104 protein-coding genes, 2 pseudogenes and 1 riboswitch (2 of these 107 running past the window's edge) are annotated in these 113,854 nt (G+C 73.6%); of the genes and pseudogenes, 87 read left to right on the plus strand and 19 right to left on the minus strand.

Going from position 1 to position 113,854, the window contains the following annotated elements; all coding sequences use genetic code 11:
• Positions 1-820: the 5' portion of a hypothetical protein gene (locus tag ACIA6B_RS04750; protein ID WP_396770993.1), read on the minus strand. 107 nt of this gene lie to the left of the window's left edge; the window shows 820 of its 927 coding nt (coding positions 1-820); its start codon is at positions 818-820; its stop codon lies off the left edge, out of view.
• 477 nt (positions 821-1,297) lie between these two features.
• Between ACIA6B_RS04750 and ACIA6B_RS04755 the strand changes: the two genes are divergently transcribed.
• The 4 genes and pseudogenes from ACIA6B_RS04755 to ACIA6B_RS04770 all read left to right on the plus strand — a co-directional run bounded on the left by ACIA6B_RS04755 (position 1,298) and on the right by ACIA6B_RS04770 (position 3,477).
• The gene (locus ACIA6B_RS04755; RefSeq protein ID WP_396770995.1) at positions 1,298-2,047 is read left to right on the plus strand and encodes a YebC/PmpR family DNA-binding transcriptional regulator; all 750 of its coding nucleotides are present in this window, start codon (positions 1,298-1,300) and stop codon (positions 2,045-2,047) included.
• Positions 2,048-2,267: 220 nt separating this feature from the next.
• Positions 2,268-2,663 (plus strand): annotated as a pseudogene (locus ACIA6B_RS04760) (Scr1 family TA system antitoxin-like transcriptional regulator); the annotation flags it as partial.
• On the plus strand, positions 2,659-2,850 hold the full coding sequence (locus ACIA6B_RS04765; RefSeq protein ID WP_396771222.1) for a DUF397 domain-containing protein: 192 nt from the start codon (positions 2,659-2,661) through the stop codon (positions 2,848-2,850). The pseudogene ACIA6B_RS04760 and the gene ACIA6B_RS04765, both read left to right, overlap by 5 nt.
• 66 nt (positions 2,851-2,916) lie before the next feature.
• On the plus strand, positions 2,917-3,477 hold the full coding sequence (locus ACIA6B_RS04770) for a GNAT family N-acetyltransferase (protein ID WP_396770997.1): 561 nt from the start codon (positions 2,917-2,919) through the stop codon (positions 3,475-3,477).
• Positions 3,478-3,531: 54 nt separating this feature from the next.
• Here ACIA6B_RS04770 and ACIA6B_RS04775 read toward each other — a convergent pair whose 3' ends face one another.
• Positions 3,532-4,119, minus strand: coding sequence for a hypothetical protein (locus tag ACIA6B_RS04775; protein ID WP_396770999.1), 588 nt, complete (start codon positions 4,117-4,119; stop codon positions 3,532-3,534).
• Positions 4,120-4,272: 153 nt separating this feature from the next.
• Here ACIA6B_RS04775 and ACIA6B_RS04780 point away from each other — a divergent pair, with 153 nt between their 5' ends.
• A complete protein-coding gene (locus ACIA6B_RS04780) occupies positions 4,273-5,649 on the plus strand; it encodes a protein kinase (protein WP_396771001.1) in 1,377 nt (458 codons plus the stop codon).
• A gap of 8 nt (positions 5,650-5,657) precedes the next feature.
• Here the strand turns inward: ACIA6B_RS04780 and ACIA6B_RS04785 are convergent, their stop codons facing one another.
• The 4 genes from ACIA6B_RS04785 to ACIA6B_RS04800 all read right to left on the minus strand — a co-directional run bounded on the left by ACIA6B_RS04785 (position 5,658) and on the right by ACIA6B_RS04800 (position 8,168).
• Positions 5,658-6,218: a hypothetical protein gene (locus ACIA6B_RS04785; RefSeq protein ID WP_396771003.1), complete on the minus strand. Its 561-nt coding sequence runs from the start codon at positions 6,216-6,218 to the stop codon at positions 5,658-5,660.
• A complete protein-coding gene (locus tag ACIA6B_RS04790; protein WP_396771005.1) occupies positions 6,211-6,750 on the minus strand; it encodes an RNA polymerase sigma factor in 540 nt (179 codons plus the stop codon). The genes ACIA6B_RS04785 and ACIA6B_RS04790 overlap by 8 nt, the downstream gene beginning before the upstream one ends.
• A gap of 135 nt (positions 6,751-6,885) precedes the next feature.
• Positions 6,886-7,830 carry a permease prefix domain 1-containing protein gene (locus tag ACIA6B_RS04795; protein ID WP_396771007.1) on the minus strand — a complete coding sequence of 315 codons (945 nt, stop codon included), beginning with the start codon at positions 7,828-7,830 and terminating at the stop codon, positions 6,886-6,888.
• A complete protein-coding gene (locus tag ACIA6B_RS04800; protein ID WP_107161211.1) occupies positions 7,827-8,168 on the minus strand; it encodes a PadR family transcriptional regulator in 342 nt (113 codons plus the stop codon). The genes ACIA6B_RS04795 and ACIA6B_RS04800 overlap by 4 nt, the downstream gene beginning before the upstream one ends.
• A 182-nt stretch (positions 8,169-8,350) precedes the next feature.
• Here ACIA6B_RS04800 and dnaE point away from each other — a divergent pair, with 182 nt between their 5' ends.
• The 6 genes and pseudogenes from dnaE (at position 8,351) to ACIA6B_RS04830 (ending at position 18,588) form a co-directional block, all read left to right on the plus strand.
• Positions 8,351-11,884: a DNA polymerase III subunit alpha gene (gene dnaE, locus ACIA6B_RS04805; RefSeq protein WP_396771009.1), complete on the plus strand. Its 3,534-nt coding sequence runs from the start codon at positions 8,351-8,353 to the stop codon at positions 11,882-11,884.
• Positions 11,885-11,922: 38 nt separating this feature from the next.
• Positions 11,923-12,828 (plus strand): hypothetical protein, encoded by a 906-nt coding sequence (locus tag ACIA6B_RS04810; RefSeq protein WP_396771011.1) that lies wholly within the window; start codon positions 11,923-11,925, stop codon positions 12,826-12,828.
• A 21-nt stretch (positions 12,829-12,849) separates the two neighbouring features.
• Complete coding sequence (locus ACIA6B_RS04815) at positions 12,850-14,238, plus strand: cation:dicarboxylate symporter family transporter (RefSeq protein WP_396771013.1); 1,389 nt, start codon at positions 12,850-12,852, stop codon at positions 14,236-14,238.
• 259 nt (positions 14,239-14,497) lie between these two features.
• A pseudogene (locus tag ACIA6B_RS04820) lies at positions 14,498-15,689 on the plus strand (IS110 family transposase).
• Positions 15,690-16,297: 608 nt separating this feature from the next.
• Positions 16,298-17,335, plus strand: a complete 1,038-nt coding sequence (locus tag ACIA6B_RS04825) for an aminotransferase class V-fold PLP-dependent enzyme (RefSeq protein WP_396771015.1) — start codon at positions 16,298-16,300, stop codon at positions 17,333-17,335.
• Between the two features lie 176 nt (positions 17,336-17,511).
• On the plus strand, positions 17,512-18,588 hold the full coding sequence (locus ACIA6B_RS04830; RefSeq protein ID WP_396771017.1) for an alcohol dehydrogenase catalytic domain-containing protein: 1,077 nt from the start codon (positions 17,512-17,514) through the stop codon (positions 18,586-18,588).
• Here the strand turns inward: ACIA6B_RS04830 and ACIA6B_RS04835 are convergent.
• Positions 18,572-19,507, minus strand: a complete 936-nt coding sequence (locus tag ACIA6B_RS04835; protein ID WP_396771019.1) for a TetR/AcrR family transcriptional regulator C-terminal domain-containing protein — start codon at positions 19,505-19,507, stop codon at positions 18,572-18,574. The two genes, ACIA6B_RS04830 and ACIA6B_RS04835, sit on opposite strands and share 17 nt — an antisense overlap.
• A 145-nt stretch (positions 19,508-19,652) precedes the next feature.
• On the opposite strand from ACIA6B_RS04835, the gene ACIA6B_RS04840 reads away from it, so the two are divergent.
• From ACIA6B_RS04840 to ACIA6B_RS04880, 9 genes are all read left to right on the plus strand, one after another.
• Positions 19,653-20,852 carry an FAD-dependent monooxygenase gene (locus ACIA6B_RS04840; protein WP_396771021.1) on the plus strand — a complete coding sequence of 400 codons (1,200 nt, stop codon included), beginning with the start codon at positions 19,653-19,655 and terminating at the stop codon, positions 20,850-20,852.
• A gap of 266 nt (positions 20,853-21,118) precedes the next feature.
• Positions 21,119-21,880: an ABC transporter ATP-binding protein gene (locus ACIA6B_RS04845; protein ID WP_396771023.1), complete on the plus strand. Its 762-nt coding sequence runs from the start codon at positions 21,119-21,121 to the stop codon at positions 21,878-21,880.
• Positions 21,867-22,559 carry an ABC transporter ATP-binding protein gene (locus ACIA6B_RS04850; RefSeq protein WP_396771025.1) on the plus strand — a complete coding sequence of 231 codons (693 nt, stop codon included), beginning with the start codon at positions 21,867-21,869 and terminating at the stop codon, positions 22,557-22,559. Before ACIA6B_RS04845 ends, ACIA6B_RS04850 begins: the two co-directional genes overlap by 14 nt.
• 45 nt (positions 22,560-22,604) lie before the next feature.
• Positions 22,605-23,861: an ABC transporter substrate-binding protein gene (locus ACIA6B_RS04855; RefSeq protein WP_396771027.1), complete on the plus strand. Its 1,257-nt coding sequence runs from the start codon at positions 22,605-22,607 to the stop codon at positions 23,859-23,861.
• 1 nt (position 23,862) lies between these two features.
• Positions 23,863-24,744 carry a branched-chain amino acid ABC transporter permease gene (locus tag ACIA6B_RS04860; RefSeq protein ID WP_269692585.1) on the plus strand — a complete coding sequence of 294 codons (882 nt, stop codon included), beginning with the start codon at positions 23,863-23,865 and terminating at the stop codon, positions 24,742-24,744.
• A gap of 53 nt (positions 24,745-24,797) precedes the next feature.
• Entirely contained in the window at positions 24,798-25,814 is a 1,017-nt protein-coding gene (locus tag ACIA6B_RS04865) for a branched-chain amino acid ABC transporter permease (RefSeq protein ID WP_396771224.1), read from the plus strand.
• A 75-nt stretch (positions 25,815-25,889) separates the two neighbouring features.
• Positions 25,890-26,531, plus strand: a complete 642-nt coding sequence (locus tag ACIA6B_RS04870) for a transcriptional regulator (RefSeq protein WP_396771030.1) — start codon at positions 25,890-25,892, stop codon at positions 26,529-26,531.
• A 471-nt stretch (positions 26,532-27,002) separates the two neighbouring features.
• A complete protein-coding gene (locus ACIA6B_RS04875; protein ID WP_396771032.1) occupies positions 27,003-28,568 on the plus strand; it encodes an MFS transporter in 1,566 nt (521 codons plus the stop codon).
• Between the two features lie 11 nt (positions 28,569-28,579).
• Positions 28,580-29,188: a TetR/AcrR family transcriptional regulator gene (locus ACIA6B_RS04880; protein ID WP_396771034.1), complete on the plus strand. Its 609-nt coding sequence runs from the start codon at positions 28,580-28,582 to the stop codon at positions 29,186-29,188.
• 38 nt (positions 29,189-29,226) lie between these two features.
• Here the strand turns inward: ACIA6B_RS04880 and ACIA6B_RS04885 are convergent, their stop codons facing one another.
• Both ACIA6B_RS04885 and ACIA6B_RS04890 read right to left on the minus strand, forming a co-directional pair.
• Positions 29,227-31,146, minus strand: coding sequence for a helix-turn-helix domain-containing protein (locus ACIA6B_RS04885; RefSeq protein ID WP_396771036.1), 1,920 nt, complete (start codon positions 31,144-31,146; stop codon positions 29,227-29,229).
• 14 nt (positions 31,147-31,160) lie between these two features.
• Positions 31,161-31,943 carry a 3-hydroxybutyrate dehydrogenase gene (locus ACIA6B_RS04890; protein ID WP_396771038.1) on the minus strand — a complete coding sequence of 261 codons (783 nt, stop codon included), beginning with the start codon at positions 31,941-31,943 and terminating at the stop codon, positions 31,161-31,163.
• A 184-nt stretch (positions 31,944-32,127) separates the two neighbouring features.
• On the opposite strand from ACIA6B_RS04890, the gene ruvC reads away from it, so the two are divergent.
• The 8 genes from ruvC to ACIA6B_RS04930 all read left to right on the plus strand — a co-directional run bounded on the left by ruvC (position 32,128) and on the right by ACIA6B_RS04930 (position 41,515).
• Entirely contained in the window at positions 32,128-32,658 is a 531-nt protein-coding gene (gene ruvC / locus ACIA6B_RS04895) for a crossover junction endodeoxyribonuclease RuvC (protein WP_357300390.1), read from the plus strand.
• Positions 32,655-33,257 carry a Holliday junction branch migration protein RuvA gene (gene ruvA, locus ACIA6B_RS04900; RefSeq protein ID WP_396771040.1) on the plus strand — a complete coding sequence of 201 codons (603 nt, stop codon included), beginning with the start codon at positions 32,655-32,657 and terminating at the stop codon, positions 33,255-33,257. Before ruvC ends, ruvA begins: the two co-directional genes overlap by 4 nt.
• Before the next feature lie 34 nt (positions 33,258-33,291).
• On the plus strand, positions 33,292-34,356 hold the full coding sequence (gene ruvB, locus ACIA6B_RS04905) for a Holliday junction branch migration DNA helicase RuvB (RefSeq protein ID WP_396771042.1): 1,065 nt from the start codon (positions 33,292-33,294) through the stop codon (positions 34,354-34,356).
• A gap of 138 nt (positions 34,357-34,494) precedes the next feature.
• Positions 34,495-34,839, plus strand: a complete 345-nt coding sequence (yajC, locus tag ACIA6B_RS04910; RefSeq protein WP_107161256.1) for a preprotein translocase subunit YajC — start codon at positions 34,495-34,497, stop codon at positions 34,837-34,839.
• Positions 34,840-35,063: 224 nt separating this feature from the next.
• Positions 35,064-36,968 (plus strand): protein translocase subunit SecD, encoded by a 1,905-nt coding sequence (gene secD / locus ACIA6B_RS04915; protein WP_396771045.1) that lies wholly within the window; start codon positions 35,064-35,066, stop codon positions 36,966-36,968.
• A gap of 1 nt (position 36,969) precedes the next feature.
• Entirely contained in the window at positions 36,970-38,157 is a 1,188-nt protein-coding gene (secF, locus tag ACIA6B_RS04920; RefSeq protein ID WP_396771048.1) for a protein translocase subunit SecF, read from the plus strand.
• Between the two features lie 97 nt (positions 38,158-38,254).
• The gene (locus ACIA6B_RS04925) at positions 38,255-38,821 is read left to right on the plus strand and encodes an adenine phosphoribosyltransferase (RefSeq protein ID WP_107161313.1); all 567 of its coding nucleotides are present in this window, start codon (positions 38,255-38,257) and stop codon (positions 38,819-38,821) included.
• A 222-nt stretch (positions 38,822-39,043) separates the two neighbouring features.
• A complete protein-coding gene (locus ACIA6B_RS04930; RefSeq protein ID WP_396771050.1) occupies positions 39,044-41,515 on the plus strand; it encodes a RelA/SpoT family protein in 2,472 nt (823 codons plus the stop codon).
• Positions 41,516-41,577: 62 nt separating this feature from the next.
• Here the strand turns inward: ACIA6B_RS04930 and ACIA6B_RS04935 are convergent, their stop codons facing one another.
• Positions 41,578-42,414 (minus strand): peptidylprolyl isomerase, encoded by an 837-nt coding sequence (locus ACIA6B_RS04935; RefSeq protein WP_281939664.1) that lies wholly within the window; start codon positions 42,412-42,414, stop codon positions 41,578-41,580.
• A gap of 82 nt (positions 42,415-42,496) precedes the next feature.
• Complete coding sequence (locus ACIA6B_RS04940) at positions 42,497-43,348, minus strand: peptidylprolyl isomerase (protein WP_396771052.1); 852 nt, start codon at positions 43,346-43,348, stop codon at positions 42,497-42,499.
• A 258-nt stretch (positions 43,349-43,606) separates the two neighbouring features.
• Between ACIA6B_RS04940 and ACIA6B_RS04945 the strand changes: the two genes are divergently transcribed.
• From ACIA6B_RS04945 to ACIA6B_RS04955, 3 genes are read left to right on the plus strand one after another with little or no spacing between them, the layout of a single operon-like run.
• Positions 43,607-44,320 carry an MBL fold metallo-hydrolase gene (locus ACIA6B_RS04945; protein ID WP_396771054.1) on the plus strand — a complete coding sequence of 238 codons (714 nt, stop codon included), beginning with the start codon at positions 43,607-43,609 and terminating at the stop codon, positions 44,318-44,320.
• 41 nt (positions 44,321-44,361) lie between these two features.
• On the plus strand, positions 44,362-45,696 hold the full coding sequence (gene hisS, locus ACIA6B_RS04950) for a histidine--tRNA ligase (protein ID WP_396771056.1): 1,335 nt from the start codon (positions 44,362-44,364) through the stop codon (positions 45,694-45,696).
• 51 nt (positions 45,697-45,747) lie between these two features.
• Entirely contained in the window at positions 45,748-46,683 is a 936-nt protein-coding gene (locus ACIA6B_RS04955; RefSeq protein WP_396771058.1) for an acyl-ACP desaturase, read from the plus strand.
• 150 nt (positions 46,684-46,833) lie between these two features.
• Here the strand turns inward: ACIA6B_RS04955 and ACIA6B_RS04960 are convergent, their stop codons facing one another.
• Positions 46,834-47,340, minus strand: a complete 507-nt coding sequence (locus ACIA6B_RS04960) for a PaaI family thioesterase (protein WP_396771060.1) — start codon at positions 47,338-47,340, stop codon at positions 46,834-46,836.
• A gap of 56 nt (positions 47,341-47,396) precedes the next feature.
• On the opposite strand from ACIA6B_RS04960, the gene ACIA6B_RS04965 reads away from it, so the two are divergent.
• The 3 genes from ACIA6B_RS04965 (at position 47,397) to ACIA6B_RS04975 (ending at position 51,018) form a co-directional block, all read left to right on the plus strand.
• Positions 47,397-47,870, plus strand: coding sequence for a winged helix-turn-helix transcriptional regulator (locus ACIA6B_RS04965; RefSeq protein WP_396771062.1), 474 nt, complete (start codon positions 47,397-47,399; stop codon positions 47,868-47,870).
• A 213-nt stretch (positions 47,871-48,083) separates the two neighbouring features.
• On the plus strand, positions 48,084-49,130 hold the full coding sequence (locus ACIA6B_RS04970) for a S1 family peptidase (protein ID WP_396771064.1): 1,047 nt from the start codon (positions 48,084-48,086) through the stop codon (positions 49,128-49,130).
• Positions 49,131-49,404: 274 nt separating this feature from the next.
• On the plus strand, positions 49,405-51,018 hold the full coding sequence (locus ACIA6B_RS04975) for an MFS transporter (protein WP_396771066.1): 1,614 nt from the start codon (positions 49,405-49,407) through the stop codon (positions 51,016-51,018).
• Between the two features lie 15 nt (positions 51,019-51,033).
• On the opposite strand, the gene ACIA6B_RS04980 is transcribed toward ACIA6B_RS04975, so the two are convergent.
• Positions 51,034-51,723: a hypothetical protein gene (locus ACIA6B_RS04980; RefSeq protein WP_396771068.1), complete on the minus strand. Its 690-nt coding sequence runs from the start codon at positions 51,721-51,723 to the stop codon at positions 51,034-51,036.
• Positions 51,724-51,891: 168 nt separating this feature from the next.
• Here ACIA6B_RS04980 and ACIA6B_RS04985 point away from each other — a divergent pair, with 168 nt between their 5' ends.
• The 5 genes from ACIA6B_RS04985 (at position 51,892) to ACIA6B_RS05005 (ending at position 57,624) form a co-directional block, all read left to right on the plus strand.
• The gene (locus tag ACIA6B_RS04985; protein ID WP_396771070.1) at positions 51,892-52,737 is read left to right on the plus strand and encodes a hypothetical protein; all 846 of its coding nucleotides are present in this window, start codon (positions 51,892-51,894) and stop codon (positions 52,735-52,737) included.
• 93 nt (positions 52,738-52,830) lie between these two features.
• Positions 52,831-54,636, plus strand: a complete 1,806-nt coding sequence (aspS, locus tag ACIA6B_RS04990) for an aspartate--tRNA ligase (protein WP_396771072.1) — start codon at positions 52,831-52,833, stop codon at positions 54,634-54,636.
• A 96-nt stretch (positions 54,637-54,732) separates the two neighbouring features.
• Entirely contained in the window at positions 54,733-55,560 is an 828-nt protein-coding gene (locus tag ACIA6B_RS04995; RefSeq protein WP_396771073.1) for an SDR family oxidoreductase, read from the plus strand.
• Positions 55,561-55,642: 82 nt separating this feature from the next.
• The gene (locus tag ACIA6B_RS05000; protein ID WP_396771075.1) at positions 55,643-56,254 is read left to right on the plus strand and encodes a helix-turn-helix domain-containing protein; all 612 of its coding nucleotides are present in this window, start codon (positions 55,643-55,645) and stop codon (positions 56,252-56,254) included.
• On the plus strand, positions 56,251-57,624 hold the full coding sequence (locus tag ACIA6B_RS05005; protein WP_396771077.1) for an MFS transporter: 1,374 nt from the start codon (positions 56,251-56,253) through the stop codon (positions 57,622-57,624). Before ACIA6B_RS05000 ends, ACIA6B_RS05005 begins: the two co-directional genes overlap by 4 nt.
• On the opposite strand, the gene ACIA6B_RS05010 is transcribed toward ACIA6B_RS05005, so the two are convergent.
• The gene (locus tag ACIA6B_RS05010) at positions 57,621-58,361 is read right to left on the minus strand and encodes a GNAT family N-acetyltransferase (protein ID WP_396771079.1); all 741 of its coding nucleotides are present in this window, start codon (positions 58,359-58,361) and stop codon (positions 57,621-57,623) included. The two genes, ACIA6B_RS05005 and ACIA6B_RS05010, sit on opposite strands and share 4 nt — an antisense overlap.
• Before the next feature lie 26 nt (positions 58,362-58,387).
• On the opposite strand from ACIA6B_RS05010, the gene ACIA6B_RS05015 reads away from it, so the two are divergent.
• The 12 genes from ACIA6B_RS05015 (at position 58,388) to ACIA6B_RS05070 (ending at position 72,773) form a co-directional block, all read left to right on the plus strand.
• The gene (locus ACIA6B_RS05015; protein ID WP_396771081.1) at positions 58,388-58,957 is read left to right on the plus strand and encodes a GNAT family N-acetyltransferase; all 570 of its coding nucleotides are present in this window, start codon (positions 58,388-58,390) and stop codon (positions 58,955-58,957) included.
• 63 nt (positions 58,958-59,020) lie between these two features.
• The gene (locus ACIA6B_RS05020; RefSeq protein WP_396771084.1) at positions 59,021-59,233 is read left to right on the plus strand and encodes a hypothetical protein; all 213 of its coding nucleotides are present in this window, start codon (positions 59,021-59,023) and stop codon (positions 59,231-59,233) included.
• A 74-nt stretch (positions 59,234-59,307) separates the two neighbouring features.
• Positions 59,308-60,810 (plus strand): replication-associated recombination protein A, encoded by a 1,503-nt coding sequence (locus tag ACIA6B_RS05025; protein WP_396771086.1) that lies wholly within the window; start codon positions 59,308-59,310, stop codon positions 60,808-60,810.
• 1,316 nt (positions 60,811-62,126) lie between these two features.
• Positions 62,127-64,364, plus strand: a complete 2,238-nt coding sequence (locus ACIA6B_RS05030) for a hypothetical protein (RefSeq protein ID WP_396771088.1) — start codon at positions 62,127-62,129, stop codon at positions 64,362-64,364.
• Positions 64,365-64,522: 158 nt separating this feature from the next.
• Positions 64,523-64,984: a DUF948 domain-containing protein gene (locus tag ACIA6B_RS05035; protein ID WP_107160180.1), complete on the plus strand. Its 462-nt coding sequence runs from the start codon at positions 64,523-64,525 to the stop codon at positions 64,982-64,984.
• Between the two features lie 31 nt (positions 64,985-65,015).
• A complete protein-coding gene (locus tag ACIA6B_RS05040) occupies positions 65,016-65,321 on the plus strand; it encodes a hypothetical protein (protein ID WP_107160014.1) in 306 nt (101 codons plus the stop codon).
• Entirely contained in the window at positions 65,318-67,999 is a 2,682-nt protein-coding gene (gene alaS / locus ACIA6B_RS05045; protein WP_107160016.1) for an alanine--tRNA ligase, read from the plus strand. The genes ACIA6B_RS05040 and alaS overlap by 4 nt, the downstream gene beginning before the upstream one ends.
• A 245-nt stretch (positions 68,000-68,244) precedes the next feature.
• A complete protein-coding gene (gene ruvX / locus ACIA6B_RS05050; RefSeq protein WP_396771226.1) occupies positions 68,245-68,718 on the plus strand; it encodes a Holliday junction resolvase RuvX in 474 nt (157 codons plus the stop codon).
• Positions 68,702-69,901: an endolytic transglycosylase MltG gene (gene mltG, locus ACIA6B_RS05055; protein ID WP_396771091.1), complete on the plus strand. Its 1,200-nt coding sequence runs from the start codon at positions 68,702-68,704 to the stop codon at positions 69,899-69,901. The genes ruvX and mltG overlap by 17 nt, the downstream gene beginning before the upstream one ends.
• Positions 69,901-70,761: a shikimate dehydrogenase gene (locus tag ACIA6B_RS05060; RefSeq protein WP_396771093.1), complete on the plus strand. Its 861-nt coding sequence runs from the start codon at positions 69,901-69,903 to the stop codon at positions 70,759-70,761. Before mltG ends, ACIA6B_RS05060 begins: the two co-directional genes overlap by 1 nt.
• Before the next feature lie 327 nt (positions 70,762-71,088).
• Entirely contained in the window at positions 71,089-72,267 is a 1,179-nt protein-coding gene (gene aroC / locus ACIA6B_RS05065) for a chorismate synthase (RefSeq protein WP_396771095.1), read from the plus strand.
• Positions 72,264-72,773 carry a shikimate kinase gene (locus ACIA6B_RS05070; protein WP_396771097.1) on the plus strand — a complete coding sequence of 170 codons (510 nt, stop codon included), beginning with the start codon at positions 72,264-72,266 and terminating at the stop codon, positions 72,771-72,773. Before aroC ends, ACIA6B_RS05070 begins: the two co-directional genes overlap by 4 nt.
• On the opposite strand, the gene ACIA6B_RS05075 is transcribed toward ACIA6B_RS05070, so the two are convergent.
• Entirely contained in the window at positions 72,763-73,566 is an 804-nt protein-coding gene (locus ACIA6B_RS05075; protein ID WP_396771099.1) for a cytochrome c oxidase assembly protein, read from the minus strand. The genes ACIA6B_RS05070 and ACIA6B_RS05075 overlap by 11 nt on opposite strands.
• Positions 73,545-74,045 (minus strand): DUF2243 domain-containing protein, encoded by a 501-nt coding sequence (locus ACIA6B_RS05080; RefSeq protein ID WP_396771101.1) that lies wholly within the window; start codon positions 74,043-74,045, stop codon positions 73,545-73,547. The genes ACIA6B_RS05075 and ACIA6B_RS05080 overlap by 22 nt, the downstream gene beginning before the upstream one ends.
• Positions 74,046-74,137: 92 nt before the next feature.
• Between ACIA6B_RS05080 and aroB the strand changes: the two genes are divergently transcribed.
• Genes aroB through nusB form a run of 4 tightly spaced genes read left to right on the plus strand, consistent with a single transcriptional unit; the run spans position 74,138 to position 76,693 of the window.
• Positions 74,138-75,214 (plus strand): 3-dehydroquinate synthase, encoded by a 1,077-nt coding sequence (gene aroB / locus ACIA6B_RS05085; protein WP_396771103.1) that lies wholly within the window; start codon positions 74,138-74,140, stop codon positions 75,212-75,214.
• Positions 75,211-75,657 (plus strand): type II 3-dehydroquinate dehydratase, encoded by a 447-nt coding sequence (gene aroQ / locus ACIA6B_RS05090; RefSeq protein ID WP_396771105.1) that lies wholly within the window; start codon positions 75,211-75,213, stop codon positions 75,655-75,657. The genes aroB and aroQ overlap by 4 nt, the downstream gene beginning before the upstream one ends.
• A 44-nt stretch (positions 75,658-75,701) precedes the next feature.
• Entirely contained in the window at positions 75,702-76,259 is a 558-nt protein-coding gene (gene efp / locus ACIA6B_RS05095) for an elongation factor P (RefSeq protein WP_281939722.1), read from the plus strand.
• 23 nt (positions 76,260-76,282) lie between these two features.
• Positions 76,283-76,693 (plus strand): transcription antitermination factor NusB, encoded by a 411-nt coding sequence (nusB, locus tag ACIA6B_RS05100; RefSeq protein WP_199199890.1) that lies wholly within the window; start codon positions 76,283-76,285, stop codon positions 76,691-76,693.
• Positions 76,694-76,758: 65 nt separating this feature from the next.
• Here the strand turns inward: nusB and ACIA6B_RS05105 are convergent, their stop codons facing one another.
• On the minus strand, positions 76,759-77,247 hold the full coding sequence (locus tag ACIA6B_RS05105; RefSeq protein WP_013285505.1) for a transcriptional regulator: 489 nt from the start codon (positions 77,245-77,247) through the stop codon (positions 76,759-76,761).
• A gap of 286 nt (positions 77,248-77,533) precedes the next feature.
• Between ACIA6B_RS05105 and pyrR the strand changes: the two genes are divergently transcribed.
• The 20 genes from pyrR (at position 77,534) to ACIA6B_RS05205 (ending at position 102,015) form a co-directional block, all read left to right on the plus strand.
• Positions 77,534-78,118 (plus strand): bifunctional pyr operon transcriptional regulator/uracil phosphoribosyltransferase PyrR, encoded by a 585-nt coding sequence (pyrR, locus tag ACIA6B_RS05110; protein ID WP_281939725.1) that lies wholly within the window; start codon positions 77,534-77,536, stop codon positions 78,116-78,118.
• Positions 78,119-78,173: 55 nt separating this feature from the next.
• Positions 78,174-79,100, plus strand: coding sequence for an aspartate carbamoyltransferase catalytic subunit (locus ACIA6B_RS05115; protein WP_396771109.1), 927 nt, complete (start codon positions 78,174-78,176; stop codon positions 79,098-79,100).
• Positions 79,097-80,374 carry a dihydroorotase gene (locus tag ACIA6B_RS05120; protein WP_396771111.1) on the plus strand — a complete coding sequence of 426 codons (1,278 nt, stop codon included), beginning with the start codon at positions 79,097-79,099 and terminating at the stop codon, positions 80,372-80,374. The genes ACIA6B_RS05115 and ACIA6B_RS05120 overlap by 4 nt, the downstream gene beginning before the upstream one ends.
• A gap of 3 nt (positions 80,375-80,377) precedes the next feature.
• Complete coding sequence (gene carA / locus ACIA6B_RS05125; RefSeq protein ID WP_396771229.1) at positions 80,378-81,520, plus strand: glutamine-hydrolyzing carbamoyl-phosphate synthase small subunit; 1,143 nt, start codon at positions 80,378-80,380, stop codon at positions 81,518-81,520.
• Positions 81,513-84,860, plus strand: coding sequence for a carbamoyl-phosphate synthase large subunit (carB, locus tag ACIA6B_RS05130; RefSeq protein WP_396771113.1), 3,348 nt, complete (start codon positions 81,513-81,515; stop codon positions 84,858-84,860). Before carA ends, carB begins: the two co-directional genes overlap by 8 nt.
• Positions 84,861-84,948: 88 nt before the next feature.
• Positions 84,949-85,989, plus strand: a complete 1,041-nt coding sequence (locus ACIA6B_RS05135; protein ID WP_396771115.1) for a quinone-dependent dihydroorotate dehydrogenase — start codon at positions 84,949-84,951, stop codon at positions 85,987-85,989.
• Positions 85,990-86,057: 68 nt separating this feature from the next.
• Positions 86,058-87,332, plus strand: a complete 1,275-nt coding sequence (locus ACIA6B_RS05140) for an adenosylmethionine--8-amino-7-oxononanoate transaminase (protein ID WP_396771117.1) — start codon at positions 86,058-86,060, stop codon at positions 87,330-87,332.
• 145 nt (positions 87,333-87,477) lie between these two features.
• The gene (pyrF, locus tag ACIA6B_RS05145) at positions 87,478-88,344 is read left to right on the plus strand and encodes an orotidine-5'-phosphate decarboxylase (protein ID WP_396771119.1); all 867 of its coding nucleotides are present in this window, start codon (positions 87,478-87,480) and stop codon (positions 88,342-88,344) included.
• Between the two features lie 147 nt (positions 88,345-88,491).
• Positions 88,492-88,809 (plus strand): integration host factor, actinobacterial type, encoded by a 318-nt coding sequence (gene mihF / locus ACIA6B_RS05150; protein ID WP_013285515.1) that lies wholly within the window; start codon positions 88,492-88,494, stop codon positions 88,807-88,809.
• A 25-nt stretch (positions 88,810-88,834) separates the two neighbouring features.
• Positions 88,835-89,368 (plus strand): guanylate kinase, encoded by a 534-nt coding sequence (locus ACIA6B_RS05155; RefSeq protein ID WP_396771121.1) that lies wholly within the window; start codon positions 88,835-88,837, stop codon positions 89,366-89,368.
• 39 nt (positions 89,369-89,407) lie between these two features.
• On the plus strand, positions 89,408-89,674 hold the full coding sequence (gene rpoZ, locus ACIA6B_RS05160; protein ID WP_025617742.1) for a DNA-directed RNA polymerase subunit omega: 267 nt from the start codon (positions 89,408-89,410) through the stop codon (positions 89,672-89,674).
• A gap of 14 nt (positions 89,675-89,688) precedes the next feature.
• Complete coding sequence (gene coaBC, locus ACIA6B_RS05165; RefSeq protein ID WP_396771123.1) at positions 89,689-90,897, plus strand: bifunctional phosphopantothenoylcysteine decarboxylase/phosphopantothenate--cysteine ligase CoaBC; 1,209 nt, start codon at positions 89,689-89,691, stop codon at positions 90,895-90,897.
• Between the two features lie 80 nt (positions 90,898-90,977).
• The gene (gene metK, locus ACIA6B_RS05170) at positions 90,978-92,183 is read left to right on the plus strand and encodes a methionine adenosyltransferase (RefSeq protein WP_396771125.1); all 1,206 of its coding nucleotides are present in this window, start codon (positions 90,978-90,980) and stop codon (positions 92,181-92,183) included.
• A 59-nt stretch (positions 92,184-92,242) separates the two neighbouring features.
• Positions 92,243-94,267 carry a primosomal protein N' gene (locus tag ACIA6B_RS05175; RefSeq protein ID WP_396771127.1) on the plus strand — a complete coding sequence of 675 codons (2,025 nt, stop codon included), beginning with the start codon at positions 92,243-92,245 and terminating at the stop codon, positions 94,265-94,267.
• A gap of 230 nt (positions 94,268-94,497) precedes the next feature.
• The gene (locus ACIA6B_RS05180) at positions 94,498-95,481 is read left to right on the plus strand and encodes an AAA family ATPase (RefSeq protein WP_396771129.1); all 984 of its coding nucleotides are present in this window, start codon (positions 94,498-94,500) and stop codon (positions 95,479-95,481) included.
• A gap of 50 nt (positions 95,482-95,531) precedes the next feature.
• A complete protein-coding gene (locus ACIA6B_RS05185) occupies positions 95,532-96,824 on the plus strand; it encodes a cytochrome P450 (protein ID WP_396771131.1) in 1,293 nt (430 codons plus the stop codon).
• Between the two features lie 42 nt (positions 96,825-96,866).
• Complete coding sequence (gene def, locus ACIA6B_RS05190) at positions 96,867-97,427, plus strand: peptide deformylase (RefSeq protein WP_107160071.1); 561 nt, start codon at positions 96,867-96,869, stop codon at positions 97,425-97,427.
• A 5-nt stretch (positions 97,428-97,432) separates the two neighbouring features.
• The gene (gene fmt, locus ACIA6B_RS05195) at positions 97,433-98,359 is read left to right on the plus strand and encodes a methionyl-tRNA formyltransferase (RefSeq protein ID WP_396771231.1); all 927 of its coding nucleotides are present in this window, start codon (positions 97,433-97,435) and stop codon (positions 98,357-98,359) included.
• A 120-nt stretch (positions 98,360-98,479) separates the two neighbouring features.
• Positions 98,480-99,985, plus strand: a complete 1,506-nt coding sequence (locus tag ACIA6B_RS05200; protein WP_396771134.1) for an RsmB/NOP family class I SAM-dependent RNA methyltransferase — start codon at positions 98,480-98,482, stop codon at positions 99,983-99,985.
• Between the two features lie 278 nt (positions 99,986-100,263).
• Positions 100,264-102,015: a M28 family peptidase gene (locus tag ACIA6B_RS05205; protein WP_396771136.1), complete on the plus strand. Its 1,752-nt coding sequence runs from the start codon at positions 100,264-100,266 to the stop codon at positions 102,013-102,015.
• Between the two features lie 42 nt (positions 102,016-102,057).
• On the opposite strand, the gene ACIA6B_RS05210 is transcribed toward ACIA6B_RS05205, so the two are convergent.
• Positions 102,058-102,948, minus strand: coding sequence for a septum formation family protein (locus tag ACIA6B_RS05210; protein ID WP_396771138.1), 891 nt, complete (start codon positions 102,946-102,948; stop codon positions 102,058-102,060).
• 121 nt (positions 102,949-103,069) lie between these two features.
• Entirely contained in the window at positions 103,070-103,957 is an 888-nt protein-coding gene (locus ACIA6B_RS05215; protein WP_396771140.1) for a septum formation family protein, read from the minus strand.
• Positions 103,958-104,218: 261 nt separating this feature from the next.
• Here ACIA6B_RS05215 and rpe point away from each other — a divergent pair, with 261 nt between their 5' ends.
• From rpe to infC, 12 genes are all read left to right on the plus strand, one after another.
• Entirely contained in the window at positions 104,219-104,899 is a 681-nt protein-coding gene (gene rpe, locus ACIA6B_RS05220) for a ribulose-phosphate 3-epimerase (protein ID WP_107160083.1), read from the plus strand.
• Between the two features lies 1 nt (position 104,900).
• On the plus strand, positions 104,901-105,857 hold the full coding sequence (locus ACIA6B_RS05225) for a response regulator (RefSeq protein WP_396771142.1): 957 nt from the start codon (positions 104,901-104,903) through the stop codon (positions 105,855-105,857).
• Between the two features lie 80 nt (positions 105,858-105,937).
• A riboswitch (FMN riboswitch) is annotated at positions 105,938-106,111 on the plus strand.
• A 171-nt stretch (positions 106,112-106,282) separates the two neighbouring features.
• Entirely contained in the window at positions 106,283-107,344 is a 1,062-nt protein-coding gene (ribD, locus tag ACIA6B_RS05230; protein ID WP_396771144.1) for a bifunctional diaminohydroxyphosphoribosylaminopyrimidine deaminase/5-amino-6-(5-phosphoribosylamino)uracil reductase RibD, read from the plus strand.
• A gap of 1 nt (position 107,345) precedes the next feature.
• The gene (locus ACIA6B_RS05235) at positions 107,346-107,942 is read left to right on the plus strand and encodes a riboflavin synthase (RefSeq protein ID WP_396771146.1); all 597 of its coding nucleotides are present in this window, start codon (positions 107,346-107,348) and stop codon (positions 107,940-107,942) included.
• Positions 107,939-108,631: a nicotinamide riboside transporter PnuC gene (pnuC, locus tag ACIA6B_RS05240; protein WP_396771148.1), complete on the plus strand. Its 693-nt coding sequence runs from the start codon at positions 107,939-107,941 to the stop codon at positions 108,629-108,631. The genes ACIA6B_RS05235 and pnuC overlap by 4 nt, the downstream gene beginning before the upstream one ends.
• The gene (locus tag ACIA6B_RS05245; RefSeq protein ID WP_396771150.1) at positions 108,628-109,902 is read left to right on the plus strand and encodes a bifunctional 3,4-dihydroxy-2-butanone-4-phosphate synthase/GTP cyclohydrolase II; all 1,275 of its coding nucleotides are present in this window, start codon (positions 108,628-108,630) and stop codon (positions 109,900-109,902) included. Before pnuC ends, ACIA6B_RS05245 begins: the two co-directional genes overlap by 4 nt.
• 4 nt (positions 109,903-109,906) lie before the next feature.
• A complete protein-coding gene (gene ribH / locus ACIA6B_RS05250; RefSeq protein WP_396771152.1) occupies positions 109,907-110,404 on the plus strand; it encodes a 6,7-dimethyl-8-ribityllumazine synthase in 498 nt (165 codons plus the stop codon).
• A 522-nt stretch (positions 110,405-110,926) separates the two neighbouring features.
• Positions 110,927-111,208: a phosphoribosyl-ATP diphosphatase gene (locus ACIA6B_RS05255; RefSeq protein ID WP_396771233.1), complete on the plus strand. Its 282-nt coding sequence runs from the start codon at positions 110,927-110,929 to the stop codon at positions 111,206-111,208.
• A 43-nt stretch (positions 111,209-111,251) separates the two neighbouring features.
• A complete protein-coding gene (gene hisG, locus ACIA6B_RS05260; RefSeq protein WP_396771154.1) occupies positions 111,252-112,097 on the plus strand; it encodes an ATP phosphoribosyltransferase in 846 nt (281 codons plus the stop codon).
• A complete protein-coding gene (locus ACIA6B_RS05265) occupies positions 112,094-113,056 on the plus strand; it encodes a DMT family transporter (protein WP_396771156.1) in 963 nt (320 codons plus the stop codon). The genes hisG and ACIA6B_RS05265 overlap by 4 nt, the downstream gene beginning before the upstream one ends.
• A complete protein-coding gene (locus ACIA6B_RS05270) occupies positions 113,053-113,526 on the plus strand; it encodes a PH domain-containing protein (protein WP_396771158.1) in 474 nt (157 codons plus the stop codon). The genes ACIA6B_RS05265 and ACIA6B_RS05270 overlap by 4 nt, the downstream gene beginning before the upstream one ends.
• A 326-nt stretch (positions 113,527-113,852) precedes the next feature.
• Positions 113,853-113,854 carry a 2-nt sliver of a translation initiation factor IF-3 gene (gene infC, locus ACIA6B_RS05275; protein WP_091263828.1) on the plus strand. The gene runs 649 nt beyond the window's last position, so a 2-nt sliver of its 651-nt coding sequence is all that appears in the window; only part of the start codon is in view: it crosses the right edge, with 2 bases visible at positions 113,853-113,854; its stop codon lies beyond the right edge, outside the window.

The raw sequence follows: 113,854 nt of genomic DNA on the forward strand, positions 1-113,854 counted from the left end.
AGTTCTCCAGCAGGAAATCCGGACGGGGCGCGATGCGGGCACCCGGCTCCGCATTGTCCGAGCCGATCGTCTCGGCGATGGAGTGGAAGTCCAGCCAGATGCCCCGGTAACCCTGATTGGCCGGCGCCTGGATGTCGTAGACCTCCCGCAGGTGCACGCCGGGGGCGGCCTCCCGGAAATTGGAGATCTTGATGTCGAGCCGACCGGTGCGCAGCGAGCTGGCCGCGTCCTGACCGGTCGGCACCGGCCGGAACCGGCCGTCCTCGTCGGGCCGACGGGACAGCAGCGGCCCGATCAGTTCGTGACTGCTGACCGGTTTCTGCCGGTGCACCGGAATGAAGTCGTAGACGATCATCGAGAAGCGGTAGGCGGCGCGCAGCGGTTGCAGATCGAAGTCCGAGTGCAGCACCTCGGACAGGTCGATCGCGATTCGGGAGACGAGCCCCCGGAGGTACGGCATCAGGAGCCGGTACCAGTTGTGGAACAACCGCAGCGACGAGCCCGAACGGCTCAGGGTGATCCGCAGGTCCCGCCGGATGTCGATGCGGAAACCGAACGAGGGCTCCTTGTAGACCACGCCGACGTCCCCGTCGCTCCAGTCCAGCCGCAGCGTGTCCACCTCGTGCAGCTCGCTGGCCTCAAGCACCTCCGCCACCGCCCGGTAGAGTCGCGCGCCCAGTTCGCGCCGCAACGCGTCCAGCCCCTGGAGGTCCCGCGCCGCGGGCAGTTCGACGATGAGGGAGAAACCATTCAGGGCGTCCACACCGTGCGGCCCCAGCATGTCGATTCCGGCGGAGAATTCGTCGAACGTCTCGAGCACGCTTCCTCCGCTCATCGCTTTCGGAGATTTGCAGGCTAGCCGGAATGCCAATCAGTTCCGTAGGACCGGACAAGGCAGGAGAGGCTGGCCCGTCGTTGGGCCCGGATGGCTGTTCGGGTGAGCGTGTGCCGTAGTCCGACCCGAAGACGCAGGTCGACGCGAATACGCGAGCCGAGCACGATCCGGCGCGGGGCGGGACGCGGGCGGGAGCGGCGGCCCGGGACGTACCCGAATGATTGTCGGATCTCCGTCACCCGCCCGGCGCGGCGGCCACTCCGGCCCGGTTGCCGCGTCCGGCCGGGCGGGTGTGCGACGCCCGGGGTGCGACCTCGGTAGGATTGCCGACGGTTCGGCAGGGCCGTCACCGCCCCAGCCCGTCACGCGGAGCCGTCGGGTGCTGCGGCTCGCGGCGCCCGGGCGGTGGGGTGCCGGCGCGAGCAGTCGACGCAGGCGTGGGTCAACAGACGGAGGTATCAGATGTCCGGCCACTCAAAGTGGGCGACCACCAAGCACAAGAAGGCCGTGATCGACGCCAAGCGCGGCAAGATGTTCGCGAAGCTGATCAAGAACGTCGAGGTCGCGGCCCGCACCGGCGGCGGCGACCCGGCCGGTAACCCGACGCTCTTCGACGCCATCCAGAAGGCCAAGAAGAACTCCGTCCCGAACGACAACATCGACCGCGCGGTCAAGCGGGGCTCCGGCCTGGAGGCCGGCGGCGCCGACTGGCAGACGATCATGTACGAGGGGTACGGCCCGAACGGCGTGGCGATGCTGATCGAGTGCCTGACCGACAACCGCAACCGCGCCGCCACCGAGGTCCGCACCGCGCTGACCCGCAACGGCGGCTCGCTGGCCGACGCCGGCTCGGTGTCGTACATGTTCTCCCGCAAGGGCGTGGTGATCGTGCCGAAGACCGGCACCTCCGAGGACGACGTGATGATGGCGGTCCTCGACGCCGGCGCCGAGGAGGTCAACGACCTCGACGAGGCGTTCGAGGTGATCTCCGAGCCGGGTGACGTGATCGCGGTCCGGACCGCGTTGCAGGACGCCGGCATCGAGTACGAGTCGGCCGAGTCCTCCCTGATCCCCAGCGTGAACGTGCCGCTGGACGAGGACGGCGCCCGCAAGATCTTCAAGCTGATCGACGTGCTGGAGGACTGCGACGACGTGCAGAACGTCTACGCCAACTTCGACGTCTCCGACGAGGTCATGGCCGCGGTCGGCTGACCCTTCTTGATCGACACCAGCTCGGCGTAGTGGCGGTATCCCCAGACCCGGGATACCGCCACTACGCCGTACCGGTGCGTCACCGCTTCGGTTGATCGCTGGTGGACGACGGGCGGCGTAGGCCCGCCGGCCGGACGAATACGGTCCGGCGGGCGACTGCGTCGCCGGCGGCGTCCAACTCGTAACCCTCCAGCCAGGCCCACCCGTCGTAGGTGGTCCAGTCCAGCGCAAGCGACCGGCAGCGCCCGTGCTGGACGCGATCGTCGAGGAGGCGCTCCTTCACAAGAACGTGCCGGGAATGCGGGCGCAGATCGACAAACTCGTGCAGGCCAGCGACGCGCCGAACGTGTCCGTCCGCGTGCTCCCGCTCGGCGGCGCGATCACTCATATAGTGGTTTCCGGCGGTTTTGTCATCCTCGATTTTCCGTCGAAGGGCGCGAGGTCGGCCGAGCCGACGACGGTCTACAACGAAGGTCTCTCGGGTGCGCTCTACCTCGACCGGATCGACGAGGTGAGGACGTACGCGGAAGTCTGGAAGGCGCTTGCCGCTCAGGCGTTGAGCGTGGCGGAATCCCGGAAGCTGATGCAGGAGATCAAGGAGAGACACCGTGATTGATCTGACGGAAGCGACCTGGCGTACGTCGACGAAGTCCGGGACGAACGGCGGGAACTGCGTCGAGGTTGCCGACAACCTCCCCGGGGTGGTCGCCGTTCGGGACAGCAAGGATCGGCAGGGTCCGGTCCTGGCCTTCGCGCCGCGCTCCTGGCAGGCGTTCGTATCCCACGCGAAGTCGGTCGCCTGACCCGCTGGCGTCACGCCCGCCGAAACCGGGCTGACCGGGGCGTCGGCAGCCCCGTAGCCTGCCGGGGTGCTCGTACCCGATCTGCCGTTGCGGACCGCGCGCCTGGTGTTGCGTGCCTTCACCGCCGACGACCTCGCCGTGGTCCGGGACTACCGGGGCCGCCCGGAGGTCACCCGTTTCCTCTACCACCAGCCTTACGACGACGCCGCCGCCCGGGCGGCCATCGACCGGCTGGTCCGGCGCACCGCGTTGCGCGCGCCGGGCGACGTGCTCAACCTGGCCGTCACGCTGGCGGACACCGGCGTGTTCGTCGGCGACGTGCTGCTGACCTGGACCAGTGCGGAGCACCGGCAGGGCGAGATCGGGTACGTGGCCCACCCCGACCATACCGGCCACGGCTACGTGACGGAGGCCGCCCGGGAGTTGTTGCGGCTGGGCTTCGAGGGCTTGGGTCTGCACCGGATCGTCGGCCGGCTGGACGCCCGCAACACCGCCTCGGCCCGGGTGCTGGAACGGCTGGGCATGCGTCGCGAGGCGCACCTGCGGGAGAACGAGTTCGTCAAGGGCGAGTGGACCGACGAGGCGGTCTACGCGCTGCTGGCGCGGGAGTGGCGGGCGGCGGCCTGAGCGTCGCGCCGGGCGGGGTGGGCCGCCCGGCGCGATGCCGTCCCACGGCGGTGATCAGCAGGGGGACCCTCGGCGGAAGCCCGCCTCGACGAAGGACGCCGGTCCGGCCTCGTAGTAGCCGACCCCGGGCCGGATCGGGTGGCCGGTGAACAGCTCCACCCGGGAACCGAACCGGACCAGGTACGCCTCCTCGTCCCCGGCGTCGTTGCGGATCAGGCTGCCGCGCGTGCCGTAGATGCCCTCCAGTTCGGCGAAGGACATTCCCACCGACGCGCCGGCCGGGGAACGCGGTGGGACGGTGGCGGTGCCCACCGACATCAGCCGCCCGTCCCGGAAGCCCAGCATGATCTTGCCGGCCCACGCTCCGGTCACCCCGGTGTACGTCACCCCGGGGCAGCCGGGGGCCGTCCAGTCGATCAGACCGGCGGCGACGAGCCGGTCCAGCCGGGCCCCGATCCGGTACGGGCCCGCGCCGTGAACGCTGAGCACCTCCACTTCGGAGGTCGGGTGCGCCGTCGACGCGGTGCCGACGACCGGCCGGGGCGTCGACGCCGCGGCCACGGCCGGTGCGGCGGCCTGCATCGGAGCCAGCGAGACGAGGGCCAGCAACCCGGCGAGGACGGTGGACGGGAGACGGTTCATGGCACTCTCCTTCGGTCGGAGCTTCCTGCCCTGTTGGTCTCCGGCCGACCGGGTTCGGTTCGCCGGCGGCGGTGGTCGATCGCGATCGCCGGTCGAGGTGCCGGCTACGGTCGGTAGGGCGGTCGACGGGGTGGCGACCCCGGAGGTGATGCGATGGCCACACCGATGCGGATCGGGGCGTACCGGGTGGAGCGGCTGCTCGGGACGGGGTCCTTCGCCACGGTCTGGCTCGCGTACGACCCGGCGCTCGACGGCCGGGTGGCGATCAAGGTGCTGGCCGAGAACTGGAGCCACGACCTGCGGGTGCGGGAGCGGTTCCTCGACGAGGCCCGGCTGCTGCGGCGGCTGGACCACGACCGGGTGGTCCGGGTGCACACCGTCGGCGAGCTGCCCGACGGCCGCCCGTACGCGGTGCTGGCCTGGGCGGACGGCGGCAGCCTCCGGGACCGCCTGGCACGCGGCCCGCTGCCGGTGGCCGAGGCGGTGACGCTGCTCGGCGAGATCGCGGCGGGGGTGGCGGTGCTGCACCGGCATCGGGTGGTGCACCGCGACCTGACCCCGAGCAACGTCCTCTTCCACTCGGGGCCGGGCCGTGAGCGGGTGCTCATCGCCGACCTGGGCCTGGCCAAGGCGCTCGCCTCCGCCTCCGGACTGACCGCCCGCGCGGGGACGCCCGGCTACATGGCGCCGGAGCAGGACGACCCGCTCGCGGTCGTCGACACCCGCGCCGACGTGTACGGGCTGGGCCGCCTCGGGCTGCGGCTGCTCGGCGAGGCGCCGGCGACGGTCGGTCCGGCCGACGACCGGCGGGCAGTCCGGGTACGGCTGCGCGCCGGGGTGCCGCCGGCGGTGGGCCCGGTGCTGCGCACCGCCACCGCCGTGCGACCGGCCGACCGGTATCCGGACGCGACCGCGTTCCGGGTGGCGCTCCGGGATGCCGCCGCCGGCCGGCTCGCCCGTCCCGTCGGCCACGTCCCGCCGCCGCGCCGCCGCCTCGCCGCCTCGGCGGCGACCGTCGTGGTGATGCTCGCCGCCGGGGGAGCGGTCGCCGGTGACACCGCTCGCCCCGGCCCGGGCGGTGCGGTGGGCCGCAGCGGGCCGTTGACCGTGGTCCTGCCGACCGGATGGCGGGCCGAGGGCACCGGCTGGGCCGGTCAGTACGGTGCCGACGGTGAGCTGGAACCGGCGTTGGTGCTGTCCCCGGATCCCCGGCGCTGGGCGGCGGACCCGGGTCTGCCGGGCGCCTTCGTCGGTCTCTCCGCCGGCACGGCCCGCCGTACCGGTCCGGCGGGCTTCCTCGCCGAGCGTCCGCACGCCGACTGCGTCGCGGCCCCGCTGCGCAGGACCGGGCAGGGTGGCACCGAGTGGCTGGTCGTCAGCTTCGCCTGCCCCACCGGACGGCCGGTGATCGTCGAGGCCGCCGGGCTCGCCGCGGGCTCGACCGGCCTGCTCTACGTGCAGCTCACCCCGCCGGCGGACGGCGGCCCGGCGTTCGTCGACGCGCTGCTCGCCGGGGTGCGGGTCCGGTAGGCCAGCGGTCAGACCACCACCACGGTGATCGGGTACGTCCGATCGTGCTGGGGGATGGTGACCACGACGGTGCCGGCGCGGACGAACCTGATGTCCACCACGCCGGCCTCGTAGCTGCGCGAGACCAGGTCCTCCCGGTCGACGGTGACCTGACCCGGTCCGATGCCCTGGATGCGCAACACCCCGCCGGCGGCGAAGCAGAGCGACCGCACCAGCGCCAGCTCGGTTTCGGCGAGGTCCAGGTCGTGGCGGACCGCGCCGAAACACGCGGTGGTCGCCGTGGTGCCCGTGGGCGGGGTGGGCCGGGCCGCCGGGGTGCGGGCCGGCGTACGCGCACTGCGACGCGCGTCCGGCGCGTCGGTCCTCGGCGGTGTCGGAACGGGCGCGGTGACGGTGGGCGGCGCGGCGGCGACGCCGGGTGGCGTGGGGGCGACGGTGCTGGCCACCGGCGGCCGGACCGGCAGCGGTGCGACCGGGTGGTCGGCGGAGCAGGCCGGGGCGCCGGCGAGCAGCACCAGCGCGCCGAGGACGGCGCCGTGCCGTCGGACCGCGCCGGCCGGCTCAACCATCGGACATCCGCTGCCGGAGCTGCCGGCGGGCCCCGTGGACCCGGGACTTGACCGTCCCTTCCGGCACGTCGAGCAGGTCGGCGATCTCGCGGTAGCCCAGTCCCAGCACGTCCCGCAGGGTCACCGCCTCGGCCAGGTCCGGCGGGATCGCGTCGAGGGCGTCGAGCAGGTCGAGCCGGGTGCCGGCGACCACGCTGGTCCGGCGGGGGTCGGGCGGATCGGGCAGGGGCACGCCGCCGGCCTCCACCTGCCACCGTCGCCGCAGCGAGCGGTAGGTGGAACGGGCCCGGTTGGCGGTGATCCGGTAGAGCCAGGTGCGGAAGGACGACCGCTCCTCGAACCGGGTGATGCCGTGGGCGAGCGCGAGCAGGGCGTCCTGGCAGGCCTCCTCGGCGTCCTGCCGGTGGGGCAGCAGGCGGGCGCACTGCCGGAGCACCTCGGGTCGCACGGCGACCAGTAATGCGTCGAGTGCTCTCCGGTCGCCGCGGGCCGCCGACCGGGCCAGTTCGTCGGTGCCGTCCGGGAGGGGCATCAGCTCGTCCAGTGCTCGCCGGTGGGCCGGGCTCCCAGGCTATGCCCGTGGTCGCCGGGCCGTCCCGGACGAGTCGGGCAGCCGACGGTGCCGGCCCCGGCCCGACGCATGGTGTGCGTCGGGCCGGGGCCGGTCTCAGCGGGCGGCGCGCCGGGCCTTCACCATGCTGTCGACCACGTCCCAGACCGCGATGACCACGGTGACCACGACGGCGACGCGGGCCACGTCGTCCGCCCCGCCGTCGCGCAGCCAGGTGAACCGTTCGATCAGCTCCGGGTTGAGCAGCCGGTCGGTGAGCAGCAGCCAGACCACCGGACCCGCGAACGCCAGGTTGAGCAACGCGTTGACCGCCACCAGCGGCCAGGTCCAGCGGCCGGCCCGGTACTTCGCGACCTCCAGGCCGACGGTGGCCAGCAGCACCACGATCAGGGCGGGGAGCCAGAAGCTCCACAGTGCCGGGTCGAGCACCGGCAGCCGGGAGCCGTCGTCGGTGGCCCACCGCTGGAAGTGCTGCCCGATCAGGACCGCGACGGTGCCGAGCAGGAAGACGACCGAGGCCACGCTGTCCGGCTGGCTGATCTGCCGGTCACGGGTGTCCTCCGGGAGCTGGTCGACGCTCCACTCGGGCAGGCCGAGCGGCGCCCGGGTGCGCTCCAGGACGGCGAAGCTCAGCGTCACCCAGAACGCGACCTGCACCGCGGTCTGGAGCGCGACCGAGATCGCCGCGCCGATGGCCCGGCCGGGCTCGTCGCCGACGGTGGCCGTGACGAGACCGGTGATCACGCCGACCGCCGCCGGGATCCAGGTGAGCAGGGTCCGCAGCACCCGCCACCAGAGCAGGTAGTAGCGCGGGCCGATGAGCTGGAGCGTGCGGTCGCTGTAGCGGGCGGCGAGCTGCTCGGGGCGGCCCATCTCGGTGAGCACCTCGCGCTCGGCGGCGGCGTGGTCCTGCCCGCCGGCGGTCCGGTCGTCGATCATGTCGGCGATGGAGGCGCGCAGCTCCTCGGCGAGTTCGGCGCGGCGCGGCGCGGGCACGGTCCGCAGCGTGGCCGCCAGGTAACGGTCGGTCAGGGAACTCATCGCCCTACTCCTTCGATCAACTGGGTGACGGACGTCCGCACCGCGGTCAGGTCGTCGAGCAGGCGGCCCAGCACCGTCTCGCCGTCGTCGCTGGTGCGGTAGAACTTGCGCGGCCGGCTCTCCTCGGTGTTCCACTCGCTGGTGAGCAGGCCCTGTTCCTCGAGTCGACGCAGCAGTGGGTAGAGCGTGTTGGCGTCGACCGCGAAGCCGTGCGCCGCCAACCGTTGCAGCAGGGCGTAGCCGTAGTCGGGACGGCGCAGGGCGACCAGGCTGGCCACCACGACCGTGCCGCGTCGCAGCTCCTGGAGATGGGTCCGGAGGACCTCGTCGCTGACCATGCGTCACACGATACTGTGTGGCACACACTATGGCAACCGCGCACAGCATCGTGCGTCGCACATAACCGCCGGAGAGACGGCCACCACGACCGGCGCGGCCGGTGGAGCCGCCGAGATCACCTCGGTAGGGTGGGTCGGTCGACTCCGACGCAGCTTGATCCACAACCCGGGGGGCGCCACGCATGGGCGATTCGTTCGCGCATCTGCACGTACACACCGAGTACTCGATGCTCGACGGTGCGGCCCGCCTCAAGGACCTGTTCGCCGAGGCGGCCCGGCTCGGCATGCCGGCCGTGGCGATCACCGACCACGGCAACATGCACGGCGCGAACGACTTCTACAAGCAGGCCATGGCCGCCGGGGTCAAGCCCATCCTCGGCGTCGAGGCGTACGTGGCGCCGGAGTCGCGCTTCCACAAGGCGCGGGTTAAGTGGGGGCGTCCCGAGCAGAAGAGCGACGACGTCTCCGGCAACGGCGCCATCACCCACATGACCATGTGGGCGGCGAACCGCACCGGCCTGCACAACATGTTCCGGCTCAACTCCCGCGCCTCGATGGAGGGCCACTACGTCAAGTGGCCCCGGATGGACATGGAGTTGATCGCCGAGCACGCCGAGGGCATCATGGCCACCACCGGCTGTCCCTCCGGCGCGGTGCAGACCCGGCTGCGGCTCGGCCAGTTCGACGAGGCGCTCAAGGTCGCCGCCGCGTACCAGGACATCTTCGGCAAGGAGAACTACTTCCTGGAGATCATGGACCACGGCCTCGACATCGAGCGCCGGGTCCGCGACGGGCTCACCGAGATCGCCCACAAGCTCGACATCCCGCCGGTGGTCACCAACGACTCGCACTACACCCACGAGGCGCAGGCCGAGGCGCACGACGTGCTGCTCTGCGTGCAGACCGGCAGCAACGTCGCCGACCCCAACCGGTTCCGCTTCGAGGGCGGCGGCTACTTCGTCAAGTCCGCCGACCAGATGCGCGCGGTCGACTCGTCCGAGCTGTGGCAGCAGGGCTGCCGCAACACGCTGCTGGTGGCCGAGAAGGTCGACCCGACCGGCATGTTCACGTTCCACAACCTGATGCCGCGGTTCCCGATCCCGGACGGCGAGACCGAGGAGTCCTGGTTCCGCAAGGAGACGTTCGCCGGGCTCAAGCGCCGCTTCCCGAACGGCATCCCGGAGGGCCACGTCGTCCAGGCCGAGTACGAGCTGGGCGTCATCATCCAGATGGGCTTCCCGTCCTACTTCCTCGTGGTCGCCGACTTCATCCAGTGGGCGAAGAGCCAGGGCATCGCGGTCGGCCCCGGCCGTGGTTCGGCGGCCGGCTCGCTCGTCGCGTACGCGCTGGGCATCACCGACCTGGACCCGATCCCGCACGGCCTGATCTTCGAGCGGTTCCTCAACCCCGAGCGCGTCTCGATGCCGGATGTCGACATCGACTTCGACGAGCGTCGGCGCGGCGAGGTGATCAAATACGTGACCGACAAGTGGGGCGAGGACAAGGTCGCGCAGATCGCCACGTTCGGCACGATCAAGGCGAAGGCCGCGATCAAGGACTCGGCCCGGGTCCTCGGCTTCCCGTACGCGGTCGGTGACCGGATCACCAAGGCCATGCCACCGGCGGTGATGGGCAAGGACATCCCGCTCTCCGGCATCTTCGACCCGAAGCACCCGCGCTACGCGGAGGCGGGCGAGATCCGCGGCCTCTACGAGACCGACCCGGACGTCAAGAAGGTCATCGAGACCGCGAAGGGCATCGAGGGCCTGATCCGGCAGACCGGTGTGCACGCGGCCGGCGTCATCATGTCCGCCGAGCCGATCATCGAGCACATCCCGCTGATGCGGCGCGACGCCGACGGCGTCATCATCACGCAGTTCGACTACCCGACCTGCGAGTCGCTCGGGCTGCTGAAGATGGACTTCCTCGGCCTGCGCAACCTGACCATCATCGACGACGCGGTGAAGAACATCCAGCTCAACCACGGCAAGGAGCTGGACCTGCTCGGCCTGCCGCTGGACGACAAGGCCGCGTACGAACTGCTCGCCCGTGGTGACACCCTCGGCGTGTTCCAGCTCGACGGCGGGCCGATGCGCTCGCTGCTGCGGATGATGAAGCCGGACAACTTCGAGGACATCTCCGCCGTGCTGGCGCTCTACCGGCCCGGCCCGATGGGCGTGGACTCGCACACCAACTACGCGCTGCGCAAGAACGGCCTCCAGGAGATCACCCCGATCCACCCGGCGCTGGAGGAGCCGCTGCGCGAGATCCTCGCGCCCACCTACGGCCTGATCGTCTACCAGGAGCAGGTGCAGCGCGCCGCGCAGATCCTCGCCGGCTACACGCTCGGCCAGGCCGACCTGCTGCGCCGCGCGATGGGCAAGAAGAAGAAGGAGATCCTGGACAAGGAGTTCGTCCCGTTCCGGGACGGCTGCCGCGAACGCGGCTACCCCGACGACGCCATCCAGGCGGTGTGGGACGTCCTGGTGCCGTTCGCCGGCTACGCGTTCAACAAGGCCCACTCCGCCGCGTACGGCCTGGTGTCGTACTGGACCGCCTACCTGAAGGCGCACTACCCGGCGGAATATATGGCGGCGCTGCTCACCTCCGTCGGCGACGACAAGGACAAGATGGCGCTCTACCTGTCCGAGTGCCGCCGAATGCGGATCCAGGTCCTGCCGCCGGACGTGAACACCTCCGCCGGCCCGTTCACCCCGGTCGGCAAGGAGATCCGCTTCGGCCTCGGCGCGGTCCGCAACGTCGGCGCGAACGTGGTCGCCTCGATCATGCGCTGCCGCGAGGAGAAGGGCGAGTACGCCGACTTCTACGACTTCCTGTCCAAGGTCGACGCGGTGGCCTGCAACAAGAAGACCATCGAATCGCTGATCAAGGCCGGCGCGTTCGACTCGCTCGGTCACCCGCGCAAGGCCCTGCTCGCCGTGCACGCCGACGCCATCGACGCGTACGCCGACGTCAAGCGCAAGGAGGCGGTCGGCCAGTACGACCTGTTCGGCGCCGGGTTCGGCGACGCGGACGCCGGCGGCAGCACCACCGTCATGCCGGTCATCGCGGACAGCGAGTGGGACAAGCGCGACAAGCTGGCGTTCGAACGCGAGATGCTCGGCCTGTACGTCTCCGACCACCCGCTGTTCGGCCTGGAACACGTGCTCGGCGCGGCGGCCGACACCACCATCGCCGCGCTGTCCGAGGAGGGCACCGTGCCCGACGGCGCGGTGGTCACCCTCGCCGGCATCCTCTCCGGCGTGCAGCGCCGGGTCACCAAGCAGGGCCGGGCCTGGGCCTCGGCCACGCTCGAAGACCTCGCCGGCGGCGTCGAGACGCTGTTCTTCCCCAACACCTACGAGGTGATCGGGCAGTACATCGCCGAGGACGCGATCGTGGTGGTCAAGGGCCGGGTGGACCGTCGCGACGACACCCCCCGGATCATGGCGATGGACATGTCCATGCCGGACGTCACCAGCAACCCGGGGACCAAGCCGGTCACGCTGACCATCCCGGTGCACCGCTGCACGCCGCCGCTCGTCGAGCGGCTCAAGGAGACGCTGGTGCTGCACCCCGGCGACACCGAGGTGCACGTCAAGCTGCTCAACGGCGGCAAGGTCACCACGCTGCGTCTCGGGCCGTTCCGGGTCGCCGCGACCACCGCGTTGATGGGTGACCTGAAGAGCGTCCTGGGCCCGGCCAACGTGAGCTGACCGGGCGGTCCGGGCGGTGATCGGGCAGCATCGACGGGATGCCGCCCGATCATCTGCTGCACGTCCGTGACCTCGTGCCCGACGCGCTGGCCTGCCTGGACGAGTGCCGGTCGGCGCCGGCCGACCGCTGGCCGCGGCACTGGCGGTCCGACTACCTGGACCGGCACCCGGACGTGTTCCGGGTGCTCGACCGGGATGGTGAGTGGTCCGAACCGGCGTCGGTGACCGCCGCCGTGGCCGGGCTCCGCGACCGGGTCGCCGACCTGGCCGCGCGTGCCGAGGCGGTACGCGACCTGCTGCCGGCCGGCGTCGCGGACGCGGCCGGCGCGCTGGGCTGGTCGGGCCAGGGTGGACCGGTCGAGTGCGTGGTGCTGGTCGGGCTGCACCAGGCCAACGGCTGGGCCGACGACCTGGGCGGTCGCTACGCGCTCTTCCTCGCCGTGGAACTGCTCGGCCCGGGGGAGGACGTCGGGCTGCTGGTGCGGCACGAGGCCGCGCACGTGGTGCACGACCGGCGGGCCGGCATCCGCGACTGGCCCGAGTACGGGGTGGCGACCCATCTCTTCGCCGAAGGGCTGGCCACCCAGGTCACCGCCGAACTGGACCCGGGCCGGCCGCCGGAGGCGTACCTCTGGTTCGGTCGTCCCGGCCACCGGGCCTGGCTGGACGAGTGCCGCCGTCGCTGGCCGGAGATCCTGGGCCGGGTCCGGGCCGACCTGGACGCCACCGACCCGGACCACCACGCCGCCTACTTCCTCAAGCGGGACTCGCCGCTGCGCGGCGACCTGCCCGCGCGCTGCGGCTACCTGGTCGGCCTGGCGGCGGTGCGGCGACTGCGGGCGCGGCACGGCCTGCCCGAACTGGCCGCCTGGCCGCTGGAGCGGGTCCGGGCGGAGCTGGCGGCCACGCTCGCGGACCTGCCCGCCCCTCGTGCGGTTCGCTGAGACCTGCCTCACAGTATGGGCATGGACACCACCACCTCCGCCCCCGAGGACGTCCGGCCCGCCCGGCGGGACCGGACCCGGTACCTCTACCTGGCGGTCATCGCCGCCGTCGTCGCCGGCATCGTGGTCGGTCTGGTCGCACCGGACGTCGGCAAGGCGCTGAAACCGCTCGGCACCGGCTTCGTGAACCTGATCAAGATGATGATCAGTCCGGTCATCTTCTGCACCATCGTGCTCGGGGTCGGTTCGGTCCGGCAGGCGGCCAAGGTGGGCAAGGTCGGCGGTCTCGCGCTCGGCTACTTCCTGGTCATGTCCACCGTGGCGCTGGCCATCGGCCTGGTGGTCGGCAACGTCATCCACCCCGGCGCCGGCCTGGACCTGGGGCCGGACGTGGCCGACGCGGGCCGGTCCGCGGCCGGCGAGGAGGGCGGCGGCACCGTCGACTTCCTGCTCGGCATCATCCCGACCACGCTGGTCTCCGCGCTGACCGAGGGCGAGGTGCTCCAGACCCTGCTGGTGGCGCTGCTGGTCGGCTTCGCGGTGCAGGGCATGGGCCGCCGGGGCGAGCCGGTGCTGCGGGCGATCGGCGTGCTCCAGCGCCTGGTCTTCAAGGTGCTGGCGATGATCATGTGGCTGGCGCCGATCGGCGCGTTCGGCGCGATGGCGGCGGTGGTCGGCGCCACCGGCGTGGACGCGCTGAAGAGTCTGGCCCAGATCATGCTCGGCTTCTACGCCACCTGCCTGATCTTCGTGATCGTGGTGCTCGGCCTGCTGATGCGCCTGATCGCCCGGATCTCGATCTTCTCGCTGCTGCGCTACCTGGGCCGCGAGTTCCTGCTGATCCTGTCCACCTCGTCGTCGGAGTCGGCGCTGCCCCGGCTGATCGCGAAGATGGAGCACGTCGGCGTCAGCCGGCCGGTCGTCGGCATCACGGTCCCCACCGGCTACTCCTTCAACCTCGACGGCACCGCGATCTACCTGACCATGGCCGCGCTCTTCGTGGCCGACGCGCTGGGCAAGCCGCTCGCGGTCGGGGAGCAGATCTCGCTGCTGGTGTTCATGGTGATCGCGTCCAAGGGCGCGGCCGGCGTGACCGGCGCCGGGCTGGCCACGCTGGCCGGCGGCCTCCAGTCGCACCGGCCGGACCTGGTCGACGGCGTCGGCCTGATCGTCGGCATCGACCGGTTCATGTCCGAGGCACGGGCGCTGACCAACTTCGCCGGCAACGCGGTGGCGACCGTGCTGGTGGGCACCTGGACCGGGGAGTTCGACCGGGAGCAGGCCCGCGCCGTGCTCTCCGGCGACCGCCCGTTCGACGAGACCAGCATGCTCGACGACGACGAGCCCCCCGCCGACCCCGCCACCTCACCCCACCCCGACCGCCCCCTCGCCACCTCCACCACCCCCTGACCCCGCCCCACCTCCCCCCCGTTACCTTTTTGATCGTCCCCAGCCGGGGACTCTCGGTCGCTCGGCCCGGTATGACTTCCTGCCCCTGTCGTTTGGATGATCCGGGGGGTGTTGTCGCCGGGCCGGGTGGCGTCGGTGGACCGCTGATAGGGACACGGCCACCCGTGTTCGGGGTAGGTCTCTTCGTAACGTGGCTGCCGGCAGTCCGACGCCCTGATTGCGGCCGAGGCCACGATGCGGTGCGTGGAGGCGGGTCTTGGTGCACGACGGATACGGCGTCTTCCTGGGCTTGGACGTCGGTAAGGGTGATCATCACGCGGTCGGGTTGGCGCCGGACGGCAAGCGGCTGCACGACGCGGCGTTGCCGAATACCGAGGTCCGGCTGCGGCAACTGTTCGACAAACTCGCCCGTCACGGTCGAGTCTTGGTCGTGGTCGACCAGCCCGCCTCGATCGGCGCCTTGCCGGTCGCGGTGGCTCGGGCGTGCGGTCATCAGGTGGCCTACCTGCCCGGACTGGCGATGCGCCGGATCGCCGATCTGCACCCCGGCACGGCGAAGACCGACGCCCGCGACGCCTACGTCATCGCTGACGCGGCCCGCACTCTGCCGCACACACTGCGGCGGGTCGACACCGGCGACGAGACCCTGGCTGAGCTGGAAGTCCTGGTTGGCTTCGACGACGACCTCGCTGGCGAAGCCACCCGCGTGTCCAACCGCATCCGGGGCCTGCTGACGCAGATCCATCCCGCCCTGGCACGGGTTCTCGGCCCGAAGGTGCAGCACAGAGCCGTGCTGGAGCTGCTGTCACGCTGCGGCGGACCGGCTGGTCTGCGCAAGGCCGGCCGCCGCAAACTACTCTCGATCGCCGCCGTCCACGCACCCCGCATGGGGGACCGACTCGTCGAGCAGATCATGACCGCCCTCGACGAGCAGACCGTCACCGTCCCCGGCACCCAGGCTGCGGAAACGATCCTGCCCCGCCTCGCTGACAGCCTCCGCGAAACCCTTCGCCAACGCGACCAGGTCGCCACCCAAGTCGAGGGGATGCTTGATGCGCACCCTCTTGCCCCGGTCCTGACCTCGATGCCCGGCATCGGCGTCAGGACCGCCGCCCGGATCCTGCTCGAAGTCGGCGACGGCACCGCCTTCGCCACCCCCCGGCCACCTCGCCGCCTACGCCGGGCTTGCCCCCGTGACCCGACGATCCGGCAGCAGCATCCGCGGCGAACACCCACCAAGGGGCGGCAACAAGAACCTCAAACGAGCCCTTTTCCTCGCCGCGTTCGCCGCCCTCGCCGACCCCGTGAGCAGGGCCTACTACGACCGCAAGAGAGCTGAGGGCAAACGCCACAACGCCGCCCTCATCTGCCTCGCCCGACGCCGCTGCGACGTCCTGTTCGCCATGCTCCGCGACAAGATCCCCTACCAACCCCGCCCAACCGCCGCATGAAGAAGCCACGCCACACGTGACCAACCCGCTGGTGTGTCACCATGTCAGCCATGACGATCATCAGAAAGGGTCATGGCGCGTAGGTCACCAGCGAGAGTGCGCGCCGAAACATACCGCCGACTCGATCACGCCGTCTCTACCTTGCCCGGCCTAACAGCACGCGGCAGAGCCAGCATCGCCCAACTCGAACGCGCGCGTCTGTGGCCAGGAGCCGCACACGAGGCCCTGACCGCCTGGGAACGATTTCTCCGCGACCCAGCCCACCGACTCTTCGACCCCGCATACGGCTGCGGCGTCCTCGCGTGCTGCCCTGACCCGCTAGAACTCCGCCGCATCCTGCACGTCATCACCCATGCCCTGCCGCAGCATGACGCCAGCCAACTTCGCCGACGCCTCGCCCAGCTAGACGCACAGTGGTGAACCCCTTGACGAAACCCATAGGGACCCCCCCCGGATCTTGCACTTTGTGCCCCGGCGAAACCGACGAAGCACCCACCGAAGGGGCCGAAACCGCAAGATCGACGAGGGTGAGGGGGATGGGGGCGGGGTGGCCACGGGGGTGGGATTGGCGGTTTTGGGTGGGGGGTGGGGTGGTTAGCGTCGGTGGCATGGAGCTGGAGCAGGCACGGAAGTTGTGGCAACCGGAGCCGGGCTGGTTGAACACGGCGACCTACGGGTTGCCGCCGGATCCGGTGTGGACGGCGGTGCAGCAGGTGCTCGCCGAGTGGCGGAGCGGCCGGGTGTCGTTCGAGGTGTGGGACGAGTCGGTCGGGCGCTCCCGGGCCGCGTTCGCCCGGCTGGTCGGCGTGGACGCGGCCGACGTGAGCATCGGCGCGGCCGTCTCCCAGCTGGCGGCGCCGATCGCGGCGGCGCTGCCGCCGGGAGCCACGGTGGTGGTGCCCGAGGTCGAGTTCACCTCGATCCTGTTCCCCTGGTTGGTGCAGGAGGAGCGCGGCGTGCGGGTCCGCACCGTCCCGCTCGACGGCCTGGTCGACGCCATCGACGCCGACACCGACCTGGTGGCGTTCAGCCTGGTGCAGTCCGCCGACGGCACGGTCGCCCCGTACGACGAGATCGTCGCGGCGGCCCGGTCGCACGACGCGCTCGTGGTGGTCGACGCCACCCAGGCCTGCGGGTGGCTGCCGTTCGCGGCGGGCCGGGCGGACGCGGTGCTGGTGGGGGCGTACAAGTGGTTGATGGCGCCGCGTGGTGCGGCCTTCGCCTACCTGGCGCCGGCGTTGCGCGAGCGGATGCGGGCCGACGCCGCCGGTTGGTACGCCGGCCGCGACCCGAGCGCCTCGTTCTACGGCCTGCCGCTGCGGCTGGCCGACGACGCCCGCCGGTTCGACATCTCCCCGTCCTGGCTCTGCTACGCCGGCGCGGCGCCGGTGCTGGAGCTGCTCACCGAACTCGACCCGGTGGCGGTGCGCGACCACGACGTGGCGCTGGCCAACCGGTTCCTGGCCGGGCTGGGCCGCCCGCCCGGCGACAGCGCGATCGTCACCGTCGAGGTGCCGGACGCGCAGGAGAGGCTGGCCCGGGCCGGGGTGCGGGCGGCGGTGCGGGCCGGCCGGGTGCGCGCCTCGTTCCACCTCTACACCACCGAGGCGGACGTCGACCTGGCCCTGGAGGCGCTGACGGGTTGAGCCCCGGCTCAGGCCAGGTGGCCACCGATCCTCGGGTAGCCGCCTCCCCGGGTCGGCGTCGGCTCCGAGCTGGTCGGGGGTAGCGTCGAGGACCCACCGTCGATCTCCGCCCCGAAGGACGCCATGGATCCCGTCGCCACACCGCCCGTCCCGCGCCCGCTGCCGGCGGTCCGGCGATGAGGGCGCTCGTGGTACGCGGCCGGGGCGCGACCCCGGCCGTCGAGGAGGTGCGCCTGCCCGCCCCGGGCCCGGGTGAGCTGCGGGTCCGGATCCGCGCCGCCGGCCTGTGCCACTCCGATCTGGCCATGGTGCAGGGCACGCTGACGCCGGGTTACCCGCTGGTGCTGGGGCACGAGGCGACCGGCGTGGTGGTCGAGATCGGGCCCGGCACCGTGTTGCCCGTGGGCACGCCGGTGGTGCTCAACTGGGCGCCCGCCTGCCGCGACTGCTGGCACTGCCGGCACGGCGAGCCCTGGCTCTGCGTCGCGAACGGCGCTGCCTCGGTGCCGCGCGGCGAGACCGCCGACGGGGAGCCGATGCAGGTCACGCTCGGGCTCGGCGCGCTCGCCGAGGAGGTGGTGGTGCCGGAACGGGCGGCCGTGCCGGTGCCGGCCGGGCTGCCACCGGCGCAGGCGGCGCTGCTGGGCTGCGCGGTGCTCACCGGCACCGGCGCGGTCCGCAACACCGCCCGGGTCGCCGCCGGCGAGTCGGTCGCGGTGATCGGGCTGGGCGGCGTCGGGCTGGCCGTGCTCACCGCCGCGCGCCGGGCCGGCGCGACGCCGATCCTCGCCGTCGACGTGGTGGCGGCCAAACGGGAGCTGGCCCTGGCCGCCGGCGCGACCGACTTCCTGCCCGCCGACGACGCGCTGAGCCGGGAGATCCGGGCCCGCACCGACGGGCGCGGGGTGGACCACGCGTTCGAGTGCGTCGGCCGGGCCGCCACCATCCGCGCCGCCTGGCGGGCGACCCGGCGCGGAGGCGCGGTCACCGTGGTCGGCATGGGCGGCCGGGACGACCTGCTCAGCCTCTCCGCGATGGAGATCTTCCACTCGGCGCGGACGCTGCGCTCCTCGGTCTACGGCTCGACCGACCCGGACCGGGAGGTGCCGGAGCTGGCTGCCGCGCTCGCCGCCGGTGACCTCGACCTGGCGCCGCTGGTCAGCGGCATGGTGTCGCTGGCCGAGGCGCCCGCCGCGCTGGACCGGCTGGCCCGGGGCGAGGGCGCCCGCTGGGTGGTCACGTTCCCGGAGTGAGCCCGCCGTCGACCAGGACCGCGACGCCGTCGAGCAGCCGCCGCAGGCCGAAGTCGAAGACGGTCTCCAGGTCCAGGTCGACGCCGCCGACGGTCAGCGCGTCCATGGTGGTCAGCCGGCCGCCGGCCATCAGCCGGTGGAACGTGTCCTGCTGCCGGTTTACCCACTCCTCGTCGGTGAGCCCGGTGTCCTGCACCGCCTGCGCGCCGGCCTCCAGGTTGACCGCGACGCCCTTCACGTACGCCATCAGCGTGATCGCCACGTGCCAGCGCGCGTGCCGGTCCAGGCCCAGGCCGGCGGTGGCCCGCAGCGCCCGGTCGGTGTGCGCCATGCCGTGCGGCAGCGGCTGCGGCCGGGCGATGGTGATGACGTGCGGCACCCAGCGGTGCCGTCGGTAGACCGCCCACTGCGCCCGGGCCAGCGCCTCCAGCCGGGCCCGCCAGCCGGCCGGCTCGACCGCCGGCAGCGGCGCCTCGGCCAGCGCCGCGTCGGCCATCGCCAGGACCAGCTCGTCCCGGCTGCGCACGTGCCGCTGCAGCGCCAGCGTGGCCACGCCCAGCTCGGCGGCGACCGACCGCAGCGAGACCGCGCCCAGCCCGCCGGCGTCGGCCAGCGCGACAGCGGTCCGCAGCACCCGGTCGCGGCTCAGCTCGGGTCGCGACCGCGCCGGCCGGGCCGGGCCGGTGGGCTCGGCCACGACCGTGCCGGCGCCGGGCCGGGTGCGCACCAGGCCGTCGTCGCGCAGGCGGGCCAGCACCCGGGTCGCGGTGGCGATGGCGATGCCGTGTTCGCGGGTGAGCTGCCGGGCCGAGGGCACCCGGTCGCCCGGTCGCAGCTCGCCCCGCTCGATCCGGTGCCGGATCTCGGTGGCGATCCGCTGGTACGGCGGCTGCGGTCGCGGTCCGCGCTGCGCTGGCATCCCGGCACCTCCGCGCCGAAGCGTACTAGTGCGGTGGGTGGCCCGGGGGGCCGTGCGCGGGCGGCGTACTAGGTCGCGGCGCGTCCCGCCGGCCGGGCGGACCTAGCGTCCGACCCGACCGACGGGTGCGAACAGGGGAGACCCGATGAACGAACCGACAGTGCTCATCTCCGGGGCCGGCGTGGCCGGCCCGGCGCTCGCCTTCTGGCTGGCCCGGCACGGCTGGGCGGTGACCGTGGTGGAACGCGCGCCGGGGCTGCGCCCCGGCGGGCAGGCGGTCGACGTGCGGGGGACCGCCCGGACCGTGCTCGACCGGATGGGACTGACCGACCTGGTCCGGGCCGTCGGCGTCCACGAACACGGCATGGCGTACGTGGACGCGCGGGGCTGGACCCGGGCCCGGCTGCCGGTGGCGGCGTTCGGCGGGGAGGGGATCGTCGCCGATCTGGAGATCCAGCGCGGTGACCTGGCCCGGCTGCTGTACGAGGCGACCCGCGACCACGTCGAGTACGTCTTCGACGACTCGATCGAGACGCTGGCGCAGGACGCCGACGGGGTGCGGCTCACCTTCGACCGTTCCGCCCCGCGCACCGTCGACCTGGTGGTCGGCGCGGACGGCTCGCACTCCCGCACCCGCGCGTTGGCGTTCGGCCCGGAGTCGGCGTACGTGCGGCCGCTCGGGGCGTACCTGGCGTACTTCTCCACCCCGTGTCCGGACGCCGACGGGTGGTTCCGGATGCACAACGCGCCCGGCGGTCGGGTGGTCGGCGTCCGGCCGACCCGGGACGGCCGCACCGCGGCGCTGTTCAGCTTCCGCTCCGACGCGCTCGACGTGGACCGGCGGGACCGGGCGGCCCAGCAACGGCTGCTGGCCGAGCGGTTCGCCGACGTGGGCTGGCGCGCGGCCGAGCTGCTGGCCGCCGCGCCCGCCGCCACCGACTTCTACTTCGACAGGTACGCCCAGGTGCGGATGGACTCGTGGCACGCGGGCCGGGTCGGGTTGCTCGGCGACGCGGCCTGGTGCCCGTCCCCGTTGACCGGGCAGGGCACCAGTCTCGCGCTGGTCGGCGCGTACCTGCTGGCCGGCGAGATGGCCGTCGCCGGGGGCGACCACCGGGCCGGTTACCGGCGGTTCGAGGAGCGGCTGCGGGCGCACGTGGCGAAGGGGCAGGAGATCCCGGGCGGTGGACTCGCCGGGTTCCTGCCGGCCGGCCGGGCCGCGATCCGGATGCGGGACGCGTCGATGCGGGTGCTGGCGTCCCGGCCGGTGCGCGGGCTCGCCACCCGGCTGTTCTTCAGCCACGCCGACGGGCTCGACCTGCCGGAGTACGCCGTCGGTCGGTGAACCCACCACCCGGTCACCGGGCCGGTCCGCTGCCCGGTCGCGGGAGCCGGCCCTCGGGCACGGTGCCGGGCCACATGTCGACGGCCGCCGATGGGATCGGAGCGCCCGGCGCCTGTGGAGGTCCGCCCCGTGCCGGGCGGGGGGAATGTGTGGTGCATCGACATGGTTCGACCCGTTCGACGCCCCGTAGGTTTCCTGCACGCGACGGCCCTGTGACCCCGGTCACCGATCCGGCCGTGGCGGACGGACCTGCGGAGGGTGAGGCGATGGCCGGGCAAGCGATCCTGTCGGCCCGTGGGCTGACCCGGGACTTCCGGGGTTTCCGGGCCGTCGATCGCGTCGACCTGGACGTGGCGTCGGGCACCGTGCACGCCCTGGTGGGTCCGAACGGCGCCGGCAAGACCACGCTGTTCAACCTGCTCACCGGCTTCCTGCCGCCCAGCGGCGGCCGGATCGAGCTGGACGGCCGGGACGTCACCGGGCTGCCCCCGGAGCGGGTGGCCCGGCTCGGCGTGGCCCGGTCGTTCCAGATCACCAGCCTCTTTCCGCAGCTCGGCGCACGCGAGCACGTCGAGTTGGCGCTCCAGTCGCCCAGCGGGCTGGGCTGGCGGTTCTGGCGCTCGGCGAAGCTGATGCGCCGCTACCGGGACCGGGCCGACGAACTGTTGGCCATGGTCGGTCTCGCCGACCTCGCCGAGGCCCCGGCCGAGGCGCTCGCGTACGGGCGCAAGCGGGCCCTGGAGCTGGCCATCGCGCTCGCCCTGGACCCGAAGGTGCTGCTGCTCGACGAGCCGACCGCCGGGATGGGCCTGGAGGACGTCGACCGCACCGTCGAGCTGATCGCCACCGTCCGCGCCGGCCGGACCGTGGTCATGGTCGAGCACAACATGAGCGTGGTGGGCCGTCTCGCCGACACGGTCACCGTCCTCCAGGCCGGCGCCGTGCTGGTCGAGGGGCCGTACGAGCAGGTCCGCGCCGACGAGCGGGTCATCACCGCCTACCTGGGAGCCAGCGATGCTGCGCATTGAGAACCTGTCTGCCTGGTACGGCGAGGCCCAGGTGCTGCGCGAGGTGAGCCTGGAGGTGGCCGCCGGCGAGGTGGTCACCCTGGTCGGACGCAACGGCGCTGGCAAGTCCACGCTGCTGCGGTCCGTGATGGGGCTGCACCCCGGCCAGCGCGGCACGGTGCACCTCGACGGGCGGGACATCTCCCGGCTGCCGGCGTACAAGCGGGCGCGGGCCGGGCTCGGCTGGGTCCCCGACGACCGGGGCGCGTACGCCACGCTCACGGTCACCGAGAACCTGACGCTGCCGCCCCGGGTCGGCCCCGACCCGTGGCCGCTGGCACGGGTGTACGAGGCGTTCCCCGCCCTGTACGCCCGGCGCGACTCGGCCGCGACCATGCTCTCCGGCGGTGAGCAGCAGATGCTCGCGCTGGCCCGGGTGCTGCGCATGGGCGCCCGGCTGCTGCTCTGCGACGAGCCCACCGAAGGGCTGTCGCCGCTGCTCGTGCAGCAGGTCGGGGACCTGCTGCGGGAGGCCAAGCGGCACGGCGTGACCGTGCTGCTGGTGGAACAGAACCTGCACTTCGCCACCGGCGTCGCCGACCGGCACTACCTGCTGGCCGAGGGGCGGATCGCGGAGGCGATGGCGAACACGGAGGTGCGCTCGCGGGAACGCGAGCTGCTGGCGTACCTCGGGATCTGACAAGTCGACGGCCGAACCCGCGCCTACCGCGCGGCGACGAAGGGGATGACCATGCGTAGGAGCGTGGGTGTGGCCGCCGCCTCGGCGGCGGCGCTGCTGGTGGCCGGCTGCGGCGGCGGTGGCCCGCAGTCCGGCGGCGACTCGAAGCTGACCGGCGACAAGATCGTGCTGGGCGTGCTCAACGACCAGTCGGGGGCCTACTCGGAGCTGTCCGGACGGAACTCGGTCAAGGCCGTGGAGATGGCCATCGCCGACTTCAAGGCCAAGCACGGCGACGACGCGGTCACGAAGAACATCAGCGTGGAGACCGCGGACCACCAGAACAAGCCGGACGTGGCCAACAGCAAGGCCCAGGAGATGGTCGACCGCAAGGGCGTCGACGCGATCCTGGACGTGCCGACCTCGTCGGCGGCGCTGAAGGTCGCCGACGTGGCCAAGGAGAAGAAGAAGCTCTACTTCAACATCGGCGCGGCGACCACGGACCTGACCGGCAAGAGCTGCAACAGGTACACGTTCCACTACGCGTACGACACCTACATGCTGGCGCACGGCACCGGCACGGTGACCACCGAGCAGGTCGGCAAGAACTGGTACATCCTCTACCCGAACTACGCGTTCGGACAGGACATGGAGAAGAGCTTCACGGCCGCCATCGGCGCGGCCGGCGGGCAGGTCGTGGGCAAGGACGGCGCGCCGTTCCCGAACACCAGCGGCGACTACTCGTCGTTCCTGCTCAAGGCGCCGACGCTGAACCCGAAGCCGCAGGTGCTCGGCACCATGCAGGCCGGCGCGGAACTGGTCAACGTGGTCAAGCAGTACAACGAGTTCAAGCTGCGGGAGAAGGGCGTCGGGCTGGCCGTCGGCCTGATGTTCATCACCGACATCCACTCGCTCACCCCGGCCGCGCTGGCCGGCACCACCTACACCGACGCCTGGTACTGGAACTTCGACAAGCAGAACCGGGAGTGGGCGGACCGGTTCCAGTCCGAGACCGGGACCCGGCCGTCGTTCGCGCACGCGGCCAACTACTCCGCCGCCATGCAGTACCTGGAGGCGGTGCAGGCCGCCGGTACCGACGACGCCGACGCCGTGGTCAAGGAGCTGGAGGGCAAGGAGATCAACGACCTGTTCCTGCGCAACGGCAAGATCCGCGCGGAGGACCACCGGGTCGTGCACGACGCCTACCTGGCGCAGGTCAAGCCGCAGGCCGAGGTCAAGGAACCGTGGGACTACGTGAAGATCCTCAAGACCATCCCGGCGGCCGAGGCGTTCCGCGCCCCGTCGGCCGACTGCAAGCTCTGACATGTCCGGCTTCCTGCAGAACACGTTCAACGGGCTGGTGGGCGGAGCGTTCTACGCCCTGCTCGCGCTCGGGCTCGCGGTCATCTTCGGCATGCTCCGGGTGGTGAACTTCGCCCACGGCGCGTTCTACATGCTCGGCGCGTTCGGGGCGTACGTGCTGCTGGCCGAGGCGGGCGTGCCGTTCTGGGCCGCGTTGGTGATCATGCCGCTGGCGTTGGGCCTGCTCGGCATGGTGCTGGAGCGGGCGGTGATCCACCGGCTCACCCGGCTCGACCCGCTCTACAACTTCCTGCTCACCTTCGGCCTGACGCTGATCCTGCAGGACCTGGTCAAGTCCCGGTACGGCGTGCAGTCCAGCCCGTACGCCACGCCCGCCGAGCTGAGCGGGACCGTCGACTTCGGGCTCTTCGACTTCCCGACGTACCGGGTGTTCATCCTCGGCTTCACCGTGCTGCTCTGCGTGGCGGTCTGGTGGGTGCTCGGGCGGACCCGGATCGGCATGGTGGTTCGGGCCGCCACCGAGCGGCCGGAGCTGACCCGGGCGTTCGGCATCGACGTGGGGAGGTGGGTCACCCCGGTGTTCGGCTTCGGCATCGCGCTCGCCGGGCTGGCCGGGGTGCTCGCCGCCCCGATGCGGGCGGTCAACCCGCTGATGGGCGCCGACCTGATCATCGTGGTCTTCGCGGTGGTGGTGATCGGCGGGCTCGGCTCGATCTTCGGCTCGGTCGCCGCCGGCTTCGGCATCGGCCTGATCCAGGCGTGGGGCGAGGCGTACCTGTCCGACTACCCGCTCGTGTCGCAGACCGTCGTGTTCGTGGTGATGGCCGCCGTGCTGCTGTGGCGTCCGGCCGGCCTGTTCGGCCGAGAGGAGGCTCCGGCATGAGTGAACGCACCGAGCGGAGCGAGGGCCGTGAGGGCATGCCCGGTCGGCAGGGCATGACCGGGGCGAGTGCGGTGGACACCCCCGTGCGGAAGCCGGCCCCGCGCTCCGGGCTGCTCGCCGTGGCGCGGGCGCCCGGCTGGGTCCGGTACGCGTTGCTGGCCGCCGGCCTGCTGGTGGCGCTCTGGCTGCCCAACGGGCTCTACCCGGCGGTCGCGGTGGACATCCTGTGCTGGGCGCTGTTCGCCGTCTCGGTGGACCTGCTGCTCGGCTTCACCGGGCTGATGTCGTTCGGGCACGCCGCGTTCTGGGGCACCTCGGCGTACGTCACCGGGCTGGTCGCGATCCACGCCGGCCTGCCGTTCCCGGCCGCGGTGCTGGCCGGCGCGCTGGCCGCGGCGCTGCTCGCGCTGCCGATCGGCTACCTGGCGGTGAAGCGCACCGGCATCTACTTCGCGATGGTCACGCTGGCGTTCGCGCAGATGGTCTACTACGTGGCCAACGAGTGGCGCTCGGTGACCCAGGGCGAGAACGGCCTCCAGGGCGTGCCGCGCGCGTTCTTCGACGCCGACCTCACCGACGACTACTACTTCTACTACGCGATCCTGCCGATCGTGCTGCTCGGGCTGCTCGCGGCGTGGCGGATCGTGCACTCGCCGTTCGGCCGGGTGCTGGTCGGCATCCGGGACAACCCGGCGCGGGCCCGCGCGCTGGGCTACCCGGTGCACCGTTACAAGCTGACCGCGTTCGTGCTCTCCGGGTTCCTCGCCGGGCTCGGCGGTGGGCTGTTCGCGGTCGGTCACCGGTTCGTCTCGCTGGACGTGCTGCACTGGACCACGTCCGGCAAGGCGGTCATCGTGGTGGTGCTCGGCGGCATCGGCACGCTGTGGGGCGGCGTGCTCGGCGCGGCGCTGGTGGTCCGGCTGGAGGACTGGTTGTCGTTCTCCGGGTTCGAGGCCATCGGGCTGGTCACCGGCGGCATCTTCGTGCTGGTCGTGCTGCTGTTCCGGCGGGGCGTCTGGGGCACTGTCGCGCACCTGGCCCGTCATCGGGGAGCCGCCCGGCGCGAATGAACCTCCCGGTGGCGCATCCGGATCGGGCCGCCCGGACGAACCCCCAGGTAGCAGAGCTACCCGGGGGTACGTCCGTTGCTGACCGAGAACATGCCGGCCGGGGCCGCCGAGTCGGCCCGTAAACGGCTCATCACCGCCGCCGAGGACCTGGACGACAACCGGGTCGCCGGGCTGGTGCTCGACCTCGCCGCCGAGGTCGGGGTCACGCCCTTCTGGGAGCAGGTCTGCCTGCCGCTGCTGGGCGCGCTGCGCGGGCACAGCGCCGCCGAGATCGCGGTCGAGCACGCCCTGTCCGAGGGCGTCCGGGTCGGGCTGGACGTGTTCCTCCGGGAACCGACCCGACCGCTGCCCGTCGAGGGGGTGCTGCTCGCCGGCGCCGAGCACGAGACGCACTGCCTGGGGCTGCACGCCCTGGCGGCGGCGCTGCGCGAGCGCGGTCGGGGCTGCCTGCATCTCGGCCCGGCCCTGCCCTGGTCCGCGCTGGCCAGCGCCGTGGCCCGGGTCCGGCCCCGGGTGGTGGTGGTCTGGTCGCAGACCCCGGTGACCGGTCGGGCGTACCGCCTGGTGCGGCTCCGGCGGGACGTCCCGGACGTCCGTCTGCTCGCTGCCGGGCCGGGCTGGATCGAGCCGTTCCCGCCCGGTCCCGCCGCTCCCCGCCGCCTGACGACCCTCGCCGAGGCCGCCACCGCCTGCCTGCAAGGCGGGGCCCCCGCTTAACGCCTCCGGTAGCGATGGGCGCCCCGCCTGGCGGGGCCCACCGGCCCGAGCTCCCGACGCCCCCGCCCTCGCCCTCGCGCCCGTCCTCGCGCCCCGCCCGCGTCCCCGCGCCCGCGTCCCCGCGCCCGCGCCCCCGTCCCCATCCCCGGGACCGCGACGCCCCGGGGCCGCCGCGCCCCGGGACCGGCCGCGCTCTGTTTCACGGAAATAGTGGCTAACGGGGCCCCGAAGGCCACTCCTTCCGTGAAACAGGCACGTGGGGCGAGCGTGGGGCATGGCGTGGCGCGCGGCGTGGGCGCGGCGTGTGGGGTGGTGGGGGCCGCGCACGGGGGATGGGGCCGCTGCGGCGTGACCTGGCACACATTCGATACGGACCTGTTCCGTATCGAAACTCGCTCACCTACGCTCGGCAGCGTTACGAGTCTGCCCCGTATCGTATTCGGACGCGGGCGAACCGGGGGGAGAACCCAGATGGAAGCGCACGAAAACACCGGACACCCGAGGAGGTGGGCGATCCTGGGCGTGCTGGTGATCAGCCTGCTCGTGGTCGTCCTCGACAACACCATCCTCAACGTCGCCCTGCGCACGCTCGCCGACCCGGTGCACGGCCTCGGCGCCAGCCAGGGCGACCTGGAGTGGGCGATCAACTCCTACACCCTCGTCTTCGCCGGCCTGCTCTTCACGTTCGGCGTGCTCGGCGACCGCTTCGGCCGCCGGCGCTTCCTGATCCTCGGGCTGGTGCTGTTCGGGCTGGCCTCGCTGCTCTCCGCGTACGCGCAGGACCCGGCGCAGCTCATCGGCGCGCGGGCCCTGATGGGCGTCGGCGGCGCCGCCATCATGCCGGTGACGCTCTCGATCATCTCCAACGTCTTCGACCCGCGCGAGCGCGCCCGCGCGATCGGCGTCTGGGCCGGCGCGGTCGGTCTCGCCGTGGCCATCGGCCCGGTGCTCGGCGGCGCCCTGCTGGAGCACTTCTGGTGGGGTTCGGTCTTCCTGATCAACGTGCCGGTGGTGGTGGTCGGCGTGGCGCTGGTGGCGATGCTGGTCCCCGAGTCCCGGGATCCCGCCCCCGGCCGGGTGGACGTGCTCGGCGTGCTGCTCTCCGTGGTCGGCCTGGTCGCCCTCACCTACGGCATCATCGACGGTGGCGAGCACGGCTTCGGCCGGCCGCAGGTCTGGGCCGCGATCGTCGGCGGGCTCGCGGTGCTCGCCTGGTTCGTCGCCCACGAGCTGCGCAGTGACCACCCGTCGCTGGACGTGCGGCTGTTCCGGGTGCCCCGGTTCGCCGCCCCGGTGGCGCTGGTCGGGCTGGTCTTCTTCGCCGCCATGGGCGTGATGTTCTTCGGCGCGTTCTACCTCCAGCTCGTGCGCGGCTACAGCCCGCTGGAGAGCGGCCTGCTCTTCCTGCCCTTCGCGGCCGCCCAGCTGATCTTCGCGCCGCGCAGCGCCGCGATGGTCCGTCGCTACGGCGGCCGGGCGGTCGCCGCGGTCGGGCTGCTGCTGACCACGATCGCGCTCGCCGCGTTCGTGTTCATCGACGCGGACACGCCCATCTGGATCTTCTCGGCGGTGGGCTTCGTGCAGGGCGCCGGAATGGCCAACATCATGCCGCCGGCCACCGAGTCGATCATGTCGGCGCTGCCCCGGGAGAAGGCCGGCGTGGGCTCGGCGGTCAGCAACACGGTCCGCCAGGTGGCCGGCGCGCTCGGCGTGGCGGTCCTCGGCTCGGTGCTCTCCGCGGTCTACCGCGACCAGGTCGGCCCCGCGGTGGCCGCGCTGCCCGCCCCGGTCCGCGACGCCGCCCGGGAGTCGGTCTCCGGCGCGTACGCGGTCGCTGACCGCCTCGGCCCGGCCGCACCGCGACTGATCGATGCCGCCAACGACTCCTTCGTCTCCGCGATGCACTGGGCCGCCGGCATCTCCGCGCTGGTGGCGGCGCTGGGCGTCGTGATCGTGGTGCGGTGGATGCCGGGGCGGTCGGTGGTCGCGCCCGCCGCCGCCCCGGCCACCGAGCCGGAGTTGGCCGGGACCGCGTAGGTTCGTGGACAATGTCTGACATGACGTCCACGACGGGTGCTCCGCGATCGCCGGGTCGACCGCGGAGCACCCGCGCCGACGAGGCGATCGTGGAGGCCACCCTCGACCTGCTCGCCGAGGGCAGCACGATCGAGGCGCTCTCCATCGAGGCGATCGCGGCCCGGGCCGGGGTCGGCAAGGCCACCATCTACCGCCGCTGGTCGGGCAAGGAGGCGCTGCTGCTGGACGCGCTGCGCCGGCTCAAGGGCGTCCCGCCACGCCCCGGCGGGCGTTCCGTCCGGGACGACCTGGTGCTGCTGGTCGGCGCCGTGGGCCAGCACACCGACCCCCGGGCCCGCAAGATCATGCCGTGCCTCGTGCCCGAGGTGAGCCGCAGCTCCGCCCACCGGCAGGCCTACGAGGCGATCATCGAGCCCCGGCGGCAGACCATGCGCGAGGTGCTGCGCCGCGGGAAGGACAGCGGTGAGCTGCGCGCCGACCTCGACATCGAGGTGGCCATGGCGCTGCTCACCGCGCCGATGCTCGCCCAGCGCATGCTGCACTGGCACCCCGAGCTGGACGAACACATCCTGCCCGAGCGGATCGTGGACGCCGTCCTGGACGGCCTGCGCGCCCGCTGACGCCCGACCGTGCCCGTCGGCGTGGGTGCGCGGCGACGTCAGGCGGCCGGGGTGCGCAGCCGGTGCAGGCGCAGCGCGAGCTGCACCTCCAGCGCCCGCTCCGGCTTCTGCCAGTCGGCGCCGAGCAACTGCCCGACCCGCTCCAGCCGCTGGGTCACGGTGTTGACGTGCACGTGCAGCTGCTCGGCCGCGCGGGCCAGGCTGCCACCCACCCCGAAGTACGCCTCCAACGTCCGCACCAGCGCGGTGCCCCGCCGGGCGTCGTAGTCGACCACCGGCCCCACCGTGGCGGTGAGGAACCGGGCCACGTCCCGGTCGCCCGCGTCGCCGACCGCCCCGAGCAGCAGCCCGACGAAGCCCAGCTCCGCGGTGCTCGCGCCCTGCCCGGCCCGGCCCAACGCGCCGAGCGCCGTCAGGCAGCGCTCCGCCTCGGCGAACGTCACCGCCAGCGACGCCGGACCGGTCGACGGCCCGCTCGCCCCGGCGGTCACCGGGCGGCCGGTCACCCGGGACAGGTCCCGGGCCACCGCGCGGGCCGCGCCGCCGGCGTCCCGGCCGGGCAGCATCAGCACCACCCGCCCGTCCCGCGCCGCGGCCAGCCCGCCCCGCGTCGAGGCGTACGTGGTGGCCCAGGAGAGCACCCGCTGCCGGGCCGAACCGGTCTCGGCGAACGCGTCGTCGCCGACCGCCACCAGCACGTGCGGGGCGTCCAGGTCCACCCCGATCCGGCGGGCCCGGCCGCGCAGCGCGTCGGCGTCCCGCAACGGGCGGGCGATCAGGTCGTCCAGCAGCTCGCCCCGGACCCGCCCCTCCGCCTCGGCCACCGTGCGGCGGAACAGCAGCAGCAACGCGGTCACCAGCGCGGCCCGCTCCAGGATGCGCTGGTCGGCGTCGACCAGCTCGTCGTCCGGGCGCAGCACCAGCGCGCCCAGGTTCTCCGCCCCGGCCACCACCGCGGCATACCAGAGCGGGCCCCGGCGTACGCTGCGCCCCTCGGTGCGGGACGCGGCGACCGCCTCCACGATGTCCGCCCGGTCCGGCTCGTCGATCTCGCCGACCCGGGCCAGCCGCCGCCCCTCGGCGTCCAATGCCAGCAGCGCCCCGCCGAGCACCTCGGTCACCGCAGCCGCCACGTCCTCCATCCCGCCGCCGCGTACCACCAGCGCGGTCATCCGGTCGTGCGCGGCGGCGGCCCGCTCCACCGAGCTGCTGTGCGCCCGGATCGTGCCGTTGGCCGCCGACAACTCCGCCAGCGCGGCCCGCGTCTCGGCCAGCAGCCGGGCGGTGTCGATCGCCACCGCGGCGTGCGCCCCCAGCGAGACCAGCAACGACACCTCCTCCCGGGCGAACGGGCGCGCCGAGCGGTTGGCCGCGTAGAGCACGCCGATCACGCTGGAGCCCAGCCGCAGCGGCACGCCCAGGATGGCCACCAGGCCCTCCTCGCCCACCCCGCCGTCGATCTCCCCGGTGTGCCGGAACCGCTCGTCCTCCTGGTAGTTCGAGGTGACGTACGGGGTGCCGGTCTGCGCCACCAGACCGCCCAGCCCGTCGCCCATCTCCAGCCGCAGCCGCTGGAACCGGGCCGAGATCGACCCGTCGGTGACCCGCATGTACGTGTCGCCGCGCTCGTCGTCGTTGAGCGTCATGTACGCCACGTCGGTGCCGAGCAGGATCCGGGCCCGGTGCACGATCGCGCGCAGCACGTCGTCCAGGTCCCGCAGGCCGGCCAGGTCGCTGGCGGTGTCGTACAGGCCGGACAGCTCGGTCTCCCGGCGTCGGCGGCGCTCCAGCAGCGCCCGCACCCGCAGCGCCACCACCTTCGCCTGCTCCAGCTCGGCCAGCCGGTCGGCGGGCAGGCCGGCGGCGCGCGCGGCGACCAGCGGACCCTCGAACTCGACCGCGGCGGCCTCACGGGCCAGCAGCTCCAGGAACTCCACCGGCGACGACATGACCGACATTGTGCGCGGCGCCACTAGTTGGCCGTCCAGCCCCCGTCGAGGGCGATCGAGGCGCCGGTGAGGAACGCCGCCGGCGGCGCACACAGGTACGCCACCAACTCCGCCACCTCCTCCGGCTCGATCAGCCGCTTGATCGCCGCCCGCGCCAGCATGATCTTCTCGACCACCTCGTCCTCGCCGATGCCGTGACTGGCCGCCTGGTCGGCGATCTGGCTCTCCACCAGCGCGGTCCGCACGTACGCCGGATTGATGCAGTTGGCCGTCACGCCGTGCGCGGCGCCCTCCAGCGCGACCACCTTGGACAGCCCTTCGAGGGCGTGCTTCGCCGAGACGTACGCCGCCTTGAACGGCGAGGCGCGCAGCCCGTGCACCGAGGAGATGTTGACGATCCGGCCCCAGCCGTTCGCGTACATCCGGGGCAGCGCCCGGCGGATCAGCAGGAACGGCGCCTCCACCATCACCCGCTGGATGTACTCGAACCGCTCGACCGGGAACTCCTGCACCGGCGCGACGTGTTGCAGGCCGGCGTTGTTCACCACGATGTCGGCGTCCACGTCGAGCCGGTCCACCGCCTGCGGGTCGGCCAGGTCGACGCCCTCGGCCCGGCCCCCGGCCTCGGCGGCGACCGCCTTGGCCGCCTCCACGTTACGGTCCAGCACGACGACCGAGGCGCCGGCCGCCGCCAGCCGCAGGGCGCAGGCCCGTCCGATGCCGCTGCCACCACCTGTCACCAGCGCGTTGCGACCGGAGAGGTCGACGTGTACGACGTGGGGGACCGCCACGGGTTCTGCCGTCATGGCGCAAGAAGTTACGAGGCGTGTGGCCCCGGGCACATGGGGCGGCGACACATACTCGACCGCTTCGGTGTGTGGTGCGTTCCGCCCCCGTCCGCCCCCGGCGTGTCCGCCCGTCCGCTGGTCGGACCCGACCAGTAGGGTGTGTCGAACACACGTACTGCTGACGGCTCGGGGAGGAGGCGGCGTGCGCGTGCTGGGCGTCGACCCGGGGCTGACCCGGTGCGGGGTCGGCGTGGTCGAGGGCTTTCCGGGGCGCGCCTGCACGCTTGTCGCCTACTACGTGGTCCACACCGATCCCGAGGACGACCTGCCGCTGCGCCTGCTGCACCTAGACCGGTCGCTCACCGACCTGGTCGCCGAGCACCGGCCGGACGCGGTCGCCGTGGAACGCGTGTTCAGCCAGCACAACGTGCGCACCGTGATGGGCACCGCCCAGGCGAGCGGCATCGCGGTGCTCGCCGGCGCGCGGGCCGGGCTGCCGGTGACGACCTACACCCCGAGCGAGGTGAAGGCGGCGGTGACCGGTTCCGGTCAGGCCGACAAGAAACAGATGACCACCATGGTCACCCGCCTGCTGCGGCTGGCCGAGCCGCCGAAACCGGCCGACGCCGCCGACGCGCTGGCGCTGGCCATCTGTCACGTCTGGCGGGGCGGCACCCGGTCCAAGCTGGCCGCAGCCGCCGACCAGGCCCGACGAGGAGGGGTGCGACGATGATCGCGAGTGTGCGCGGCACCGTGACCGCGACCGGTCCGGATCACGCGGTGGTGGAGGTGGGCGGCATCGGCCTGGCCGTGCAGTGCGCCCCCGGCACGCTCGCCGACCTGCGGGTCGGCCAGCCGGCCCGGCTGGCCACCAGCCTGGTGGTCCGGGAGGACTCGCTCACCCTCTACGGCTTCGCCGCCGACGACGCCAAGCAGCTGTTCGAGCTGCTCCAGACCGCCAGCGGGGTCGGCCCGCGGCTGGCGCAGGCGGTGCTCGCCGTGCACACCCCGGACGCGGTCCGCAAGGCCATCGCCAACGCCGACACCGCGGCGCTGACCCGGGTGCCGGGGATCGGCAAGAAGGGCGCCGAGCGGCTCGTGCTGGAGCTGCGCGACCGGATCGGCCCGGTGGCGATCGGCCCGGACGGCGCGGCCGGGGTGACCGCCGGCGCCTGGCCGGAGCAGGTGCGTCAGGCGCTTGTCGGGCTCGGCTGGTCGGCGGCCCAGGCCGAACAGGCGGTCGCCGCGGTCGCGGAGACCGTCGACGGTGCGACCCCGCCCGTGCCGGTCCTGCTCAAGCAGGCCATCCGCCTGCTGGGCCGCACCCGATGAGGCCGGTCGGCCGGCCGTCGGGGGGAGCGCGCGGATGAGCAACGACAACCTGGTCTCGGCGTACGTCAGCGACGCGGAGCTGGACGCGGAGGCAAGCGTCCGGCCGAAGCGGCTCGCCGAGTTCATCGCCCAGGACCGGGTCCGCGACCAGCTCGACCTGCTGTTGCAGGGCGCGATGCGGCGCGGTTCCCCGCCGGACCACATCCTGCTCTCCGGCCCGCCCGGCCTCGGGAAGACCAGCCTGGCCAACATCGTGGCGGCCGAGCTGGGCGCCGGTATCCGGGTGACGAGCGGTCCGGCGATCGAGCGGTCCGGTGACCTGGCCGCGATCCTGACCAGCCTCGCCGAGGGCGACGTGCTGTTCATCGACGAGATCCACCGGATCGCCAAGCCGGCCGAAGAGCTGCTCTACAGCGCCATGGAGGACTTCCGGGTCGACGTGGTGGTGGGCAAGGGGCCCGGCGCGACCGCCATCCCGCTGGACGTGGAGCCGTTCACGCTGGTCGGCGCCACCACCCGGTCGGGCCTGCTGACCGGTCCGATGCGCGACCGGTTCGGCTTCGTGGCGCACCTGGACTTCTACTCCCCGGCCGACCTCAAGACGCTGTTGCACCGGTCCGCCCGGATCCTCGGCGTGCCGATCACGCCGGAGGGCGCGGCGGAGATCGCCGGCCGGTCCCGGGGCACGCCGCGGATCGCCAACCGGCTGCTGCGCCGGGTCCGGGACTACGCCGAGGTCCGCGCCGACGGCGTGGTCACGGTGGAGACCGCCCGGTCCGCGCTGACCGTCTACGACGTGGACGCGCTCGGCCTGGACCGGCTCGACCGGGCGGTGCTCAAGGCGCTGGTGGACTCGTTCCGGGGTGGCCCGGTCGGGGTCTCCACCCTCGCGGTGGCGGTGGGGGAGCAGCCGGACACGGTCGAGGAGGTCTGCGAGCCGTTCCTGGTGCGGGCCGGGCTGTTGGCCCGGACGCCCCGGGGCCGGGTGGCGACCGAGGCTGCCTGGCGGCACCTGGGGCGCAACCCCCCGAATGGTACATTTGGCATGGAAGCCCCTCCGGGGCCCGATCTGTTCTCCACGCAGACCGATCGGCCGTGATCCTAACGTGATCTGTGCCGCATTCGGTCTTCTCAGGAGCAGGGACTAGACTTCGCCGCGGTCTGTACAGGACGTGAGAATCCGCCTCCGCTGCGGTGCCCCCCGGGGCCGGCGGGGGCCAACCGGAAGGTCGACACCGTGCTTTACGCAGCAGCGAGTGGCGGGGGAGCCGGCGGTCTGACGCCGATCCTCATGATCGCTCTGCTCTTCGTCGTCATGTACTTCATGATGATCCGTCCGCAGCAGAAGCGCCGCCGGGAGGCGGAGCAGATGCAGTCCGCTCTCGCCCCGGGCGACGAGGTGGTCACCATCGGCGGCCTGCACGGCACGGTCACCGTGGTCGAGGACGAGACGGTCCTGCTCGAGGTCGCCCCCGGCGTGCAGACCCGGTACGCGCGTCCCGCCGTGGCCCGGGTGGTCAAGCGGGCCGAGGCGCCCGAGGCCGAGACCATCAGCGAGGAAGCCGAGCCGGTCAAGGAGTGACCAGCCGCCCCGGACGGGGCAGCGGAACCACCCCCACAAGTGGATAGTTGGGTCGGCGTCCGTCGTCGGCACGCGGCCGGACCCGCGCGACGCCCCCGCGTCGTGCCCGGGTCTGCGTGCCGGTCGCCGGTGCCGGCCAGCCGGAGCAGTCGGGCGGACACCCCCGGCCCGACAGTTGTCGCCGCCGTGGAAGCGGCGCGACCGTACAGGGAGACAGGACAGCCGTGGCACCACCTCAGGGACAGATGCGCCCCGGACGGCAACTCGCCGTGCTCGGGTTCATCTTCGTCGTCCTCTATCTTTTGGTGTTCTTCTCGGGCGGCGCCAGCGGTGGCTGGAAGGACCGGCTGGAGCCCCGGCTCGGCCTGGACCTCATCGGCGGCACCCGGCTGACGCTCGAGGCCACCAACACGGTCGACGGCAAGCCGCCGACCTCCGAGAACCTCGAAGAGGCGCGCCAGATCATCGAGAGCCGGGTCAACGCCTACGGCGTGGCCGAGGCGGAGGTGGTCACCGAGGGCAACCGGAACATCGTCATCTCCCTGCCCGGCCAGAACCGTGACCTGACCGACGTGGGCAGCGCCGCCGAGCTGCGCTTCCGCAAGGTGCTCAAGGCCACCGACGGCAGCGGCGCAGCCGCCGCCCCGGCGCCGAGCCCCAGCGCCTCGGCGGCCCCGTCCGGCAGCGCCAAGCCCTCGGGCAGCGCGTCGCCGAAGCCGTCCGGCAGCGCGTCGCCGAAGCCGAGCGCGAGCGCCAAGGTCACCGCGTCGCCGAGCGCCGGCGGGCAGGGCGGCATGGCCCCCGCGCCGAGCGCCAGCGCGACGCCGTCGGCCCCGGCGAGCGCCGCGCCGAGCGCCAGCGCCGAGCCGGTGCCGCAGAGCATCGAGCAGCAGCGCAAGGCCGTCGAGCAGAAGGTGGGCCCGGCCGCCTGGGCCGCCGCCTCCGGGCTCCAGGCCCCGGCCGACCCGGCGCAGGCCGCCGCGTTCAAGCCGTTCGGCACGCTCTCCCCGCAGGAGATCGCGGTGCTCCCGGTCGAGATGCAGTTCAACGTGCCGACCATCACCTGTGCCCAGCTCGACAAGCGGCCGGCCGGCTCGATCAACGACCCGAAGCAGAAGGCGGTGGCCTGCGAGTCCGGCGCCAAGTACCTGCTCGACGTGGCCAAGGTGGAGGGCACCGACGTCAAGAACGCCTCCGCCCAGCTCGACCAGACCAGCGCCTGGGTGGTCAGCCTGAACTTCACCGGCGACGGCCAGGAGAAGTGGACCGCGCTGACCCGCGAGTCGTTCAACAACGAGGGCCAGGCCTGCGACCAGACCGCGCTCGGCCAGGACGGCAAGTGCCGGGTCGCCGTGGTGCTGGACAACGAGATCGTCTCGTCGCCGGAGATCCAGGGCGTGCTGACCGGCGACTCGCAGATCACCGGCAGCTTCGACAACAAGTCGGCGAACGCGCTGGCCAGCCAGCTCCGCTACGGCGCGCTGCCGGTCACGTTCGAGCCGCAGGAGAGCCAGAACGTCACCGCGACGCTTGGTGACAGCCACCTGCGGGCCGGCCTGCTGGCCGCCGGCATCGGCATGCTGCTGGTCATCATCTACTCGTTCTTCTACTACCGGCTGCTGGGCTCCGTCATCTTCCTCAGCCTGGTGCTCTCCGCGCTGCTGGTCTTCGGCGCGCTGGTGGTGCTGGGCCGGTCGATCGGGTTCACGCTCACGCTCGCCGGCATCGCCGGCATGATCGTCTCACTCGGTGTGGCGGCGGACTCGTTCGTCATCTACTTCGAACGACTCAAGGACGAGATCCGCGAGGGCCGCAGCCCGCGCAGCGCGGTGCCCCGTGCCTGGATCCGGGCCCGCCGGACGATCATCTCGGCGAACGCCATCACGCTGATGTCGGCAGTGGTGCTCTACATCGTGTCGGTCGGCGCGGTGAAGGGCTTCGCCTTCGCGCTCGGCCTGGCGACCGTGCTCGACCTGGTCGTCGTGTTCCTCTTCCGCCACCCGATCATGACGATGTTCGCCCGCACCCGGGCGTTCCTGTCCCCGCGGGTCAGCGGTCTGGGCCGGGCGCTGCCGGCCCGGTCGGCCGAGCCGGGCACCGCCCGCAACCCGCGCGTCAAGGAGGCCTGAGATGGCTAAGAGTGGTCTGGCCGCCCGGCTCTACCGGGGCGAGGCCGATCTCAACATCGTCGGCAAGCGCAAGCTGTGGTTCGGCGTGGCCGGCGCGTTGGTCCTGATCGCGGTGCTGAGCTTCGCGATCAACGGGTTCAAGCTCGGCATCGAGTTCGCCGGCGGCAACTCGTTCCAGGTGCCGGCCAGCGTCGGCACGCTCGACCGGGCCGAGACTGTCGTCGACGACGTGCTGGCCAAGGAGGCCCCCGGCGTCGAGGTGGTCACCGCGCAGAAGGTCGGCGGCACCGGCGGCGAGACCTACGAGATGCGCACCGGGCAGCTCACCCCGGAGCAGGCCAACGCGGCCAAGACCGCGATGGCGCAGGAGTTCGGCATCCAGGCCGACCAGATCAGCGGCAGCCAGGTCTCCGAGGCCTGGGGCAGTCAGGTCACCTCCCGCGCGTTCCTCGGCCTGCTGATCTTCCTCGCCGTGGTGTCGATCTACCTGGTGCTGCGCTTCGAGTGGCGGATGGCGGTCGCCGCGATCATCTCGCTGCTCACCAACCTGGTCCTCACCTCCGGCATCTACTCGCTCGTCGGCTTCGAGGTCACCCCGTCGACGATCATCGGCTTCCTCACCATCCTGGGCTTCGCGCTCTACGACGTGGTGGTGGTCTTCGACAAGGTGCAGGAGAACACGCGGGGCATCACCGCCAACAACAACCTCACCTACGGCGAGGCGTCGAACCTGGCGCTCAACCAGAGCCTCATGCGTTCGCTGAACACGTCGGTGGTCGCGCTGCTCCCGGTCGGCGGTCTGCTGTTCATCGGCGCCGGCCTGCTCGGCGCCGGCACCCTGAAGGACCTGGGCCTGGTGCTCTTCGTCGGTATGGCGGTGGCGTTCCTGACCTCGATCCTGCTGGCCACCCCGCTGCTGGTGCTGCTGAAGAACCAGGACCCGCGGATCAGCGCGCACAACAAGCGGGTGCACTCCCGCCGGGCGGCCATCGCCCGCGGCGAGGTCACGCCGAAGGGCGCCCCGCGTCCCGCGTCGACAGGTGACCAGCCGATCGAGGCGGACGCGGCGCTGGCCGGCGCCGCCCCCAAGGTCGGCTCCCGGCCGACCGGCAAGCGCCCCAGCGGCGCCCGGGGCGGTCGGCCCAGCGGCGGCGGGGGCAACCGGCCGGGCGGCGCGAAGCGCCGCTGACCGCAGGACCCGAGAAGATCGACCGGACGGCGTCCGTCATGCTGTTACCACGGCATGACGGACGCCGTCGTCGTTTCGAGAGGACATGGGACGCATCGTGACGGAGACGCACACCACCGGCGTACGGGGAGACAGCGGTCCCGAGGCTGCCCGGCTGGTCGCCAGCCGGCTGCTGGACGTGCCGGACTTCCCCAAGCCGGGGGTCATGTTCAAGGACCTGATGCCACTCTTCGCCGACGGCGTGGCGTTCCGTGAGGTGATCGACCGGATCATCGCGTACCACGGTCCGGAGTCCTTCGACGTGGTCGCCGGCATCGAGGCGCGCGGGTTCGTGCTGGCCGCCGCCGTCGCGTACGCCACCGGCGTCGGCGTGGTGCCGGTACGCAAGGCCGGCAAGCTGCCCCGCGCCACCCACTCCGCCTCGTACGCGCTGGAGTACGGCGAGGCGACGCTGGAGGTGCACCAGGACGCGTTCACCGCCGGCCACCGGGTGCTGGTGCTGGACGACGTGCTGGCCACCGGCGGCACCGCCGAGGCCACGCTCGACCTGGTGGAGCGGGCCGGCGGCACGGTCGCCGGCTTCACCGTCCTGCTGGAGCTGGGCTTCCTCCAGGGGCGGGAACGCCTCGCTCCGCGCCCGGTCCATGCCCTGCTGACCGTTTGACCCTGCTCGTCCCGCGCAGCCCCCGGCACCGACCGTCCGGGGGAGCGGCGGCGTGCCCTGCCTACGGGTAGCATTGCCCTTTGCCTGAGCGGGCGGGCGACCGTCCGCGGGCCGCCGGGGCCGAGCCCCGGTGACCGGCGCGGAACAACACCGGCCCCCGGGTCGGTTGGATCAGACGTCGGCCGGACGGCCGGCGCATCCCGGCGAACGGTGAGGAGGCCGGTGTCCCACGATGTCGTCCCTCCGGTGGAGGGCACGGTGCACCCGACAGGCGACGCGGACGGCTCGGTGACCGAGCGCGACGGCAACCCATCGGTCGGGGCGATCGACGCCACCGACGGCACGCCGGACGCACCGGCCGACGGCGGTGGGGTCGTGGTGCCGTTCCCGACCGACGGCCCCGATGACCCCGGGTCCGGCGGCGGGTTCGCGCTGTCCAACGCGCCGACCGGCCGGCGGGTCCGCGCCCGGCTGGCCCGGTTCAACGCGCCCTGGCAGACCTCCCAGGTCAGCGAGGTGCTGGAGCCGCTGATCGCGACGCACCGGGTGAACCACCCCAAGGCCGACGCGCGGCTGTTGCAGCGCGCCTTCGACACCGCCGCCCGGTGGCACTCGGGGCAGTACCGCAAGTCCGGCGACCCGTACATCACGCACCCGCTCGCGGTGGCGACGATCCTCGGCAATCTGGGCATGGACACCACGACGCTGGTGGCGGCGCTGCTGCACGACACGATCGAGGACACCGAGTACACCCTCGATGCGATGCGCGCCGACTTCGGCGGCGAGGTCGCGCTGCTCGTCGACGGTGTCACCAAGCTCGACAAGGTCAAGCTGGGCGACGCGGCCAAGGCGGAGACGATCCGCAAGATGGTCGTGGCGATGGCCAAGGACCCGCGGGTCCTGGTGATCAAGCTGGCCGACCGCCTGCACAACATGCGGACGCTGACCTTCCTGCCCCGCCCCAAGCAGGAGCAGAAGGCCAAGGAGACGCTGGAGATCCTCGCCCCGCTGGCGCACCGCCTCGGTATGAACACCATCAAGTGGGAGCTGGAGGACCTGGCCTTCGGGACGCTGTTCCCGAAGCGGTTCGAGGAGATCAACCGGCTGATCGGGGAGCACCAGCCGCAGCGCGAGGCGCTGCTGCGCCAGGTGACGCAGAAGGTGCAGACCGACCTGAAGGCCGCCAAGATCAAGGCGGAGACCACCGGGCGGCCGAAGCACCTCTACTCGATCTACCAGAAGATGATCGTGCGGGGGCGCGACTTCAACGACATCTACGACCTGGTGGGTGTGCGGATCCTGGTCGACACGGTGCGCGACTGCTACGCGGCGCTGGGCGTCATCCACGCCAACTGGCAGCCGGTGCCGGGCCGGTTCAAGGACTACATCGCCATGCCCAAGTTCAACATGTACCAGTCGTTGCACACGACTGTCATCGGGCCCACCGGCAAGCCGGTGGAGATGCAGATCCGCACCTACGCGATGCACCGTACGGCCGAGTTCGGCATCGCCGCGCACTGGAAGTACAAGGAGCACAAGGGCACCCAGGTGGTCGGCCCGCCGGCGCACATCGACGAGATGACCTGGCTGCGGCAGTTGCTGGACTGGCAACGGGAGGCGGCCGACCCGAGCGAGTTCCTGGACGCGCTGCGGTTCGACCTGTCCAGCCAGGAGGTGTACGTCTTCACGCCGAAGGGCGACGTCATCCCGCTGCCGACCGGGTCGACGCCTGTCGACTTCGCGTACGCGGTGCACACCGAGGTCGGGCACAAGTGCATCGGGGCGCGGGTCAACGGCAAGCTGGTGCCGTTGGAGTCGACGCTGTCGAACGGCGACGTGATCGAGATCTTCACCTCGAAGTCCGACACGGCCGGTCCGACGCAGGACTGGCTCGGCTTCGTCAAGAGCCCGCGCGCCCGCACGAAGATCCGCCAGTACTTCAACAAGGAGCGGCGCGAGGAGGCGATCGAGGCCGGCAAGGACGCGATCGTCAAGGCGATGCGCAAGCAGGGCATGCCGTTGCAGCGGATGCTCACCTCGGACGCGCTGATGGCGATCGCCCGGGATCTGCACCTCGCGGACGTGGCCTCGCTCTACGCGGCGGTCGGCGACAGCCAGGTCTCCGCGCAGTCGGTGGTGCAGAAGCTGATGGCGTCCTACGGCGGCGAGGAGGGCGCGGCGGAGGACATCGCCGAGACCGCCGTCGCCACCCGGCCGCCGCGTAGCCGGCAGAGCAGCGCCGACCCGGGTGTGGTGGTGCGCGGCGTCAGCGACGTCTGGATCAAGCTGGCCCGCTGCTGCACGCCGGTGCCGCCGGACTCGGTGTTCGGTTTCGTCACCCGCTCCGGCGGGGTCAGCGTGCACCGCGACGACTGCGCCAACGCCGAGGACCTGCGGGCCCAGCCCGAGCGGGTGGTGGAGGTGAGCTGGAAGCTCACCTCGGCGTCCACGTTCCTGGTCGCCATCCAGGTGGAGGCGCTGGACCGGCACAAGCTGCTCGCCGACGTCACCCGGGTGCTCTCCGAGGAGCGGGTGAACATCCTCTCCGCGACGGTCACCACCACCCGGGACCGGGTGGCGGTCAGCCGGTTCAGCTTCGAGATGGCCGATCCGAAGCACCTGGGGCACCTGCTGGCCGCGGTGCGCAAGGTCGACGGCGTGTTCGACGCGTACCGGGTCACGTCCGGGGCCTGAGCGGGGACGTACGAGAAAACGCCCGCCGGTCGAGCCGGCGGGCGTTTTCTCGGTGACGCGGGTCAGCCCTGGATGTCGCTCAGGCTCACCTTGGTCATGACGATCTCCTTCTTCGGGTGACCGCCGCCGGCCTGCTTCGCGAACGCGCCGTCGTCACCGGCCGCGGCGACCTGCTTCACCACGTCCATGCCGCCGGTGATGGTGCCGAGCACGGTGTAGTTCGGGTCGAGCGGGGAGTCGCCGTACACGATGAAGAACTGGCTGCCGGTGCTGCCCGGCTGGCCGGAGTTGGCCATCGCGATGACGCCCTCCGGGTACGGCGGGCGCTTGTTGGTGGGCAGGTTCTCCTCGGCCAGGTTGTAGCTCGGCCCGCCGGTGCCGTCGGTGTCCCGCCAGCCCTTCCCGGTAGCGCTCGGGTCGCCGCACTGGAGCACCTTGATGCCCTCGGTGACCAGGCGGTGGCACTTGGTGTTGTCGAAGAAGCCCTTGCTGGCCAGGTGCGTGAAGCTGCCGGCGGTGCAGGGCACCAGGCTCCGGTCCAGCGTCGCGGTGATCGGGCCCAGGTTGGTGTCGATCGTCATCGTCTGGGTGCCCTTGTTGGCCTGCTGCGTCGGCGGCATCCCGACGTCCTTGATCTGCGCCGGCCGGCCCTCCTTGGGCACCTCGTTGTAGGTGCACTGGGCGAAGCCGGCCGCGGTGCCGGCCTGCTCCTTGTCGTCGTCGTCGCCGAGCGACGTGGCCAGCCAGACGGTGCCGGCCACCACGAGCACCAGCACGGCCGCGGCGCCGGCGATCGCCTGCGTCTGCCGGCGCTTGCGGGCCTTGCCGGTCCGCTCGGCCATCTCCCGTTCGAGCCGGGCCCGCGCCGCCGCCCGCTGGCGGTCTCTGGTGGACGTCACGGTCACTCCTCACCTGCTGTGCATCGGGTAACGGCGTCGCGCGCCGTCGAGTCAGGGTGGGTCGGGGCCGACCCGGGGTGGATCAACCGGCGCTGGGGCTGCTCGCCGGCGCGGCGTTCGGCTCGCCGACGGTGAGGCTCTGGATCACCACGTCCGTCTTCGGCTTGACCTTCGCTCCGCTGCCATTGTCCACGGTCGGGAGCTTGCCGATCTTCTCCACCACGTCCAGCCCGCCGGTGACCCGGCCGACGACGCTGTAGGCCGGCTTCGCCGGGCTGAAATCCTTGAAGAAGATCAGGAACTGGCTGCCGTTGGTGCCCGGCGGGTTGCCGACCAGGGCGACCGTGCCCTTCGGGTAGACCGGCGGCTGCCCCGGCGCGGGGGAGGCCGACGGGCTCGCCTCGGGCGCGGTGGGGACGTTCTCGTCGTAGAACGAGTAGGTCGGCCCGCCGATCCCGGTGCCGCTCGGGTCACCGCAGCGCAGCGCGCCCTCGGTGGTGATCTCGTGGCACTTGGTGGTGTCGTAGAACTTCCGGCTCGCCAGGTGGGCGAGGCTCGCGCCGCCGCAGGGCGAGGCAGCCAGGTCCAGGTCGACGGTGATCGGCCCGCCCTGGTTGGTGGTCACCGTCATCGGCCGCGTGCCCGAGGTGGGCAGGCCCTTGGTGGCCGGCGTGCCGACGTCCTTGAGGTTGGCGTTCGCGGCGGCGTCCTGCGGGGTCCAGAGGCAGGTGTCCTCGGCGGCCTGCTTCTTCGGCTCCGAGTCGAACGCGCCGAGCGCCCAGGCCGAGCCGGCCACGATCAGCACGAGCACCACCGCGGCGCCCACACCGGCCTGGATCTGCCGGCGGCGCTTCGCGACCGCGGCCCGCCGGGCGAGTTGCCGGTCGAGCTTGGCCCGCGCCAGTTTGCGCTGCCGGTCCCTGCTGGAAGCCACAGGTGCTCCCCTTCCTCTGCCTGATCGTCGCCGGCGTCCGGGCGCCGCCCGCCGTCCTCGGTAGGGGTGCGCCACGCCACACGCCCGCCAGAGTGTACGGCTACCGACTGGGAAAGTGGTGTACGAGGTCCGGCCTCGCCTTATCGGGCGTTGTCACTGGGGCCGGTGAGGCGTACGACACGGTGGCGGGCGAAACCTGTTCGCCGGTACGACTAGGCTGCTGAACGAGGACGACGACCGGACGGAGAGGGGACGGACGTGCTCGTGGCCGGCTTTCCCGCGGACGCCTTCGGCACCAACTGCTACGTGGTGGCGACCGGGCCGGGGGAGCAGTGCGTGGTGGTCGATCCCGGCATCGGGGTGATCGACCGGCTCGACGCCGTGCTCGCCGAGCACCGCCTGCACCCGGCCGCCGTGCTGCTCACCCACGGCCACCTCGACCACACCTTCTCGGTGGCGCCGGTCTGCGGCGCGCGCGGCATCGCCGCCTACGTCCACCCCGAGGACCGCGAGTTGCTGGCCGACCCGTCCAAGGCGCTGTCCATGGACCTCACCGCGCTCTTCGGCGGGCGGCTGCCGTACGCCGAGCCGGACGACGTGGCCGAGCTGACCGACGGCGCGACGCTGGCGCTGGCCGGGCTGGAGATCACCGTCGACCACGCCCCGGGCCATACCGGCGGGTCGGTGCTGTTCCGGATGCCCGGCGCCGGCTCGCCCTGGGAGGCCGACGAGATCTGCCTCTCCGGTGACGTGCTCTTCGCCGGCTCGATCGGCCGCACCGACCTGCCGGGCGCCAGCATGCCCCGCATGCTGGCCAGCCTCCGGGAGAAGGTCCTCCCGCTGGCCGACGACACCGTCGTCCTGCCCGGCCACGGCCCCGCGACCACCATCGGCCGCGAGCGCGCGAGCAACCCGTACCTCGTCGAGGTGTCGGGGTCCGCGCGCCCGGCCGCGCCCACCCGAGGCCTCTAGACCCTCACCCGCGCCCCGCGCGGGTGCCCAAGGAGTACGCCATGAGCAAGCCCACGCCCATCTCCGGTTTCCCCGAGTGGACGCCGGCGCAGCGGATGGTCGAGCAGTTCGTGCTGGACCGGATCCGCGCCACGTTCGAGTTGTACGGCTTCGCGCCGCTGGAGACCCGGTCGGTCGAGCCGCTGGACCAGTTGCTGCGCAAGGGGGAGACCTCGAAGGAGGTCTACCTGCTGCGCCGGTTGCAGGCCGACGTCGACGGCCCGGCCGGCGACGACGCGCTCGGCCTGCACTTCGACCTGACCGTGCCGTTCGCCCGCTACGTGCTGGAGAACGCCGGCAAGCTCCAGTTCCCGTTCCGCCGCTACCAGATCCAGAAGGTGTGGCGGGGCGAGCGCCCGCAGGAGGGCCGCTACCGGGAGTTCCTCCAGGCCGACATCGACATCGTCGACCGGGACACGCTGCCGGCGCACTACGAGGCCGAGATGCCGCTGGTCATCGGTGACGCGCTGCGGTCGCTGCCCATCCCGCCGGTGCGCATCCAGGTCAACAACCGCAAGATCTGCGAGGGCTTCTACCGGGGCGTCGGGCTGACCGACCCGGAGGCGGCGCTGCGGTCCGTGGACAAGCTCGACAAGATCGGTCCGGCGCGGGTGGCCGAGCTGCTGGCCGAGACCGCCGGAGCGAGCGAGGCGCAGGCCAAGGCGGCCCTGGCGCTGGCCGAGATCTCCGCGCCGGACGCCTCGTTCGCCGACGCGGTGCGCGCCCTCGGCGTCGACGACCCGCTGCTCGACGAGGGCATCGCGGAGCTGACCGCCGTGGTGGAGACCGCCGCCGCGCACGCGCCCGGCCTCTGCGTCGCCGACCTGCGCATCGCCCGCGGGCTCGACTACTACACCGGCACCGTCTACGAGACCCAGATGATCGGGTACGAACGGTTCGGCTCGATCTGCTCCGGCGGCCGGTACGACAACCTGGCCAGCGCCGGGAACGTCCGGTTCCCCGGGGTGGGCATCTCGATCGGGGTGACCCGGCTGCTCGGCCTGCTCTTCGGCGCCGAGGCGCTGACCGTGTCCCGGTCGGTGCCGACGTGCGTGCTGGTCGCGGTCACCGCCGAGGAGGACCGGGCGGCCAGCGACGCGGTCGCGGCGGCGCTGCGCTCCCGGGGCGTCCCCACCGAGGTGTCGCCGTCCGCGGCGAAGTTCGGCAAGCAGATCCGGTACGCCGAGCGGCGGGGCATCCCGTACGTCTGGTTCCCCGGGGCGGACGGCGACGAAGTGAAGGACATCCGGTCCGGTGACCAGGTGGCCGCGACCGCGGGCGAGTGGACCCCGCCCCGGGCGGACCTGAAGCCGCTGGTCGGCGGCGCTGGCGTCTGACGACGATTCGACCTACGGTGGCGTAAGTTACGCCACCGTAGGGAGAACGTCGTGTCCGTGCTCAGTCAGACCGCTCTGCTCACCGAACTCGAACCGGTCGTGGAGAAGAACCTCGACCGGCATCTGTCGCTGGCCAAGGAGTGGTTCCCGCACGAGTACGTGCCGTGGAGCGACGGGCGCACGTTCGACGGCCCGCTCGGCGGCGAGGCGTGGTCGGAGGCCGACTCGACGCTGCCCGAGGCGGCCCGCACCGCGCTGATCGTCAACCTGCTCACCGAGGACAACCTGCCCTCCTACCACCACGAGATCGCCAGCCTGTTCGGGCGGGACGGCGCGTGGGGCACCTGGGTGCACCGGTGGACCGCGGAGGAGGGGCGGCACGGCACCGCCATCCGCGACTACCTCACGGTGAGCCGGGCGGTCGACCCGGTGGCGTTGGAGCGGGCCCGGATGGTGCACATGTCCGCCGGTTACCGCAACGTCCACGACGACGAGGTGCTGCACTCGCTGGCGTACGTGTCGTTCCAGGAGTTGGCCACCCGCATCTCGCACCGCAACACCGGCCGGGCCACCGGCGACCCGGTCTGCGAGGCGCTGCTGTCCCGGGTGGCGGCGGACGAGAACCTGCACATGGTCTTCTACCGCAACCTGCTCGCGGCGGCGTTCGAGCTGGCGCCGGACCAGGCCATGCGGGCGGTCGCCGACGTGCTGGCCGACTTCCAGATGCCGGGGGTGGGCATCGACGGCTTCGCCCGCAAGTCGGTGGCGATCGCGCTGGCCGGCATCTACGACCTGCGCCAGCACCGTGACGAGGTGGTGGTGCCGGTGCTGCGCCAGTGGAACCTGTTCGAGGTCACCGGCCTGACCGGCGACGGCGAGGCCGCCCGCGAGCAGATCGCCGCCCACCTGGACATGCTGGAGACCCAGGCGGCCCGCTTCGAGGAGCGTCGCGCCGCCCGCGCCGCCCGCCTCACCCCCACCCCCTGACCCACCCCCACACCCCACACCCCACACCCCCACCTTCTTGCTGATTCACGGAAAGAGTGGCTGTCCGGCCGCGGATGGCCACTCTTTCCGTGAATCAGCGCGGCGCAGTGGGTGGGGGAGGGGGAGGGGAGGGGAGGGGAGGTGGGTGGGTCAGGGGGTTTCGAGGGGGAAGAGGAGGCAGGTGGAGGTGGCGTGGGCGACCAGGCGGTCGGCCGGGTCGGTCAGGCGGGCCTCGGCCAGCGCGGTGCGGCGGCCCCGTTGCAGCACCGTGCCCTCGCAGCGCAGCATGCCACTGGTCACGGTGACCGGCCGGAGGAACTTCACGTTGAGGTCGAGCGAGGTGTAGCCGACGCCGGCCGGCAGCGTGGTGTGCACGGCGCAGCCGGCGGCGGTGTCGAGCAGGGTGGAGAGGACGCCACCGTGCACCGTGCCGAGCGGGTTGTAGTGGAACTCCTGCGGCAGCAGCTCGACGACGACGCGACCCTCGTCGGCCGTCATCCGCGCCATGTCGATCAGGTGCATGACCGGCGGCGCGGCCAGCTCGCCGGCGATCATCGCGCGCAACAGGTCCAGGCCGCCGCGCCGGCCGACGTGGGCCGCCCCGGCGACCGGGTCGGACCAGGTGAACGTGCGGCTGCGCTCCTGCGTCTCGCTCATGGACCCAGCCTCGCAGCACGTTGCTGAGTCTGTCAATCAGACCTAGCCTGGTCGGCATGAGGCCTGCGGCACTGGACTGGTCGGTGGAGAACTGCACCATCGCGCGCGCCATGGAGATCCTCGGCGAGCGGTGGACCGTGGTCGTGCTCCGCGAGGTCTTCAACGGCGTACGCCGCTTCGACGACATGCGGGTGCGCACCGGCATTCCGCGTCAGGTGCTGACCAGCCGGCTGTCCATGCTGGTGGAGCGCGGCGTCCTGCGGCGGGAGCCGTACCGCGAGCCGGGCAGCCGGCTGCGGCACGAGTACCGGCTCACCGCGATGGGACTGGACCTGTGGCCGGTGCTGGTGGCGGTGCTCGGGTGGGGCGACCGGTACCTGGCCGATCCGGAGGGCCCGCCGCTGACCGTGGCGCACCGCGACTGCGGCGCCGAGGTGCGGGTGGCGCTGCGCTGCGCCGAGGGGCACGACGTGACCGAGCCGCGGGACGTCCGGCCCGTCCCCGGTCCGGGCGCGCGTCGTCGTGGCTGAGCAGGGCCGCGTCGGGTCTGACACCTGGTGACGATGTTGTTGCTGCGGCGTTACATGCGGCGGCGGTGCGAATCCGGTCAAACGCATGTCTTGTTTACGATCTTAAATGTGTGAATACTTTGGGCAGCCCGGACGGTTTCCCCAGGTCGCCCGGGTTGTCCTCGGGCGTTTCCCCATGACAGCGCCCGTTCACCCCCATCCGGAGGTTGTTACATGCGACCCACGAGGTCCACGCTCCGTCGCGCCGCCGCCGTCGCCGTCGCCGGTACCCTGGTCACCGGCTCGCTCCTCGGCGCACCCGCTCAGGCCGCCCCCTCGCCCGCCTCGCCCGACGCCGCCGCCTCCCTCGTCGCCAAGCTCGGCGACCGCGCCGCCGGCACGTACGCCGACGCCAGCGGCAAGATGGTCGTCACCGTGACCGACGCCGCCGCCGCCCGCCAGGTGCACGCCGCCGGCGCCGTGCCGAAGCTCGTCACCCGCGGCGCCAACCAGCTCAAGGCCGCCACCAGCGAGCTGGAGCGCTCCGCCAAGATCCCGGGCACCGCCTGGTGGACCGACGCGGCCACCAACCAGGTCGTCGTCTCCGTCGACAGCACCGTCACCGGCGCCAAGCTGGAGCGGGTCAAGGCCGCCGCCGCCCGCACCGGTGGCGCGGTCCGCATCGAGGCCGAGGCCGGCACGCTGACCACCCGGATCTCCGGCGGCCAGGCCATCTACACCGGCGGCTACCGCTGCTCGCTCGGCTTCAACGTGCGCAGCGGCTCGACGTACTACTTCCTGACCGCCGGGCACTGCACCAACCTGGGCTCGACCTGGTACTCGAACTCCGGCCAGACCAGCGTCCTCGGCACCCGGGCCGGCACCAGCTTCCCGGGTAACGACTACGGCATCGTCCGGCACAGCAACTCGGCCAACGCGGCCGGCAACGTCTACCTCTACAACGGCAGCTACCAGGACATCACCACGGCCGGCAACGCGTACGTCGGCCAGTCCGTCCGCCGTTCCGGCAGCACCACCGGCCTGCGCAGCGGCAGCGTCTCCGCCACCAACGCGACGGTCAACTACGCCGAGGGCAGCGTCTCCGGCCTGATCCGCACCAACGTCTGCGCCGAGGGTGGCGACAGCGGCGGCTCGCTCTTCTCCGGCAGCACCGCGCTCGGCCTCACCTCCGGCGGCAGCGGCAACTGCTCCTCCGGTGGCACCACCTACTTCCAGCCGGTCACCGAGCCGCTCAGCGTCTACGGCGTGAGCGTCTTCTGATCCGCACCGCGTGAACGGGCCGCCGGGTGACCGGCGGCCCGCTCCGTGTGCGCCGGGGTTCGACCGTGTGCACCGGGGTTCGGCGCGTGTACCAGGGATTCGGCCGCGTGCACCGGGTTCGGCCGTGGCACCGGGGTTCGGCGCGTGTACCGGGGGTTCGGCCGTGTGCGCCGGGGTTCGGCCGCGTGTACCGGGGGTTCGGCCGCGTGCGCCGGGCTTCGGCCGGTCGGCGGGGCGGGGAGTGCCGGGCCCCGGACCGGGTAGGTATCGGCCGGTGAGCGCCTCCCCGACCGACGTGACCGACGTGACCGACCGGCAGCCGTCCGCCTGGGCGCCGCTGCGGTCGGCCGCGTTCCGCAGCCTCTGGCTGGCGGTGCTGGCCAGCAACATCGGCACCTGGATGCAGACCGTGGGCGCGCAGTGGCTGCTGGTCGACGCCCCGGGCGCCGCCACCCTGGTCTCGCTGGTGCAGACCGCCAGCATGCTGCCGGTGCTGATGCTGGCGCTGCCGGCCGGCGCGCTCGCCGACACGTTCGACAGGCGACGGCTGCTGATCGCCGTGCAGTGCTTCCTGGCCGCCGTCGGCGTGCTGCTCACCGTGCTGACCGCGGCCGGCCGGATGCCGCCGGCGTTGCTGCTCACGCTCACCTTCGGCCTCGGCGTCGGGCAGGCGCTCACGCTGCCCGCCTGGCAGGCGGTGATCCCGGAGCTGGTGCCCCGCTCACAGCTCGTCTCCGCCTCCGCGCTCGGCTCGATCAGCGTCAACCTGGCCCGTTCGGTCGGGCCGGCGGTCGCCGGCGTACTGGTGGCCCAGGCCGGCGTGGCGGTGGTCTTCGCGGTCAACGCGGTCTCGTTCGCGATCTTCGCGGTGACGCTGGCGCGGTGGCGCCCGCCACACCGGGAGCAGGACGCCGCGCCGGAGCGGTTCACCGCGGCGCTGCGCGCCGGCGGTCGGTACGTGCGGCACTCGCCGGTGGTCCGCCGGATCCTGCTGCGCGCCGCCCTGTTCGTGGTGCCCGGCAGCGCGTTGTGGGCGCTGCTGCCGCTGGTCGCCAGCCGCCGCCTCGGCCTCGGCGCGGGCGGCTACGGCGTGCTGCTCGGCGCGCTCGGCGTCGGCGCGGTGGCCGGCGCGCTGGTGCTGCCCCGGGTCCGCCGGGTGCTCTCCAGCAACCACCTGTTGCTCCTGGCCGGCCTGCTGTACGCGGCGGTGCTGGCGACGCTCGCGCTGGTGCCGGTGCCGGGGGTGGCGGTGGTCGCGCTGGTGCCCGCCGGGCTGGCCTGGATGACGGTGCTGTCCAGCGTCAACGCCGCCATGCAGCTCTTCCTGCCCGGCTGGGTACGCGCCCGCGGCCTGTCGGTCTACCAGATGGTGTTCGCCGGCGGTCAGGCGCTCGGGGCGGTCGCCTGGGGCGCGCTCGGCGAGTTCACCGGCCTGGTCGGCGCGCTCACCGTGGCTGCCGCGCTGATGGCGGTCGGCGCGCTGAGCGTGCTGCTCTGGCCGTTGCGGGAGACCCGGGGCGTGGACCGCGACCCGGCCGTGTACTGGCCCGAGCCGCACCTGACGCTGGAGCCACCGGCGCGGGGCGGGCCGGTGCTGGTCACCGTCTCGTACACGGTCCGCCCCGAGCGGCAGGCCGAGTTCGTCGAGGCGATGCGCGCGGTGGGCCGGTCCCGCCGGCGTACCGGCGCGATGCGGTGGGGGCTGTTCCGGGCCGGGGAGCGGGCCGACGGTTTCGTCGAGGTGTACCAGGTGCCGACCTGGGAGGAGCACCTGCGCCAGCACGGCGGCCGGCTCACCGGCGCGGACCGGGTGGCCGAGGAACGGGCCCGGGCGCTGGCCGAGGACGACGTCCGGGTCAACCACCTGCTGCCGGCCGAGCCGGAGTGACAGGCGTCGGACGGGTCAGGCCGGGGTGATCCGGGTGTCGGTGAGGATCACGACCGAGTCGGGAAACTGGCACTCCACGGACAGGATGACGCCGTCGGCGCCGGCCACGTCGGCGGCGAGCTTCCCGGGCGCGCCCTCCCGGGCGTCCACGAGCGCACGCTTCAGCCGGTCCACGCCGCTGTCGTCGGGCCGCCGGACCGCCGCGTACGCGGTGACCCGTACCGGGGCCTGCGGGTCACCCGGGGAGTGCGCCCGTACGGTGAGCGTCAGATCCTGGTAGCGACGCCGCAGTTCGTAGGTCACCTCACGCTGTTTGTCCCCGGAGACGTTCTCCGGGCACCGGACGGCGACCGCCCGGTCCAGACCGGCCGTGCCCCTGAGCGCCCGGGGGAGGTCGACGGTGTTCCCGGCGCCCGACGCCACCGGCAGGCTGTCCAGGTGCACCCAGGCGGGCCCGGACGTGCCGGCGGCGGCGCCGGTGGTCGGGGCGGCGGCACCGTCCGGGCTCGGCGCACCGGTCACCCCGGCCGGGGTGCGCGCGGTGTCCGGCTCCTCGCGTTCCCAGCCGAAGTAGTCGCGCAGCAGCGCCAGGCCGGCGATGACGACACCGACGATCGCGGCGGCCGTGGTCACCCACAGTCCCCACCTCGGTCCGGTGTCGCCTCGGCCGGAACCGGCGGGCTGCTCCTTGTCGACGGTCGCCACGCCTCTCCCCGAATGTCCGTTGCCGACGCGATTGCGCCCGTGTTTCTATCATCGCCACGGTCCACAAGCGACGCTGTTCGCCCGCGTTGTCCGCTTGGCGACAGCGCAACCGCGCTGACCCTGCGATAACCGCAGTTCGTCAGCCGTCGACTGTCAGGAGACGCCTCCATGAGCGAGCCCCACGGGCCGAACGACCCCCGGCCGAACATCCCGGGAGCGGACCGGCCACCCGCCGGCGCCGGGGCTCCGTCCGGCCCCGGCGTGCCCGGCCCGGCCGGCGGTCCCGGACGGCCCGCAGGGGTTCCCCGCTCGGGCGGCCGGGGTCTCGTCGTGCTCGCCCTGGGCGTCGCCGGACTCGCGCTGCTGCTCGCCCTCGGTTCGGCGATCTTCGCCTGGCGGGCCATCGACCAGGCGCAGGACGCGAAGGACATCGCGCTTCGCTCGGGGCCGGCGGTGAGCGCGTCGGCGACCGGCGAGCCGGACGGCGGTGCCCGGACGCCCACCAGCAGCGCACCCGCCGAGGCGGGCGGCACCACGCCCGACGACACGCCCCGCTCGCCCGGGGAGGCGCCCCCGCTCGACGAGCGGACGGTCTACCGACCCAGCTACGAGCAGCAGCCGCTGGTCCTCAAGGCGTCCTGTAGCAACTCGATGTACGCGGACCTGGACGAGCCCCGGACCAGGAACGACTCCACCGGTGCGGACGTCCGGTTCACCCGGGGCTGCGGCAACCAGCCCTCGACGCTCCGGCTGGAGGACGGGGTGGAGGGCACCGACGCGACCTCCGCCGGCGCGACGCCCCAGGAGTGCGCCGAGAAGATCCGCACCGCGCTGATCGGCGAGGAACAGCCGATCCCGGTTCGCAAGGGCACGACGATCTGCGTCACCACCGACTACGCGTACGCCAAGGCACACGGCGATCCGTGGCGGATGGTGCTGATCGAGGTGATCGGCGTGGCGAACGACGGCTCGACCACGCTCCAGGTGACCGGCTGGGAGATCCCGGACGCCTGAGCCGGAACGGCACGGGTTGGCCGGGTGGCGCGGGGGGCGCTCCGCAGAGCTGACAGAATGCGGGGACAGCCCCACGATGAGGAGACGCCAGCCGTGATCCGTACCCACAATGCCGGAAGCCTGCGCGCCGCGGACGCCGGCTCGACGGTGACGCTCGCCGGGTGGGTGGCCCGCCGGCGCGACCACGGCGGGGTCATCTTCGTCGACCTGCGCGACGCCTCCGGCGTCGTGCAGGTGGTGTTCCGCGAGGAGGACGCGCACGCGCTGCGCAACGAGTTCTGCGTCAAGGTCGTCGGCGAGGTGACCCGCCGCCCCGAGGGCAACGAGAACCCGGACCTGCCGACCGGCGAGGTCGAGGTGACCGCCACCGCGCTGGAGGTGCTCTCCGAGGCCGCGCCGCTGCCGCTGCCGGTGGACGACCAGGTCGAGGCCGGCGACGACATCCGGCTCAAGTACCGCTACCTCGACCTGCGTCGCGGCGGCCCGGCGAAGGCGATGCGGCTGCGCTCGAAGGCCAACCAGCTCGCCCGCACGGTGCTGCACGAGCGGGACTTCCTGGAGATCGAGACGCCCACGCTGACCCGTTCCACCCCGGAGGGCGCCCGCGACTTCCTGGTTCCGGTGCGTCTCCAGCCGGGGAGCTGGTACGCGCTGCCGCAGTCGCCGCAGCTGTTCAAGCAGCTGCTCATGGTCGGCGGCATGGAGCGGTACTACCAGATCGCCCGCTGCTACCGCGACGAGGACTTCCGCGCCGACCGGCAGCCGGAGTTCACCCAGCTCGACATCGAGATGTCCTTCGTCACCGAGGACGACGTGATCGACCTCGGCGAGGCGATCGTGGCGAAGCTCTGGTCCGAGCTGGCCGGTCACGAGATCACCCGGCCGATCCCGCGGATCACCTGGCACGACGCGATGGCCCGCTACGGTTCCGACAAGCCGGACCTGCGCTACGGCGTGGAGCTGACCGAGCTGACCGACTACCTGCGCGGCACCGCGTTCCGGGTGTTCGCAGGCGCGATCGACGCGGGTGGCTACGTCGGCGCGGTGGTGATGCCGGGCGGCGCGAGCCAGACCCGCAAGGAGTTGGACGGCTGGCAGGACTGGGCCAAGGCGCGCGGCGCGCGTGGCCTGGCGTACGTGGTGCTGGACGCGGAGACCGGCGAGGCGCGCGGCCCGGTGGCGAAGAACCTGTCCGAGGCGCACCTGTCCGGTCTGGCCGACGCGGTCGGCGCGAAGCCCGGCGACGCGATCTTCTTCGCCGCGAGCACGGAGACCCGCGAGGCGCAGGAGCTGCTCGGCGCCGCCCGGATCGAGATCGCCAAGCGGGCCAAGCTGGTCGACGAGAGCGCCTGGGCGTTCTGCTGGGTGGTCGACGCGCCGATGTTCGAGAAGACGGACGACGGCGGCTGGACCGCCGTGCACCACCCGTTCACCTCCCCGAACGCGGAGTGGGTGGGCCGCTTCGAGGAGGCGCCCGACCGGGCGCTGGCGTACGCGTACGACATCGTCTGCAACGGCAACGAGATCGGCGGCGGCTCGATCCGTATCCACCGCGGCGACGTGCAGCAGCGGGTGTTCGACCTGCTCGGCATCACCGCCGAGGAGGCACAGGACAAGTTCGGCTTCCTGCTGGAGGCGTTCAAGTACGGCGCTCCGCCGCACGGCGGCATCGCGTTCGGCTGGGACCGGGTCTGCATGCTGCTGGCCGGCGCGGACTCGATCCGTGAGGTGATCGCGTTCCCGAAGACGCGCGGTGGCTTCGACCCGCTGACCAGCGCGCCGACGCCGATCACCGGGCAGCAGCGCGCCGAGGCCGGCATCGACGCCAAGCCGAAGGCGCCCGCCGCGCCGCACGCCGGCACCGCCGGCCCGGCCGCGCCGGTGGCCGACCCCACCTGAGCCTGCCCCTTCCGGCCGCTGGCCCGGAGTCCGAGCTGGTGATCACGAGGTTGGCGGGACGCCGTCGCGGCGGGTCGCCCCGCTAACCTCGTGATCGTGGCGCAGCGGGGCGGGACGAGGCTGCTGGTGGTGGGTGGCAGCGGATTTCTGGGCGGCGAGGTGTGCCGGCAGGCGGTCGCCGCCGGCTGGCGGGTCGTGGCGACCTGCCACGCGGGCGGCGTCCGGGTGCCGGGCGTCGCGGTCCGCCGGCTCGACGTCACCGACCGGGCCGCGGTGCGCGCGCTGCTGACCGAGGTACGCCCGGACGCCGTGGTCGGCACCCCGTACCGGGTCGACGACTGGGCGGTAACCGCCGACGGGGCGGCCCACGTGGCGTCCGCCGCCGCCGAGGTGGGCGCGCGGCTGGTGCACCTGTCCAGCGACGCGCTGCACGCCGGGCGTCCCGCGCCGTACGCCGACGACGAGCCGCCCACGCCGGTGTATCCGTACGGGGCGGCCAAGGCGGCGGCCGAGACGGCGGTGCGGGCGGTGGACCCGGGGGCGTTGCTGGTGCGGACCTCGCTGATCCTGGGGGAGGGAAGCAAGCAGCTCCAGCGCTGCCGGGACGCGCTCGCCGGCCGGGCCACGCTGTTCAGCGACGAGATCCGCTGCCCGATCGACGTCACCGACCTCGCCGCGGCGGTGCTGGAGCTGCTCCCGACCGAGCTGGCCGGCCCGCTGAACGTGGCCGGCCCGGACCAGGTCAGCCGCGCCGACGTCGGGCGGCTGCTGGCCCGCCGGCTCGGCGTCGACCCGGCCGGGCTGCGGACCACCACCACGGCCGCCGCCGGGCTGCACCGCCCGATCGAGGTACGCCTCGACTCCGCCCGCGCCACCGGCCTGCTCCGGACCCGGCTGCGCGGCGTCGCCGAGCTGTTCTCCTGACCGTCCGTACCCGTCCGCTCGGATGCACACTTCCTTTGCACGGGTCTTGTGCACAGAAAGTGTGCACAGATATTGTGCATGCATGGAGAGCGAACAGACCCGTCCCGAGCCGCGCCTGGTCCGGCTGGACCACCAGCAGGTTCGCGTGCTGGCCCACCCGTTGCGAATGCGCCTGGTCGGCGCGCTGCGGGTGAACGGGCCGGCCACCGCCACCCGGCTCGCCGAACTGCTCGGCACGAACACCGGCGCGACCAGCTACCACCTGCGCCAGCTCGCCGCGGTGGGCATGGTGGTCGAGGACCCGGAGCTGGGCACCGGGCGGCAGCGGTTCTGGCGGGCCGCGCACGACGTCACCGAGTGGGAGGCCAGCGACTACGACGACGACCCGGACGCCCGCGCCGCCATCGAGTGGATCGAGGCGGACTACATCCGCCTCTTCACCGAGCACGCCGAACGGTGGGCCGCCCAGCGTCACGAGTGGTCGCCGGCCTGGCGTGACGCGTTCGGCATGGGCGACTTCTTCATGCGGATCCCGGCCACCCGCCTGGAGGCGATCAAGGCGGAGGTGTTCGCGGTCTTCGAACGGCACCGGGACGAGACCGACCCCGACGACCCCGACGGCGAGCTGGTGCAGCTCTACCTCGCCGCGTTCCCGCTGAGCCCGGTCCTGCCACCCACCGAGGAGAAGCCGTGAGCACCCTGTCCGTACGCCAGGTCCGGTTCCGCTACCTCACGCTCTACGGGCTGCGCTGGCTGCCCAGCGGCCTGCTGATGACCGTGATGATCCTGCTGATGCAGGAGCGCGGCCTGTCGCTGTCCCAGATCGGCCTGGTGGCCACCGCGCAGGGCCTGGTGGTGCTGGCGCTGGAGCTGCCCACCGGCGGGTTCGCCGACGCGCTCGGCCGCAGACCGGTGCTGCTGGTCGCCTGGGTGGTTGCGCTGGCCTCCCTGGCGCTGCTGGCGGTGGCCGACTCGTTCTGGATGTTCTTCCTGGTCTGGGCGTTGCAGGGCGTCTACCGGGCGCTCGACAGCGGCCCGCTGGAATCCTGGTACGTCGACGCCACGCTGGCCGCCGACCCGGACGCCGAGTACGAACGCGGCCTCGGCTGGGCCGGCACGGTCATCGGCGTCGCCATCGGCGCCGGCGCGCTGCTCGGCGGCGGCCTGGTCGCGCTCGGCCCGTTCGGGCCGGTCAGCGCGCTGACCGGCCCGGTGCTGGTCGCCGCCGCGCTCCAGGCCGTCTCGATCGTGGCGTTGCTGGCGTTGATGCGGGAGCAGCGCCCCGCGTCGAGCCCGGCCACGGTGCGGGCCTCGGTGGCGCAGGCGCCCCGGATGGTCGGTCAGGCCGTCGGCCTGCTGCGCCGCAACCGGGTGCTGCTGGCCCTGGTCTCCGTGGAGCTGTTCTGGGGCTTCGGCATGGTCACGTTCGAGTCGCTGCTGCCGATCCGGCTGTCCGAGGTGGTCGGCGGCGCCGACCGGGCGGCGGCGCTGCTCGGCCCCGCCGGCTCGGCCGCCTGGCTGGCCAACGCGGCCGGCGCCGCGCTCACCCCGGTCCTGCTGCGTCGCCTCGGCGCCGCGCCGGCCGCCGCGTTGATGCGGGTGCTCCAGGGCGGGACCGTGGTCGGCATGGGCCTGCTCGCCGGCCCGGTCGGCGTGCTGATCGCCTACCTGGCCTGCTACACCGTGCACGGCGCGTCGAACCCGCTGCACATGGGGCTGCTGCACCGGCAGGTCGACGGGCCGTACCGGACCAGTGTGCTGTCGCTGAACTCCATGATGGCCCAGCCGGCCGGCGCGCTCGGCGCGGTGGTGCTCACCGCGCTGGCGGACGCCACCAGCGTCCGCGTCGCGATGCTTGTCGGCGCGGTGGTGCTGGCCGTGGCCGCGCCGCTCTACCTGCCCGCCTGGCGCGCCAACCGGGCCGCCGCGCGGTCCGGGGCCACGCCGCCCCCGGCGGACCCGGTCCCGGTGACCGGTCCCGACGGCAGTCCCGCCGGCCCCGGGCCGGCGGCGGTGCCGGTGTCGGCGCCACCGGCCGGGGCCGCGACCGTGGGCCGCTCCTAGCCGAGATGGACCGTGGTACGCGGCGCGGCGCCGGTGAAGCCCAGCCGGCGGTAGAGCCGGAGCGCGCCGACGTTGACGGTGTAGACCCCGAGCGCCACGTGGTCGTACCGGGTGAACAGGGCACACGTCATGCCGGCGGTCAACGCGCCACCCAGCCCTCGACCGCGGTGCCCGGGCGCCACGGTCAGCCCAGCCAGGAAACCGATGTCGCCCCGGCTGCGGTCGGCGCCGCAGGCGATCAGGCGGTCCCCGTCCCGGATGCCGTACCAGTCGACGACGCCCGGGTCGCCCGGCCGGGACGTGGTGCTCGGAAATGCCTCGTCGACGAGCGCCGACAGCGCGGGGTGGTCGGCCCCGGTGAGCCGTACCACCCGCTCCTGCTCCGGCTGGCGCGGTGGCGGCCCGGTGGTCCAGAGGAAGTCCCAGTCGCTGGAGCGGGCCACCGGCAGGCACGCGGCCAGCGCGTCCGGCGCGACCCGGGGCAGGCTCACCGACTGCCCGGCCCGGAGCGTCCCGTCCGCCCGCTGGGCGGCGAGCACCTCCAGCGCCGGGCCGGGCGCGCCGATCGCGCCGCCGGCCGACCACTCGCCCGGCGGCAGCAGCCACCCGACCGTGTCCCCGCGTCGCCACCCCCGGGCGGGCCGGTCGCGCCGCAACGCGTGCCGGGCGTACGGGTGGCGGCCGGTCGCGGCGAGCACCGCCTCCCGCCCGGTCAGCACCTCGTCGACCGTGATCATGTCGCCAGCCTACGAGAGGACCAGCCGTGACCCCCATCCGCTCCGTCCGTACGGTCCGCCTGCCCGGTGCACGCTGCACGCTGCGCGAGTGGACCGACGCGGACGCGCCGGTCCTGCACGAGTTCCTGACCGAGCCCACCGTGGTCGACGGCGTGCTGGACGAGGAGATCCCGACCCCGGAGGTGGTGCGCGACGCGATACCGGCCTGGCGGGAGACCGCCGGTGGGGAGCCGCGCCCGGAGTACCGGCTCGCGGCGGTCGACGGTGACCTCCTGCTCGGGCTGGGAGTGCTCACGGTGACGTCGGTGGCGCACCGGCGCGGGGAGGTCGGCTACGCGGTGCGGACCGCGCACCGGGGCACCGGGATCGGCACCGAGATCACCCGGTTGCTGCTGGACCTCGCGTTCGCCGGCGTGGGGCTGCACCGGGTGGAGGCGACCGTCCAGCCGGACCATGTCGCGTCCCGCCGGGTGCTGGAGAAAGCCGGCCTGCACGCGGAGGGGGTGAGCCGCGACCACCTGCTCGTCCGTGGCGTCTGGCGGGACTCCGCGCGGTACGCGGTGCTCGCCACCGACCGTCTCCACGGTGGAGATTGACGAACAGACCGATCGGGTACATCCGTCGCCGACCTACTGGGAACCCCCACCGGAGGAAACGACATGCTCGCCATTCTCGCGGCCATCGTGTTCGGTTTCGCGCTGCTTCTCGACTTCATGAACACCGACCTCGGCGCCCCCGACCTGTTCAACACGCACACCCTGATGCTGATCGGCTTCCTGCTGCTCTCGCTCTACCTGGCCGGCGTCGGCTCCGGCCCGCGCGGCGGCGGGGGCGGCCGGTGGTACCGGGGCCGGCGGCCGGGTCGCGGCTGACCGGAAAAGACCACAGGGGTCGGGTCGGCGGCGCGATTCCGGCGCCGTCGGCCCGGCCCGGTACTGTTCTCGTGATGGAATCCGACGCCCTCTTCACCCTCGGCGAGCCCGCCGGAGCGCCCGGCGCACCCGCGGCCCCCGGCGGCGTCGACAGCTTCACCGACACCCGCGCGGATTCGCCGCTGCCGGTCCGGATGCGGCCGGCCGGCCTGGACGAGCTGATCGGGCAGGACCATCTGCTCGCCCCCGGCGCGCCGCTGCGCCAGCTGGTCGAGGGGGCCGCGCCGATGTCGGTCATCCTCTGGGGTCCCCCCGGCAGCGGCAAGACCACGATCGCCCACCTGGTGGCCCGCACCACCGACCGGCGCTTCGTGGCGATGTCCGCGCTGACCGCCGGTGTGAAGGACGTCCGCGCCGTCATCGAGACCGCTCGACGGCAGCGCCGCTCCGGTGGCCCGCCGACCGTGCTCTTCATCGACGAGGTGCACCGGTTCAGCAAGACCCAGCAGGATTCGCTGCTCGCCGCCGTCGAGGACCGCACGGTCACGCTGCTCGCGGCGACCACGGAGAATCCGTACTTCTCAGTCATCTCGCCGTTGCTGTCCCGCTGCGTGCTGCTCACCCTCCAGGCGCTCGACGACGACGCCGTACGCGGTCTGCTGCGCCGCGCGGTGGCCGACGAGCGCGGGCTCGGCGGCGCGCTGGTCCTGGCCGAGGACGCGGAGGACCATCTGGTCCGGCTCGCCGGCGGCGACGTGCGCAAGGCGCTCACCGCGCTGGAGGCCGCGGCGGCCACCGCGACCGCCATCGGCGCGGCCCGGATCGACCTCGCCGTCGCCGAGCAGGCGGTCGACGTGGCGGCCGTGCGCTACGACCGGGACGGCGACGCGCACTACGACGTGACAAGCGCCTTCATCAAGAGCATGCGGGGCTCGGACGTGGACGCGGCGCTGCACTGGCTGGCCCGGATGCTGGTGGCCGGCGAGGACGCCCGGTTCATCGCCCGCCGGATGGTCATCTTCGCCAGCGAGGACGTCGGCATGGCCGATCCCACCGCGCTGAGCGTGGCCACCGCCGCGGCGCACGCCGTGGAGTACGTCGGCCTGCCCGAAGCCCAGCTCAACCTGGCGCAGGCGGTCATCCACCTCGCCACCGCCCCGAAGTCGAACTCGGCCACGACCGCCATCGGGGCCGCCGTCGCCGACGTGCGCGCCGGTCGCGGCGGGTCGGTTCCGCGCGGGCTGCGCGACGCCCACTACGCCGGGGCGCGCGGGCTCGGCCACGGGGCCGGCTACCGGTACCCGCACGACGACCACCGGGGGGTGGTCACCCAGCAGTACGCTCCGGACGACCTCGTCGGGACCGACTACTACCGACCCAGCGGGCACGGCGCGGAGCGGGCGGTGGCCACCCGGCTGCCGGTGCTGCGCCGGATCGTCCGCGGGTTGCCCGCACCGGTGACGCGGGGGGAGGCCGGCACGCCGGTCGCCGCGTCCGGGGTGCGGGCAGGCGGCACCGAGCAGGTCGGCGGGGCGAGTGAGGGCGGCGGCGACGCCACCGAGGGGGGTCAACAGTGATGGCGCGTGGTCCGGATCGGCCGGCGGACGGCCCTGACGAGCGGCGCGATCCGAAGGCCAAGGGTCGCCGGTGGGGGCGCGGCCGGTCCGCCGAGGCCGAGCCGGACCAGGCGGTCGCCGGCGAGGAGTTCGGCTGGATCGACGACCTGCGGAGCGCCAAGCAGCAGCGTGGCGAGCTGGGCCCGGAGGGGGAGACGCCACCGGGCCCGGGTCCGCGACCCGGGGCCGCCCGCGTCCCCGAGCCGGATCGGCCGCCCCGCCCGGGCGCGGTACCCCCACCCGGTCCCGGCGGCCCCGGCCCCGGTGCGCCGTCGGCGCCCGGCGGAGCGGCCCCGCGACCTCCGGCCCCCGGCCGGGCGGCTCCACCAACTCCGCCAGCCGGCCGGTCGGCTCCGCCACCTCCGGCACCCGGTCGGGCGGCTCCGCCGCCTGCCGTACCGGGACGACCGGGCGCGTACGCCCCGGGTCCCGGTGGTCCGGCCGCACCGCCGTCGGGCACCGGTGGACCCGGCCCGCAGCCCCCGATGCCCGGCCGTCCTGGCGGCCCGCCGCCAGCCCCCGGTCGTGCCGCCGCGCCGGCTCCCGAGCCCGGTCGCCCCGGCCCGCAGCCCCCGACGTCCGGTCGCTCCGGTCCGCCGCCTCCGTCTCCCGACCGGTCCGGTCCGCAGCCGCCGACGTCCGGTCGGCCCGGCCCGTCACCGGCCACCGGCCAGCCGGGTCGCGCCCCGCAGGCACCCGGTGCACTCCGCCCGACCGGCGCCGGTGCAGCCGATCGGACCGACGCGACGATGCCGCCGGTGACGAGTCGCTCCCGCGCGGCGGCGCCCCCGGGCCCCGGTGGTTCCGCCCCGGCGCCGCCGGCACCCGGCCGCTCCGGTCCGGACCGCCCCCCGGGCGTCGGCCGCCCGGGTCCGGACCTGTCTCCGGGCGCCGTTCGTCCCGGCCCGGACCTGTCTCCGGGCGCCGTTCGTCCCGGCCCGGACCTGTCTCCGGGCGCCGTTCGTCCCGGCCCGGCAGCGCCTCCCGGCGGCCCCGGTCCCCGTGCGCAGGCGGCCCGGCGTGGTTCCGACACGACCGGCTCCGGGCCGGCGGCGCCGCCGGTCCGTCCCGCCGGCCCCGAGCCGGTCACGCCGCGCCGTCCGGTGGAGGGGCCCTGGCCCGGTGTGCCCGAGGCACCCCGGCCGGACGGCCCGCCGCACCGTCGCGGCCCGGACGGCCCCACCGGACGGCAGCCGGCGGTTGCCGGCCGGCCGGCCGGTCCTCCGGTCGCACCCCCGACCGGCCCGCCGACCGGTCGCACCGGACCCGACCGCGCCGTGGCCGGGCAAGGCCCGGCATGGCCGTCCCCCGGTGACGGCGGCGCCTCCCGGACGGCGGCGTCTTCCAGCCCGCTCGGCCGGCACGGCGTCGAGACGCCCGGCTCCCACGCCGCGGGCCTGGACACCGGAACCCGGCCCGCCGCCACCGGTCGCCGCGCGTCGCCCGGCGACGAAGATCGTCACCAGCACGCGGTCGGCCCGCTCCCGGGCGCGGTCCGGCCGGTCTCCGGTGCGGGCCGCCGGGCGCGACCCGACGACGAGCCGACCGGCGCGACGCCGGCGTCCGGCGGTGGACGACGCTCCCGCCACGAGGCGACCCCGCCCGCCGGTGGTCACCGCTCGCCGGAGGGCGCGGTCGACCCCGCCGCCCGACCGGTCCCGGGTGTCGGCCGGCGGACCGCCGCCGAGCCGGACCGCCCGACCGCCGTGCCCCGCAGCGGGAACGCCCCGGAGCTTCCCGGCGCCACCGCGCCCGTCTCCGGCGCCCCGGCCGAGGGAGCGGGCCCGCCCGCTGCCCGCCGCGCCCCCGCCCGTGGCCGGCGGGCCGCTCCCGACGTTCCCGGTGTCGCCAACGCTCCAGGAGCCGCTCACGCTCCCGGTGCCGCCGACGCTCCCGGAGCCGGCAAGGCTCCCGGCGTCGCCAACGCTCCCGGCGTCGCCAAGGCTGCCGGTTCCGCCGGTGCCGCCGCTCCGCCGGGCCGGGCGCCGCGTCCGGCGGCCGACGAGGCGGGTGAGCCACGCGCGCAGCGTCCGGAGCGGCCCGCCGACTGGCTGCGCCAGGCCGGCCGTGCGTCGCACACCGACCCCGCCATGCCGGCCGCCCGTCGCCCGGCCGGTCCGTCGGTCGACGAACCGGCCGGCGGCCCGGACCGCGCGCCGACCGGCCGCGCCGTGGCCGGGCCGCCCGTTCGACCTGAACCGGCCGGCCGATCCCAGCCGCCGGGGCCGCCGGTTCGATCCGAGCATCCCGTCCGGCCCGAGATGGCCGGCCGATCCCAACCGCCCGGGGCGCCGGTTCGACCCGAGCATCCCGTCCGGCCCGAGCCGCCCGGCCCGGCCCGGGGCGCGGCCCGAGCCGGGGCACCGCCGGTGGCCGGAGAGCGCGGCGCGGCCGGTCCGGCCCGCGCGGGCGTACCGGCGACGGGTCCGGGCGGTCCCGGCCCGCAGGGCGACCCCGAGCGCACCGGTGGCCCGACGACGCGGGACGGCCGTCCGGACGGGCGCGGTCCGGCCCGTCCCGACGACTCCGTCGCGCCGGGCGGCGTGCCCCGTCCGGCGGGAGCGCCCGAGCCACGACCGGCCGGCGGACCGACGGTGGCCCGGGCCGCCGCCGGGGTGGCCCGACCGGCCGGGCCGGCCGAGCGGACCGCTGACCGTCCCGCCGGGCGGGCGGTCCCGCCCACCCCGGAACCGGTCCGGGCCGCTGCCGCCGCGCCCGTCGGCGGGGTGCCGGGAGCGCCGGCGGTGGCGCGGGCGGCTGCGGTCGTACCGCCGGGGGAGGCCGTGGGGCCGCGGCCCGGCGCGGGCGACGAGCCCGTGCCGCGACCGGCCGGCCCCGGTGCGGACGGGGCGGAGGCCGGTGGCCTGCGCGGCGCCCGTTCCGAACTACGTCGGCAGATGCGCGAACGGCGTCGGCTACGGATGGGCCTCCTCGCGCTGGTCAGTCTCGTGCTGCTGGGCGCGGTCCCGCTCTACTTCGGGATGCGGACGCTCAGCCGGGACCCGGTCTTCGACACGCTCGACGCTCTCGACGTGCCGTCCTGGGCGGCGACGAAGACGGTCGACAACGTCAGTGGCAGCCGCTGGTGCCTCCAGGACTGCCGGCTGCGGGAACGCGCGGTCGAGTCCGACCAGGGGTGGAAGCAGACCGTGGCCGTCTACGAGCAGGCCCTGGCCAAGGACGGTTGGCGGCGCTGGAAGGTCGACCGCTGCCCGGAGGAGCAGGTCGAGGGCAGCTACACCTGCTGGCGGCGGGACGAGCTCACGCTCGACCTGTGGGTCCGCGACCCCGCCTGCACGCCACCGCCGGTGGACGGGGAGCCGGCGCCGTCCGCGCCGCCCGCGCCCGCAGCGGCGACGTGCACCGGCTCGTTGGTGTCGGTGAAGGTGCGCAACGCGATCGACGACGAGCGCACCGGCCCGACGCCGACCACCGATCCGTCACTCACTGGTGAGGATCCGTTCCCCACCCTCACCGACGACCCGCTCGGCGAGCCGACCCCCTCACCGTCGTGAGCCGACTTCCCTCACGGACGGTAGGGTCTGGGGCTGGCGCGCCCGCCCGCGCCCGGTGACCACCGGGCCGGCGGGCTGCGACGTGGGCAGGTTGGGCAGGTACGGTCGCGCGTTCCGGGGCGTCGGGTCCCGGGACAATGCTTGAGGAGGACATGCGCGTGAGTGGTGGAGAGATCGCTGCGCTGATCGCGGCCGGTGCGTTCCTGATGCTGGTGCTCGTGCTGGCGGTGCCGATCCTGCGGCTGCGGCACACCGTCGACGCGACGACCCGCATGATCGGCGACCTGAACGAGCGCACCGGGCCGCTGCTGGGAGACGTGAACACCACGGTGAAGAACGTCAACGTGGCGCTGGAGCAGGTGCAGACCTCGCTGGACGGGGTGAACCTCCAGCTCGCCAAGGTGGACACCATGACCAGCCACGCGCAGAACGTCACCGCGAACGTGGCGAACCTGGCCACCGTGGTCTCCGCGGCGGCGGCGAACCCGCTGGTGAAGGTGGCCGCGTTCGGTTACGGCGTGCGCAAGGCCGCCTCCGCCCGCCGGCACGCCGAGACCGAGCGCGAGGTGCGCGACACCATCAAGCAGCAGCGTCGGGCCGCCAAGCGCGGCAACCGCTGACCCCACCGGCGTACGCGGGAAGGATGAGAGCATGAGGCGGTTGTTCTGGCTGGGCATCGGGCTGGCCGTGGGCGTCCTGGTGGTGCGTAAGGCCACCCGGACCGCGCAGGCGTACACCCCGGCGGGCATCGCCAACGGGCTGTCCGAGTCCGCCGGTGGTCTGGTCGAGTCGGTGCGCGCCTTCGTGGACGACGTCCGGGTCTCGATGGCCGAGCGCGAGCAGGAGATCCACGAGGCCTTCGCCCGCGGCGAGGCGTACGACGACGAGTTCGCCGAGCTGCGGGAGGACCCGCGGATCGGCGACCGGCAGATTTTCCCGGAGGAGCACCAGCGATGAAGACGGCGGAGATCAAGCGGCGGTTCCTCGCCCACTTCGAGGCGAACGGGCACGCCGTGGTGCCGTCCGCTCCGCTGCCCGCCATCAGCGACCCGAACCTGCTGTTCATCAACGCGGGCATGGTGCAGTTCGTGCCCTACTTCCTCGGGCAGCAGTCCCCGCCGTTCGACCGGGCGGCGAGTGTGCAGAAGTGCATCCGGACGCCGGACATCGACGAGGTCGGCAAGACCAGCCGGCACGGCACGTTCTTCCAGATGAACGGCAACTTCTCGTTCGGTGACTACTTCAAGGACGGGGCGATTCCGCTCGCCTGGGACCTGGCCACCAAGTCGGTCGAGGCGGGCGGCTTCGGGCTGGACCCGGAGCGGATCTGGGCGACGGTCTACCTCGACGACGACGAGGCGTACGACATCTGGCGCGCCACCGGGGTGCCGGCCGAGCGGATCGTGCGCCGCGGCAAGGCCGACAACTTCTGGTCGATGGGCATCCCCGGGCCGTGCGGCCCGTGCTCGGAGCTCTACTACGACCGCGGTCCGGAGTACGGCCGCGAGGGTGGCCCGGAGGTCGACGAGGACCGCTACCTGGAGTTCTGGAACCTCGTCTTCATGCAGTTCGAGCGCGGTCCGGGTGTCGGCAAGGAGGACTTCCCGATCCTCGGCGACCTGCCGGCGAAGAACATCGACACCGGCATGGGCCTGGAGCGGATGGCCTCGCTGTTGCAGGGCGTGGACAACCTCTACGAGATCGACGAGGTCAAGCCGATCCTGGACCGGGCGGCCGAGCTGACCGGCAAGCGGTACGGCGCGCACTCCGGGCACGCGGCCCACCAGTCGCACCCGGACGACGTGCGGCTGCGGGTGATCGCCGACCACGTGCGCACCGCGCTGATGCTGATCGGCGACGGCGTCACCCCGTCGAACGAGGGCCGCGGCTACGTGCTGCGCCGGATCATGCGCCGGGCCATCCGCTCGGTGCGGCTGCTGGGCTACCAGGACCGGGCGCTGCCGGAGCTGCTGCCGGTGGCCCGGGACTGCATGGCCCCGTCGTACCCGGAGCTGGCCGAGGAGTTCGGCCGGATCTCCCAGTACGCGTACGCCGAGGAGGACGCGTTCCTCGCCACGCTGCGCGCCGGCACCACCATCCTGGACACCGCGATCGCGGAGACGAAGTCGGCCGGCAAGCCGGCGCTCTCCGGCGACAAGGCGTTCCAGTTGCACGACACGTACGGCTTCCCGATCGACCTGACCCTGGAGATCGCGGCGGAACAGGGCCTCCAGGTGGACGCCGACGGTTTCCGCCGGCTGATGGCCGACCAGCGCAGCCGCGCCAAGGCGGACGCGCAGGCCCGCAAGACCGGGCACACCGACGTGTCGGCGTACCGGTCGGTGCTCGACGGCGGCGGGCCGGTGGAGTTCACCGGTTACACCGAGCTGAACCGGGAGTCCCGGGTGCGCGCGCTGCTGGCCGGCGGTGCCTCGGTGGCCGCCGCGGCCGAGGGGGACACGATCGAGCTGGTGCTCGACACCACCCCGTTCTACGCCGAGGGCGGCGGGCAGCAGCCCGACCAGGGTCTGATCACCGTCGGCGGTGGGCAGGTCGAGGTCTTCGACGTGCAGCAGCCGGTGCCCGGCCTGATCGTGCACCGGGCCCGGGTGGTGCGCGGCGAGGTCCGCGCCGGGGAGACCGGGTACGCGGAGATCGACGCGTCCCGCCGGCGGGCCATCTCCCGTTCGCACACCGCGACGCACCTGGTGCACCAGACCATGCGGAACTTCCTCGGCGAGTCGGCGACCCAGGCGGGTTCGCTGAACGCGCCGGGCCGGCTGCGGTTCGACTTCAACACCCCGACCGGGGTGGCGCCGAGCGTGCTGCACGACGTGGAGCAGCAGGTCAACGAGGTGCTCCTGGCCGACCTGGAGGTGCACGCGTTCGTCACCAGCCAGGAGGAGGCCCGCCGGATCGGCGCGATGGCGTTGTTCGGCGAGAAGTACGGCGAGCGGGTCCGGGTGGTCGAGGTCGGTGACTACGCCCGGGAGCTGTGCGGTGGCACGCACGTGGCCCGCTCGGCCCAGCTCGGCCTGGTCAAGATCCTCTCCGAGGCGTCGGTCGGCTCCGGTGTGCGCCGGATCGAGGCGCTCGTCGGCATGGACGCGTTCGGCTTCCTGGCCCGCGAGCACCTGCTGGTGTCCCGGCTGGCCGAGCTGTTCCGGGTGCCGGGCGAGCAGGTCGCCGACCGGGTGGAGCAGACCGTCACCCAGTTGCGCGACGCGGAGAAGGAGTTGGAGAAGCTCCGCGCCCAGCTCGTGCTCGGCGGGGCGGGCGCGCTCGCGGCGCAGGCGAAGGACGTGCGCGGCGTCGCGTACGTCGGCACCGAGGCGCCCGAGGGCGCGGCGGCCAACGACGTGCGGACCCTCGCGCAGGAGATCCGGGGCCGGATCGACGCGGCCCGCCCGGCGGTGGTCGCGGTGGCGGCCCGGGCGAACGGCAAGGCGTCCCTGGTGGTGGCCGTCAACGCCGCTGCCCGGAGTCGGGGCCTGAGCGCGAAGGATCTGGTCAAGGCCGCGTTCTCCGGTCGGGGCGGCGGCAGCGACGACCTGGCCCAGGGCGGCGGCCTGCCCGCCACGGAGGCGCCGAGCCTGCTGGCCACCGTGGAGAAGGCGATCGCCGACGCGGCATGAGCGAACGCACCGAGCGAAGCGAGGGCCGTGAGCGCGTGCCCGGTGGTTTGGCATGAGCGAACGCACCGAGCGGAGCGAGGGCCGTGAGCGCGTGCCCGGTGGTTCGGCATGAGCGAACGCACCGAGCGAGGCGAGGGCCGTGAGCGCGTGCCCGGTGGGACGGCATGAGCGAACGCACCGATCGATGCCAGGGCGGACCGGATGGTCCGCCCTGGCCCGTACCGGCTGAAGGAGGTGCCCGGCGGATGGCTGAATTCGACCGTGGTGTCCGGTTGGGGGTGGACGTCGGCCAGGTCCGGGTCGGGGTGTCCCGGTCCGACCCGCACGGCATCCTCGCCACTCCGCTTGTCACGCTGGCCCGGGACCTGACCGCCGAACCGGACACGGTGCCCGCCGACATGGCCGCGCTGGTCCGGTTGGCGGCCGAGCACGAGGCGGTCGGGATCGTCGTCGGCCTCCCGGTCAACCTCGCCGGAAAGCACGGGCCGGCGGCGGCGAACGTATCGGCCTATGCCACCCGTTTGGCCGATGTAATGAGGCCGATTCCGGTGACGCTGACGGACGAGAGGATGTCGACCGTCGTCGCAAGTCGTAGGCTGGCCGAGCGGGGCGTCCGGGGAAAGCGTCAACGAGCGGTGGTCGACCAGGCCGCCGCGGTGGAGATTCTGCAGAGCTGGTTGGACGCACAGCGGAGGCGGACGGATGATCGACGATCTTGATCTGGGCTTCGACGAGCAGGAGAGGGGGGAGAAGGGCCGGCACCGGCGCGGCGCGGTGCGCCGCCGCCAGGGCAAGTCCGGCGGCAGCCGGGGCAAGACCCTCCTCGCGCTCGCGCTCGCGTTGATCCTGCTCGGCGGCATCGGTGGGGGCGCCTACTACGGCTTCGACCGCGTCCAGAACTACTTCGTCACCCCCGACTACGACGGCTCCGGCACCGGCGAGGCGATCGTCGAGATCAAGCAGGGCGCGCTGATCGCCGACATGGCCGACGCGCTGGTGGCCGCCGACGTGGTGAAGAGCACCAAGGCGTTCATCGAGGCCGCCGAGGAGAACGCGCGCAGCAAGAACATCCAGCCCGGCACGTACAAGCTGCGCAAGCAGATGAGCGGTGACGCCGCGGTGACGGCCATGCTGGACCTGAAGAACAAGATCGTCAACGGGCTCACCATCCCCGAGGGGCGCACCGCCAAGAACGTCTACAAGCTGCTCTCCGAGAAGACCGACATCCCGGTCAAGGATTTCGAGACCGCGGCGAAGGACCCGGAGGCGCTGGGCGTACCGGACTGGTGGTTCAAGCGCTCCGACGGCAAGAAGATCAAGCCCTCGATCGAGGGTTTCCTGTTCCCGGACACCTACGAGATCCCGCCGAAGGCCACCGCCGAGACGGTGCTCAAGCTGATGGTGGACAACTTCCTCAGCGTCACCGGTGAGATGAAGTTCGCCGACCGGGTGCAGGCGGAACGCGGCGGGGTCAGCCCGTACGAGGCGCTTGTCGTCGCGTCGCTGGCGCAGGCCGAGGCGGGCAACAAGGACGACCTGGGCAAGGTCGCCCGGGTCGCCTACAACCGGGTCTACGGCGAGTTCCCCTGCAACTGCCTGGAGATGGACGTCACGGTCAACTACTACCTGGAGCTGACCGGGCAGAAGACCAAGGCGTCCAAGGACATGACGCCGGCCGAGCTGGACAATCCGAAGAACCCGTACAACCGCAAGCTGCGCGGTCTGGTGCCCACGCCGATCAACAACCCCGGCAAGCAGGCCCTGGAGGGTGCGATGGCTCCCCCGCCGGGCAAGTGGCTCTTCTTCGTGGCCATCGACAGGGAAGGCCACTCGGCCTTCGCCGAGACCTACGAGGAGCAGCGCCGCAACGAGCAGAAGGCCAAGGAGGCCGGGATCATCTGATGGCCGCCCCACACCGCGCGGCGGTGGTCGGCCGGCCGATCGCCCACTCGCTCTCCCCGGCGATCCACCACGCCGGGTACGCGGCGGCCGGACTGACCGGCTGGTCGTACACGACGATCGAGGCCGGCGCGGACGAGCTGCCCGGCCTGGTCGCGGGCCTCGGCCCGGAGTGGGCCGGGCTGTCGGTGACCATGCCCGGCAAGGAGGCGGCGCTCGCGCTTGCCGACGAGGTCTCGCCGGTCGCCGCCGTGGTCGGCGCCGCCAACACGCTGGTACGCCGACCCGACGGCACCTGGTACGCGGACAACACCGACGTGACCGGCATGGTCGAGGTGCTCACCGGCGCCGGCTGCGTGACGGGTGCGGTGGTGACCGTGCTCGGCGCCGGCGGCACCGCCCGGGCGGCGATCGCGGCGGCGGCGCGGATCGGGGCCGCCGAGGTGACCGTGGTGGCCCGCCGGCCCGAGGCGGTCGACGAGCTGCGCCCGGTGGCGGCGGCCGTCGGGGTGCCGCTGGCCGGCGCGGAGTGGGACGGCGCGCCCGCGCACGCCCGGGCCGACCTGGTGATCTCCACCGTGCCGAAGGGCGTCGCCGACCCGCTCGCCGACAACTTCGACTGGCGGCCGGAGACGGTGCTGTTCGACGCGTTGTACGACCCGTGGCCGACGCCCCTGGCCGCGGCGGCGCTGGCCGCCGGTTGCCGGGTGATCTCCGGCCTCGATCTGCTGCTGGCCCAGGCGGTCGGCCAGTTCGAACACTTCACCGGCGTCGCCGCCCCGCGTGCCGCGATGCGCGCCGCACTGAAGGGCGAGGCGGAGGTCCCGCTCGACGCATTCGGTGGAGGCGGAGCCCCCGCCTGACCAGGGGGCGGCGGCGGTCGGGTGTGAACGCGGATCCGCCATGCCGCCGCCGCAACACCGGGCCCATCGATCTCACCCGTCCCGGTCTGACCCTGCGCGCGGTGGCTACAAACTTGATGGCATCAGTGACTCATCCGCGCCTGCGCCGTCCACCGCGAAGAAACGAGTCATCCATGCCATCAAGTTCGTAGGCGCTGCCGACCTGCCGCCCGGACCCGGATGTCTGGCCCTCATCGCCGCCGGCGGTGCGTGGGCGGGTCGGTCCGCAGGGCGGGACGCGGTCGGTAGCGCGCCGGGCCGGTTAGGGGGCGTGACAGACTGTCCGCTGTGTTGCGCTGGCTGACTGCAGGTGAATCGCACGGACCCGCCCTCGTCGCGCTGATGGAGGGGGTGCCCGCCGGCATCGAGGTGACCACCACCGAGATCTCCGGCGAGCTGGCCCGCCGCCGGCTCGGGTACGGGCGGGGCGCCCGGATGGCGTTCGAGCAGGACGAGATCGAGATCATCGGCGGGCTCCGGCACGGCGTGACGCTGGGCAGCCCGGTCGCGATCCGGGTGGGCAACTCCGAGTGGCCCAAGTGGCAGACCGTGATGGCCGCCGACCCGGTCGACCCGGAGGAGCTGGCCGCGCAGGCCCGCAACGCGCCGCTGACCCGTCCCCGCCCGGGCCACGCCGACCTGGCCGGCATGCAGAAGTACGGCCACAACGACGCCCGGCCGATCCTGGAGCGGGCCAGCGCCCGGGAGACCGCCGCCCGGGTCGCCGTCGGCACGGTCGCCAAGGCCCTCGTCCGGCAGGCGCTCGGCATCGAGATCGTCTCGCACGTGGTGGAGCTGGGCCCGGTGGTCGCCAAGCCGGGCCTGCGCCCGACCCCGGAGGACGCCGCGCGGATCGACGCGGACCCGCTGCGCTGCCTCGACGCCGACGCGAGCGCCCGGATGGTCGCCGAGGTCGACGCCGCGAAGAAGGACGCCGACACGCTCGGCGGCGTGGTCGAGGTGCTCGCCTACGGCGTGCCGCCGGGCCTGGGCAGTCACGTGCAGTGGGACCGCAAGCTCGACGCCCGGCTGGCCACCGCGCTGATGTCGATCCAGGCGATCAAGGGCGTCGAGATCGGCGACGGGTGGCAGCAGGCGCGTTCCCGTGGCTCGGAGGCGCACGACGAGATCATCCCCGGCGCTACCGGGGTGCGTCGGGTCACCGACCGGGCCGGCGGCCTGGAGGGCGGCATCACCACCGGCGAGCCGCTGCGGGTGAAGGCGGCGATGAAGCCGATCTCGTCGCTGAACCGCGCGCTCGCGACGATCGACGTGACCACCGGCGAGCCGGCCACCGCGATCAACCAGCGCTCCGACGTGTGCGCGGTGCCGGCGGCGGCGGTGGTCGCCGAGGCCATGGTGGCGCTCGTGCTGGCCGAGGCCGCGGTGGAGAAGTTCGGCGGCGACTCGGTCGCCGAGATGCGCCGCAACCTGGCGAGCTACCTCGACAGCCTGGTGGTCAAATGAGCACGAGGCCGGTCTGCGTGCTGGTCGGAGCGCCCGGCTCGGGCAAGACCACGGTGGGCACGGCGCTCGCCGCCGCGCTCGGCGTCGACTTCCGGGACACCGACACGGACATCGAGCGCCTGGCCGGCAAGCCGATCCCGGAGATCTTCGTCGACGAGGGCGAGGACCACTTCCGTACGCTGGAGCGGGCCGCCGTGGCGGCGGCGCTGGCCTCGCACGCCGGTGTGCTCGCGCTCGGCGGCGGCGCGGTCCTGGCCGAGGAGAACCGGGCCGCGCTGATCGGCCACACGGTGGTGCACCTGTCGGTGGAGCTGCCGGACGCGATCCGGCGGGTCGGGCTGGGCGCCGGCCGGCCACTGTTGGCGCTGAACCCCCGGGCCACCCTCAAGTACCTGCTGGACCAGCGCCGCCCGCTGTACGCCGAGGTGGCGACCGCGACCGTGGTGACCGACGGCCGCGCGCCGGAGGAGTTGGCCGCCGAGATCGCCGCCCTGCTCAAGCCCTGACCGGCGCGGCGGCGGGCCGGGTGGCCGGGCGGTGGGCGCGGCGTTCCGGCCGCCAGGTGGCGAGCAACGCGAGCGCGAGGGCGATCTCGGCCAGGTCACCGAGGTAGTACATGAGCGTGGCGCCGGCCCGCAGCTCGGCGCCGGTGGCCGGCACGTCGACGAGCACGCCGGCGTAGAGCAGTTGGGCGATCGTGGCGTGGGCGGCGACACTCGCGCCGAGCACCACGAGGCGTACCGGCACCCGGGGGCGGTGCGGCCCGGGGTCCGGCCCGGCGACCGACCAGGCGAACAGGACGCCGCTGAGCAGGAAGTGCGCCTGCACCAGCGGGTGCAGCAGCGGGTTCTCCAGCGTCGCCCGGTAGAGCGGGGTGAGGTAGAGCAGCCACAGGCCGCCGGCGGTGAGCAGCAGGCCGGTCACCGGGTGGCCGAGCACCCGCGCGACCGGGTGCCGCAGCAGGTGGATCAGCCGGCGGGCGGTGCGCCGGTCCAGGGTGCGCAGCAGCAGGGTGACCGGCGCGCCGAGCACCAGCGCCAGCGGCGCCAGCATGCCGATCAGCAGGTGCTGCCACATGTGCCCGACGAAGTCGTCACCGGGCGCGAGCAGCCCCGCCGCCACGAGCAGCGTGCCCAGCCCGAAGCTGACGGTCCGCCGGTGCGCCCAGCCGGGGCCGCCCGGGTCGCGCAGCCGCAGCGCGGCGGCCAGGTAGGCCCAGAACATGACCGCCGGGAGCAGCGCGGTCGCCGGGAAGCCCCCGGCGTGCCCGGCGTGGCTCACCGCGTCCGCGGCGCGCACAGGTCGATCGCGTCGGCCCGCCGCTGGATGGCCCAGCCGCCCGCGACCAGGAGTACGCCGAGCGCCAGGAAACCGAGATCCCACCAGGTCTGGTACGGGCCGCCACGGACGTGGTGAATGCCGAGCAGGTGGTGGTCGACGACGCCCTCCACCAGGTTGAACAGGCCCCAGCCGACGAGCACCCAGCCCCAGAGCATTCCGGAGCGCCAGAGCCGGCCCCGGGACCGGGTCACCCGGGCGTAGAGCAGGGCCAGCCCGGTCAGCACCGCCACCCAGGTGACGACGTGGAACAGGCCGTCCCACAGCGTGTTCATCTGGAGGCCGGGCACGGTGTCGACCGGGTAGTCCCGGATCCCCACCCGGTCGGTCGCGGTGCTGCTGAGCATGTGGTGCCACTGGAGGACCTGGTGCAACGCGATGCCGTCGACGAAGCCACCGAGGCCGACGCCGAGGATCGTGGCGGGAAGTCGGATGCTCATCCCGCCGCCCTACCCGGGGCGGGGCCGGACAAACGCCCCACGGAGTGGACAGTCGCCGCGCCGGGGGCGGGCGCTGGACTAGGCTGCCGGCGATGGACGAGGTGACCCGGATCCCGGTCGGCGGCGAACGGCCGTACGACGTGCTGGTGGGACGCGACCTGCTGGACCCGCCGCCCGAGCTGCTGCCCGGCGCGGAGCGGGTGGCCTACCTGTACGCTCCGCCGCTCAAGGCGCTGGCCGAGCGGCTCGCCGAGCGGGCCCGCGCCGACGGTGTCACGCCGCTGCTGGTGGAGGTGCCGGACGCCGAGGCGGGCAAGCACGTCGACGTGGCCGCCGCCTGCTGGGACCGGCTCGGCGCGGCCGGGTTCACCCGGACCGACGCGGTGGTCGGGGTGGGCGGCGGCGCGGTGACCGACCTGGCCGGCTTCGTCGCGGCCAGTTGGCTGCGCGGGGTGCGCTGGGTGCCGGTGGCGACCTCGCTGCTCGGCATGGTCGACGCGGCGGTCGGCGGCAAGACCGGGATCAACACAGCCGCCGGCAAGAACCTGGTCGGCGCGTTCCACCCGCCGGCCGGCGTGCTCTGCGACCTCGCGACGCTGGACGCCCTGCCCCCGGCCGACCTGGCCGCCGGGATGGCCGAGGTGGTCAAGTGCGGCTTCATCGCCGACCCGGTGATCCTGGACCTGGTCGAACGGGACCCGACGGCCGCGCTGGACCCGACCGGCCCGGTGGTCCGGGAGCTGGTCGAGCGGGCGGTGCGGGTCAAGGCCGACGTGGTCGGCGGTGACCTGCGCGAGTCCGGGGTGCGCGAGGTGCTCAACTACGGGCACACGCTCGCCCACGCGATCGAGAAGGCGGAGGGGTACCGCTGGCGGCACGGTCACGCGGTCGCCGTCGGGCTGGTCTACGCCGCCACCCTCGCCCGGCTCGCCGGCCGGCTCGACGAGGCCACCGCGCGCCGGCACCGGGATGTGCTGACCGCGCTCGACCTGCCCACCGGCTACCGGGCGGACGTCTGGCCGGAGTTGCTCGCCGCGATGCGGGTGGACAAGAAGGCCCGGGGGAGCCGGCTGCGGTTCGTGGTGCTGGACGGCCTGGCCCGCCCGGCCATCCTGGAGGCCCCGCCGGACGAGCTGCTGGCCGCGGCCTACCGGGAGATCAGCTCGTGAGGGCGTACGTGCTCAACGGGCCGAACCTGGGCCGCCTCGGCACCCGCCAGGTCGACGTGTACGGCGTGACCAGCTACGCCGACCTGGTCGCCATGTGCGAGCGGACCGGGCGGGAGCTGGGGCTGGACGTGGTGGTCCGGCAGACCGACGCCGAGCACGAGCTGCTGGGCTGGCTGCACCAGGCGGCGGACGAGGAGGCGGCGGTGGTGTTGAACCCGGCCGCCTGGTCGCACTACTCGATAGCGGTCCGGGACGCCTGCGCCATGCTGCGTGGCCCGCTGGTCGAGGTGCACATCTCGAACATCCACGCCCGGGAGGAGTTCCGGCACCGGTCGGTGGTCTCGGCGGTGGCCACCGGCGTGATCTGCGGCCTGGGCGTGGACGGCTACCGCCTGGCCCTGCACCACCTCGCGCAGCGCGCGAGTCCGATTCGACACAGCTAGTAGACTTGGTGGGTCTGTCCGCCAATTGATGATCAAGGCAGGAAATGGCCACCACCAACGACCTGAAGAACGGCCTGGTACTCAACCTGGACGGCGAGCTGTGGGCCGTCGTCGAGTTCCAGCACGTCAAGCCCGGTAAGGGTGGTGCGTTCGTGCGTACCACGCTGAAGAACGTGCTGTCCGGCAAGGTGGTCGACAAGACCTTCAACGCGGGCACCAAGGTCGAGACCGCCACCGTCGACAAGCGCACCATGCAGTACCTCTACGCCGACGGCGAGGACTACGTCTTCATGGATCTGGAGACGTTCGACCAGATCACCGTGATGGGCGGCACCGTCGGCGAGGCCGCCAACTACCTCCTCCCGGAGGCCGAGGCGACCGTCGCCACCCACGAGGGCGTCCCGCTCTACATCGAGCTGCCGACCTCGGTCGTGCTCGAGGTCACCTACACCGAGCCGGGCCTGCAGGGGGACCGGTCCACCGGCGGCAACAAGCCGGCCACGGTCGAGACCGGCGCCACCGTCCAGGTGCCGCTGTTCATCACCACCGGCGAGAAGATCAAGGTCGACACCCGCGACGGCCGTTACCTCGGCCGAGCCTGATGGCCGAGGGTCCGAAGCAGCAGATGCCGGCGCGCCGCAAGGCGCGCAAGCGGGCGCTGGACGTGCTCTTCGAGGCCGACCTGCGGGACCGTCCGCCGGTCGAGGTGCTCGCCGGCTACCTGGAGCGGATCGAGCAGCCCCGCCCCGACCACCTCGGCTACGCGGTCGGGCTGGTCGAGGGCGTCGCGGCGCACCTCGACCGGATCGACGAGATCATCGCCAGCTACGCCGAGGGGTGGACGCTGGACCGGATGCCGGTGGTCGACCGCAACCTGGCCCGGATCGCCGTGTACGAGTTGCTCTACGTCGACGAGATCGACGACGCGGTGGCGATCAGCGAGGCCGTCGAGCTGGCCCGGCAGATGTCGACCGACGACTCGCCCCGCTTCCTCAACGGCATTCTCGGCCGGATCGCCGAGTACGCCAGCCGCTGAGGCTCCGCACCTGGTGACGACGAAGGGCCCGTGCCGGACGGCACGGGCCCTTCGTGGTGCGTGGCTCAGGAGGCGAAGAACGCCCGCGGGTCGGCGACCAGCACACCGTGCTCGGTGAGCCGCTCGATCAGGCCCGACGGGGAGGCGTCGTAGACGATCGCGAGGGCCCGCAGGTCGTCGGCGCGGATGGAGAGCACCCGGCCGTTGTAGTCGCCGCGCTGCTGCTGGATGGCGCGGGCGTACCGGGCGACGTAGGCCAGGTCCTCGGAGGCCTCGTCGTAGAGCCGCTCCAGGTCCAGCACGATCTTGCTGGTGGGCTCGTGACGCACCCCGCTGCCGTCGGGCAGCAGCTCCGAGACGGGAACGCGGTAGAAGTCGGCCAGCTCCGCCAGGCGGGACACGGTGACGGCGCGGTCGCCGCGCTCGTACGAGCCGACCACCACGGCCTTCCACCGCCCGTTCGACTTCTCCTCCACCCCCTGCAGGGACAGGCCCTGCTGCTGGCGGATGGAGCGCAGGCGGGCGCCCAGCGACTTGGCGTATTCAGAGGGCATTCGGACACTCCCAGTGCTGCTCGGGGTTCTCCCAGCTATCGCTACGGAGCGTGACGGTACGGGGATTGCGACAACTGGTCAAGTGGTGGGGTCGGGGAGGTTCCGCAGCCCGGTGTGGCTTGTCCGCATTTCGCCGGGCTGACCGGCAGGTCAGGACCGGCGGCGGCGGGGCCGGTGACCGCTGGTAACGTGGCACGGAGCCCCGGTCCGGGCCCCGCGTGGGCCCGCCGGAGTCGATAGACGTCCTTTAACGACCCGTCCCGTGAGGCGGGGAAGGAGGTCCGCCGTGGCCTACCCACCGGCTGCCCATTCGTCGCCGCCGCGACAACCCTCGGTGAAGGTGATCCTCGCCGCCGCCGACGTCTCGCGGGTGGTCGACCGCATCGCCCACCAGATCCTGGAGAAGACCCAGGGCGCCGCCGACACCGTGCTGCTCGGCATCCCCACCCGGGGTGTGCCGCTGGCCCGCCGCCTCGCGGCCCGGATCAGCACGTTCGAGGACGTGACCGTTCCGGTGGGCGTGCTCGACATCACGCTCTACCGCGACGACCTGCGCCGGCACGCCACCCGCGCGGTCGGCCCGACCGACCTGCCGCCGGGCGGGATCGACGGCCGGCGGGTCGTGCTCGTCGACGACGTGCTCTTCTCCGGCCGTACCGTGCGGGCCGCGCTGGACGCGCTCAGCGACGTCGGCCGCCCGGCCTCCGTGCAACTCGCCGTCCTGGTCGACCGCGGCCACCGCCAACTGCCGATCCGCGCCGACTACGTGGGCAAGAACATCCCCACCGCGTTGGCCGAGAACGTCAAGGTCACCCTCGCCGAGACCGACGGCGCCGACGAGGTACGGCTGTACGGAGGGGACTCCCGGTGAGCGCGAGGAGTGCAGCGAAGCGGAGCCCCGCAGTCGCGAACGAAGGGCCAGCACGATGATCCGGCACCTGCTCTCCGGGGGCGACCTGGACGCCGACACCGCCACCCTGGTCCTGGACACCGCCGCCGAGATGGCGACCGTGGCCGGCCGGGAGGTCAAGAAGCTGCCCGCGCTGCGCGGGCGCACCGTGGTCAACCTGTTCTACGAGGACTCCACCCGGACCCGGATCTCGTTCGAGGCCGCCGCCAAGCGGCTCAGCGCCGACGTGATCAACTTTTCCGCCAAGGGCTCCAGCGTGGCCAAGGGCGAGAGCCTGAAGGACACCGCGCTCACCCTCCAGGCGATGGGCGCCGACGCGGTGGTGGTCCGGCACCCCGCCTCCGGCGCGCCGCACCGGCTGGCCGGCTGGGTGGACGGGTCGGTGGTCAACGCCGGCGACGGCACCCACGAGCACCCCACCCAGGCGCTGCTGGACGCGTACACGATGCGGTCCCGGCTGGGCCGGCTCGCCGGCCTGCACGTGGCGATCGTCGGCGACGTGCTGCACTCCCGGGTGGCCCGCTCCAACGTGCTGCTGCTCACCACGCTCGGCGCCAAGGTCACGCTGGTCGGCCCGCCGACGCTCATCCCGGTCGACATCGCGACCGCGCTCGCCCCCGGCATCGACGTCTCCTACGACCTCGACACCGTTGCACCCGGTGTGGACGTGGTGATGATGCTGCGGGTGCAGCGGGAGCGGATGAGCGACTCCTACTTCCCGTCGGCCCGCGAGTACGCCCGGCGCTACGGGCTGGACGGGCCGCGCATGCGCCGGCTGCCCGAGCACGCGATCGTCATGCACCCCGGCCCGATGAACCGGGGGATGGAGATCACGCCGGAGGTCGCCGACTCGCCCCGCTCCACCATCGTCGAACAGGTCGCCAACGGGGTCTCCGTGCGGATGGCCGTCCTCTACCTGCTGCTCGGAGGGAACAACCGGTGACCGCGTACCTCATCACCAACGTCAGCGTCGTCGGCGGCGAGCCGACCGACCTGCTGATCCGCGACGGCGTGGTGGCCGGGACGGGCCGCGGGCTCGCCGCGGACGACGCCACCGTCATCGACGCGACCGGCCTGGTCGCGTTGCCCGGCCTGGTCGACCTGCACACCCACCTGCGCGAACCCGGCCGGGAGGACGCCGAGACGGTCGAGTCCGGTTCCCGGGCGGCGGCGCTCGGCGGCTACACGGCGGTCTGCGCGATGGCGAACACCTCGCCGGTCGCCGACACCGCCGGCGTGGTCGAGCAGGTCTGGCGGCTGGGCCGGGAGGCCGGCCTGGTCGACGTGCAGCCGATCGGCGCGGTCACCGTCGGGCTGGCCGGCGAGCGCCTGGCCGAGCTGGGCGCGATGGCCGACTCCGCGGCCCGGGTGCGGATCTTCTCCGACGACGGGCACTGCGTCGCCGACCCGCGGCTGATGCGTCGCGCGCTGGAGTACGTCAAGGCGTTCGACGGGGTGATCGCCCAGCACGCCGAGGAGCCCCGGCTCACCGAGGGCGCGCAGATGCACGAGGGTGAGGTCTCCACCCGCCTCGGCCTGACCGGGTGGCCGGCCGTGGCCGAGGAGGCGATCATCGCCCGGGACGTGCTGCTCGCCGAGCACGTGGGCAGCCGGCTGCACGTCTGCCACGTCTCCACCGCCGGCAGCGTCGAGGTGCTGCGCCAGGCCAAGGCGCGCGGCGTGCGGGTGACCGCCGAGGTGACGCCGCACCACCTGCTGCTGACCGACGAACGCGCGGAGAGCTACGACCCGGTCTTCAAGGTCAACCCGCCGCTGCGCACCGCCGCCGACGTCGCCGCGCTGCGTGCCGCGCTGGCCGAGGGCGTGATCGACATCATCGCCACCGACCACGCGCCGCACGCCGTGGAGGACAAGGAGTGCGAGTGGGCGTACGCCCGGCCGGGCATGCTCGGCCTGGAGACCGCGCTCTCCATCGCGCTGGACGTGCTCGGCCCGCGGTGGGACCTGATCGCCGAGCGCATGTCGCGGGTCCCGGCCCGGATCGCCGGGCTGGCCGGACACGGCGTCGACCCGGCCCCCGGCGTGCCGGCCAACCTGACCCTTGTCGACCCGGCGGCCCGGCGCGTGATCGAGCCGGCCGAGCTGGCCAGTCGCAGTCGCAACACCCCGTACGCCCGCATGACGCTGCCGGGTCGCATCGTGGCGACCTTCCTGCGCGGCGAGCCGACGGTCCTGGACGGAAAGGCTGTCAAGTAGATGGTGAAGCGTAGATCGGCGATTCTCGTCCTGGAGGACGGGCGCACGTTCCACGGCGAGGCGTACGGCAGCGTCGGGGAGACCTTCGGCGAGGCGGTCTTCAACACCGGCATGACCGGCTACCAGGAGACGCTCACCGACCCCTCCTACCACCGTCAGGTGGTGGTGCAGACCGCGCCGCACATCGGCAACACCGGCGTCAACGGCGCCGACGACGAGTCCGGCCGGATCTGGGTGGCCGGATACGTGGTGCGCGACCCGGCCCGGATCGGCTCGAACTGGCGCGCCACCGGCGGGCTGGAGGACCGGCTCGCCGCCGAGGGCGTGGTCGGCATCAGCGGGATCGACACCCGGGCGCTCACCCGGCACCTGCGCGAACGCGGCGCGATGCGGGTCGGTGTCTCCAGCGTCGACGACGACCCGGCTGCCCTGCTCGACCGGGTCCGCCGCGCGCCGTCGATGGTCGGCGCGGACCTGTCCGCCGAGGTGACCACCGCCAAGCCGTACGTGGTGGAGGCCGTCGGCGAGCACCGGTTCACGGTGGCCGCGCTGGACCTGGGCATCAAGCGCAACGTGCCGCGCCGGCTCGCCGCCCGCGGCGTCACCACCCACGTGCTGCCGGCCGGCTCGACCATCGAGGACCTGCTCGCCACCGGCGCGGACGCGGTGTTCCTCTCACCCGGCCCGGGTGACCCGGCGACCGCCGACGGGCCGGTGGCCCTCGCGCGGGAGGTGCTCACCCGCCGGATCCCGCTGTTCGGCATCTGCTTCGGCAGCCAGATCCTCGGCCGGGCGCTCGGCTTCGGCACCTACAAGCTGGGGTACGGCCACCGCGGCATCAACCAGCCGGTGCTGGACCGGGCCACCGGCAAGGTCGAGGTGACCAGCCACAACCACGGCTTCGCGGTCCAGGTGCCCGGCGTCTCCTCCGGCGCGGTCGTCCCCGACCAGGTGGTCGACACCGCGTTCGGTGGCGTCCGGGTCTCCCATGTCTGCCTCAATGACAACGTGGTCGAGGGGCTGCGGGCCGAGGACGTGCCCGCCTTCACCGTCCAGTACCACCCGGAGGCGGCGGCCGGCCCGCACGACGCGGACTACCTGTTCGACCGCTTCGCGGAACTCATCGAAGGCGGCAAGCATGCCTAAGCGGACCGACCTGAAGCACGTCCTGGTGATCGGCTCCGGGCCGATCGTGATCGGACAGGCCTGCGAGTTCGACTACTCCGGCACCCAGGCCTGCCGGGTGCTGCGCAGCGAGGGGATCCGGGTCAGCCTGGTCAACTCCAACCCGGCCACGATCATGACGGACCCGGAGTTCGCCGACGCCACGTACGTCGAGCCGATCACCCCGGAGTTCGTCGAGCTGGTCATCGCCAAGGAGCGCCCGGACGCGCTGCTGCCCACGCTGGGCGGGCAGACCGCGTTGAACACCGCGGTCGCGCTGCACGAGGCGGGCGTGTTGGAGAAGTACGGCGTCGAGCTGATCGGCGCCAACATCGACGCCATCAACCGGGGCGAGGACCGCCAGCTCTTCAAGGACATCGTGGCCAAGGCCGGCGTCCGGCTGGGTCTGGACGACCCCTCCACGCTGACCCCGCGCTCGCGGGTCTGCCACTCCATGGACGAGGTCCGCGACACCGTCGCCGACCTGGGCCTGCCGGTGGTCATCCGGCCGTCGTTCACCATGGGCGGTCTCGGCTCCGGGATGGCGCACACCGACGAGGACCTGGAACGCATCGCCGGGGCGGGCCTGGCGGCCAGCCCGGTGCACGAGGTGCTCATCGAGGAGAGCGTGCTCGGCTGGAAGGAGTACGAGCTCGAACTGATGCGGGACCGCCACGACAACGTGGTGGTGGTCTGCTCGATCGAGAACGTCGACCCGATGGGCGTGCACACCGGCGACAGCGTCACCGTCGCGCCGTCGATGACGCTCACCGACCGGGAGTACCAGCGACTGCGGGACCTCGGCATCGCGGTGCTGCGCGAGGTCGGGGTGGACACCGGCGGTTGCAACATCCAGTTCGCGGTGAACCCGGTCGACGGTCGGATCGTCGTGATCGAGATGAACCCGCGGGTGTCCCGCTCCTCGGCGCTGGCGTCCAAGGCGACCGGCTTCCCGATCGCGAAGATCGCCGCGAAGCTCGCCATCGGCTACACGCTCGACGAGATCCCCAACGACATCACGCTCAAGACGCCGGCCGCGTTCGAGCCGACGCTCGACTACGTGGTGGTGAAGATCCCCCGGTTCGCGTTCGAGAAGTTCCCCGGCGCCGACCCGGAGCTGACCACCACCATGAAGTCGGTGGGCGAGGCGATGAGCCTGGGCCGCAACTTCACCGAGGCGCTGAACAAGGCGATGCGCTCGATGGAAACCAGGGCGGCCGGCTTCTGGACCGTCCCCGATCCGGCGGGCGCCACGAAGGAGAACACCCTCACGGCGCTGCGGATGCCGCACGACGGCCGGCTCTACACCGTCGAGCGGGCATTGCGCCTCGGCGCGTCGATCGCCGAGGTGGCCGAGGCGTCCGGCGGCATGGACCCGTGGTTCCTGGACCAGATCGCCGCGCTTGTCGAGCTGCGCGCCGAGATCGTCGACGCCCCGGTGCTCGACGCCGCGCTGCTGCGTCGCGCCAAGCGCGCCGGCCTGTCCGACCGGCAGCTCGCCGCGCTCCGCCCCGAGCTGGCCGCCGAGGACGGCGTCCGCACGCTGCGCCACCGGCTCGGCATCCGGCCGGTCTACAAGACGGTGGACACCTGCGCGGCCGAGTTCGAGGCGACCACGCCCTACCACTACTCGACGTACGACTCGGAGACCGAGGTGGCGCCCTCGGCCCGGCCCAAGGTGCTCATCCTCGGCTCCGGGCCGAACCGGATCGGGCAGGGCATCGAGTTCGACTACTCGTGCGTGCACGCGGTCCAGGCGCTCAGGGGGGTGGACTACGAGACGGTGATGCTCAACTGCAACCCGGAGACCGTGTCCACCGACTACGACACCGCCGACCGGCTCTACTTCGAGCCGTTGACGTTCGAGGACGTGCTGGAGGCGTGGCACGCCGAGGACTCGTCCGGCAGGGCGGCCGGCGGCCCCGGCGTGGTCGGGGTGATCGTGCAGCTCGGCGGCCAGACCCCGCTCGGCCTCGCCCAGCGGCTCAAGGACGCCGGGGTGCCGATCGTGGGCACCTCGCCGGAGTCGATCCACCTGGCCGAGGAGCGGGGCGCGTTCGGCGCGGTGCTGGACCGGGCCGGGCTGCGCGCGCCCGCGCACGGCATGGCCACCTCGTACGACGAGGCGAAGGCGATCGCGGACGAGATCGGGTACCCGGTGCTGGTCCGCCCGTCGTACGTGCTCGGCGGCCGGGGCATGGAGATCGTCTACGACGACGCCACGCTGCGCGACTACATCGGCCGGGCCACCGACATCTCACCGGACCACCCGGTGCTGGTGGACCGCTTCCTCGACGACGCCATCGAGATCGACGTGGACGCGCTCGTCGACGCGGACGGCGACGTCTACCTGGGTGGCGTGATGGAGCACATCGAGGAGGCCGGCATCCACTCCGGCGACTCGTCCTGCGCGCTGCCGCCGATCACGCTGGCCGGCTCGCACCTGACCCAGGTCCGCCGCTACACCGAGGAGATCGCCCGCGGCGTGGGGGTGCGCGGCCTGCTCAACGTCCAGTACGCGTTGCAGGGCGACACGCTCTACGTGCTGGAGGCCAACCCGCGCGCCTCCCGGACCGTGCCGTTCGTCTCGAAGGCGACGGCGGTGCCGCTGGCCAAGGCGGCGGCCCGGATCGCGCTGGGCGCCACGATCGCGCAGTTGCGGGCCGAGGGGATGCTGCCGCCGACCGGGGACGGCGGCACCATGCCGCCGAACGCGCCGATCGCGGTGAAGGAGGCGGTGCTGCCGTTCAAGCGGTTCCGCACGCCGTCCGGCAAGGGCATCGACGTGCTGCTCGGCCCGGAGATGCGGTCCACCGGCGAGGTGATGGGCATCGACACCGGCTTCGGTCAGGCGTTCGCCAAGTCGCAGGCCGCCGCGTACGGGTCGCTGCCCACCGCCGGGAAGATCTTCGTCTCGGTGGCCAACCGGGACAAGCGCGGCATGATCTTCCCGATCAAGCGCCTGGCCGACCTGGGCTTCGAGATCGTCGCCACCACCGGCACGGCCGAGGTGCTGCGCCGGCACGGCATCGCCTGCGAGCAGATCCGCAAGCACTACGAGTCGGGTGAGGGCGCGGACGCGGTCTCGCTGATCCTCGGCGGCGACGTCGCGCTGGTGGTGAACACGCCGCAGGGCTCGGGCGCGAGCGCCCGCTCGGACGGCTACGAGATCCGCAGCGCCGCCGTGACGGCGGACATCCCGTGCGTCACCACGGTTCCGGGCGCGGCGGCGGCGGTGATGGGCATCGAGGCGCGCATCAACGGCGACCTCCAGGTCCGCCCGCTCCAGGACCTGCACGCCGCGCTCCGGGCCAACGAGTGACCACCCCGACACCCGCGTCGATCATGAGGTTGGCGGCGGGGATCCACCTCGCCGCCCACCTCATGGTCACCGATTCGGAGGGCGAACGGTGATCTTCGAAAAGGTGGTGCGGCCCCGGCTGTTCGCGCTCGGCGGCGGGGACGCGGAGGCGGCGCACGAGTGGACGCTGGCACGGCTCGCCGCGCTGTCGCGGCGGCCGGCGGCGCTGGCGGCGCTGCGCCGGGCGTACTTCCGGTCCGCGCCGCGCACCGTGTTCGGGGTGCGGTTCCCGAACCCGGTCGGGCTGGCGGCCGGGATGGACAAGAACGGCGTCGCGTTGCCGGCCTGGCCGGCGCTGGGCTTCGGCTTCGTCGAGGTCGGCACCGTGACCGCGCACGCCCAACCGGGCAATCCCCGGCCGCGACTGTTCCGGCTGCGCGACAGCGAGGCCGTGGTCAACCGGATGGGCTTCAACAACGCCGGCGCCGAGGCGCTCGCCGCCCGGCTGGCGGCGTTGCCGCGCCCGCTCGGCGTCCCGCTGGGCATCTCGCTGGGCAAGTCCAAGGTGACAGCGCTGGACGAGGCGGTCGAGGACTACCTCGCCTCCCACCGGGCGCTCAGGGGCCACGGTGACTACTTCGCGGTCAACGTGTCCTCGCCGAACACCCCGGGCCTGCGGTCGTTGCAGGACCGGTCCCACCTGGACGCGCTGCTCGCCGCGCTGGTCGGCGAGAAACCGGTGCTGGTGAAGATCGCCCCGGACCTGACCGAGCCGGCCGTGGCGGAGCTGCTGGAGGTGTGCCTCGACCGGGGCGCGGCCGGCGTCATCGCCACCAACACCACGCTCGGCCGGGACGGGCTCGCCCCGGCCGACCGGGCGCGCGGCGCCGAGACCGGCGGCCTGTCCGGCCGCCCGCTGACCGCCCGCGCCCGCGAGGTGGTCGCCTTCGTGCACCGGGAGACCGGCGGACGGCTACCGGTGATCGGCGTCGGCGGCATCCTCGACCCGGACGACGCGACCCGCATGTTCGACGCCGGCGCGGCCCTGGTGCAGCTCTACACCGGCTTCATCTACCGCGGCCCCGCCCTCACCCGAGCCATCACCACCCGCACCCTGCCGCGTGATCTTGCAGTTTCTGCCCCGACATAACGCTCATGTCCGGCGTGCCACGGGCCGAAAGCGCAAGATCGCGGGATGGGGACGAAGGAGGAGAGTCCGTGACGCCCGAGGAGATCCTCGCCCTGGACCGGCGGCACGTGTGGCATCCGTACGCGGCGCTGCCGCCGGCCGGACCGCCGCTCGTGGTGGAGCGCGCGTCGGGGGTACGGCTGCGGCTGGCCGACGGCCGGGAGCTGGTCGACGGGATGTCCTCGTGGTGGGCGGCCATCCACGGCTACCGCCACCCGGTGCTGGACGCGGCCGTGACCGACCAGCTCGGCCGGATGAGCCACGTGATGTTCGGCGGGCTCACCCACGAGCCCGCGGTACGCCTCGCGCGCACCCTGGTCGAGCTGGCCCCGGACGGCCTGGAGCACGTCTTCCTGGCCGACTCCGGCTCGGTGAGCGTCGAGGTCGCGGTGAAGATGGCCCTCCAGTACCAGCGCGCGGCGGGGCGTCCGGAGCGCCGCCGGCTGGGCACCTGGCGGGGCGGCTACCACGGCGACACGTTCCATCCGATGAGCGTCTGCGACCCGGAGGGCGGCATGCACCACCTCTGGGGCGACGTGCTGCCCCGGCAGGTGTTCGCGCCGCTGCCGCCGGCCGGCTTCGACGCCCCGCCCGATCCGGCGTACGAGGCGGCGCTGGTGGACGCCGTCGAGCGGCACGCCGCCGAGCTGGCCGCGGTGATCGTGGAGCCGGTGGTCCAGGGCGCCGGCGGGATGCGGTTCCACCATCCGCACTACCTGCGGGTGCTGCGCGAGGTGACCCGGGCACACGGCGTTCTGCTGATCTTCGACGAGATCGCCACCGGCTTCGGCCGGACCGGGCGGATGTTCGCCGCCGAGCACGCCGGTGTCACGCCGGACGTGCTCTGCGTCGGCAAGGCGCTCACCGGCGGCTACCTGACGTTGGCGGCGGCGCTCTGCACCCCGGCGGTGGCCGGCCCGATCTCGGCCGGCGGCGTGCTGGCGCACGGGCCGACGTTCATGGGCAACCCGCTCGCCTGCGCGGTCGCGAACGCCTCACTGGGCCTGCTGCGCGCCGGCGACTGGGCCGGTCAGGTGGCGGGGATCGCCGCCGGGCTGCGGGACGGCCTGGCGCCGTTGCGCGGCACGCCCGGGGTGGCCGACGTGCGGGTGCTCGGCGCGATCGGGGTGGTGCAACTGGACCACGAGGTGGACCTGCCCCGGGCCACCGCCGCGGCGGTCGCCGAGGGGGTGTGGCTGCGCCCGTTCCGCGACCTCGTCTACACCATGCCGCCGTACGTCTGCGACGCCGCGGACGTGGCACGGATCGCCGCCGGCGTGGCGGCGGCGGTCAAGGCCGGTTGAGCGCCGACCGGGGCGGTCAGGGGTCGGTCGAGCCGTGACTGAAGGGCCGGCCGGCCAAGTGGCCGGCCGGAGCGAGTTGCCGCGGCGGGAGGGCCGTCGCGGGACACCGAGGCGGCCCGGGGCCGTCGGGAGAGGGAGAGACGCGATGGAGACGTTCGGCGCGCGCCTGCACCGGGCCGTGGCGGAGCGGGGACCGCTCTGCGTGGGCATCGATCCGCACCCGGGTCTGCTGGCCGACTGGGGGCTGCCCGACGACGTCGACGGGCTGGAGCGGTTCTGCCGGACCGTGGTGGAGGCGATCGGCGACCGGGTCGCGGTGGTCAAGCCGCAGTCGGCGTTCTTCGAGCGCTTCGGCTCGCGCGGCGTGGCGGTGCTTGAGTCAACTATCCGACAGTTGCGTAATGTGGGTGCGCTCGTTCTCCTCGACGTCAAGCGCGGAGACATCGGCTCGACGGTCCGCGCGTATGCCTCGGCGTACCTCGATCCATCCAGCCCGCTGTATGTCGACGCGATCACCGCGAGCCCCTACCTGGGAGTAGGTTCGCTCGCGCCGATGGTCGAGACGGCCGCCGCGCACGGTGGCGGGGTCTTCGTCCTGGCGCTCACCTCCAATCCGGAGGGGGCCGCCGTGCAGCGCGCGGTGGGGGCCGACGGACGCACCGTCGCGCAGGCCGTCATCGACGAGATTTCCCAGCTCAACCGGGGTGCGGAGCCGCTCGGCAGCTTCGGTCTGGTGGTCGGCGCGACGATCGGCGAGACCGGTCACGACCTCGGCGGGGTGAACGGTCCGCTGCTCGCGCCGGGGCTGGGCGCGCAGGGCGGCACGCCCGCCGGGCTGCGTGCCGTCTTCGGCGCCGCGCTGCCGTCGGTGCTGCCGTCGTACTCCCGGGAGGTGTTGGGCGCGGGGCCGGACCCGGCCGCTCTGCGGGCCGCCGCGGAGCGGGTGCTGGCCGAGTGCCGGGCCGCCCTGACCACCGCCGGACTGACTGACGGCTCGGTCACTTTACGTTGATCATCGCGCGTCCACGTTGCCGAAAGCTCCGTTGACCGCTAGTTTTCCCCGCGCTGGGAACCACGGACCCCTTTGGTTGCCAGCGACACCACGTTTCACAGCTGCGGTGGGGCTCCGCCCGCCGTACTAGGGACCTGAGGAGAACTGGTGCCGCTCCCGTCACTGACCCCCGAGCAGCGCGCTGCCGCGCTGGAGAAGGCCGCGGAGATCCGCAAGGCCCGCGCTGAGCTGAAGGAGCAGCTCAAGCAGGGCAAGACCACCCTCGCCACCGTCCTCGAGCGGGCCGAGTCCGACGACGTCGTGGGCAAGCTGAAGGTTTCGGCAGTGCTCCAGGCGATGCCGGGCATCGGCAAGATCCGGGCCACCCAGATCATGGAGAAGCTCAAGATCGCCGACAGCCGTCGCCTTCGCGGCCTCGGCGAGCAGCAGCGCAAGGCGCTGCTGGGAGAGTTCGCCGCCAACTGAACGGACCACCGTGTAGAAACAAGCGGTGAGCACGGATGACGAGGCGCGCTCGGCGGCTCGGCTCACTGTCCTGTCCGGTCCCTCCGGGGCCGGTCGGGGCAGTGTCGTCGAGCAGGTCCGGGCGCGCCTTGCGTCCGTGCGGGTGCCGGTGGACGCCACCACCCGACCGCCGCGACCGGGCGAGCGGGACGGCGTGGACCGGCTCTTCCTCGACCCGGTCGGCTTCGACCGGCTGATCGCCGCCGGCGAGCTGCTGGAGTGGTGCCGGATCGGGCCGTACCGCCGGGGGGTGCCCCGGGCGCACGTGTGGTCCCCTCTGACGCAGGGCCGGCCGGTGCTGCTGCCGCTGGACCTGGCCGGCGCGCTCGCCGTCCGCGCCGTCGTGCCGGAGGCCCGGCTGGTGTTGCTCACGCCGCCGGCGTACCGGGCGGACCCGGTCGTGGCGGCGGCGTTCGCACACACCGTGGCGCACGACCGGACCGAGCGTGCCGCGGCCGAGCTGGTAGGATTGCTCGGTTCGTCATTCCTGGCACCGGCCCGACCGCCACCGCGCGGTTGAGCGACGGCCGCCGCCGAGCGAGACGCAGAGGTCAAATTCGTGGGATCCATCGCCACCAACCCCGAGGGCATCACCAACCCGCCGATCGACGAGCTGCTCGAGAAGACCACCTCGAAGTACGCGCTGGTCATCTTCGCCGCCAAGCGCGCGCGTCAGGTCAACGCCTACTACAGCCAGCTCGGTGAGGGCCTCCTGGAGTACGTCGGCCCGCTGGTGGAGACCACTCCGCAGGAGAAGCCGCTCTCCATCGCCATGCGTGAGATCAACTCGGGCCTGCTCACCGCCGAGCCGACCGACCAGCCGTAACTCCGCCCGCGCCGATGCCCGCCGAGATCGTCCTCGGGGTCGGCGGTGGCATCGCCGCCTACAAGGCGTGTGAGCTGCTCCGGCTCTTCACCGAGTCGGGTCACCGGGCCCGGGTCGTGCCGACCGCGTCGGCGCTCCGCTTCGTCGGGGCGCCGACCTGGGCGGCGCTCTCCGGCCAGCCGGTTGCCGACGACGTCTGGTCCGACGTGCACGAGGTGCCGCACGTGCGCCTCGGGCAGCGCGCCGACCTGGTCGTGGTCGCGCCCGCCACCGCCGACCTGCTCGCCAAGGCCGCCCACGGCCTCGCCGACGACCTGCTCACCAACACGCTGCTGACCGCGCGGTGCCCGGTGCTGCTGGCGCCGGCCATGCACACCGAGATGTGGGAGCACCCGGCCACCGTGGCCAACGTGGCCACGCTGCGGTCCCGGGGTGTGCGGGTGATCGAGCCGGCGGTCGGCCGGCTCACCGGCCGGGACACCGGCAAGGGCCGGCTGCCCGACCCGGCGGAGATCTTCGCGGTGGCCCGCCGGGCGCTGGCCCGCGGCGTCGCCGCCCCGGCCGACCTGGCCGGCCGGCACGTGGTGGTCACCGCCGGCGGCACCCGCGAGCCGCTCGACCCGGTCCGGTTCCTGGGCAACCGGTCCTCCGGCAAGCAGGGGTACGCGTTCGCCCGCGCCGCGGTCGCCCGGGGCGCCCGGGTGACGCTGGTCTCGGCCAACGTGGCGCTCGCCGACCCGGCCGGGGCGGACCTGGTCCGGGTCGGCACCACCGAGGAGTTGCGCGCGGCGACGCTGGCCGCCGCCGCCGGCGCGGACGCCGTGGTGATGGCCGCCGCGCCGGCCGACTTCCGTCCGGCCAGCTACGCCACCGGCAAGATCAAGAAGTCCGAGGGTGGCCCCGCGCCGACCATCGAGCTGGTCACCAATCCGGACATCGCCGCCGAGCTGGGCCGGAACCGTCGACCCGGCCAGGTGCTCGTGGTGTTCGCGGCGGAGACCCACGACGCGGAGGCCAACGGCCGGGCCAAGCTGGCCCGCAAGCGCGCCGACCTGATCGTGGTCAATGAGGTCGGCGTCGACAAGGTGTTCGGCGCGGAGACCAACGCCGCCGTGGTGATCGGTGCCGACGGGGCCGTGCACCGGTTCCCCGAGCAGCCCAAGGAGGCCCTGGCCGACGCCGTCTGGGACCTCGTGGCCGCCCGCCTGGACGGGCCGTCCTGACCCTTGGGCTCCGCACGTTTGCGAATGACGCCGGACACCCGGCGACTAAACTGTCGCGAGCGACCTTCAAACGTTTTTACATGCTTAGGAGTGCCGTGACACGTCTCTTCACGTCCGAATCGGTCACGGAAGGCCACCCGGACAAGATCGCCGACCAGATCAGCGACGGCATCCTCGACGCGTTGCTCGCACAGGACCCGCACAGCCGGGTCGCGGTGGAGACGCTGATCACCACTGGCCAGGTGCACGTCGCCGGCGAGGTGACCACCAAGGCGTACGCCGACATCCCGACCATCGTGCGGGAGACCATCCTCGGCATCGGCTACGACTCGTCGAAGAAGGGCTTCGACGGCGCGTCCTGCGGCGTGAGCGTCTCCATCGGCGCCCAGTCGCCGGACATCGCCCAGGGCGTGGACAACGCGTTCGAGCTGCGTACCGGCGGGTCGGAGAGCGCGCTCGACGCGCAGGGCGCGGGCGACCAGGGCATGATGTTCGGCTTCGCCTGCTCCGAGACGCCCGAGCTGATGCCGCTGCCGATCGCGCTGGCGCACCGGCTGGCCCGCCGGCTGGCGCAGGTCCGCAAGGACGGCACGATCCCCTACCTGCGGCCGGACGGCAAGACCCAGGTGACCATCGAGTACGACGGGCTGCGGCCGGTCCGCCTGAACACGGTGGTGGTGTCCAGCCAGCACGCGGCGGACATCTCGCTGGAGTCGCTGCTCACCCCGGACGTGCGCGAGCACGTGATCACCCCGGAGCTGGAGGGCCTCGAACTGGAGACCGAGGGGTACCGCCTCCTGGTGAACCCGACCGGGCGGTTCGAGATCGGTGGCCCGATGGGCGACGCCGGGCTGACCGGCCGGAAGATCATCGTGGACACCTACGGCGGCTACGCCCGCCACGGTGGCGGCGCGTTCTCCGGCAAGGACCCGTCGAAGGTCGACCGGTCGGCCGCGTACGCGATGCGGTGGGTGGCCAAGAACGTGGTCGCCGCCGGGCTGGCCGAGCGGTGCGAGGCGCAGGTCGCGTACGCGATCGGCAAGGCGCACCCGGTGAGCCTGTTCGTCGAGACCTTCGGCACCGAGACGGTGCCGGTGGCCGCGATCGAGAAGGCCGTCGCCGAGGTGTTCGACCTGCGCCCGGCCGCCATCATCCGGGACCTGAACCTGCTGCGCCCGATCTACCGGCAGACCGCCGCGTACGGCCACTTCGGCCGGGATCTGGCGGAGCTGACCTGGGAGGGCACCGACCGGGCCGCCGACCTCAAGTCGGCCGCGGGAGCCTGACCGCCGACACGCGCCGCGACCGGCGACCCGCTGCGGGGTCGCCGGTCGCTCGCGTCTGCGTGGACGTGCCGCTGCCGCACCTCGACCGCCCGTTCGACTACCTGGTCCCGGAGGCGCTGGACGCCGACGCCCGGCCCGGGGTGCGGGTGAAGGTCCGCTTCGCCGGCCAGCTCGTCGACGGCTGGCTGCTGGAGCGCGTCGCCGAGTCCGACCACCCGAAGCTGGCGTACCTGGAGAAGGTCGTCTCCCCGGTGCCGGTGCTCTCCCCGGAGGTGGCCCGGCTGGCGCGGGCGGTCGCCGACCGCTACGCCGGCAGCCTGGCCGACGTGCTCCGGCTCGCCGTGCCGCCCCGGCACGCCCGCGCCGAGAAGACGGCGACCGCCGCCGAGGTCGCCGCGGCGCCCGCGACCGGCCCCGCGCCCGAGCCCGCCGCCGGGCCCGTGAGCGGGCCGCCGGTCACCGCCGGGCCCGTGAGCGGGCCGCCGGTCGGGACCGTCGGCGAGGGCGCCGCCGGGGCCGCCGGCCTCTCGGTCGACCCGCGCGGCTGGCGGGACTATCCGGCCGGACCGGCGCTGCTGCGCGCGCTCGCCGAGGGCCGGCCGGCCCGCGCGGTCTGGTCGGCGCTGCCGGGGGAGGACTGGGCCGACCGGTACGCGGACGCGGTCGCCGCCACCGTGGCCGGCGGCCGGGGCGCCGTGGTGGTGGTCGCGGACGGCCGGGACCTGGACCGGCTCGACGCCGCCCTGACCGCCGTGCTGGGCCCGGGCCGGCACGTCCGCCTCACCGCCGCCGACGGGCCGGCGCGTCGCTACCGCGCGTTCCTGGCCGCCCGCCGGGGTGAGGCGCCGGTGGTGATCGGCACCCGTGCCGCCATGTTCGCCCCGGTGGCACGGCTCGGCCTGGTGGCGGTCTGGGACGACGGCGACGACCTGCACGCCGAGCCCCGGGCGCCCTACCCGCACGCCCGCGAGGTGCTGCTCACCCGGGCGCACCTCACCGACGCGGGCGCGCTGGTCGGCGGGTACGCGCGGACCGCCGAGGCGCAGTTGCTGGTGGAGACCGGCTGGGCGCGGGAGGTGGTCGCCGACCGGGCCACGGTGCGGGCGCGGATGCCGGCGATGGCGCCCACCGGCGACGACCCGCAGTTGGCCCGGGACCCGGGCGCCGCCTCCGCCCGGCTGCCCAGCCTGGCCTGGACCACCGCCCGGGACGCGCTCCGCGCCGACCTGCCGGTGCTGGTGCAGGTGCCCCGACGCGGTTACCTGCCCTCGGTCGCCTGCGCCGAGTGCCGGGTCCCGGCCCGTTGCCCGCACTGCGCCGGCCCGCTCGCCCTGCCGTCGGCGCAGGGCACGCCCGCCTGTCGCTGGTGCGGCCGGGTCGCCGCCGCGTACGCCTGCCCGGAGTGCGGTGGGCGGCGGCTGCGCGCCTCGGTCACCGGCGCCCGGCGGACCGCCGAGGAGCTGGGCCGGGCGTTCCCGGGCGTGCCGGTGCGCACCTCCGGGCGGGAGGAGGTGCTGGCCACGGTGCCCGGCGGCGCCGGCCTGGTGATCGCCACGCCGGGCGCCGAACCGGTCGCCGAGGGCGGCTACGGCGCGGTGCTGCTGCTCGACTCGTGGGCGCTGCTCACCCGGGCCGACCTGCGGGCCGGGGAGGAGGCGCTGCGGCGCTGGCTGGCCGGCGCCGCGCTGGCCCGGGCCGGCGCGGCGGGCGGTCGGGTGGTGGTGGTCGCGGACGGCGCGCTGGCGCCGGTGCAGGCGTTGCTGCGGTGGGACGCGGCCTGGTTCGCCGCCCGCGAGCTGGCCGAGCGCCGGGAGTTGGGCTTCCCGCCGGCGGTGCGGATGGCCAGCGTCACCGGCGTGGCCGAGGCGGTGGCCGACCTGCTGGCCGGCGCCCGGCTGCCGGAGGGCGCCGAGGTGCTCGGCCCGGTGCCGGCCGAGGAGGGCCGGGAGCGGATGCTGGTCCGGGTCCCGCGGTCCCGGGCGGGCGCGTTGGCCGTCGCGTTGCACGCCGCGGCCGGGCAGCGCAGCGCCCGCAAGGCCGCCGAACCGGTCCGGCTCCAGGTCGACCCGCTGAGCCTGTTCTGAGCGGGCCACCGGGCGTGACGGAGCGCACCCGGCCCCTCGCGTACGGTCGTGACCTGGGGTTTGTCGCACACCTGGTCCGGCAATTGGATAGCGGGCGGTGATAGCATCGCCCGTCATGCCCAGGCGCGCGGTATTTTCCGCGCGGTACGCGGCGCGGCGGCTGCTCCGAGCACGTCGGGCCATACGGATTCGATGTCGTCAGTCAGCCGGTGAGCAGGGGTGGACCAGTCGTGACCGTTCGTCAGTCGATCGTCTTCAACGGTGATCTCGGCAGCGGCAAGAGCACCGTTTCCGTCGAGATCGCCAAGCGGCTGGGGCTGCGCCGGGTCAGCGTCGGCGACCTCTACCGGCAGATGGCGCAGGAGCGGCAGATGACCGCGCTCCAGCTCAACCTGCACGCCGAGTTGGACCAGGCGGTCGACGGCTACGTCGACCAGCTCCAGCGGGATATCGCCGCCTCCGGCGAGTCGCTGGTCATGGACTCCCGCCTGGCCTGGCACTTCTTCACCGATGCGCTCAAGGTGCACATGATCACCGAGCCGACCGAGGCGGCCCGGCGGGTGCTGGCCCGCCCGTCCGGCCCGGCGGAGAGCTACACCTCGCTGGAGGAGGCGCGGGCCAAGCTGCGGGAACGCAGCGAGAGCGAGCGCAACCGCTTCATCGTCCGGTACGGCGTCGACAAGGCCCGGCTGCGCAACTACGACCTGGTCTGCGACACCACCCGGGCCACCCCGGAGCAGGTGATCGCGCACGTCGTCGACGTGTACGAGGGCCGGCTCGGCGCCGACGTGCTGCGCGCCGGCCAGCCGCTGCTGCTGCTCGACCCGACCCGGGTCTACCCGACCGAGGACGTCGCCACGCTGCGCGGTCTCTGGGACGCGGAGCCGGCCGGCGAGGCGGGCCGGGCCGGCGACGAGGCGGTGGAGCCACTGAGCATCGGCTACACCGGTGAGTACTTCTTCGTGGTCGACGGGCACCGGCGGCTCAGCGCCGCGGTGCGTGGCGGCCTCCCGATGGTCCCGGCCCGGCTGGTCGCCGAGGTCGACGAGCCGGTGGTCGGCGGGCTGAGCGCCGTCGACTTCTTCGCCGCCCAGGCCCGGCCGGCCCTGATCCACGACTGGGAGGACGCGCACGGCATCGCGCTGCCGCTGCCCGAGCACGCGCTGCTGGGCGGCGGCCCGGTGCTGGCCGGGGAGCCGGGCGCCGGCGTCTGAGAGGCGGGGTCGCCCGAACCGGGCGAACCGGGGGATGATGGGGTCCTTCGATGCCTGGGAGGCCGCCCGTGGATCCTGCCGACGCCCTCGCGCTGCTGATGTCCCCCGCGGGCCGGGTCGATCCCTATCCGACGTACGAACGGCTGCGGGCGCACGGCCCGGTCGTCCAGGCCGGCCCGGTCTTCTACGTGGTGACCGGGTACGCGGAGGCCGACGCGATCCTGCGGGACGCCCGGTTCGGGGTGATGGACGACGCCCTGCGGGACCAGTTCATGCCCGGTTGGCGGGAGAGCCCGGCGGTGCTGTCGATCTCCCGGTCGATGCTGCGCACCAACCCGCCCGACCACAGCCGGATGCGGCGGCTGGCCGCCGGCGCGTTCACCCCGCGGCGGATCGCCGCCATGCGCGGAGTGGTCGAGGCGCAGGCCGACGCGCTGGTTGACGCCATGCTGGCCGCCGGCCGGGGCGGGACGCCCGTCGACTTCATGGCCGCGTTCGCGTACCCGCTGCCGGTGGGGGTGATCTGCGCGCTGCTCGGCGTGCCGGCGGCGGACCGGCCGCTGTTCCGGCGCTGGGCCACCGACCTGACCGGCGTGCTGGAGCCGGAGATCACCCCGGACGAGCTGGCCGTGGCCGACCGGGGCGCGGCGGAGCTGCGTGCCTACTTCTCCGACCTGGTCGCGGCCCGCCGCCGGGTCCCCGCCGACGACCTGACCACGGCGCTGGTGCAGGCGCACGACGCCGACGGCGAGCGACTGTCGGGCGACGAGCTGCTGGCCAACCTGATCGTGCTGCTGGTGGCCGGCTTCGAGACCACCACCAACCTGCTCGGCAACGGCCTGGTGGCGCTGCTGGGCCACCCGGCCGCGGCGGCGGCGCTGCGCGAGCACCCGGAGTTCGCCCCCGGTTTCGTCGACGAGCTGCTGCGCTACGACTCGCCGGTGCAGCTCACCTCCCGGATGAGCACCGCGCCGTCCCGGCACGGCGGCGTCGACCTGCCGCCGGAGAGCTGGATCATCGTGATGCTCGGCGCGGCGAACCGGGACCCCGGCCGGTTCCCCGAGCCGGCCCGCTTCGACCCCTGGCGCCCGCAGGTCCATCCGCTGTCCTTCGGCGCCGGCCCGCACTACTGCCTCGGCGCGGCGCTGGCCCGACTGGAGGCGCAGGTGGCGTTCCCGCTGCTGCTGCGCCGGCTGCCCGAGCTGGCGTTGGCCGGCCGGCCCGAACGGCGGGTCCGGCTCACCCTGCGCGGCTTCGCCACGCTGCCGGTCGCGCCGGGGCGGGAGGCGGCCCCGGTCACCGTTGCCGGTCCGCCGCCGGGAGCGGCCGGGCCGACTCCGTAGACTGGGGGCGCACCACCCGTCCCAGACAAGGAGCCCCGCCGCGTGACCGTTCAGCCCATCCGTCTGTTCGGCGATCCGGTGCTGCGCACGCCGGCCGACCCGGTGGTCGACTTCGACGCCGAGCTGCGCAAGCTGGTCGCCGACCTGACCGACACGATGCGCGAGCAGAACGGCGCCGGCCTGGCCGCGCCGCAGCTCGGAGTGAGCCTGCGGGTGTTCACCTTCGACGTCGACGACATGCTCGGCCACCTGGTCAATCCGGTGCTGGAGTTCCCCGACGAGGAGGAGCAGGACGGCCCGGAGGGCTGCCTCTCCATCCCCGGGCTCTACTTCGACACGAAGCGTCGGCAGAACGTGATCGCCAAGGGCTTCAGCGCCCACGGCGACCCGATGCAGATCGTCGGCACCGGCCTGATGGCCCGCTGCGTGCAGCACGAGACCGACCACCTCGACGGGGTGCTCTTCGTCGATCGGCTCGATGCGGCCGGTCGCAAGGAGGCCATGAAGGCGATCCGTCAGGCCGACTGGTACGACCAGGGCGCCCCGCCCACGGTCAAGCTCAGCCCGCACCCCGTCAGCAACCCGTTCGGCCTGGGACGGTGACCGGGATGCGCCTGGTCTTCGCCGGCACGCCGGCGGTCGCCGTGCCGGCCCTGGACGCGATCGCCGCCTCCGGCCACGAGCTGGTCGCCGTGGTCACCCGCCCCGACGCCCCGGCCGGCCGGGGTCGGGGGCTGCACCGCTCGCCGGTCGGCGCGTGGGCCGACGCGCACGGCGTGGAGGTGCTCACCCCGGCCCGGCCGCGCGAGCCGGAGTTCCTCGACCGGCTGCGCGCGCTCGCGCCGGACTGCGTGCCCGTGGTCGCCTACGGCGCGCTGGTGCCGCCGGTGGCACTGGAGATCCCCCGGCACGGCTGGATCAACCTGCACTTCTCGCTGCTGCCCGCCTGGCGGGGCGCGGCTCCGGTGCAGCACGCCGTGCTGCACGGCGACGAGCTGACCGGGGCCAGCGTGTTCCAACTGGAGGCGGGGCTGGACACCGGGCCGGTCTTCGGCACGGTCACCGACGAGATCCGGCCCGTCGACACGTCCGGCGACCTGCTGGAGCGGCTGGCGGGGTCCGGCGCGGGGCTGCTGGTCGCGGTGCTGGACGCGATCGGCGCCGGCACCGCCCGGGCCGAGCCGCAGCCGGCCGACGGGGTGTCGCTGGCGCCGAAGCTGACCGTGGACGACGCCCGGGTCCGCTGGACCGACCCGGCGTTCGCGGTGGACCGGCGGGTGCGGGCCTGCACGCCGGCGCCCGGCCCCTGGACCACGTTCCGCGACGACCGGGTGAAGCTCGGCCCGGTCACCCCGCTGGCGAACGGCCCCGAGCTGAAGCCGGGCGAGCTGCTGGTGGAGAAGTCCCAGGTGCTGGTGGGCACCGCGACCGGGCCGGTGCGGCTCGGCGAGGTGCGCGCGGCCGGCAAGAAGGCCATGTCGGCCGGCGACTGGGCGCGCGGCGCCCGGGTCGCCACGGGCGAGGTTTTCGCGTGAGCGCGAGGAGTGAGCCGGTGTTGCGAGCCCCGCAGTCGCGAACGAAGGGTGGCTCCGCGTGAGCGCGAGGAGTGAGCCGGTGTTGCGAGCCCCGCAGTCGCGAACGAAGGGTGGTGCCGCGTGACGGGGCCGGAGCGGCCCGTCGAGGGTGAGCGCCCGCGGGGGTTCGACCGCGGCGCCGGCGACCGGCCGCGTGGCGCGGGTCGCGGCGGTGACCGGCCGTACCGGGGCGGCGCGGACCGGCGGGGCGGGCAGCGTCCGGCCCGGCCGACCGTGGATCTGCCCCGGCACGTCGCGTACGAGGCGCTGGCGGCGGTGCACCGCGACGACGCGTACGCCAACCTGGTGCTCCCGGCGATGCTGCGCGAGGCGGGGCTGAGCGGGCGGGACGCCGCGTTCGCCACCGAGCTGACCTACGGCACGCTGCGGCACACCGGCACGTTGGACGCGATCGTCACCGACGCGGCCGGCCGGGACGTGCAGCGGATCGACCCGCCGGTGCGCGACGCGCTGCGGCTCGGGGCGTACCAGTTGCTGCACACCCGGGTGCCGGCGCACGCCGCGGTGTCGTCCACGGTGGACCTGGTCCGCATGGTGGGGCCGGGCGCGACCGGGTTCGCCAACGCGGTGCTGCGGGAGATCGCCGGCCGGGACGCCGACGCCTGGGTGGCGAAGCTCGCCCCGGCCGAGGGCGTCGATCCGATCGGTCATCTCGCGCTGGCGTACAGCCATCCGCAGTGGATCGTGCGGTCGTTCGCCGAGGCGCTCGGCGGTGACCTGGGTGAGACCACCCGTCTGCTGATCGAGGACAACGAGCGCCCGCCGGTGCACCTGTGCGCCCGGCCGGGGCGGGCCGATGCGGTGACGCTGGCCGACGAGGTCGGCGGCGCGCCCGGCGCGTTCTCGCCGTACGCGGTCTACCTGCCCGGCGGCGCGCCGGGTGACCTGGCGGCGGTGGCCGACGGGCGGGCCCACGTGCAGGACGAGGGCTCCCAACTGGTGGCGGACGCCCTGGCGAACGCGCCGGTGGACGGCCCGGACGGCCGTTGGCTGGACCTGTGCGCCGGTCCGGGCGGCAAGTCCGGCCTGCTCGGCGCGTTGGCCGCGCAGCGTGGGGCGCGGCTGACCGCGGTCGAGGTGGCGGAGCACCGGGCCCGGCTGGTCGAGCAGGCGACCCGGGGTCTGCCGGTCACGGTGCTGAACCTCGACGGGCGGGACGTCGGCGGTGACCCGAAGCTGCCGGAGGGGCACTTCGACCGGGTGCTGGTGGACGCGCCGTGCACCGGCCTGGGGGCGTTGCGTCGCCGGCCGGAGTCCCGCTGGCGCCGGCAGCCGGCGGACCTGCCGCCGTTGACCCGGTTGCAGCGCGAGCTGCTCACCGCCGCGCTGCGCGCGGTTCGTCCGGGTGGCGTGGTGGCGTACGTGACCTGTTCGCCGCACGTGGTGGAGACGCACGTGACGGTGACCGAGGCGTCCCGGCGGTGCGGTTTCCCGGTCGACTTCGTGGACGCCCGCCCGCTGCTGCCGGCCGGCATGCCCGGCCTGGGTGACGGCCCGACGGTGCAGCTCTGGCCGCACCGGCACGGCACCGACGCCATGTTCCTGGCGGTGCTCCGCCGCGGCTGACCCGCGCCCACCCTCCACCCCCACCCGTTTCCCGGCGCTGATTCACGGAAAGTGGTGGCATTCCGCGCGGCATGCCCACTCTTTCCGTGAATCAGCGGGGAGAGGCGGTGGGAGTGGCGGTGGGGGGAGGCGGGGAGGCCCGTCGGGTGCATCTCGGGTGGGGGAGGGGGGTGGTGGGATGTGACGGGCCGTTGACTAAGTGATCGATGCATGTAACTGTTCCGATCACCGGTCCTCGGCCGTCACCCCCGCCCGCACGACCCCCACGAGGAGTCTCCATGAGACGCAGTACGCCGACCACGAGCCTCGCGCTCGCCCTCGTCGCCACCCTGACGACGGCGAGCCTGGCCGGCACCGCCTCCGCTTCCGCCGCGCCCGCCCCGGCCGCCCCCGCCCCGGCCGTCGCCGCGCTCGCCGCACCGGACGTCTCGCTGACCAACGTCCAGGCCCACCTCACCCAGCTCAACTCCATCGCCAGCAGCAACGGCGGCAACCGTCGGGCCGGCTCGGCCGGCTACGCCGCCTCGGTCAGCTACGTCAAGGGCAAGCTCCAGGCCGCCGGTTACACGGTCACCGAGCAGAACTGCACCACCTGCACGTACCCGGGCAGCAACCTGATCGCCGAGTGGCCGCAGGGCCCGGCCGACCAGGTCGTCATGTTCGGCGCGCACCTGGACAGCGTCTCCGCCGGCCCCGGCATCAACGACAACGGCTCCGGCTCGGCCACGCTGCTGGAGAACGCGCTGGTGCTGGCCGCGCAGAACCCGACCATGACCAAGCGGGTCCGGTTCGCCTGGTGGAACGGCGAGGAGCAGGGCCTCCAGGGCTCGAAGCACTACGTCAACCAGCTCAGCAGCACCCAGCGGGGCTACATCAAGGGCTACTACAACTTCGACATGGTCGGCTCGCCCAACGGCGGCTACTTCATCAACCGGATCACCTCGGCCACCGCGGCGCCGCTGAAGGCGTACTGGGACTCGTTCGGCATCCAGCCGGAGGAGAACACCGAGGGACAGGGCCGCTCGGACGACTACTCGTTCGCCAACGCCGGCATCCAGACCTCCGGGTACGCGGCCGGCGCCAGCTACACCAAGACCGCCGCCCAGGCCGCCAAGTGGGGCGGCACCTCCGGCGCGGCGTACGACGGCTGCTACCACCGCTCCTGCGACACCACCAGCAACATCAACACGACGGTGCTCAACCGCAGCGCGGACGGCGTGGCGTACGCGATCTGGGCGCTCGCGGTCGGCGGCGGCACCCCGGCCAACGACTTCTCCGTCGCGGTCAGCCCCACCTCCGGCAGCGTCGCCCGGGGCGGCTCCACCACCGCCACCGTCAGCACCGCCACCACCAGCGGCAGCGCCCAGACGGTGACGTTGTCGGCCAGCGGCGCCCCGAGCGGCGTCACGGTCGGCTTCAGCCCGTCGTCGGTCACCTCCGGCGGCTCCGCCACCATGACGGTCAGCGCCTCGTCCACGGCGACCACCGGCACGTTCACGCTCACCGTCACCGGCACCGGCTCGGCCACCCGTACCGCCACCTACACGATCACGGTGACCGGCGGCAGCGGCGGCTGCACCGCCGGGCAGCTCATCGGCAACAGCAGCTTCGAGTCCGGCACCTCGCCGTGGACGACCAGCTCCGGCGTGATCACCAACGACTCCGGCCAGGCGGCCCGGACCGGGTCGTACAAGGCGTGGCTGAACGGGTACGGCTCCTCGCACACCGACACGCTCTCCCAGTCGGTGACGCTGCCGGCCGGTTGCACCAGCTACACGCTGGCGTTCTGGCTGCACATCGACTCGGCCGAGACCACCACCTCGACCGCGTACGACAAGCTGACCGTGCAGGTCGGCTCCACCACGCTGGCGACCTACTCGAACCTGAACAAGGCCACCGGCTACACCCAGCGCAGCTTCAACCTCGCCGCGTACGCCGGCCAGACGGTGACGCTCAAGTGGACCGGCGTCGAGGACGCGTCGCTCCAGACCAGCTTCGTCGTCGACGACGTGACGCTCCAGGTCGGCTGAGCGCGTGGGGCGGGGTGGGCCGACGCCCGCCCCGCCCGCGGCTCAGGTGACCGGCAGCGCCGAACCGCCGGCGCCCCGCACCGAGCGGGTCAGCGTCCGGTCGGAGACCCAGAGGAAGCACTGCACGCCCCGGTCGCCGTCGCGCCACTGCTGCTCGTACGGGTGGTAGACGATGGTGCCGGCCCGGTACTGCATCTTCCCGTCGTTCGGCACCTTGGCGTACTTCGCGATCAGCCCTCGGCACGCCTTGTGCGCCCGCAGCGAGGTGCGCTGGAACTCGGCGTAGCTGATGTCGGGCGCCTGGTAGATCCCGACGAACTCGGCGTGGTGCTTCGCGGTGCAGGCCACCGGCCGCATGGCCTGCACCTCGTCCTTGCTCAGCTTCGGGTTGAAGCAGCCCAGCGCCAGCGGTGAGCCGGGCCTGAGCGCGCCGCGCAGGCTGCCGGTGCGGGCGGCCACGTTGCCCTCGTCCAGGTCGGTCACCTCGGCGACGTCGCAGCGGTACCAGCGGGCGCCGCCGGACCAGGCCAGCGCGGACGGGAAGACCACGGAGAGCTGCAACCGCCCGGACCGCCAGTCCGCGCCGACGGCCCGGGTGACCTGCCGGGCGCACTCGGCGTGCGCGGAGCGGACGCCGGCCGAGCCGGCGCGCGGCGGCGCGGAGCGACCGGCGTCCGGGCCGCCCAGCGTGCCGACGTGCAGCGTCTCGGCGCGGTGCGAGGCGGCGCAGTCGACCGGCTGGTAGCCGCTGAGGTAGCCGACGTCGGCGACGGTCGGGTGGCAGACGTCGGCCGCCGGCACGAAGCCGACCGGGGCGGCCAGGGCCGGCCACTCGTCGGTGAGGTCGCGGTCCACCCCGGCCGGCGCGCTGCACCCGCCGACCGCCAGCACCGCCACCGCGCCCGCGGCGACCGCCGCCCACCATCGCCGCATCGCGACCGACCTCCCGCCGTCCGGAGCCGCCCGGCCGACCGGTACGCCTCGGCGACGCAGCATACGGCAACCGGGCCGGCGGCCGGTCGCACGAGGCGGCCGGCTCCCGGCGCGACGGCGGTCAGATGACCGGCAGTCCCTCCGGGCCGGCGCCCCGCATGGAACGGGTCAGTTTGCGGTCGTCGCTCCACAGGAAACAGCGCACCCCCCGGTCACCCTCCTCCCACTCCCGCTGCGACGGCGGGTAGAAGATGGACCCGGCCCGGTACGGCAGCTCGGCATTGTCCGGCACGTTGGCGAACGCGGCGATCAGCGTCATGCAGCGCCGGTGCGCGGCCGGCGCGCGCCGGGCGAACTCGGCCCAGCTCATGTCGCGTTCGGAGTAGACGCCGACGAACTCGGCCCGGTGCGGCTCGGTGCAGAGCACCGGGGCCATGTAGTTGAGGTTCGCGCCGATCAGCTTCGGGTCGAAGCAGCGGTGCACCAGCGGGTTGTCGCCGACCAGCGCGCCGCGCAGGCTGCCCACCCGGTTGACCGGCCGGGTGTTGTCGATGCTGTCGGTCTCGGCCAGGTCGCAGCGGAACCAGCGCGCGCCGGCCATCCAGGCGGTCGCCGGCGGCAGCGCGATGTTCAGGGTGAGCCGGGCGGCGTGCCAGTCCCCGCCGATCATCTCCCGGGCCCGCTGGTCGCACTCGGCGCGGGCGCCGCGCAGCTCCGGGGAGCCCGGCTCGGGCCGGGCGCCCTCGGCGGCCGAGCCGGTGAACGAGCCGACGTGCACCGCCTCGGCCAGGTGGCTGCCGGCGCAGTCCACCGTCTCGTACGTGGCCGCCTGCACCACCGCGGTGAGCCGCGGCAGGCACGCGTCGGTGGCGGGGACGAACAGTCGGGGCGCCGGCAGCGCCGCCCAGTCGTCGACGAGGTCCCCGTCGGCCCGGTGCGTCGGGGCGCAGCCGGCGAGCACCGCCGTCACGGCGCCGGCCAGCGTGAGCGCGTGGAGCCACCGTCGCATCGTCCGCTCCTTCGCCGGAGAGATGGCAACCGGTCGCCGCGGCCCGCGCGGCGTCCCCCGCGCCCGGGCGTGCAGCATATGTGACCGTCCCTGTAGGAGTTTCGTCATCTTTCAATCGATCGGCCAGTCGCCGGCGACTATTCGTGTCGATTTCCACCCCGGACGGCGGAATTCTGCACCGAAGGTGACGGGATGGTCACAGTAGGTCCTTCGTGGTGCCGCGCCGCAGCCGGGGGATGACCGCGTTCGTACACTGGCCCCGTGACCGTACCGCCGCCCGTCGTCGCGCCCAGCATCCTGGCCGCCGATTTCGCCCGCCTCGCCGACGAGGTCCGCGCCGTGGAGTCCGCCGCCGACTGGCTGCACGTGGACGTCATGGACAACCACTTCGTGCCCAACCTGACCATCGGCCTGCCGGTGGTGCAGAGCCTGCGCGCCGTCACCGAGATCCCGTTCGACGTGCACCTCATGATCGAGGACCCGCGCCGCTGGGCCCCCGGGTACGCCGACGCCGGCGCGTACAACGTCACGTTCCACGCCGAGGCGTGCGACGACCCGGTGGCGTTGGCGAAGGATTTGCGCTCGGCCGGGGCCAAGGCGGGGCTGGCGATCGACCGGGACACCCCGATCGAGCCGTACCTGGACCTGCTGCCCAGCTTCGACACGCTGCTGATCATGACGATCAAGGCCGGCTTCGGCGGCCAGCGGTTCCTGCCGGCGCTGCTGGACAAGGTCCGCGCCGCCCGCCGCCACGTCGACAGCGGCCACCTGGAGCTGCGCATCGAGGTCGACGGCGGCATCGCCGCGGACACCATCGAGCAGGCCGCCGCCGCCGGCGCCGACGCGTTCGTCGCCGGCACCGCGGTCTACGGCGCCGACGACCCGGCCGAGGCGGTACGCCGCCTGCGGGGCCTGGCGGAACGTGCGATGACCGGGGCCTGAGATGGACGCGGCCGGCGACCGACCCGACGTCATCCTGGTCGTCGACGACGACGAGGACATCGCCCGCTTCGTCGAGTTCAACCTGCGCCTGCACGGCTTCGAGGTGCTGCACGCCGCCGACGGCCAGGAGGCGCTGGAGGTGATCGAGCGGCAGCGGCCGGACCTGGCCGTGGTCGACCTCATGATGCCCCGCGTGGACGGGCTGGAACTGACCCGCCGGCTGCGCGCCGACCCGATGACCTCGGCCCTGCCGGTGATCATGCTGACCGCCAAGGGCATGACCTCCGACAAGGTCAACGGCCTCAGCGCCGGCGCGGACGACTACCTGGTCAAGCCGTTCGACACCGCCGAGCTGGTCGCCCGGGTCAGCTCCACGCTGCGTCGCAACAAGGAGTTCCGGGAGGTCTCCCCGCTGACCGGCCTGCCCGGCAACAGCCGCATCCGGCGGGAGATCAGCGACCGGGTGCGCAGCGGCGTGGACTACGCCGTCGGCTACGTCGACATCGACCGGTTCAAGAGCGTCAACGACCGGTACGGCTTCGTCCGCGGCGACGAGTTCATCTCCGCGCTGGCCCGCAGCCTGCACCGCGCCGTGGTGTCGATCGGGCTGCCGCCGGCCTTCCTCGGCCACGTCGGCGGCGACGACTTCGTCATCGTCTGCGCCCCGACCCAGGTCCGGCCGCTGACCAGCCGGGCGGTGGTCGACTTCGAGAACGCCGCCGACACGCTCTACGACCCGACCGACCGGGAACGCGGCTTCGTCGAGCTGAAGGACCGGCGGGGCAACATCCGCCGGGCCGCGCTGGTCACGCTCTCCATCGGCGTGTCGCTGTCCGACAGCGGCAAGCGGTTCACCGACCCGCTGGAGGCCATCGCCGTGGCCTCGGAGATGAAGACGGTGGCCAAGAGCCAACCCGGGTCGTACGTCGCGGTCGACCGCCGCCGCGGCGTTACGTGATCGTGCGGTCCTGCTGTGAGGTAGCTCGCGCGGGTGGCGCGCGCCGCCGCGGAACGTGTAAGACTTCCGGAGTACCCACCACGCGCTGGCGGGGCTCGGTGAAATTCCGAACCGGCGGTGATCCACGGTCCGACCGTGGTAAGCCCGCGACCCGGACGGCTTCGGCCGAACGGTGGACCTGGTGAGAATCCGGGGCCGACGGTTGGGGTGCGGCTCGTCCGCTCCCCAGAAAGTCCGGATGGGAGACAGCGCGCGGAACGGGGGAGGCCCTGCCGGCCGCTGAGCACCCTCAGCCGCGCCCGTGGGCTCCCCGGGGTCGGCTGACGCCGTCCCCGGGTTCTCCGCCGCCGCGTGTCCGCGGCCCTCGTGCCGTCGCTCCCCACCCCGCCCGCGCGTGACCGGCGAGCGGAAGGGCAGGGCGGGCCATGGCGAGCGTCTCCGTCGACGAGGCGATGCGTCGCGCCGTCGCGCTGGCCGCCCGCGGCCTCGGCGCCACCAGCCCCAACCCGGTCGTCGGCTGCGTGCTGCTCGATCCCGACGGCGAGGTCGTCGGCGAGGGCTTCCACGCGTACGCCGGCGGGCCGCACGCCGAGATCGTCGCGCTGGCGCAGGCCGGCACCCGGGCCCGCGGCGGCACCGCGGTGGTCACCCTGGAACCGTGCGACCACACCGGCCGCACCGGCCCCTGTAGCCACGCGCTCATCGCCGCCGGCGTCACCCGCGTGGTGATCGCCGTGCCCGACCCGAACCCGGTGGCCTCCGGCGGCGCGGCCACGCTGCGCGCCGCCGGGGTCCAGGTCGCGTTCGGGGTACGCGCCGAGGAGGCCGAGGCCGGCAACGTCGCGTGGCTCACCTCGATGCGCCGCGGCTGGCCGTACCTGATCTGGAAGTACGCGGCCACGCTCGACGGGCGCTCCGCCGCCGCCGACGGCACCAGCATGTGGATCACCTCGGAGGCGGCCCGCACCGACGTGCACGCGCTGCGCGGCACCGTCGACGCGGTGCTCGCCGGGGTGGGCACCGTGCTCACCGACGACCCCCGGCTCACCGCCCGCAACCTGCGCGACGGCACGCTCGCCATCCGGCAGCCGCTGCGGGTGGTGGTGGACAGCTCGGGGCGTACCCCGGTCGACGCCCGGGTCCGCGACGGCGCGGCCCGGACCTGGGTGGCCACCGCCGCGGAGGTCGGGGCCGGCCCGGACGGCCGGGTCGACCTTCCGGCGCTCCTGGCCGAGCTGCACCACCGCGGCGTGCGGGCCGCGCTGCTGGAGGGCGGTCCCACGCTGGCCGGCGCGTTCCTCGCCGCCGGCCTGATCGACAAGATCGTCGGCTACGTCGCGCCGAAGCTGCTCGGCGCCGGTCCGACCGCGCTGGGCCACGCCGGCGTGACGTCCATCGCCGACGCCGTCGACCTGGAGATCACCGACGTTACGCAGGTCGGTCCCGACCTGCGGATCACCGCGCTGCCCCGGAAGAGGGAGGCCTGACATGTTCACCGGCATCGTCGAGGAGCTGGGCGAGATCGTCCGGAGCACCGAGACCGGCGACGACTCGGCGCTGGTCGCCATCCGCGGCCCGCTCGTCACCTCGGACGCCCGGCACGGCGACTCCATCGCGGTCAACGGGGTCTGCCTGACCGTGGTCGACGTCGACGGCGGCGTCTTCACCGCCGACGTGATGGGTGAGACGCTGCGCCGCACCGCGCTCGGGGCGCTGCGCCCCGGCGACGCGGTCAACCTGGAACGGGCCGCGGCGCTGAACAGCCGGCTCGGCGGGCACCTCGTGCAGGGGCACGTCGACGGCGTCGGCGAGGTCATCGGCCGGGAGCCGGCCGCGCAGTGGGAGACGGTCCGGTTCCGGCTGCCCGCCGAGCTGGCCCGCTACGTGGTGGAGAAGGGCTCGATCACCGTCGACGGCGTGTCGCTGACCGTCGCGGAGGTGGGCGACGACTGGTTCTCGGTCGGCCTGATCCCCACCACGCTCAAACTCACCGTGCTCGGCGGCAGACAGGTCGGCGACCCGGTCAACCTGGAGGTGGACGTGCTGGCCAAGTACGTCGAGCGACTGCTGGGCGGTGCCCGGTGACCGGCCCGCTCGGCTGGCTGCTCGACGCCCAGGTGCACGTCGTCGGCTCGCCGGTGCTGGTCCGGGAGATCGTCGGCAACGTCTTCGGGCTCGTCTCGGCGCTGCTCGGGCTGCGCCGGGTGGTCTGGGCCTGGCCGGTCGGCATGATCGGCAACGGGCTGCTGTTCACCGTGTTCCTCGGCGGCGTCTTCGCCACCCCGCAGGCGCACGACCTCTACGGCCAGGCCGGCCGGCAGGTCTTCTTCTTCGCGGTGAGCGTCTACGGCTGGTGGCGCTGGTCGCGCAACCGCCGGTCCGGCGACGGCGCGGAGCCGGCCGTGGTGCCGCGCTGGGCGACCGGCCGGGAACGGCTGGGCCTGCTCGTCGCCGCCGCCGTGGGCACCGCCGCCGCCTATCCGGTGCTGGCCGCGCTCGGCTCGTGGGGGCCGCTGCCGGACGCCTGGATCCTGGTCGGCAGCCTGCTCGCCACGTACGGCATGGCCCGCGGCTGGGTGGAGTTCTGGCTGGTCTGGATCGCCGTCGACGCGGTCGGCGTGCCCCTGCTGCTACGCGGCGGCTTCTACCCGTCGGCCGCCATGTACCTGGTCTACGGCGCGTTCTGCGCGGCCGGCTTCTACGCCTGGTGGCGCACCTCGCGGACCGCGACGCGGACCCGGATCCCGGCGACGTACTCGGAGGTCGTGGCATGAACAGCTTCGGTTCGATCGAACAGGCGGTGGCGGACGTCGCCGCCGGCCGCCCGGTGGTCGTGGTCGACGACGAGGGCCGGGAGAACGAGGGTGACCTGATCTTCGCGGCCGAGCTGGCCACCCCGGAGCTGGTCGCGTTCATGGTCCGCCACACCTCGGGCTACATCTGCGTGCCGTTGACCGAGGCCGAGTGCGACCGGCTGGACCTGCCGCCGATGCACCACACCAACCAGGACCGGCGCGGCACCGCGTACACGGTGACGGTGGACGCCCGCGAGGGCGTCAGCACGGGCATCTCGGCCGCCGACCGGTCGCACACGATCCGGCTGCTCGCCGACGCCGGCACCGACCCGACCGACCTGGCCCGCCCCGGCCACGTGGTGCCGCTGCGCGCCCGCGCCGGCGGGGTGCTGCGCCGGCCCGGGCACACCGAGGCGGCGGTGGACCTGACCCGGCTGGCCGGGCTGCGTCCGGCCGGGGTGCTCTGCGAGCTGGTCAACGACGACGGCACCATGATGCGCGTGCCGGACCTGGAGAAGTTCTGCGCCGAGCACGGGCTGACGCTGATCACCATCGCCGACCTGATCGCGTACCGGCGGCGGACCGAGAAGCAGGTGGAGCTGGTCGCCGAGGCGCGGATGCCCACGCCGTACGGCGTCTTCACGGCGCTCGGCTACCGTGCCGAACACGACCCGGCCGAGCACGTCGCGCTGGTCTTCGGCGACCTCGGCGACGGCCGGGACGTGCTGGTCCGGGTGCACTCCGAGTGCCTCACCGGGGACGTGTTCGGTTCGCTGCGCTGTGACTGCGGCCCGCAGTTGCAGAGCGCGCTGGCCCGGGTCGCCCGGGAGGGCCGCGGGGTGGTGCTCTACGTGCGCGGGCACGAGGGGCGCGGCATCGGCCTGCTGCACAAGCTCCAGGCGTACCAGTTGCAGGACCAGGGGCGTGACACCGTGGACGCGAACCTCGACCTGGGGCTGCCGGCCGACGCGCGGGACTACGGCACCGGCGCGCAGATCCTGTACGACCTCGGCGTCCGCTCGATGCGGCTGCTGACCAACAACCCGGCCAAGCGGGCCGGCCTGGAGGGGTACGGCCTGACCGTGACCGGCCGGGAGGGGTTGCCCGTGTCGTCGAACCCGGAGAACGTGCGCTACCTGCGCACCAAGCGGGACCGGATGGGCCACCTGCTGGACGGGCTGGACGGGCTGGACGAGGTGACCGAGGCGCCGATGGGCCGTCCGGTCGCCGGTGACGAGATCGGAGCGTAGGACGATGGCGGGTTTCGGGGAGCCGGGCGTCACCGCGGTCGACGCCGCCGGGCTGACCGTCGGTGTGGTGGCCGCGCGCTGGCACGGCGAGCTGACCGATCACATGGTGGAGCGCGCGGTGGCCGCCGCGCAGGCGTGCGGCGCGCGGGCCGTGGTGGCCCGGGTGGCCGGCTCGGTGGAGCTGCCGGTGGTGGCGCAGGCGATGGCCCGCCGCCACGACGTGGTGGTCGCGCTCGGCGTGGTGGTACGCGGCGCGACCGCCCATTTCGACTACGTCTGCCGGTCGGTCACCGACGGGCTGACCCGGGTGGCGCTGGACGAGGGCAAGCCGGTGGCGCACGGGGTGCTCACGGTGGACACCATCGAGCAGGCCCGGGACCGGGCCGGGCTGCCCGGCTCGGCCGAGGACAAGGGCTGGGCCGCCACCGTGGCCGCGCTGGACGCCGCACTGGCCGTCCGCGCACTGGACGCCGCCGGCGCCCACCGCGTGGGCTTCGCCTGACCGCCTGACCGCCTGACCGCGCTCGGTGGCGGGTCGGCGCCCGACATGGCGTGCCGCTCAGGCTACGAACTTGATGGCGTGGATGAGTCGCCCGAGGCCGCCTGCGGTCTCGGGCGTGGGCCTTGGGCGTGGGCCTCGGGGATGGGGCTTGGGCGTGGGCCTTGGGCGTGGGCCTTGGGCGTGGGGCTCGGGCGTGGGCCTGCCTTGGGCGTGGGCCTGCCTTGGGCGTGGGCCTGCCTTGGGCGTGGGCCGGGAACCGGCCCCGCCCTCGGGTGGGCGCTTCGGCCGCTGCCGCTGTTCGTCGTCCCGGCTGACTCGTCCGTGCCATCAAGTTCGTAGCGCACCATCCGCGATATCCGGCCCGCCGCCAAGGCCCTCATGGCCTGCCCCGGCACCGGCTCCGGCCCGACGTCGTCGGGAGCCGCGAACGCGTCGCCCGTCGTCGGGTCCCGCCGGGCGGCCAGGAGCGAGTGAGAGCCAGGCGACGCGGGTGGACCCGGTGGGCACGCGTGCCCGGGGCGGCTGGAAGAATCGCGTTCCGTGAAGACGTTCGAGGAGTTGTTCGCCGAGCTGCAGGCCAAGGCCGCCGCCGGCACCCCGGGCTCGGGCACGGTCGACGCGCTCGCCAAGGGCGTGCACTTCATCGGCAAGAAGGTCGTCGAGGAGGCGGCCGAGTCGTGGATGGCGGCCGAGCACGAGGGTCCGGAACGGGCCGCCGAGGAGATCTCCCAGCTGCTCTACCAGGCGCAGGTGCTGATGCTGGCCACCGGCCTGGAGCTGAAGGACGTCTACCGACATCTCTGAGTGCCCGTCCGCTGATCATCCGATCGAACGAAGGAGCACTCCCATGCTGCGTGTCGCCGTACCCAACAAGGGCGCCCTGGCCGAGTCGGCCGCCGGGATGCTGCGCGAGGCGGGCTACCGCCAGCGCACCGACCCGAAGGACCTGGTCTGCCGGGACGAGCCCAACGACATCGAGTTCTTCTACCTGCGCCCCAAGGACATCGCCACCTACGTCGGCTCGGGCGACCTGGACGTCGGCATCACCGGGCGGGACCTGCTGATCGACTCCGGCGCGCCGGCCGAGGAGGTGGTGGACCTCAACTTCGGGCGGGCCACCTTCCGGTTCGCCGCCCGCCCCGACGACGTCGCCTCCGTCCAGCAGCTCGGCGGGCACCGGATCGCCACCGCGTACCCGGGTCTGGTCGAGCGGCACCTGGCCGAGCTGGACGTCAAGGCCGAGGTGATCCGGCTCGACGGGGCGGTGGAGAACGCCATCCGCCTCGGCGTGGCCGACGTGGTCGCCGACGTGGTGGAGACCGGCGCCACGCTGCGCCAGGCCGGGCTGGTGGTGTTCGGCGAGCCGCTGCTGCGTTCCTCGGCGGTGCTGGTGCGGCGGGCCGGCGCGTCCGGCAGCGCCCAGCAGGAGCAGCTCGAACGCCGGCTGCACGGCGTGCTGGTCGCCCGCCGCTACGTGATGCTCGCCTACGACGTGCCGGCCGGGCTGCTCGACCGGGCCAGCTCGCTCACCCCGGGCATCGAGTCGCCGACCGTCTCGCCGCTGCACCGGGAGGGCTGGGTCGCGGTGCAGGCGATGGTGCTCCGCGACGACGTCCACCGGATCATGGACGAGCTGTACGAGTTGGGCGCCCGGGCGATCCTGGTCACCAACATCCACGCCTGCCGCCTGTGAGGCCGCTGCCGCTCCCGGCCGCGTTGACAGTCGTCGTCCTGGCCGGTGTGGCCTCGGCCGCGCAGGGCGTGGTCAACGCCGAGCTGGGCGCGCGGACCGACGCCCCGGTCCTGGGCGCGGTGGCGAACAACGTGGTCGGCTGCCTGGCCGTGCTGGTCGGGCTGGCGGTGGTGCCGTCGATGCGGGCCGGGCTGGCCGCGCTGCGCCGGGCCGGCCTGCCCTGGTGGTCGTACCTGGGCGGGGTGGGCGGCGCGGTGGTCGTGCTGACCGCGCCGGTGGTGGTGCCGGTGCTCGGGGTGGCCGTGTTCACCATCGCCCAGGTGGCCGGCGGCAGCCTCGGTGGACTGGCCGTCGACCGGGCCGGGCTGGCCGCGGCCGGCCGACTGCGGCTCACCGCGCCCCGGGTGGCCGGCGCGCTGCTCGGCATCGGCGCGGTGGCGCTCGCGCAGCTCGGCCGGCCGGTGGGTGACCTGGCGATCGGTCTGGTGCTGCTCTCCGTGGTCGGCGGGTTGGCGGTGGCGTTCCAGTCCGCGCTCAACGGGCGGGTCGCGGCCGGGGTCGGGCCGGCCGCCGGGCTCGCGGTCAACTTCGTGGTCAGCACGTCGGTGATCGGCGCGGTGGCGCTGCTGGCCGGCGCGTTCGCCGGCCCGCCACGCTGGCCGACCGAGTGGTGGCTCTACACGGGCGGCCTGTTCGGCGTCGGCATCGTGCTCGCGCTGCTGGTCGGGGTGCGCGCCGCCGGGGTGCTGCGGACCGGCCTGGCGCTGGTGGCCGGGCAGCTCGGCGGCGCGCTGCTGCTGGACCTGGCGCTGCCCGACGGACCCGGCGTCCGGCTGCCGGTGCTGGCCGGCGCCGTGCTCACGCTGCTGGCGCTGCTGGTGGCGGGCGTCCGGCGGCGCGCTCCGGCCCGTGTGGCGGCCGAACGCGAGCGCGAGCCGGATGGCAGACTGGTCGGGTGAGCGATTCCGTGGTGACCGTGCGGCCCCGCCGCGTCCGGGTGGTCTGCTGGGCGGCGGCCGTCACGCTGCTGGTGGTGTTCAGCCTCGTCGCGACGTCCCTGACCGGCGCGACCGGCGACGGCTACGGCTCGTTCCAGCGCGGCGACCAGTTCGCCATGATCGGCCTGGGCGTCTTCGGCGCGCTCGGCTTCCTGCTGTTCACCCGTCCCCGCGTGGTCGCCGACGCCAGGGGCGTCCGGGTACGCAACGTGATCGGCTCCTACGAGCTGCCGTGGGAGGTGATCCGCGGGGTCCGGTTCGACCGGGGCGCCCCGTGGGCCAGCCTGGAGCTGCACGACGACGACCTGCTGCCGATGGTGGCGCTCCAGGCCGCCGACAAGGAGAGCGCGGTCGAGGCGGTCCGCGCGCTGCGCCGCCTGCACCAGGCGCACCTGGCCACGCTGGCCGCCGGGCAGTCCGCGCCTCGCTGACCTGGGGGCCCGATTTGGGTGGGCCTGGGCCGAGGGTGTAGTGTTGCGGGGTCGACCAGACTGCCCCCGTCCCTGACGTGCGGGCAGTCGCTGAAGCGGAGCGCCCGCTCCCACCCGAGTCGCCGTCCAGGTGTCCGGGTCCGGTCCCCGGTTTCGGGCACGTCCCGATCCCGGATGCGCGATCCTGTGATCGTGCCGACCGGTCGAGTGGGCCCTGGCATACGCCGGGGCCTTCTGCTTTCCGGGTCGGCTCCCGCCCGGGAGCCCGCGGAGTCGGCACCGTAGGACACTCGACTCGAGGAGGCCCCATCAGCGTCGAACCACGCGT

The organism is Micromonospora sp. NPDC051141, assembly GCF_044455765.1.
Lineage (GTDB): Bacteria > Actinomycetota > Actinomycetes > Mycobacteriales > Micromonosporaceae > Micromonospora.

Bases quoted from the DNA above. Each gene is read 5' to 3' on its own strand.
- ACIA6B_RS04855 (WP_396771027.1), top strand. From the start codon at position 22,605: ATGACCATGCGTAGGAGCGTGGGTGTGGCCGCCGCCTCGGCGGCGGCG.
- ruvA (WP_396771040.1), top strand. From the start codon at position 32,655: ATGATCGCGAGTGTGCGCGGCACCGTGACCGCGACCGGTCCGGATCAC.
- ACIA6B_RS04780 (WP_396771001.1), top strand. From the start codon at position 4,273: ATGGCCACACCGATGCGGATCGGGGCGTACCGGGTGGAGCGGCTGCTC.
- ACIA6B_RS04865 (WP_396771224.1), top strand. From the start codon at position 24,798: ATGACCGGGGCGAGTGCGGTGGACACCCCCGTGCGGAAGCCGGCCCCG.
- efp (WP_281939722.1), top strand. From the start codon at position 75,702: ATGGCCACCACCAACGACCTGAAGAACGGCCTGGTACTCAACCTGGAC.
- hisG (WP_396771154.1), top strand. From the start codon at position 111,252: ATGCTGCGTGTCGCCGTACCCAACAAGGGCGCCCTGGCCGAGTCGGCC.
- carB (WP_396771113.1), top strand. From the start codon at position 81,513: ATGCCTAAGCGGACCGACCTGAAGCACGTCCTGGTGATCGGCTCCGGG.
- ACIA6B_RS04825 (WP_396771015.1), top strand. From the start codon at position 16,298: ATGGAGCTGGAGCAGGCACGGAAGTTGTGGCAACCGGAGCCGGGCTGG.
- ACIA6B_RS04845 (WP_396771023.1), top strand. From the start codon at position 21,119: ATGGCCGGGCAAGCGATCCTGTCGGCCCGTGGGCTGACCCGGGACTTC.
- ACIA6B_RS05020 (WP_396771084.1), top strand. From the start codon at position 59,021: ATGCTCGCCATTCTCGCGGCCATCGTGTTCGGTTTCGCGCTGCTTCTC.
- secF (WP_396771048.1), top strand. From the start codon at position 36,970: ATGGCTAAGAGTGGTCTGGCCGCCCGGCTCTACCGGGGCGAGGCCGAT.
- ACIA6B_RS05210 (WP_396771138.1), bottom strand. From the start codon at position 102,948: ATGCGGCGATGGTGGGCGGCGGTCGCCGCGGGCGCGGTGGCGGTGCTG.
- ACIA6B_RS04875 (WP_396771032.1), top strand. From the start codon at position 27,003: ATGGAAGCGCACGAAAACACCGGACACCCGAGGAGGTGGGCGATCCTG.
- ACIA6B_RS05225 (WP_396771142.1), top strand. From the start codon at position 104,901: ATGGACGCGGCCGGCGACCGACCCGACGTCATCCTGGTCGTCGACGAC.
- ACIA6B_RS05235 (WP_396771146.1), top strand. From the start codon at position 107,346: ATGTTCACCGGCATCGTCGAGGAGCTGGGCGAGATCGTCCGGAGCACC.
- pyrF (WP_396771119.1), top strand. From the start codon at position 87,478: ATGGAGACGTTCGGCGCGCGCCTGCACCGGGCCGTGGCGGAGCGGGGA.
- ACIA6B_RS05105 (WP_013285505.1), bottom strand. From the start codon at position 77,247: ATGCCCTCTGAATACGCCAAGTCGCTGGGCGCCCGCCTGCGCTCCATC.
- ACIA6B_RS05205 (WP_396771136.1), top strand. From the start codon at position 100,264: ATGAGACGCAGTACGCCGACCACGAGCCTCGCGCTCGCCCTCGTCGCC.
- nusB (WP_199199890.1), top strand. From the start codon at position 76,283: ATGCCGGCGCGCCGCAAGGCGCGCAAGCGGGCGCTGGACGTGCTCTTC.
- ACIA6B_RS04775 (WP_396770999.1), bottom strand. From the start codon at position 4,119: ATGAACCGTCTCCCGTCCACCGTCCTCGCCGGGTTGCTGGCCCTCGTC.
- dnaE (WP_396771009.1), top strand. From the start codon at position 8,351: ATGGGCGATTCGTTCGCGCATCTGCACGTACACACCGAGTACTCGATG.
- ACIA6B_RS04835 (WP_396771019.1), bottom strand. From the start codon at position 19,507: ATGCCAGCGCAGCGCGGACCGCGACCGCAGCCGCCGTACCAGCGGATC.
- ACIA6B_RS04815 (WP_396771013.1), top strand. From the start codon at position 12,850: ATGGACACCACCACCTCCGCCCCCGAGGACGTCCGGCCCGCCCGGCGG.
- ACIA6B_RS05070 (WP_396771097.1), top strand. From the start codon at position 72,264: ATGAGCACGAGGCCGGTCTGCGTGCTGGTCGGAGCGCCCGGCTCGGGC.
- mltG (WP_396771091.1), top strand. From the start codon at position 68,702: ATGATCGACGATCTTGATCTGGGCTTCGACGAGCAGGAGAGGGGGGAG.
- ruvX (WP_396771226.1), top strand. From the start codon at position 68,245: ATGGCTGAATTCGACCGTGGTGTCCGGTTGGGGGTGGACGTCGGCCAG.
- ACIA6B_RS05185 (WP_396771131.1), top strand. From the start codon at position 95,532: ATGCCTGGGAGGCCGCCCGTGGATCCTGCCGACGCCCTCGCGCTGCTG.
- hisS (WP_396771056.1), top strand. From the start codon at position 44,362: ATGAGCAAGCCCACGCCCATCTCCGGTTTCCCCGAGTGGACGCCGGCG.
- ACIA6B_RS04985 (WP_396771070.1), top strand. From the start codon at position 51,892: ATGAGCGAGCCCCACGGGCCGAACGACCCCCGGCCGAACATCCCGGGA.
- ACIA6B_RS04850 (WP_396771025.1), top strand. From the start codon at position 21,867: ATGCTGCGCATTGAGAACCTGTCTGCCTGGTACGGCGAGGCCCAGGTG.
- ACIA6B_RS04800 (WP_107161211.1), bottom strand. From the start codon at position 8,168: ATGGTCAGCGACGAGGTCCTCCGGACCCATCTCCAGGAGCTGCGACGC.
- ACIA6B_RS05115 (WP_396771109.1), top strand. From the start codon at position 78,174: ATGATCCGGCACCTGCTCTCCGGGGGCGACCTGGACGCCGACACCGCC.
- ACIA6B_RS05060 (WP_396771093.1), top strand. From the start codon at position 69,901: ATGGCCGCCCCACACCGCGCGGCGGTGGTCGGCCGGCCGATCGCCCAC.
- ACIA6B_RS05215 (WP_396771140.1), bottom strand. From the start codon at position 103,957: ATGCGACGGTGGCTCCACGCGCTCACGCTGGCCGGCGCCGTGACGGCG.
- ACIA6B_RS04840 (WP_396771021.1), top strand. From the start codon at position 19,653: ATGAACGAACCGACAGTGCTCATCTCCGGGGCCGGCGTGGCCGGCCCG.
- ACIA6B_RS05000 (WP_396771075.1), top strand. From the start codon at position 55,643: ATGGAGAGCGAACAGACCCGTCCCGAGCCGCGCCTGGTCCGGCTGGAC.
- ribH (WP_396771152.1), top strand. From the start codon at position 109,907: ATGGCGGGTTTCGGGGAGCCGGGCGTCACCGCGGTCGACGCCGCCGGG.
- ACIA6B_RS05245 (WP_396771150.1), top strand. From the start codon at position 108,628: ATGAACAGCTTCGGTTCGATCGAACAGGCGGTGGCGGACGTCGCCGCC.
- ACIA6B_RS04970 (WP_396771064.1), top strand. From the start codon at position 48,084: ATGCGACCCACGAGGTCCACGCTCCGTCGCGCCGCCGCCGTCGCCGTC.
- alaS (WP_107160016.1), top strand. From the start codon at position 65,318: ATGAAGACGGCGGAGATCAAGCGGCGGTTCCTCGCCCACTTCGAGGCG.
- ACIA6B_RS04860 (WP_269692585.1), top strand. From the start codon at position 23,863: ATGTCCGGCTTCCTGCAGAACACGTTCAACGGGCTGGTGGGCGGAGCG.
- ACIA6B_RS04790 (WP_396771005.1), bottom strand. From the start codon at position 6,750: ATGCCCCTCCCGGACGGCACCGACGAACTGGCCCGGTCGGCGGCCCGC.
- ACIA6B_RS05080 (WP_396771101.1), bottom strand. From the start codon at position 74,045: ATGAGCATCCGACTTCCCGCCACGATCCTCGGCGTCGGCCTCGGTGGC.
- ACIA6B_RS04880 (WP_396771034.1), top strand. From the start codon at position 28,580: ATGTCTGACATGACGTCCACGACGGGTGCTCCGCGATCGCCGGGTCGA.
- ACIA6B_RS04810 (WP_396771011.1), top strand. From the start codon at position 11,923: ATGCCGCCCGATCATCTGCTGCACGTCCGTGACCTCGTGCCCGACGCG.
- ruvB (WP_396771042.1), top strand. From the start codon at position 33,292: ATGAGCAACGACAACCTGGTCTCGGCGTACGTCAGCGACGCGGAGCTG.
- ACIA6B_RS04890 (WP_396771038.1), bottom strand. From the start codon at position 31,943: ATGACGGCAGAACCCGTGGCGGTCCCCCACGTCGTACACGTCGACCTC.
- ACIA6B_RS04785 (WP_396771003.1), bottom strand. From the start codon at position 6,218: ATGGTTGAGCCGGCCGGCGCGGTCCGACGGCACGGCGCCGTCCTCGGC.
- metK (WP_396771125.1), top strand. From the start codon at position 90,978: ATGCTTAGGAGTGCCGTGACACGTCTCTTCACGTCCGAATCGGTCACG.
- ACIA6B_RS05025 (WP_396771086.1), top strand. From the start codon at position 59,308: ATGGAATCCGACGCCCTCTTCACCCTCGGCGAGCCCGCCGGAGCGCCC.
- ACIA6B_RS04795 (WP_396771007.1), bottom strand. From the start codon at position 7,830: ATGAGTTCCCTGACCGACCGTTACCTGGCGGCCACGCTGCGGACCGTG.
- ACIA6B_RS04965 (WP_396771062.1), top strand. From the start codon at position 47,397: ATGAGGCCTGCGGCACTGGACTGGTCGGTGGAGAACTGCACCATCGCG.
- ACIA6B_RS04885 (WP_396771036.1), bottom strand. From the start codon at position 31,146: ATGTCGGTCATGTCGTCGCCGGTGGAGTTCCTGGAGCTGCTGGCCCGT.
- aroB (WP_396771103.1), top strand. From the start codon at position 74,138: ATGGACGAGGTGACCCGGATCCCGGTCGGCGGCGAACGGCCGTACGAC.
- coaBC (WP_396771123.1), top strand. From the start codon at position 89,689: ATGCCCGCCGAGATCGTCCTCGGGGTCGGCGGTGGCATCGCCGCCTAC.
- ACIA6B_RS05040 (WP_107160014.1), top strand. From the start codon at position 65,016: ATGAGGCGGTTGTTCTGGCTGGGCATCGGGCTGGCCGTGGGCGTCCTG.
- ribD (WP_396771144.1), top strand. From the start codon at position 106,283: ATGGCGAGCGTCTCCGTCGACGAGGCGATGCGTCGCGCCGTCGCGCTG.
- ACIA6B_RS04960 (WP_396771060.1), bottom strand. From the start codon at position 47,340: ATGAGCGAGACGCAGGAGCGCAGCCGCACGTTCACCTGGTCCGACCCG.
- fmt (WP_396771231.1), top strand. From the start codon at position 97,433: ATGCGCCTGGTCTTCGCCGGCACGCCGGCGGTCGCCGTGCCGGCCCTG.
- ACIA6B_RS04830 (WP_396771017.1), top strand. From the start codon at position 17,512: ATGAGGGCGCTCGTGGTACGCGGCCGGGGCGCGACCCCGGCCGTCGAG.
- ACIA6B_RS04755 (WP_396770995.1), top strand. From the start codon at position 1,298: ATGTCCGGCCACTCAAAGTGGGCGACCACCAAGCACAAGAAGGCCGTG.
- ACIA6B_RS05010 (WP_396771079.1), bottom strand. From the start codon at position 58,361: ATGATCACGGTCGACGAGGTGCTGACCGGGCGGGAGGCGGTGCTCGCC.